99 protein-coding genes, 1 tRNA gene and 1 pseudogene are annotated in these 114,781 nt (G+C 63.3%); 49 read left to right on the forward strand and 52 right to left on the reverse strand.

Annotated elements, in window-relative coordinates:
- Positions 1 to 65 precede the first annotated feature (65 nt).
- Entirely contained in the window at positions 66 to 2,177 is a 2,112-nt protein-coding gene (locus tag B0G83_RS11795) for an FUSC family protein (protein WP_105507589.1), read from the forward strand.
- 85 nt (positions 2,178 to 2,262) lie between these two features.
- Here B0G83_RS11795 and B0G83_RS11800 read toward each other — a convergent pair whose 3' ends face one another.
- Entirely contained in the window at positions 2,263 to 2,586 is a 324-nt protein-coding gene (locus tag B0G83_RS11800; protein WP_105507590.1) for a GIY-YIG nuclease family protein, read from the reverse strand.
- Between the two features lie 9 nt (positions 2,587 to 2,595).
- Positions 2,596 to 3,765: a GNAT family N-acetyltransferase gene (locus tag B0G83_RS11805; protein WP_105507591.1), complete on the reverse strand. Its 1,170-nt coding sequence runs from the start codon at positions 3,763 to 3,765 to the stop codon at positions 2,596 to 2,598.
- Positions 3,766 to 3,897: 132 nt separating this feature from the next.
- On the opposite strand from B0G83_RS11805, the gene B0G83_RS11810 reads away from it, so the two are divergent.
- Together B0G83_RS11810 and glnK are read left to right on the forward strand one after the other, a co-directional pair.
- Entirely contained in the window at positions 3,898 to 5,598 is a 1,701-nt protein-coding gene (locus tag B0G83_RS11810; protein ID WP_105507704.1) for an NAD+ synthase, read from the forward strand.
- A gap of 141 nt (positions 5,599 to 5,739) precedes the next feature.
- Positions 5,740 to 6,078 (forward strand): P-II family nitrogen regulator, encoded by a 339-nt coding sequence (gene glnK / locus B0G83_RS11815; protein WP_006048444.1) that lies wholly within the window; start codon positions 5,740 to 5,742, stop codon positions 6,076 to 6,078.
- A 214-nt stretch (positions 6,079 to 6,292) separates the two neighbouring features.
- On the opposite strand, the gene B0G83_RS11820 is transcribed toward glnK, so the two are convergent.
- The 5 genes from B0G83_RS11820 to B0G83_RS11840 form a co-directional block, all read right to left on the reverse strand.
- The gene (locus tag B0G83_RS11820) at positions 6,293 to 7,447 is read right to left on the reverse strand and encodes a porin (RefSeq protein WP_105507705.1); all 1,155 of its coding nucleotides are present in this window, start codon (positions 7,445 to 7,447) and stop codon (positions 6,293 to 6,295) included.
- Positions 7,448 to 8,035: 588 nt separating this feature from the next.
- Positions 8,036 to 8,815 (reverse strand): ABC transporter ATP-binding protein, encoded by a 780-nt coding sequence (locus B0G83_RS11825; protein WP_105507592.1) that lies wholly within the window; start codon positions 8,813 to 8,815, stop codon positions 8,036 to 8,038.
- Positions 8,816 to 8,860: 45 nt separating this feature from the next.
- Positions 8,861 to 9,574, reverse strand: a complete 714-nt coding sequence (locus B0G83_RS11830) for an ABC transporter permease (RefSeq protein ID WP_035552274.1) — start codon at positions 9,572 to 9,574, stop codon at positions 8,861 to 8,863.
- On the reverse strand, positions 9,571 to 10,260 hold the full coding sequence (locus B0G83_RS11835; RefSeq protein WP_105507593.1) for an ABC transporter permease: 690 nt from the start codon (positions 10,258 to 10,260) through the stop codon (positions 9,571 to 9,573). Before B0G83_RS11835 ends, B0G83_RS11830 begins: the two co-directional genes overlap by 4 nt.
- A gap of 285 nt (positions 10,261 to 10,545) precedes the next feature.
- Positions 10,546 to 11,322, reverse strand: a complete 777-nt coding sequence (locus B0G83_RS11840) for an ABC transporter substrate-binding protein (RefSeq protein ID WP_105507594.1) — start codon at positions 11,320 to 11,322, stop codon at positions 10,546 to 10,548.
- Between the two features lie 451 nt (positions 11,323 to 11,773).
- Between B0G83_RS11840 and B0G83_RS11845 the strand changes: the two genes are divergently transcribed.
- The gene (locus B0G83_RS11845; protein ID WP_105507595.1) at positions 11,774 to 12,484 is read left to right on the forward strand and encodes a pirin family protein; all 711 of its coding nucleotides are present in this window, start codon (positions 11,774 to 11,776) and stop codon (positions 12,482 to 12,484) included.
- Between the two features lie 167 nt (positions 12,485 to 12,651).
- On the opposite strand, the gene B0G83_RS11850 is transcribed toward B0G83_RS11845, so the two are convergent.
- Positions 12,652 to 13,179 carry a periplasmic heavy metal sensor gene (locus B0G83_RS11850; protein ID WP_105507596.1) on the reverse strand — a complete coding sequence of 176 codons (528 nt, stop codon included), beginning with the start codon at positions 13,177 to 13,179 and terminating at the stop codon, positions 12,652 to 12,654.
- Positions 13,180 to 13,398: 219 nt separating this feature from the next.
- On the opposite strand from B0G83_RS11850, the gene B0G83_RS11855 reads away from it, so the two are divergent.
- Both B0G83_RS11855 and B0G83_RS11860 read left to right on the forward strand, forming a co-directional pair.
- Positions 13,399 to 14,124, forward strand: coding sequence for a response regulator (locus B0G83_RS11855; RefSeq protein WP_035552258.1), 726 nt, complete (start codon positions 13,399 to 13,401; stop codon positions 14,122 to 14,124).
- Complete coding sequence (locus B0G83_RS11860) at positions 14,108 to 15,424, forward strand: ATP-binding protein (protein WP_105507706.1); 1,317 nt, start codon at positions 14,108 to 14,110, stop codon at positions 15,422 to 15,424. The genes B0G83_RS11855 and B0G83_RS11860 overlap by 17 nt, the downstream gene beginning before the upstream one ends.
- A gap of 82 nt (positions 15,425 to 15,506) precedes the next feature.
- Here the strand turns inward: B0G83_RS11860 and B0G83_RS11865 are convergent, their stop codons facing one another.
- The gene (locus tag B0G83_RS11865; protein WP_105507597.1) at positions 15,507 to 15,773 is read right to left on the reverse strand and encodes a hypothetical protein; all 267 of its coding nucleotides are present in this window, start codon (positions 15,771 to 15,773) and stop codon (positions 15,507 to 15,509) included.
- 184 nt (positions 15,774 to 15,957) lie between these two features.
- The gene (locus B0G83_RS11870) at positions 15,958 to 17,649 is read right to left on the reverse strand and encodes a sensor domain-containing diguanylate cyclase (RefSeq protein ID WP_105507598.1); all 1,692 of its coding nucleotides are present in this window, start codon (positions 17,647 to 17,649) and stop codon (positions 15,958 to 15,960) included.
- 663 nt (positions 17,650 to 18,312) lie between these two features.
- On the opposite strand from B0G83_RS11870, the gene B0G83_RS11875 reads away from it, so the two are divergent.
- Both B0G83_RS11875 and B0G83_RS11880 read left to right on the forward strand, forming a co-directional pair.
- A complete protein-coding gene (locus B0G83_RS11875; RefSeq protein ID WP_105507599.1) occupies positions 18,313 to 20,064 on the forward strand; it encodes an ABC transporter permease subunit in 1,752 nt (583 codons plus the stop codon).
- 19 nt (positions 20,065 to 20,083) lie between these two features.
- On the forward strand, positions 20,084 to 21,430 hold the full coding sequence (locus B0G83_RS11880; RefSeq protein WP_105507600.1) for an AAA-associated domain-containing protein: 1,347 nt from the start codon (positions 20,084 to 20,086) through the stop codon (positions 21,428 to 21,430).
- Between the two features lie 82 nt (positions 21,431 to 21,512).
- On the opposite strand, the gene B0G83_RS11885 is transcribed toward B0G83_RS11880, so the two are convergent.
- The 3 genes from B0G83_RS11885 to B0G83_RS11895 form a co-directional block, all read right to left on the reverse strand.
- Positions 21,513 to 22,130, reverse strand: coding sequence for a hypothetical protein (locus tag B0G83_RS11885; protein WP_258167867.1), 618 nt, complete (start codon positions 22,128 to 22,130; stop codon positions 21,513 to 21,515).
- On the reverse strand, positions 22,127 to 22,705 hold the full coding sequence (locus B0G83_RS11890) for a hypothetical protein (protein ID WP_105507601.1): 579 nt from the start codon (positions 22,703 to 22,705) through the stop codon (positions 22,127 to 22,129). The genes B0G83_RS11885 and B0G83_RS11890 overlap by 4 nt, the downstream gene beginning before the upstream one ends.
- A gap of 276 nt (positions 22,706 to 22,981) precedes the next feature.
- Positions 22,982 to 24,040, reverse strand: a complete 1,059-nt coding sequence (locus B0G83_RS11895; RefSeq protein ID WP_105507602.1) for a sigma-54-dependent Fis family transcriptional regulator — start codon at positions 24,038 to 24,040, stop codon at positions 22,982 to 22,984.
- A 358-nt stretch (positions 24,041 to 24,398) separates the two neighbouring features.
- Here B0G83_RS11895 and B0G83_RS11900 point away from each other — a divergent pair, with 358 nt between their 5' ends.
- The 6 genes from B0G83_RS11900 (at position 24,399) to otsA (ending at position 29,146) form a co-directional block, all read left to right on the forward strand.
- A complete protein-coding gene (locus B0G83_RS11900; protein WP_105507708.1) occupies positions 24,399 to 24,716 on the forward strand; it encodes a YqjD family protein in 318 nt (105 codons plus the stop codon).
- Between the two features lie 46 nt (positions 24,717 to 24,762).
- Positions 24,763 to 25,035 carry a hypothetical protein gene (locus B0G83_RS11905; protein WP_105507603.1) on the forward strand — a complete coding sequence of 91 codons (273 nt, stop codon included), beginning with the start codon at positions 24,763 to 24,765 and terminating at the stop codon, positions 25,033 to 25,035.
- 294 nt (positions 25,036 to 25,329) lie between these two features.
- Positions 25,330 to 26,730: a sigma-54 dependent transcriptional regulator gene (locus B0G83_RS11910; protein ID WP_105507604.1), complete on the forward strand. Its 1,401-nt coding sequence runs from the start codon at positions 25,330 to 25,332 to the stop codon at positions 26,728 to 26,730.
- A gap of 104 nt (positions 26,731 to 26,834) precedes the next feature.
- Positions 26,835 to 27,092, forward strand: coding sequence for a hypothetical protein (locus B0G83_RS11915; protein ID WP_105507605.1), 258 nt, complete (start codon positions 26,835 to 26,837; stop codon positions 27,090 to 27,092).
- Between the two features lie 152 nt (positions 27,093 to 27,244).
- Positions 27,245 to 27,487, forward strand: a complete 243-nt coding sequence (locus B0G83_RS11920) for a hypothetical protein (RefSeq protein WP_105507606.1) — start codon at positions 27,245 to 27,247, stop codon at positions 27,485 to 27,487.
- A 225-nt stretch (positions 27,488 to 27,712) separates the two neighbouring features.
- Complete coding sequence (gene otsA, locus B0G83_RS11925; protein WP_105507607.1) at positions 27,713 to 29,146, forward strand: alpha,alpha-trehalose-phosphate synthase (UDP-forming); 1,434 nt, start codon at positions 27,713 to 27,715, stop codon at positions 29,144 to 29,146.
- A 160-nt stretch (positions 29,147 to 29,306) separates the two neighbouring features.
- Here otsA and B0G83_RS11930 read toward each other — a convergent pair whose 3' ends face one another.
- From B0G83_RS11930 to B0G83_RS11950, 5 genes are all read right to left on the reverse strand, one after another.
- On the reverse strand, positions 29,307 to 30,758 hold the full coding sequence (locus B0G83_RS11930; RefSeq protein WP_105507608.1) for an MFS transporter: 1,452 nt from the start codon (positions 30,756 to 30,758) through the stop codon (positions 29,307 to 29,309).
- A 139-nt stretch (positions 30,759 to 30,897) separates the two neighbouring features.
- Positions 30,898 to 31,401, reverse strand: a complete 504-nt coding sequence (locus tag B0G83_RS11935) for a YbhB/YbcL family Raf kinase inhibitor-like protein (protein WP_105507609.1) — start codon at positions 31,399 to 31,401, stop codon at positions 30,898 to 30,900.
- A 172-nt stretch (positions 31,402 to 31,573) separates the two neighbouring features.
- Complete coding sequence (locus tag B0G83_RS11940) at positions 31,574 to 32,020, reverse strand: very short patch repair endonuclease (protein WP_105507610.1); 447 nt, start codon at positions 32,018 to 32,020, stop codon at positions 31,574 to 31,576.
- A 51-nt stretch (positions 32,021 to 32,071) separates the two neighbouring features.
- Complete coding sequence (locus B0G83_RS39095) at positions 32,072 to 32,530, reverse strand: DNA cytosine methyltransferase (RefSeq protein ID WP_258167868.1); 459 nt, start codon at positions 32,528 to 32,530, stop codon at positions 32,072 to 32,074.
- Positions 32,484 to 32,879: a type II restriction endonuclease gene (locus tag B0G83_RS11950; RefSeq protein ID WP_105507611.1), complete on the reverse strand. Its 396-nt coding sequence runs from the start codon at positions 32,877 to 32,879 to the stop codon at positions 32,484 to 32,486. Before B0G83_RS11950 ends, B0G83_RS39095 begins: the two co-directional genes overlap by 47 nt.
- A gap of 575 nt (positions 32,880 to 33,454) precedes the next feature.
- Between B0G83_RS11950 and dcm the strand changes: the two genes are divergently transcribed.
- Positions 33,455 to 34,546, forward strand: a complete 1,092-nt coding sequence (gene dcm / locus B0G83_RS11955) for a DNA (cytosine-5-)-methyltransferase (RefSeq protein ID WP_105507612.1) — start codon at positions 33,455 to 33,457, stop codon at positions 34,544 to 34,546.
- 452 nt (positions 34,547 to 34,998) lie between these two features.
- On the opposite strand, the gene B0G83_RS11960 is transcribed toward dcm, so the two are convergent.
- On the reverse strand, positions 34,999 to 35,325 hold the full coding sequence (locus tag B0G83_RS11960; protein ID WP_105507613.1) for a hypothetical protein: 327 nt from the start codon (positions 35,323 to 35,325) through the stop codon (positions 34,999 to 35,001).
- A gap of 175 nt (positions 35,326 to 35,500) precedes the next feature.
- Here B0G83_RS11960 and B0G83_RS11965 point away from each other — a divergent pair, with 175 nt between their 5' ends.
- The 3 genes from B0G83_RS11965 (at position 35,501) to B0G83_RS11975 (ending at position 37,015) form a co-directional block, all read left to right on the forward strand.
- Positions 35,501 to 35,692: a CsbD family protein gene (locus B0G83_RS11965; protein ID WP_035552219.1), complete on the forward strand. Its 192-nt coding sequence runs from the start codon at positions 35,501 to 35,503 to the stop codon at positions 35,690 to 35,692.
- Positions 35,693 to 35,890: 198 nt separating this feature from the next.
- Positions 35,891 to 36,112 carry a hypothetical protein gene (locus B0G83_RS11970; RefSeq protein ID WP_105507614.1) on the forward strand — a complete coding sequence of 74 codons (222 nt, stop codon included), beginning with the start codon at positions 35,891 to 35,893 and terminating at the stop codon, positions 36,110 to 36,112.
- Positions 36,113 to 36,307: 195 nt separating this feature from the next.
- Complete coding sequence (locus B0G83_RS11975) at positions 36,308 to 37,015, forward strand: glutathione S-transferase family protein (protein ID WP_105507615.1); 708 nt, start codon at positions 36,308 to 36,310, stop codon at positions 37,013 to 37,015.
- 54 nt (positions 37,016 to 37,069) lie between these two features.
- Here the strand turns inward: B0G83_RS11975 and B0G83_RS11980 are convergent, their stop codons facing one another.
- Together B0G83_RS11980 and B0G83_RS11985 are read right to left on the reverse strand one after the other, a co-directional pair.
- The gene (locus B0G83_RS11980) at positions 37,070 to 37,960 is read right to left on the reverse strand and encodes a LysR family transcriptional regulator (RefSeq protein WP_105507616.1); all 891 of its coding nucleotides are present in this window, start codon (positions 37,958 to 37,960) and stop codon (positions 37,070 to 37,072) included.
- Positions 37,961 to 38,226: 266 nt separating this feature from the next.
- Positions 38,227 to 38,838: a cysteine hydrolase family protein gene (locus B0G83_RS11985; protein WP_105507617.1), complete on the reverse strand. Its 612-nt coding sequence runs from the start codon at positions 38,836 to 38,838 to the stop codon at positions 38,227 to 38,229.
- 293 nt (positions 38,839 to 39,131) lie between these two features.
- Between B0G83_RS11985 and B0G83_RS11990 the strand changes: the two genes are divergently transcribed.
- Positions 39,132 to 40,676, forward strand: a complete 1,545-nt coding sequence (locus tag B0G83_RS11990) for a GGDEF domain-containing protein (protein WP_105507710.1) — start codon at positions 39,132 to 39,134, stop codon at positions 40,674 to 40,676.
- A 12-nt stretch (positions 40,677 to 40,688) separates the two neighbouring features.
- Here B0G83_RS11990 and B0G83_RS11995 read toward each other — a convergent pair whose 3' ends face one another.
- Complete coding sequence (locus tag B0G83_RS11995; protein WP_105507711.1) at positions 40,689 to 40,913, reverse strand: hypothetical protein; 225 nt, start codon at positions 40,911 to 40,913, stop codon at positions 40,689 to 40,691.
- 207 nt (positions 40,914 to 41,120) lie between these two features.
- Between B0G83_RS11995 and B0G83_RS12000 the strand changes: the two genes are divergently transcribed.
- Positions 41,121 to 43,220, forward strand: a complete 2,100-nt coding sequence (locus B0G83_RS12000; protein WP_105507618.1) for a TonB-dependent siderophore receptor — start codon at positions 41,121 to 41,123, stop codon at positions 43,218 to 43,220.
- Positions 43,221 to 43,222: 2 nt separating this feature from the next.
- On the forward strand, positions 43,223 to 44,065 hold the full coding sequence (gene modA / locus B0G83_RS12005) for a molybdate ABC transporter substrate-binding protein (protein WP_105507619.1): 843 nt from the start codon (positions 43,223 to 43,225) through the stop codon (positions 44,063 to 44,065).
- Between the two features lie 113 nt (positions 44,066 to 44,178).
- Here modA and B0G83_RS12010 read toward each other — a convergent pair whose 3' ends face one another.
- The 3 genes from B0G83_RS12010 to B0G83_RS12020 all read right to left on the reverse strand — a co-directional run bounded on the left by B0G83_RS12010 (position 44,179) and on the right by B0G83_RS12020 (position 46,517).
- Complete coding sequence (locus B0G83_RS12010; protein ID WP_105507620.1) at positions 44,179 to 45,435, reverse strand: RNA polymerase sigma factor; 1,257 nt, start codon at positions 45,433 to 45,435, stop codon at positions 44,179 to 44,181.
- A gap of 39 nt (positions 45,436 to 45,474) precedes the next feature.
- Complete coding sequence (locus B0G83_RS12015; RefSeq protein WP_105507621.1) at positions 45,475 to 45,828, reverse strand: YciI family protein; 354 nt, start codon at positions 45,826 to 45,828, stop codon at positions 45,475 to 45,477.
- Positions 45,829 to 46,256: 428 nt separating this feature from the next.
- Positions 46,257 to 46,517 carry a hypothetical protein gene (locus B0G83_RS12020; protein ID WP_105507622.1) on the reverse strand — a complete coding sequence of 87 codons (261 nt, stop codon included), beginning with the start codon at positions 46,515 to 46,517 and terminating at the stop codon, positions 46,257 to 46,259.
- A gap of 243 nt (positions 46,518 to 46,760) precedes the next feature.
- Here B0G83_RS12020 and B0G83_RS12025 point away from each other — a divergent pair, with 243 nt between their 5' ends.
- Positions 46,761 to 46,970, forward strand: coding sequence for a hypothetical protein (locus B0G83_RS12025; RefSeq protein WP_105507623.1), 210 nt, complete (start codon positions 46,761 to 46,763; stop codon positions 46,968 to 46,970).
- A gap of 1,154 nt (positions 46,971 to 48,124) precedes the next feature.
- Here the strand turns inward: B0G83_RS12025 and B0G83_RS12035 are convergent.
- The 3 genes from B0G83_RS12035 to B0G83_RS12045 all read right to left on the reverse strand — a co-directional run bounded on the left by B0G83_RS12035 (position 48,125) and on the right by B0G83_RS12045 (position 49,177).
- On the reverse strand, positions 48,125 to 48,379 hold the full coding sequence (locus B0G83_RS12035; RefSeq protein ID WP_258167869.1) for a hypothetical protein: 255 nt from the start codon (positions 48,377 to 48,379) through the stop codon (positions 48,125 to 48,127).
- 239 nt (positions 48,380 to 48,618) lie between these two features.
- A tRNA-Arg gene (locus tag B0G83_RS12040) sits at positions 48,619 to 48,693 on the reverse strand.
- Positions 48,694 to 48,985: 292 nt separating this feature from the next.
- On the reverse strand, positions 48,986 to 49,177 hold the full coding sequence (locus B0G83_RS12045; RefSeq protein ID WP_105507625.1) for a rubredoxin: 192 nt from the start codon (positions 49,175 to 49,177) through the stop codon (positions 48,986 to 48,988).
- A 341-nt stretch (positions 49,178 to 49,518) separates the two neighbouring features.
- Between B0G83_RS12045 and B0G83_RS12050 the strand changes: the two genes are divergently transcribed.
- The 5 genes from B0G83_RS12050 (at position 49,519) to B0G83_RS12070 (ending at position 57,368) form a co-directional block, all read left to right on the forward strand.
- Positions 49,519 to 49,920 carry a DUF4399 domain-containing protein gene (locus B0G83_RS12050; RefSeq protein ID WP_105507626.1) on the forward strand — a complete coding sequence of 134 codons (402 nt, stop codon included), beginning with the start codon at positions 49,519 to 49,521 and terminating at the stop codon, positions 49,918 to 49,920.
- Positions 49,921 to 50,113: 193 nt separating this feature from the next.
- Positions 50,114 to 52,048 carry an ATP-binding cassette domain-containing protein gene (locus B0G83_RS12055; protein WP_105507627.1) on the forward strand — a complete coding sequence of 645 codons (1,935 nt, stop codon included), beginning with the start codon at positions 50,114 to 50,116 and terminating at the stop codon, positions 52,046 to 52,048.
- A 316-nt stretch (positions 52,049 to 52,364) separates the two neighbouring features.
- Entirely contained in the window at positions 52,365 to 54,350 is a 1,986-nt protein-coding gene (gene parE, locus B0G83_RS12060) for a DNA topoisomerase IV subunit B (protein ID WP_105507628.1), read from the forward strand.
- 61 nt (positions 54,351 to 54,411) lie between these two features.
- Positions 54,412 to 56,736, forward strand: a complete 2,325-nt coding sequence (gene parC / locus B0G83_RS12065) for a DNA topoisomerase IV subunit A (protein WP_105507629.1) — start codon at positions 54,412 to 54,414, stop codon at positions 56,734 to 56,736.
- Positions 56,737 to 56,909: 173 nt separating this feature from the next.
- Positions 56,910 to 57,368, forward strand: coding sequence for a CopD family protein (locus B0G83_RS12070; RefSeq protein WP_035552051.1), 459 nt, complete (start codon positions 56,910 to 56,912; stop codon positions 57,366 to 57,368).
- Between the two features lie 87 nt (positions 57,369 to 57,455).
- On the opposite strand, the gene B0G83_RS12075 is transcribed toward B0G83_RS12070, so the two are convergent.
- From B0G83_RS12075 to B0G83_RS12100, 6 genes are all read right to left on the reverse strand, one after another.
- The gene (locus B0G83_RS12075; RefSeq protein ID WP_105507713.1) at positions 57,456 to 58,664 is read right to left on the reverse strand and encodes a chromate transporter; all 1,209 of its coding nucleotides are present in this window, start codon (positions 58,662 to 58,664) and stop codon (positions 57,456 to 57,458) included.
- Between the two features lie 155 nt (positions 58,665 to 58,819).
- Positions 58,820 to 61,186, reverse strand: coding sequence for an EAL domain-containing protein (locus B0G83_RS12080; protein WP_105507630.1), 2,367 nt, complete (start codon positions 61,184 to 61,186; stop codon positions 58,820 to 58,822).
- Positions 61,187 to 61,676: 490 nt separating this feature from the next.
- The gene (locus tag B0G83_RS12085; protein ID WP_105507631.1) at positions 61,677 to 62,597 is read right to left on the reverse strand and encodes a PhzF family phenazine biosynthesis protein; all 921 of its coding nucleotides are present in this window, start codon (positions 62,595 to 62,597) and stop codon (positions 61,677 to 61,679) included.
- A 151-nt stretch (positions 62,598 to 62,748) separates the two neighbouring features.
- A complete protein-coding gene (locus B0G83_RS12090) occupies positions 62,749 to 63,213 on the reverse strand; it encodes a RidA family protein (protein WP_105507632.1) in 465 nt (154 codons plus the stop codon).
- Between the two features lie 69 nt (positions 63,214 to 63,282).
- Positions 63,283 to 64,479 carry a PLP-dependent aminotransferase family protein gene (locus tag B0G83_RS12095; RefSeq protein ID WP_105507633.1) on the reverse strand — a complete coding sequence of 399 codons (1,197 nt, stop codon included), beginning with the start codon at positions 64,477 to 64,479 and terminating at the stop codon, positions 63,283 to 63,285.
- 77 nt (positions 64,480 to 64,556) lie between these two features.
- On the reverse strand, positions 64,557 to 65,246 hold the full coding sequence (locus B0G83_RS12100) for a VOC family protein (RefSeq protein WP_105507634.1): 690 nt from the start codon (positions 65,244 to 65,246) through the stop codon (positions 64,557 to 64,559).
- A 321-nt stretch (positions 65,247 to 65,567) separates the two neighbouring features.
- Here B0G83_RS12100 and B0G83_RS12105 point away from each other — a divergent pair, with 321 nt between their 5' ends.
- A complete protein-coding gene (locus B0G83_RS12105) occupies positions 65,568 to 67,025 on the forward strand; it encodes a PLP-dependent aminotransferase family protein (protein ID WP_105507635.1) in 1,458 nt (485 codons plus the stop codon).
- 157 nt (positions 67,026 to 67,182) lie between these two features.
- Positions 67,183 to 69,078, forward strand: a complete 1,896-nt coding sequence (gene htpG, locus B0G83_RS12110; RefSeq protein WP_105507636.1) for a molecular chaperone HtpG — start codon at positions 67,183 to 67,185, stop codon at positions 69,076 to 69,078.
- Positions 69,079 to 69,196: 118 nt separating this feature from the next.
- Here the strand turns inward: htpG and B0G83_RS12115 are convergent, their stop codons facing one another.
- A complete protein-coding gene (locus tag B0G83_RS12115; protein WP_105507637.1) occupies positions 69,197 to 69,466 on the reverse strand; it encodes a hypothetical protein in 270 nt (89 codons plus the stop codon).
- A 302-nt stretch (positions 69,467 to 69,768) separates the two neighbouring features.
- Here B0G83_RS12115 and B0G83_RS12120 point away from each other — a divergent pair.
- The 7 genes and pseudogenes from B0G83_RS12120 to B0G83_RS12150 all read left to right on the forward strand — a co-directional run.
- Positions 69,769 to 71,106 (forward strand): annotated as a pseudogene (locus tag B0G83_RS12120) (glycosyltransferase family 9 protein); the annotation flags it as partial.
- A 97-nt stretch (positions 71,107 to 71,203) separates the two neighbouring features.
- On the forward strand, positions 71,204 to 71,941 hold the full coding sequence (locus B0G83_RS12125) for a chorismate lyase (protein WP_105507638.1): 738 nt from the start codon (positions 71,204 to 71,206) through the stop codon (positions 71,939 to 71,941).
- Positions 71,941 to 72,414 carry a DNA-deoxyinosine glycosylase gene (locus tag B0G83_RS12130; protein WP_105507639.1) on the forward strand — a complete coding sequence of 158 codons (474 nt, stop codon included), beginning with the start codon at positions 71,941 to 71,943 and terminating at the stop codon, positions 72,412 to 72,414. Before B0G83_RS12125 ends, B0G83_RS12130 begins: the two co-directional genes overlap by 1 nt.
- Entirely contained in the window at positions 72,411 to 73,331 is a 921-nt protein-coding gene (locus B0G83_RS12135) for a spermidine synthase (protein ID WP_105507640.1), read from the forward strand. Before B0G83_RS12130 ends, B0G83_RS12135 begins: the two co-directional genes overlap by 4 nt.
- Before the next feature lie 295 nt (positions 73,332 to 73,626).
- Complete coding sequence (locus B0G83_RS12140) at positions 73,627 to 73,866, forward strand: DUF3311 domain-containing protein (protein WP_105507641.1); 240 nt, start codon at positions 73,627 to 73,629, stop codon at positions 73,864 to 73,866.
- Positions 73,866 to 75,416, forward strand: coding sequence for a monocarboxylate uptake permease MctP (gene mctP, locus B0G83_RS12145; RefSeq protein ID WP_105507642.1), 1,551 nt, complete (start codon positions 73,866 to 73,868; stop codon positions 75,414 to 75,416). The genes B0G83_RS12140 and mctP overlap by 1 nt, the downstream gene beginning before the upstream one ends.
- Positions 75,417 to 75,553: 137 nt before the next feature.
- Entirely contained in the window at positions 75,554 to 76,678 is a 1,125-nt protein-coding gene (locus B0G83_RS12150) for an FUSC family protein (RefSeq protein ID WP_181156820.1), read from the forward strand.
- Positions 76,679 to 76,708: 30 nt separating this feature from the next.
- Here the strand turns inward: B0G83_RS12150 and B0G83_RS12155 are convergent, their stop codons facing one another.
- The 5 genes from B0G83_RS12155 to B0G83_RS12175 form a co-directional block, all read right to left on the reverse strand.
- Positions 76,709 to 77,119, reverse strand: a complete 411-nt coding sequence (locus B0G83_RS12155) for a VOC family protein (protein ID WP_105507644.1) — start codon at positions 77,117 to 77,119, stop codon at positions 76,709 to 76,711.
- Between the two features lie 246 nt (positions 77,120 to 77,365).
- The gene (gene tal / locus B0G83_RS12160) at positions 77,366 to 78,319 is read right to left on the reverse strand and encodes a transaldolase (protein WP_105507645.1); all 954 of its coding nucleotides are present in this window, start codon (positions 78,317 to 78,319) and stop codon (positions 77,366 to 77,368) included.
- Between the two features lie 249 nt (positions 78,320 to 78,568).
- Complete coding sequence (locus tag B0G83_RS12165) at positions 78,569 to 79,789, reverse strand: benzoate/H(+) symporter BenE family transporter (RefSeq protein ID WP_105507646.1); 1,221 nt, start codon at positions 79,787 to 79,789, stop codon at positions 78,569 to 78,571.
- A 53-nt stretch (positions 79,790 to 79,842) separates the two neighbouring features.
- The gene (locus B0G83_RS12170; protein ID WP_105507647.1) at positions 79,843 to 81,018 is read right to left on the reverse strand and encodes a VWA domain-containing protein; all 1,176 of its coding nucleotides are present in this window, start codon (positions 81,016 to 81,018) and stop codon (positions 79,843 to 79,845) included.
- Positions 81,019 to 81,123: 105 nt separating this feature from the next.
- The gene (locus tag B0G83_RS12175) at positions 81,124 to 81,966 is read right to left on the reverse strand and encodes a MoxR family ATPase (protein ID WP_105507648.1); all 843 of its coding nucleotides are present in this window, start codon (positions 81,964 to 81,966) and stop codon (positions 81,124 to 81,126) included.
- A 331-nt stretch (positions 81,967 to 82,297) separates the two neighbouring features.
- Between B0G83_RS12175 and B0G83_RS12180 the strand changes: the two genes are divergently transcribed.
- Positions 82,298 to 82,666, forward strand: coding sequence for a c-type cytochrome (locus B0G83_RS12180; RefSeq protein WP_035551998.1), 369 nt, complete (start codon positions 82,298 to 82,300; stop codon positions 82,664 to 82,666).
- A gap of 58 nt (positions 82,667 to 82,724) precedes the next feature.
- Positions 82,725 to 83,108 carry a c-type cytochrome gene (locus B0G83_RS12185; protein WP_105507649.1) on the forward strand — a complete coding sequence of 128 codons (384 nt, stop codon included), beginning with the start codon at positions 82,725 to 82,727 and terminating at the stop codon, positions 83,106 to 83,108.
- A 98-nt stretch (positions 83,109 to 83,206) separates the two neighbouring features.
- On the opposite strand, the gene B0G83_RS12190 is transcribed toward B0G83_RS12185, so the two are convergent.
- The 3 genes from B0G83_RS12190 to rsxB form a co-directional block, all read right to left on the reverse strand.
- Positions 83,207 to 83,641: a DUF1841 family protein gene (locus tag B0G83_RS12190; RefSeq protein ID WP_035551992.1), complete on the reverse strand. Its 435-nt coding sequence runs from the start codon at positions 83,639 to 83,641 to the stop codon at positions 83,207 to 83,209.
- Positions 83,642 to 83,741: 100 nt separating this feature from the next.
- A complete protein-coding gene (nth, locus tag B0G83_RS12195; RefSeq protein WP_105507650.1) occupies positions 83,742 to 84,386 on the reverse strand; it encodes an endonuclease III in 645 nt (214 codons plus the stop codon).
- A 23-nt stretch (positions 84,387 to 84,409) separates the two neighbouring features.
- On the reverse strand, positions 84,410 to 85,300 hold the full coding sequence (gene rsxB, locus B0G83_RS12200) for an electron transport complex subunit RsxB (RefSeq protein ID WP_105507714.1): 891 nt from the start codon (positions 85,298 to 85,300) through the stop codon (positions 84,410 to 84,412).
- A gap of 235 nt (positions 85,301 to 85,535) precedes the next feature.
- On the opposite strand from rsxB, the gene B0G83_RS12205 reads away from it, so the two are divergent.
- Positions 85,536 to 86,168 carry a TetR/AcrR family transcriptional regulator gene (locus tag B0G83_RS12205; protein WP_105507651.1) on the forward strand — a complete coding sequence of 211 codons (633 nt, stop codon included), beginning with the start codon at positions 85,536 to 85,538 and terminating at the stop codon, positions 86,166 to 86,168.
- A 154-nt stretch (positions 86,169 to 86,322) separates the two neighbouring features.
- Here B0G83_RS12205 and B0G83_RS12210 read toward each other — a convergent pair whose 3' ends face one another.
- A complete protein-coding gene (locus B0G83_RS12210) occupies positions 86,323 to 87,600 on the reverse strand; it encodes a polyhydroxyalkanoate depolymerase (protein WP_105507652.1) in 1,278 nt (425 codons plus the stop codon).
- A gap of 180 nt (positions 87,601 to 87,780) precedes the next feature.
- Positions 87,781 to 89,661: a glycoside hydrolase family 15 protein gene (locus B0G83_RS12215; protein WP_105507653.1), complete on the reverse strand. Its 1,881-nt coding sequence runs from the start codon at positions 89,659 to 89,661 to the stop codon at positions 87,781 to 87,783.
- Positions 89,662 to 89,890: 229 nt separating this feature from the next.
- Between B0G83_RS12215 and B0G83_RS12220 the strand changes: the two genes are divergently transcribed.
- Entirely contained in the window at positions 89,891 to 90,136 is a 246-nt protein-coding gene (locus B0G83_RS12220; protein ID WP_105507654.1) for a hypothetical protein, read from the forward strand.
- A 128-nt stretch (positions 90,137 to 90,264) separates the two neighbouring features.
- Here B0G83_RS12220 and B0G83_RS12225 read toward each other — a convergent pair whose 3' ends face one another.
- Positions 90,265 to 90,417, reverse strand: coding sequence for a DUF3096 domain-containing protein (locus B0G83_RS12225; RefSeq protein ID WP_081935917.1), 153 nt, complete (start codon positions 90,415 to 90,417; stop codon positions 90,265 to 90,267).
- Positions 90,418 to 90,664: 247 nt separating this feature from the next.
- Here B0G83_RS12225 and B0G83_RS12230 point away from each other — a divergent pair, with 247 nt between their 5' ends.
- Positions 90,665 to 91,972 (forward strand): lactonase family protein, encoded by a 1,308-nt coding sequence (locus tag B0G83_RS12230; RefSeq protein WP_105507655.1) that lies wholly within the window; start codon positions 90,665 to 90,667, stop codon positions 91,970 to 91,972.
- A 121-nt stretch (positions 91,973 to 92,093) separates the two neighbouring features.
- Here B0G83_RS12230 and B0G83_RS12235 read toward each other — a convergent pair whose 3' ends face one another.
- Complete coding sequence (locus B0G83_RS12235) at positions 92,094 to 96,011, reverse strand: DNA translocase FtsK (protein ID WP_105507656.1); 3,918 nt, start codon at positions 96,009 to 96,011, stop codon at positions 92,094 to 92,096.
- 138 nt (positions 96,012 to 96,149) lie between these two features.
- Complete coding sequence (locus B0G83_RS12240; protein WP_181156821.1) at positions 96,150 to 96,737, reverse strand: META domain-containing protein; 588 nt, start codon at positions 96,735 to 96,737, stop codon at positions 96,150 to 96,152.
- A gap of 241 nt (positions 96,738 to 96,978) precedes the next feature.
- On the opposite strand from B0G83_RS12240, the gene purT reads away from it, so the two are divergent.
- From purT to B0G83_RS12270, 6 genes are all read left to right on the forward strand, one after another.
- The gene (gene purT, locus B0G83_RS12245; RefSeq protein WP_105507658.1) at positions 96,979 to 98,199 is read left to right on the forward strand and encodes a formate-dependent phosphoribosylglycinamide formyltransferase; all 1,221 of its coding nucleotides are present in this window, start codon (positions 96,979 to 96,981) and stop codon (positions 98,197 to 98,199) included.
- A 238-nt stretch (positions 98,200 to 98,437) separates the two neighbouring features.
- A complete protein-coding gene (locus B0G83_RS38580) occupies positions 98,438 to 98,614 on the forward strand; it encodes a DUF6726 family protein (protein WP_181156822.1) in 177 nt (58 codons plus the stop codon).
- 140 nt (positions 98,615 to 98,754) lie between these two features.
- A complete protein-coding gene (locus tag B0G83_RS12250) occupies positions 98,755 to 99,123 on the forward strand; it encodes an MliC family protein (protein WP_105507715.1) in 369 nt (122 codons plus the stop codon).
- 295 nt (positions 99,124 to 99,418) lie between these two features.
- On the forward strand, positions 99,419 to 101,071 hold the full coding sequence (locus tag B0G83_RS12255; protein WP_105507659.1) for an acetolactate synthase large subunit: 1,653 nt from the start codon (positions 99,419 to 99,421) through the stop codon (positions 101,069 to 101,071).
- Positions 101,072 to 101,114: 43 nt separating this feature from the next.
- Entirely contained in the window at positions 101,115 to 102,551 is a 1,437-nt protein-coding gene (locus B0G83_RS12260; protein WP_105507660.1) for an aldehyde dehydrogenase family protein, read from the forward strand.
- A gap of 452 nt (positions 102,552 to 103,003) precedes the next feature.
- Positions 103,004 to 104,497, forward strand: coding sequence for a DEAD/DEAH box helicase (locus B0G83_RS12270; RefSeq protein ID WP_105507662.1), 1,494 nt, complete (start codon positions 103,004 to 103,006; stop codon positions 104,495 to 104,497).
- A gap of 250 nt (positions 104,498 to 104,747) precedes the next feature.
- Here B0G83_RS12270 and gluQRS read toward each other — a convergent pair whose 3' ends face one another.
- Together gluQRS and B0G83_RS12280 are read right to left on the reverse strand one after the other, a co-directional pair.
- Positions 104,748 to 105,644: a tRNA glutamyl-Q(34) synthetase GluQRS gene (gluQRS, locus tag B0G83_RS12275; RefSeq protein ID WP_105507663.1), complete on the reverse strand. Its 897-nt coding sequence runs from the start codon at positions 105,642 to 105,644 to the stop codon at positions 104,748 to 104,750.
- Positions 105,645 to 105,762: 118 nt separating this feature from the next.
- The gene (locus tag B0G83_RS12280; protein WP_105507664.1) at positions 105,763 to 106,626 is read right to left on the reverse strand and encodes a sulfurtransferase; all 864 of its coding nucleotides are present in this window, start codon (positions 106,624 to 106,626) and stop codon (positions 105,763 to 105,765) included.
- Positions 106,627 to 107,083: 457 nt separating this feature from the next.
- Between B0G83_RS12280 and dnaE the strand changes: the two genes are divergently transcribed.
- On the forward strand, positions 107,084 to 110,668 hold the full coding sequence (gene dnaE, locus B0G83_RS12285; protein WP_105507665.1) for a DNA polymerase III subunit alpha: 3,585 nt from the start codon (positions 107,084 to 107,086) through the stop codon (positions 110,666 to 110,668).
- Positions 110,669 to 110,737: 69 nt separating this feature from the next.
- Here the strand turns inward: dnaE and B0G83_RS12290 are convergent, their stop codons facing one another.
- Complete coding sequence (locus tag B0G83_RS12290) at positions 110,738 to 111,499, reverse strand: glycosyltransferase family 2 protein (RefSeq protein ID WP_105507666.1); 762 nt, start codon at positions 111,497 to 111,499, stop codon at positions 110,738 to 110,740.
- Positions 111,500 to 111,710: 211 nt separating this feature from the next.
- Between B0G83_RS12290 and msbA the strand changes: the two genes are divergently transcribed.
- Complete coding sequence (gene msbA / locus B0G83_RS12295; protein WP_105507667.1) at positions 111,711 to 113,504, forward strand: lipid A export permease/ATP-binding protein MsbA; 1,794 nt, start codon at positions 111,711 to 111,713, stop codon at positions 113,502 to 113,504.
- A 22-nt stretch (positions 113,505 to 113,526) separates the two neighbouring features.
- Here msbA and B0G83_RS12300 read toward each other — a convergent pair whose 3' ends face one another.
- The gene (locus tag B0G83_RS12300) at positions 113,527 to 114,699 is read right to left on the reverse strand and encodes a glycosyltransferase family 9 protein (RefSeq protein ID WP_105507716.1); all 1,173 of its coding nucleotides are present in this window, start codon (positions 114,697 to 114,699) and stop codon (positions 113,527 to 113,529) included.
- Positions 114,700 to 114,781: the final 82 nt, after the last annotated feature.

The raw sequence follows: 114,781 nt of genomic DNA on the forward strand, positions 1-114,781 counted from the left end.
AGCGTTCGTGGTCAACCCGATCAATCAACCCGATCAATACGCGCTTTTGGGAGCACACCGTCCGGATGCTGAATCGCAAGTCCAACCCGTCGTCGTCGTGGCCGCAACGCTGGTCGAGCGGGCTCTACGCTGTCGGCACCGCGATCTACCGCAAGCGGCCGGTGTGGATGGTGTCGTTCGCGACGAGCGAGGCGAGTCTGTCGGAGGGATTGAGGGCGGCCTGTGCGTCGACCGCGATGCTCGCGCTCGGCAATCTGCTGCATGAACCGGCGTTCGCATGGGCCGCGATCGGCGCGTTCTGGACCTGCCTCGCCGACGCGGGCGGCTCCAACCGCGCGCGCTTTGCGTCGATGATGGGCTTCGCGTTGTTGTCCACGCTATGCGGCGGTCTCACCGCGCTCGCCTCCAGTGCGGGCACGCTGTGCGCGGCCATCGCGCTGCTGCTGTTCACGAGCCTCGGCGCGTTCGGCCGGATCTGGGGCGCGGCCGTCTCGCAAGTCACGATCCTGGCGGCGACGGCCTGCGTCGTGATGGTCGACCGGCCCATGCACGACCGGCGCGCGGGCCTCGCGTTTCTCGGCGTCTATCTGGTCGGCTGCCTGTTCGCGGTGGTGTTGAGCCTGACCGTCTGGCGGATTCATCCGTTCGGCGCGAGCCGGGCGTCGCTGCGCACCGTTTATCTGCGACTCGCCGACATCGCGCTGGATAGCGCGCGCCTTCTCGAACGGCATGCGCCGCCGAGCGAATGGGCCACGCATGCGGCGAAATTCCGCGCCGATGCACGCGCCGCGCTCGAACGTTCGCGCAAGATCCTCGCGAAGGTGCCGGCATCGAGAACGGGCGGCCGCGATACCTACGACACGCTGCTCGCGTTGCTGACCGATGGCGAGGCGTTGTTTGCCTATCTGATCGCCGTGTCGGGCGCGTGCGAACGCGTGCCGGACGACGCCTGGCGCGTACGCCGAGCGGGCAGATTGCTGACGGCGATCGGCAACGTGCTGCGCGGCACCGGTATGGCCGCCGGCGACGCGCAATGGGCGCATCTCGCCGGTTTGCAGCCGCGCCTGCGACGTCTGGCCGGGCGGCTCGAAACCGCCTTGCTGGAACCGGTGAAGCTGAAGTCCGGTTTCGAACTGGTCGATTTCGCGCCGGCCTTCGCCGAGCCCGAAACGTGGCAGGCCAGCGCGCTGCGTCTGTCGACGCGCATCGTGGCGACGCTCAAAGCGAACCTGTCGATCGAGTCGGTCGGCTTGCGTCACGCGGCGCGCGTCGGCGTGACCACCACCACGGGCTTTCTCGTGATCCGGGCGCTCGGCTTGCCGTTCGGCTACTGGGCCACCATGGCGACGCTGCTGATTCTGCAACCGTCGATCGCCGCGACCTGGCCGCGCAGTATCGAACGGGTGGCGGGCAGCATCGTCGGCGGCGTGCTGGCGGCGGTGATCGGTTACGCGATTCATTCGCCGCTCGGCATTTCGCTCGCGGTGTTTCCGCTGGTGATGGCCACCATGGCGCTGCGTCCGGTTAGCTACAGCCTGTTCGTGCTGTTCCTGACGCCGACCTTCGTGCTGGTCGCCGACTTCGCGACGCCGGGCGCCAGCGAATTCGCTTACGCGCTCACGCGGCTCGGCAACAACGTGCTTGGCTGCGTGCTGGCGCTGCTGGCCACGTTCTATCTGTGGCCGACCCGCGAAAAAGCCGATTACCGCGCGTATCTGAACGACGCGGTGCGTGCCAATCTCGCCTATCTGCGAGCTGCATTGATATCGGCCGGACCGAGCGATAAGGACATGGAGCGCTTGCGGCGGGCCGCGGGACTCTCGAGCAATAACGCGGAGGAGGCCGTCGGCCGGATCCGGCTGGAGAAGCTCGAGGATTCGATGGTCGATACGGTCACGCTGACCGTGCTCAGCCTGTTGCGCAGAATGGCCGGGACCGCGACGCAATTGCGGCTCAGCACGAACCGGCGCGAGTCGGCGGATACGCATGACGAACTCGGCGCGTGGGTGAACAGCGCAAGTGACGAGATCGACGCCGCGTTGAACCGGACCTTGCGGCCGGTTCGCCACGAACTGCCGGCGCGCGATGGGTTGACGTCGCTGGAAGCGGACGCGGTGGGGCAACTTGCGTTGATGCAACGACTGCTGACGGAGCGGATGCGGGAAGCGCGGGGATAGGGCGTGCGAGCCGATGGGGCGGTTCGGATCTGGCCGGTGACGAGGCCGCCGTATACAAGCTGAAGCGAGCGCGCGGCGCAAACGTTCAGGACGCCCCGTCCTCCGCCTCGCTGTCCTCCTCGACCTCGACCATCGGCGCCACCGGCACCACCGAATCAAGCGTACGCACCCCCGCCGCCAGCGCCCGTTTCTCCACCGCCGCGAGCCGCTTGACCCAATACTCGGCGCGCGACGCGCTCGACCGATCCGCCAGCTCGAACGACGCCAGCACCTGCACCGGCTTGCGCGAACGCGTATAGCGCGCGCCCATGCCGCTGACGTGTTTGTCGAAACGCGCCTGCACGTCGGTGGCAATGCCGGTATAGACGCTGCCGTCCGAGCATTCGAGCAGATAGAGAAACCACGCCATAGATGCGCTTCAGCCTTTGAACGGATTGTGTTCGCGCAGCTCGTCCACGTAGGCGTGGATGCTGTTCTTTTCGTTGTCGAGGAAATGGCCGACCGCATCGGCAAAGGCCGGATGCGCGAGCCAGTGCGCCGAGCGCGTGACCGTGGGCAGAAAGCCGCGCGCCATCTTGTGCTCGCCCTGGGCGCCGCCTTCGAACGCGCCGAGTTTCTCTTCGATGCAGAACTCCAGCGGCTGGTAGTAGGCCGTCTCGAAGTGCAGGCATGGCACGTGTTCGAGCGCGCCCCAGTAGCGGCCGTACAGCGTGCCGCCGGTTTTGGTGTCGCGCTGATACACCACGAGCGAACTGGCGATCGGCTTGCCTTCGTATTCGGCGATCACGAGCAGCAGGTTCTCCGGCATCGACGCGCCGATCATGCGGAAAAAATCGAGGTTCAGATACGGACTCGAAAAGTGCTCGCGATAAGTCTGCCGATAACACTTGCTGAAGAAACGCCAGTCCGCGTCCTGAATGTCTTCGCCGCGAATCCGCCGCATCGTCACGCCGGCTTCCTGCACCTTGCGACGTTCGGCGCGAATGTTCTTGCGCTTCTTCTGTTCGAGCGTCGACAGGAAATCGTCGAAGTCGCGATAGCCGTCGTTCAGCCAGTGAAACTGCACGCCTTCGCGCTGCATCATGCCCATGTCGGTGAGCGCGGCGCCTTCCGCTTCGGTCGGGAACAGCACGTGCAGCGACGACACGTCGGCCTGCTCGGCGAACGCCATCAAGGTGGCCGCGAGATGCCGCAACGCATGCGGTTCCGCCGACAATAAACGGTTGCCCTGCACCGGCGTGAACGGTACCGCGCACAGCAGCTTCGGGTAATACGGCAAGCCGTTGCGTTTGTACGCGTCGGCCCAGGCCCAGTCGAACACATACTCGCCGTACGAGTGTCCCTTCAGATACACCGGCGCGGCGGCGGCGAGCTTGTCCGTGCGCGGATCGGTGAGCGTGACGAATTGCGGCGCCCAGCCGGTGTCGGCGACCGCGCAACGGGTCGCGTGCAGCGCGCTCAGAAACTCGTGCCGCAAAAACGGCGTGGGTTGCGATTGCTGCGCGAGTAGCGCGTTCCATTCGGCGGCGTCTACCTCGGAGGGCGACGCCAGAATGCCCGTGCGATAATCAAAGCGTTCCTGGTTCAATCTGTGTGACTGTTCCCAATGAACCGCGCGGTGCTTGTGCACCACGCCGTTCGTTTATCCGATTTGTCCGTTGCCGTCGAGCTGACCAGCCGCGGTACTCGCAAGCCGTCCGGCTTGCCTGTCGATCCTGCCATGAAGACCCGAATCGCTCTTGCTCAAATCAATGTCACTGTCGGCGACTTCGCCGGCAACGTCGCGAAGATTGTCGCTGCCGCGCGCGCCGCGCACAACGATGGTGCGAAGCTGCTGATCGCGCCTGAACTCGCGCTATCGGGCTATCCGCCCGAAGATCTGCTGCTGCGTCCCGCGTTTTATACCGCCAGCGCCGAGGCGCTCGCCGATCTCGCCGCGCAGTTGAAGCCGTTCGCCGGCTTGCATGTGCTGGTCGGCCATCCGCTGCGCGAGGTTGCCCGTAGCGCGGCGCACGGCCATGGTAATGCAAACGCGCCGATCGAGCGCGGCGTGCCGCCGGTCGACACGTTCAACGCGGCCTCGCTGATCGTCGGCGGAGAAGTGGTCGGCACTTATCGCAAGCAGGATCTGCCCAATACCGAAGTGTTCGACGAGAAGCGCTACTTCGCGTCCGACCCGCAGCCGTTCGTGTTCGAACTCGACGGCGTGAAGTACGGCGTGGTGATCTGCGAAGACGCATGGCATGCGTCGGCGGCGCAAATGGCGAAGGCGGCGGGCGCGCAAGTGCTGCTGATTCCGAACGGCTCGCCGTACCACCTGAACAAGGAAGCGGTGCGTTTCGACATACTGCGCGCGCGGATTCGCGAAACCGGCTTGCCGATGGTCTACGTGAACATGGTCGGCGCGCAGGACGAGCTGGTGTTCGACGGCGGCTCGTTCGTGCTCGACGCCGCGGGTGCGCTGGTCGCGAAGATGCCGCAGTTCGAAGAGGCGACCGCGATTGTCGAATTCGAGGGCGGCCGGCCGTTGACCACGACGGTCGCGCCGGAACTGTCGCTCGAAGCGCAGGTGTACGCCGCGCTCGTCATGGGCGTGCGCGACTACATCAACAAGAACGGTTTTCCCGGCGCGCTGATCGGCTTGTCGGGCGGCGTGGATTCGGCGCTCGTGCTGGCAGTGGCCTGTGACGCGCTCGGCGCCGACCGGGTGCGCGCGGTGATGATGCCGTCGCGCTACACGGCGGACATCTCGACCACCGACGCCGCCGACATGGCGCGCCGCGTCGGCGTGCGCTACGACGAAATCGCGATCGCGCCGATGTTCGACGCCTTCCGCGGCTCGCTCGCCGAGGAGTTTGCCGGCCGCGCGGAAGACGCCACGGAAGAAAATATCCAGGCCCGCATTCGCGGCACGCTGCTGATGGCGCTGTCGAACAAGTTCGGCTCGATCGTGCTGACCACCGGCAACAAGAGCGAGATGGCCGTGGGCTACTGCACCTTGTACGGCGACATGGCCGGCGGCTTCGCGGTGATCAAAGACATTGCCAAGACGCTCGTCTACAAGCTGTGCCACTACCGCAACCAGGCCACCACGTTCACGAACCGCGACGTGATTCCCGAGCGGATTTTGACGCGCGCGCCGTCCGCGGAATTGCGTGACAACCAGACCGATCAGGACAGCTTGCCCGAGTACGACGTGCTCGACGCGATCATGCGTATGTACATGGAAGAAGACCGCTCGCTCGCCGAAATCATCGCTGCGGGTTATGCGGTGGACGACGTGAAACGCGTCACGCGTCTGATCAAGATCAACGAGTACAAACGTCGCCAGGCGCCGATCGGCATTCGCGTCACGCATCGCGCGTTCGGTCGCGACTGGCGTTACCCGATCACGTCGCGCTACACCGAACCGGTGGAGTGAGCGGTAGCGAACCCTCGCCGCCTGCTTGTTCTCGCGCCAAGCCCGAAGCACGCGCCGGAATGCCGCAATGCATCCGGCGCGGCGTAGAATAAAAATCATCCATTTTCCTTTCACTCTTCCCATCACGAGACGAGGTTCGCCATGAAGCGCATCACCGCAGTCATCAAACCGTTCAAACTCGACGAAGTGCGCGAGGCGCTCGCTGAAGTCGGCCTCACGGGTTTGACCGTGACCGAGGTCAAAGGCTTTGGCCGTCAAAAAGGTCATACCGAGCTCTATCGTGGTGCAGAGTATGTGGTCGACTTCCTGCCGAAAGTGAAGATCGAAGTCGTGGTCGCGGACAATCAGTGCGATCAGGTGATCGACGCGATCATCGGCGCGGCGCGCACCGGCAAGATCGGCGACGGCAAGATCTTCGTCGCGGACGTGGAGCGTGTGATCCGGATTCGTACCGGCGAGGAAAACGAAGCGGCGGTTTGAACGCACGTTCCGCTTCGTCAGATTCGCAGCGCGGTCCGCGAATGCACCGCACCGGTGCGCAAGGACCGAAGCAAAACCGCGCCCAGAAATAAAAAACGGTGCGATACCCTTACGGACATCGCACCGATACGCGCCTCTCGCAGCAGCGTGAAAAAGATTCTCTTGAAGACTGTCTGACTACGCCCCGAAGGAAGTCCCTCGGGGCGTTGTTCGTTTAGAACGAGTGTTGAATACCTGCGTACACGCCCGACTGTTGGTGACCCACCAGCGGGTTGTCCGTTGCGGCCGACGAGCCGGCGTTGTCAGCATTCAGGCCGAAGTTAGCCGTCTTGCTATTGCGTGCCGTAGCGACCTGCAGGTCCAGCAGCGTGCGCTTGGACAGGTTGTACGAACCGCCGACCGTGTAGATCGTCGCATTGCCCGCGCCGTTGTTGGCGTTCACGTGGTAGACCGCTGCAATCAGCGCTGCAGCCGGCGTTGCTTGCCACGTCACACCGCCCCATTCGTGATCGAGCGTGGTCGGCTGGCCCGGCGCGACGCCAGTTGCACCTGCCGAACGGACTGCCTGGTAAGCGCCCTGGATCTTGAACTGGCCGAGGAACACGTTGACCAATGCCGAGTATTCGCGCGATGCCGCGAACACGCCGTTACTCGTATTGGCTGCATTGCCATTCGCGCCGACCGGACCGCCCCAGAGGCCGCCGTTTGCCGGATTGCGAATTTCGTCGTACAGACCGCGAACCTGGAACAGCGAGTTCGTGTAGGTGAGTTGCGCGCCGGCTTCACGACCCTGACCGTTCGGGTTGTTACCGTTCCAGTTCGTTGCGTTCGACAGCGCGTATTGACCGTAGAAGTCAAAGCCCGCGATCTTCGGCGACTGGTACGCGAAGTTGTTGCTCGATTGCGGCCAGTTGCGGCCACGTACCATCGATGCCGACGACCAGTTCGACTGACCGAACGGGTCGAAGTCCCACACGCCGTTCGAGATGAACAGCATGCGGCCCATCGTGAACGTACCGTATGCGTCGTTCGACAGGCCGACCGTTGCCCAACGATTGAAGAGACCGCCGCCGCCAGGGCCCGTGCCGTTCATGGTGTTGAAGGAGCCTTCCAACTGGAACAGAACCTTGTTGCCGCCACCGATGTCCTCAACGCCCTTCATACCCCACAGGCTGGTACCCCAGTCGCCGCTTTCAGCTTTGAAACGGTTCGTGCTGCCGGTTGCCTGGCCATTTGCACCCACACCTGTCGGAACGCCCGACATGTATTCCAGGCCAGCGTCAAGGCGGCCGTACAGCGTCACGCTGCTTTGGGCGTGCGCAACAACACCGGCCGACATCAGCGCCGCGGCGAGCAAAGCTTTCTTCATCTTCTCCTCCATACCCTGTCAAATAGTGAAACCCAGTACTGCGAATGGTGCTCGGACGCAAGAGCGCCGAACAGAAATCGGTACCAGGGAGATTGGCGGGTGGATTGGGTCTCCTGCCGTGACGTGTAGCCTGGGGCTATCTGGTCGTCATGCCGATCCCTCGCCGACCGGTTCTCCTCTGTGCTTTGAAGTGAAACTACTTTTAATCAACTTTGTTTTGCTACTTTGGTTACTAATTTATCAAAAATACACTTCACTGGGAGAAGAAATTGGTACCCGCCATGATCGATGTCTCCAAATTGCAATAAGAATGTGCGCAATGACCCTTTGCAACACCTTCGAAAAAGACGGAAACCCTTATGCGATAAGGGAATCACGGATCGGCCGCAGCAACGTTAAGGATTGCCACTATTGACGCTTGAAAAGCAGCAGAGTAGGGCGGAAAGATGGGGCGGGGGACGGGCGGAAGGCAAGTTTTCGTGGCCAAAATGGCCCGAATACGCAGTTCAGCGAAACAAAAAGGGCGCTCGTAAGCGCCCTGTAATGCTACTTTGACTACAGCCCAAATGATGGGCTATTCGATGGGTTCTATTTGAGACTGCCGGACAGGAACTGTTTAAGGCGTTCGCTGCGGGTGTTTTTGAACACCTCGTCGGGATGGCCTTCTTCTTCCACGCGTCCCTGGTGCAGGAACATCACGTGATTCGAGACGTTGCGGGCGAACGCCATTTCGTGCGTCACGACGATCATCGTGCGGCCTTCCTCGGCGAGCGTCTGCATGACCTTGAGCACTTCGCCGACCAGTTCGGGATCGAGCGCGGAGGTCGGTTCGTCGAACAGCATCACGTCCGGATGCATGGCCAGCGCCCGCGCGATCGCCACGCGCTGCTGCTGGCCGCCCGACAGATGCGACGGGTACTGTTTCTCGAGACGCGGCGCGAGGCCCACTTTCTCCAGATACTCGCGGGCGCGTTCTTCGGCTTCCTTGCGCTTCAGGCCCAGCACGTTGACCGGCGCTTCGATGATGTTCTCGAGCACGTTCATGTGCGACCACAGGTTGAAGTGCTGGAACACCATCGACAGACGGGTGCGCACGCGCTGCAACTGCTTCGGGTCGGACACGCGCAGCGCGCCGTTCTTGCCGATCTGCGTGCGCACTTCCTCGCCGTCGACGAAGATGCGGCCCGAGTTCGGCTGTTCGAGAAAGTTGATGCAGCGGAGCATCGTGCTCTTGCCCGAACCGGACGAACCGATCACGCTAATTACGTCGCCGGCATTGGCTTTCAGCGACACGCCCTTGAGGACTTCGTTGTCGCCGTACTGTTTGTGAAGCTCGTCGACGAAGAGCTTCTGCTTCTTGGTGTTCATCAGGATCCTTGAGCGTGCTGGCTGGCTGAGGCGCGGTGCCTCGGGTTACTTGCCTTGCGGCCGCAGGTACGCGAGCCAGCGGCGCTCGGCGCGGCGGAACAGCCACACGAGCGCGAAAGAAATACACAGATAGAGCAGGGCGGCGAGGCCGAATGCGTTGAACGACTGATACGTCGCGGAGTTCACGTCGCGTGCGATCTTGAGAATGTCCGGCACGGTCGCGGTGAAGGCGACGGTGGTGGCGTGCAGCATCAGGATCACTTCGTTGCTGTAGTACGGCAACGCGCGGCGCAGCGCCGACGGCAGAATCACCCGCCGGTACAGCGTGAACGACGACATACCGTATGCGCGCGCCGCTTCGATTTCGCCGTACGGCGTCGCCTTGATCGCGCCCGCGAAAATTTCGGTGGTGTACGCGCAGGTGTTCAGCGTGAAGGCGAGCAGCGTGCAATGCATGCCGTCGCGGAAGAACGCGTTGGTGAGTTCGTGGCTGCGCACGATTTCGAGGCTATACAAGCCGGTGTAGCAGAGCAGTAGTTGCACGTACAACGGTGTGCCACGAAACACGTACGTATAGAGCCAGACGATGCCGCGCAGCCATTTCTTCTTCGACACGCGCGCGACCGCCAGCGGAATCGACAGGCAGAAGCCGAGCCCGATCGATACCACCAGCAGCCACAACGTGATCGCCACGCCGGTGAGGCGATAGCCGTCGGTATAGAGATAGTTGCGCCAGTATTCCTGAATGATCTCGATCATAGATCCGCCTTTCGCACGCCGGTCGAGTAACGCTTTTCGAGGTACATCAGCACGAAGTTGGACACTGTGGTGATGACGAGATAGATCGCCCCCGCGAGCAGGGTGAAGAAGAAGAACCGCAGCGTGCCCTTGCCGGCGTCCTGCGACGCCTTGACGACGTCGGCGAGACCGATGATCGACACCAGCGCCGTGGCCTTGACCATCACCTGCCAGTTATTGCCGATGCCCGGCAGCGCGAAACGCATCATTTGCGGGAACATGACGCGCGTGAACACCTGCCATCCGGTCATGCCGTAGGCCGCGCCCGCTTCGAGCTGGCCGCGCGGCACCGCCAGAAACGCGCCGCGGAAGGTCTCGGTGAAGTACGCGCCGTAAATGAAACCGAGCACCGCGACGCCGGCCACGAATGGATCGATGTCGATCTGATCCCAGCCGAGCAGGTCGGTGAGATTGTTCAGCCAGATCTGGATGCTATAGAACAGCAGGAGCATCAGCACCAGATCGGGCACGCCGCGCACGAGCGTCGTGTAGACGGTGCCGACGCCCTGGGAGAAACGGTTCTTGGACAGTTTCGCCGCCGCGCCGAGCAGGCCCAGCACAAACGCGAACGCCAGCGACAACACCGCCAGTTTGACGGTTTGCCAGGTGCCGTTAAGAAGCAGCGGGCCGTAGCCTTGAAGGTACATAGGGGGTCCTTGACGATGTGCCCGTGGCACACCGCGAAAGACGCGGCCAGCTCCGCACCGCGTTTGCCGCGAGCCCGGGGCTCGCCGCGACCGGCGGCGCACAGCGCACCGCTGTGCAAATCATGACTGCATGGCCGTTGCCGGACGTGCAGCGCGCTTTTCGATTCTCGTGGTGAAAACTGCCTGTGAAGCTACTGCGGGTGAAGCGACTCCAACTGCTTGACGACGATTTGATGCAGGGCGCCGATTGCCGACTGTATTACGAAGACCCGCTCAACGCCCAATTCAACGCCCAGGGTAAATATCGACGTCGAAATATTGCTTCTCCAACTTTCTGAACGTGCCGTCCTGGTGAACCTGCGCCAGCGCCTTGTTGAACATTGCCTTCAGATCGGTATCTTCCTTGCGCAGGCCGATGGCGGTGCCTTCGCCGATCGTCTTCGGATCCTTCACGTCCGGGCCGGCCCAGGCAAAGCCTTTACCGCGCGGCGTCTTGAGAAAGCCCGCGTCGGCCTGGATTTCGTCTTGCAGCGTCGCGTCGAGGCGACCCGAGGCGAGGTCGGCGTAGACCTGATCCTGGTTCTGATAGGGCACCACGGTCACGCCTTTGGGTTCCCACCATGCTTTGGCGTACGCTTCCTGAGTCGAACCCTGTTCGACTCCGACCCGTTTGCCCTTCAGCGATTCGGGCGTCGGCAGCAGCGGCGAGCCGGCTTTGGCGATCATGCGGGCCGGTGCGTCGAACAGCTTGTCGGAGAAGTCGATCTGCTCGCGACGCTTGTCCGTAACGGTCAGCGACGACACGATCGCATCGTATTTCTTGCCCTTCAACGCCGGAATGATGCCGTCGAGATCCTGCTGGATCCACACGCACTTGACGTTCATCCGCGCGCACAGCGCATGCGTCAAGTCGGCGTCGAAGCCGACGACCTGGCCGCTCGGCGCCACCGATTCGAACGGCGGATAGCTGGCGTCGACCCCGATGCGCACGGTCTTCCATTCCTTCGCCATCGCGCTGGTGGCCATGACCGCAAGCGCCACGCACAGTGCGAACTTCTTCATGTTTCTCCTGGATCAAACCGATCGTCGTGGTGCTTCGATCTCGACGACCGCCGGCTCATGGCCGGCCGTCGCTATTCTAGGCGGTCAAAATTGTCGCGCCGCGCGGGACCGGAGATCGCTTCGCGGGCTGCGTTTTCAGGCGGCGCGGCGCGGCCGGTGCCGGCTGAGGCGGCTTGGCGTACGCTTGCGACCCGGCTGTCAGAGCCGGCCGGCGGGCTTTCGGCGGCCACGGGCCTTGAAAAGGGCGGTATTTTACCCGAACAGGGGCGAGGCGCCAGTGCGGTGCGCGAGGAGGCGCCGCTCGCTGCGCCGCCGGCTGAATCGCCGCATGCCCCCGTGTACTTCGATTGCATGGATTTGTGGAACGATCCGGTGCGGCCGTGCCGATTGTGTCGCGCGCCCTTCGCCCCTACATTCAGAGCATCGCCAATTACCCACCGGGAGTCCTTCCATGATCGAGATCCGCCGTTCCGAAGAACGCGGCCACGCCAACCACGGCTGGCTCGACTCGTATCACAGCTTTTCCTTCGCCGACTATCGCGATCCGCGGCACGTGCATTTCGGCCCGTTGCGGGTCATCAACGAGGACCGTATTGCCGGTGGTCAGGGCTTCGGCACGCATGGCCATCGCGATATGGAAATCGTGACGTACGTGCTCGACGGCGCGCTGGCGCACCGCGACAGCATGGGCAACGGCTCGACCATCCGTCCGGGCGACGTGCAGCGCATGAGCGCCGGCACGGGCGTGCAGCACAGCGAGTACAACGCGTCGCAACAGGACGAGGCGCATCTGTTGCAGATCTGGGTGATTCCGCAACGCACCGGCGACCTCCCCAGCTACGAGGAAAAACGTTTCGTCGATGCCGACAAGCGCGGCCGTCTGCGCGTCGTCGCATCGCCCGATGGCCACGACGGTTCGGTGACGATCCACGCAGACGCATCGATCTACGCGGCGTTGATCGACGGTGCGGAACAGGCTACGTTGACGTTGCCGGCGGGGCGTCTCGCGTATGTGCATGTGGCGCGCGGCGCGCTGACGGTGAACGGCGAGGCGCTCCACGCGGGCGACGCGGCCAAGCTCAGCGAGGTCGACTCGGTGACGCTGGAGAAGGGCAAGGACGCTGAAGTACTGCTGTTCGATCTCGGACCGCTGAATGGTTGATGGGACTGCCCGGTGATTGCGCGTCCGCTTCGTTGGGCGCATGAACGCCGTCACACCTGAAGGGCAACGCGTTGCTCTCCACTAACAAAAACGCCACGGAAATTCCGTGGCGTTTTTGCATCCGGAAGGCGGCGAGATCGGCCTCCTTCCGCCCACGCTGCTGCTCATTACTGATTCGCAGCCGGCGCCGACGCTGCGCCCTTGTGGTGTTCCCAACGCTCGCGCATCTTGTCGTGACGCGCTTCCATTTTGGCAAAGCGCTGCTTCAGCGCCGTGCTGACGGTGGTCTTCTGCTGATCGTTCAGGCCGTTGTAGAACGACAGCCAGGCGTCGGAAGTTTGCTGACGCAATTGCGCGTCTTTCTGCTCGACCTGCTGATGCGCGGCGGCCATGGCGTTCAGATCCAGGATGGGCTGTTGCTGCGCGGCCTTGAACTGATCCTTGATCTGCTGATGGTTGGCGCGCATCGCCTCATGGTTCTGCTTCATCGTGTTGAGCGCGGCTTGCCACTGCTTTTCCTGGTCCGCGTTGAGCTTCAACTGGTCGTGCAGCTGCGTGAGTTGCTTCATGAAACCGCCGTGCCAGCCGCCGGGGCCGCCGTGACCGGCGGGTTGGGCGGCATAGGCCGCGCCCGCGCCGATGGCGAGAGCAGTGGCGGCAACGGCGAGAACGCGCGACATCTTTTTGGTGGACATGTAAGGCTCCTTGTAATGGAATAGCCGACGATGCAACCGATAACGTGGACGGCCTGCATTCGGTAAGTCACAGCGTAGAGAACTGCGTCGCGCGCTGTGTTACGTGGCGCGATTCGGCTATTACGGGTCATTACGGGTGGCTTTCACCGTAACACCCGGTAACCCTTGAAGGCCGTCCGGAAACGAAAACCCTTTCAGCTGCGCGTTAAACTCCATCTCATGGCTACTCAAATACTGGTTGTCGACGACGACGTCGAATTGCGTGATCTGCTGCGTGACTATCTGGCCCGTCAGGGCATCGAAGTCTCGGTGCTGCACGACGCGGGCTCGCTGGAGCGCCGGCTTGAACGCGAGCGCCCGGACCTGATCGTGCTCGATCTGATGATGCCGGGCGTCGACGGTTTGACCGCACTGCGCAAGCTGCGCGCGTCGGGCGACGACATTCCCGTCATCATGCTCACGGCGCGCGCGGACGACGTCGACCGGATCGTCGGCCTGGAACTCGGCGCCGACGACTACCTCGGCAAGCCGTTCAACCCGCGCGAGCTGTTGGCGCGCGTGCAGGCGGTGCTGCGGCGGCGTCGCACGTTGCCGTCGGCGGCCGCGCCGGAACAGCGCGAGCCGTTCAACTTCGGCCGCTTCACGCTCGACTTCCAGTCGCGCACGCTGAATCTGGAAGACAAGCCGCTCACGTTGTCCGGCAGCGAATTCGCGTTGCTCAAGATTTTTGTCAATCACCCCATGCGCACGCTGACACGCGAACGCCTGCTCGAACTGCTGCACGGTCCGGAATACGACGGCACCGACCGCGGCATCGACGTGCAGGTGTGGCGTCTGCGTCGCATTCTCGAAACCGATCCGTCCACGCCGCGCTTCATTCAAACGGTGCGCGGCCGTGGTTACGTGTTCGTGCCGGATGGCGAACAGCATGCGTCGGCCCATTGATTCGCTTTTCGGGCGACTGGCGCTGCTAGTCGTCGCGGTCCTGCTCCTGTCGCATTTCGCGTGGTTCGCGCTGATGCGCCTGGAGCGTAGCCAATTGCAGACCCGCTACGCGGTGGAAGAAGCCACGTTCCTCGTCGACGCGGTGCGTCAGCACGTCGCGCATACACCGGATCAGCCGCTGCCGTCACGCGTCAAGCTGGTCGATCCGTCCAGTCCTGACGTGCCGGCGGAGCGAGCCGACATGCCGGCGCCGCTCGAACGCTTTATCGAAGACGCGCGCGACCGCATGCCGCCCGGCACCCAGGTGCGTGTCGGCGAGCCGGGCCGGCCGCCCACGTTGTGGGTGCGCGGCGCGTCGGACGCCAACTGGATCGTCGTGCCGGTGCAGCCGTTGCGGCCGCCGCGCTCGCTCGACCGCACGATGCTGTGGCTGGCAATCATTTTCTCGTTTGCCGTAATGGCGGCGCTGTTCGCGGCGTGGGCCTTGCAGCGTCCGTTGCGCTCGCTGGCCCAGGCGGTGGCGCGTTTCGGCCGCGGCTTGCCGGTGCCGCCGGTGCCGGAGCGCGGCCCGCGCGAGTTGCGACAATTGACCCATGGTTTCAATCAGATGGTGCAGGAAGTGGCGCGCACGGAGAACGATCGCGCGGTGATGCTGGCCGGCGTCGCGCACGACCTCAAGACGCCGCTGGCGCGGCTGCGGCTGCGCGCCGAAATGATGGAAGAAGTGAAGATGCGCGACGGCGTGGTCCGCGACGTCGATTCGATGACGCATATCGTCGAGCAATTCCTGGTGTTCGCCCACGACGGCGCCGATCGCAGCGAAGCCGTCGAAGTCGACGCGCAATGCGAGCGGGTGGTGCGCAGCTATCGCGCCGTGGCTGGCGGGGCGCCTGCCGTGCAGACCGAATTGCACGCGGGTCCGGCGTTCCTGCTGCCGGCCGCCACACTAGACCGGATCCTGTCGAACCTGCTCGATAACGCGCATGCGTATGGTGCGCCGCCGATCGTCGTCGCCACCGCGCGAAGCGCGCAGGGCTACACGTTATCGGTCAGCGACAGCGGCGGCGGGATCGCCGCGCAAGACCTCATCAATGCGAGCCGGCCGTTCGTGCGGCTCGATCCGGCGCGCGGCGGCAATGGCCATAGCGGGCTGGGGCTGGCGATCGTCGAGCGGCTGGTGCGGCGGGCAGGCGGGGAGTGGGAACTCGGCAACCACGAGGGGCGTGGCTTGCGCGTCTTGATGAGTTTTCCTTTTGAGGCGGTGCCGCGTATTGCCGCGCTCTCGGAAAGCGTCTGGTAATCGTCTTGCAGATAGTGCCGGGCGCAACGCCCGGCGGGCGCGGCCGCTCATGCGCGGCCGGTTGCCTCTCCAGTCCAACTCCCTAGTCCGAGAACAGAGTGTTCAGCGCATTGGCCGCGTCGCCGTCCACCGTATTCCACGTCACCGTTTCGGCTTCGAAAATATAGTGGGTGGTGTATTTGCCGAGCCGCGCCAGAATCTCCTCCTGAATCAGTTCCGGCGCAACGTCCAGCTTCAGATACCACGCGGTCGACGACAGGCGCGTCTGGAACGCGCCGTATTCAGCCAGCAGATGATCGAATGCGTGCGCATCCTGATCCCGACAGACGATGACCAAATTTCCCTTCATGCGAATCTCCCGTTAAAGCGGTAGCGGCAACCTAGATATCAAGGTCGATCATACCTGCTTCATTGCGGGAGCCACGTGGGAGGCACTTGCGTTGTGTCAGTGGCGTTGCATCGGGAAGCGCCTCGCAAAGCGCGCCGGCGGCGCTGCGCGTGGCGAGCCCGCGGTTGCCGCCGCGATGGCCGTCTTACCAGACGTTGGCCACGGTGCGCGTGGGCGGCGCGGTGTCGTCGGGCGGCAAGGCTTCGGTGCGGTCGCGTCCGCCCGATTTCGCCGCGTAGAGCGCGGTGTCGGCGCGGCTCATGATCCGCTCGGGCAGATCGTCGGGCGACAGTTCGGTAATGCCGATGCTCACGCTCAAACCCACCGAGGCCGGCAACTTCGGCGACGGGATCGCCTTCAGCCGCAACCGCAAGCGCTCGACCACTTCACGACCGCCGGCCAGATCGGTAGCCGGCAGCAGCAGCCCGAACTCTTCGCCACCGAGCCGGCCGATCGCATCCGAGCCGCGTAGTTCGGCGCGGCAGGTGTCGACGAAATGTTCGAGCGCGCGGTCGCCGGCGGCGTGGCCGAAGCGGTCGTTGATCTGCTTGAAGTGATCGAGATCGGCGATCGCCATGCACAGCGGCTCGTTGTTGGCATGCGCGCGCTCGATCTCGTGGCGCAGCAGGTCGAGGAAGTAGCGCCGCGACAGCGCGCCGGTCAGCGCGTCGTGGCGCGCTTCGGCCGACAGCAACGTATTGGCCGACTGCAACTGCTCGGCGAGGTCGCGCGTGGCGCGATGGTGGCGCCGCTCGCGCACATACGACACGGTAATCACCCAGGCCAGCGCGACCGTGCCGGCCAGGGTCAGGAAAACCAGCAAATGATCGCGTTTGTGATTGCGCAACAGTTCGGGCCAGGCCGCTAGCGGATCGACCAGATGCGCCGAGAGCCCCGAGTTCAAGCCGGTGCGGGCCTGATACAGCGACGGCACCGGCCGCTCGCTCATACCGAACAACTGTCCGGCGATCGACGCGGGCACCCACGGCGCCTGGTCGCGCACCTGGGCGTCGACCTGAATGCTGATATCGGTGAATGCCTCGCGGTGGTAGACGATCTTGCGGTCGACGGCGCTCATCTGCATGACGCGCGAATTGGGCAGCGCGTGCCCTTCGAGCGCGCTGTCGTGCGCCATGATGATGACGCCGTTTTCATCGGCGACGAAGGTGCCGGCGTGCGCGACCCAGTGGCGCAGCCGCGCGATCCCGACCTTGGCGACCACCACGCCGACCAGCAGGCCGTCGGCATACACCGGCGCGGCGATGAAGATGCCCGGCTCGCCACTCGCCCGGCCGACGCCATACGCTTCGGCAAACGCGCCGAGCAGTGCGTTGGCCAGATAGCCGCGCTCGCGCATGTCGATGCCGACGAACGACTGCTGCGCCGCCTGCGGATTGCTGATGGAGTTGCTCGACGCGACGCAGATGCCGTTGGCGTTGACGAGCCAGATCTGGTCGAGCCCGGAGAAGCCTTGCGCGTCGTGGAGGAACTCGCTGACGGCGCTCATGCGCGCGTCTTTTAACAACGCGGCGTGCAGGGCGGGTTCCGTCACTGCGCCGTTCACGGCATAATTCTGGGATTGCACCAGGGCGTGCTGGACGACGTCCATTTCGGCCATGGTGGCGGGAATGGCCCGCGACATCGCAAGGTCGCTGGCAATCACTTCGGCCATGTTGTCGACGATCGACGTGGACATCTGCCGCTGCGAGTGCAGGGCCGCGTCCAGCTCTTGCTGTACCATCCGGTCCGCGACCATGCCGGCCACGAACCAGCAAACCAGTACGATCAGCGCGAAGCTGATCGGCCCGGTTGCCTGGCGCAAGGTTGTCCTGTTCATCGACCCTCTGATCCGTCTGGCTGTGACATGCAACTAGCTCATTCGTGGCAGCGCGCTGGCGCTGTTCGGTTCTCGTGGCAGCGGCTCTTGATGCGCCGCTGCCGTGTCCCGGCATGGTGGTCGGACAGCGCGCCGGCCGGTGCGTCGTCTCCTGATTTTAACCGTCATGGGGCCTGACGCCACCGTTATTGCGGGAATGCAATCGGTGTGTCGCGGCGATCAGGTTGATAACGGCAGTTCAGTCCGTTTCTTGATGGTCGTGCGGGTTTTCCGCACGGCGAAGCTGACGATTGGATTCAGTCTGACCTGAAACCCGGCCGGGCTTCAGACAGGCGTTTGCCGCGCGATACCGCTATTTACCGCTAAAGGTTGTGCCTGAAACATAGGATGGTGTAGTGTCGTGCCGTCCAAAACAAGGAAAGCCCGCCAGCCTTCGGGCGGCGCCTGCGGCGACAGGAGTCCGGCTCGATGGTTGCGGTCCCGGACGGGCTCGTCCACGGACCCGGCCGTCACCGGCCCACGTGTCTCCAACGCTAACGATTTACCGCGCCCACGCGTTTTTGCCATGCCTGATTTCCGCTTTCCGGACCGATCTTCAGACCGTCGCGCGCCTGCCTCGGCCTCCTTCGTACGTTTCGCTTTCATCAACGGGGAGGGCCTCTGATGGATTTCAGCTTCAACCTGAAGCGCACCGCCAATGCGTCCGCATGGCGCGTGTTGCCCAATCGCTGGGACTTCGTCGCGTTTCCGCTGATCATCTGCATCATCGCGATGGCGGCGATCGGTTTCCACGAAACGCTCGCGCCGATGTCGACGCTCAAGACCCAGGCCATCTCGCTCGACCCGTCGAACCTGCCTGAATATGCAATGCGCACCACGTTGCGCATGCTCGCGGCCATGGTCGCGTCGCTGCTGTTCACGCTCGTGTACGGCACGCTGGCGGCCAAGAGCCGGCGCGCCGGTCTGGTGCTGGTGCCGATTCTTGACATCCTGCAGTCGGTGCCGGTGCTGGGCTACATTTCGTTTACGGTCACCTTCTTTCTCGCGCTGTTTCCGGGCCGCGTGCTCGGTGCCGAACTGGCGGCGATCTTCGCGATCTTCACGAGTCAGGCGTGGAACATGACGTTCAGCTTCTATCAGTCGCTGCGCACGGTGCCGCGCGATCTGGACGAAGTGTCGCGCGGCTTTCATCTGACCTCGTGGCAGCGCTTCTGGAAGCTCGAAGTGCCGTTCTCGATGCCCGGCCTCATCTGGAACATGATGATGTCGATGTCGGGCGGCTGGTTCTTCGTGGTCGCGTCGGAAGCGATCACCGTCGGCAATAACACGATCACGCTGCCGGGCATCGGCGCGTATCTGGCGCAGGCGATCTCGGATAAAAACCTGCACGCGATCGGCTGGGTGATTCTCGCCATGACGGTCGTGATTCTCGCGTACGACCAGTTTCTGTTCCGTCCGCTGGTTGCGTGGGCCGACAAGTTCCGCATGGAAAACACCAGCTCGGGCGACGCGCCGGAATCGTGGCTGCTCGATCTGATTCGCCGCACGCATCTGATTCACCGTCTGCTGGTGCCGCTCGGCTGGATGTTCGCGAAAGCCGCGCGAGTGAATTTCAGCCTGCCGACGTTCCGCGCGCCGAGCTTCGCGATTCCCCGCAGCCAGAAGAGTTCGCGTATCGGCGACATGCTGTGGGCCGCGCTGGTGCTGGTCGCCACCGTGTACGTGGTGTACCGCGTGTTCACCTATGTGCGCACCGGCGTCTCGCTCGACGAAGTCGGCCACGTGTTCGTCCTGGGGCTCGTCACGCTGTTGCGGGTGATTCTGCTGATTGCGATTGCCTCGGTGATCTGGGTACCGATCGGGATCCTGATCGGGCTGCGCCCGGCACTGGCGGAAAAGATCCAGCCGCTGGCGCAGTTCCTTGCCGCGTTCCCGGCCAACCTGCTGTTCCCGGTGTTCGTGATCGTAATCGTGCGCTTTCACCTGAACCCGGACATCTGGCTGTCGCCGCTGATCGTGCTCGGCACGCAGTGGTATATCCTGTTCAACGTGATTGCCGGCGCCAGTTCGTATCCGAACGACTATCGCGAAGCCGCCAAGAACTTCCAGATTCGCGGCTGGCAATGGTGGCGTCAGATCATGCTGCCGGGCATTTTCCCGTACTACGTGACCGGCGCGATCACCGCGTCGGGCGGCGCGTGGAATGCGAGTATCGTCGCGGAATTCGTGCAGTGGGGCGATACCAAGGTCGCCGCGCACGGGCTTGGCGCCTACATCGCGCAAACCACCGCCGCCGGCGACTATCCGAAGATCATTCTGGGCATTGCCGTGATGTCCCTGTTCGTGACTCTGTTCAACCGCCTGCTGTGGCGTCCGATGTACGCCTATGCCGAAGCCAAGCTCCGGCTCGATTAAGTAATAAAGGCTAAACGCGATGCAAAATCCTAAAGCTGCTATGACCGCCGCGCCGGTCCAGACTCCGCCGATGCCGCCGCGCCTCGGCGAAGAGATCCTGCGTGTCAAGGACGTGTGCCGCGGATTCAACAAGTCGCAGGGCGAGCTGCTCGTCCTCGACGACGCGAATCTGTCGTTGCGCGAAGGCGAGATCGTCGGGTTACTGGGCCGTTCGGGCTCGGGCAAATCGACGCTGTTGCGCATCATCGCCGGTCTGATCGAACCGACCGACGGCGAAGTCACCTATCTGGGCAAGCCGCTCAGCGGTCCCGCGCGCGGCATTGCGATGGTGTTTCAGACCTTCGCGCTGTTCCCGTGGCTGACCGTGCTGCAGAACGTGGAAGCGGGCCTCGAAGCGCAAGGCGTCGGCGCGAGCGAGCGGCGCACCCGCGCGCTGGCCGCGATCGATCTGATCGGTCTGGACGGCTTCGAAAACGCTTATCCGCGCGAGTTGTCGGGCGGCATGCGTCAGCGCGTCGGCTTTGCACGCGCGCTGGTGGTCGACCCCACGCTGCTGCTGATGGACGAACCGTTCTCCGCGCTCGACGTGCTGACCGCCGAAACGCTGCGTACCGACCTGCTCGATCTGTGGACGCAAGGCCGCATGCCGATCAAGGCGGTGCTGATCGTCACGCACAACATCGAGGAAGCGGTGTTCATGTGCGACCGGATTCTGGTGTTGTCGTCGAATCCGGGCCGCGTGATCGCCGAGATCAAGGTGCCGTTCAAGCATCCGCGCAACCGCCTGGACCCGGCGTTCCGTCGTCTGGTCGACGAGATCTACGCGAAGATGACGGCGCGTCAGACCGACGAAAAAACCAAGAAGGGCCTCGAACTGCACAGCTGGCTGCCGCATGTCTCGACCAACCTGATGGCGGGTCTGATCGAAACGCTGGCCGCCGCGCCGTACCACGGTCGCGCCGACATGCCGGAAATCGCCCGCTCGCTGCATCTGGAGGTCGACGATCTGTTCCCGGTGGCCGAAGTGCTGCAACACCTCGGTTTCGCCGATGTGCGCGAAGGCGACATTTTCCTGACGCCGCCGGCACGGGTGTTCTCCGAGTTCGGTACGCAGGAACGGAAGATGATGTTCGCCGAGCATCTGCTGCGGCACGTGCCGCTCGCGGCGCGGATCAAGAAGGTGCTGAACGAACGGCCGGGGCACCGCGCGCCGCGCGTGCGCTTCGAGCAGGAGTTGGAGGATTTTCTGTCGGACAGCGCGGCGGAAGAGACGCTCGACGCAGTCATCAACTGGGGCCGTTATGGCGAGATCTTCTCGTATAACGACCAGACCGAAATCTTCAGCCTGGAAGACGTGGAGTCTTAAGCGCGGCTGGGTTTGTTGAGACGCAGCAAGCAAAAACGGCAGGGGAGACCCTGCCGTTTTTTTATTGCCGTGTGCTTGACGCTTATTGCAGATTTCCCCAGCGTTCGACCGCCGGTTCCGCCGACGCCCACTTCCAGCCCTTATCCTGCTGGCAAGCGCTGGCCGTGTACCAGTCTTCATGCGCTTTCGCACCTTCGCCGTCCTGCACCGAGAACACGAATTCCTTGCACAGCGCGAGCGCCGAACCGAACGCGCGCGTCACGCGCACCTGACCGTGGCCGTTCTCGATGGGCAGCGTGTGCTTGATCGCCCACGGCCGCGTTTCGCCGACCGGCATCGCGCCCGCGAGCGCGGCGATCAGGTTCTGCTGGTCTTCGTGCATGTTGCGCATATAGCGGCCGACGGCTTCGTCGGTGGCGGCTTGCACGGCGATGCCGACGCCGATGCCGATCGCCGGGTTCGACGTCACCAGACCCGACGCGACCCCGGCGGCCGCGCCGCTCGCCGCGCCGACCGACGAGCAGCCGCTCGTCAATAGCGCCGCGCCGACGCATACCGCGCCGGCCAGCACGAGCCGTAATTGATTGCCGAATTGGTTGCCCGAGTGGCCGCCTGATTGGTTGCCTGAGAGCGCGGCGCGCAGGGGCGTACATGCGCCCCCGGAGTCGGCCAGTTTAGCCGCGGACGAACCCGCCGTCATTGCAGCGCACCCCAGCGTTCGGTGGCCGGCTCGGCCGACGCCCATTTCCAGTTGTCGCCGTCGCGGCAGATCGACGCGACATAAAACGCGCTGCTGGCGGGCACATTCTTGGTGGCGGTGGTGTCGACCGAGAAGACGATTTCCTTGCAGTCGAGCGCGCCTGAGCTGATCGCGCGGCTGACGGTCACGCGCCCGTGTTCGTCGTCTTCGATCGGGAACGAGTGCGTCACGCTCCACGGCGCGACCGCGCCGACTTCGAGCGGTCCGGCGATCTTCGCGATGCCGTCCTGCGTATTCGTGTGGACCACACGCTCCGAGTACTGCACGCCGGCTTTGGCCGCGGCAACCGCGCCGAGACCGATGCCGGTGGCGACCGCCGCATTGCTGGTGACCTTGGCCGCGATTGCGGCGCCGCCAATACCGGCGCCCGCCACGGCGCCTTCCGAGTACAGCGAACTACAGCCGCTCAATGCCGACGAGATCGCCACGGCCAGCGCAACGACCACGGTTGGATTGGGACGTCCACGCCCGGCCGCCTGTTTTACCCATTCGGCCCACACCATACTTTTTTGCATTTCCCTGTCTCAGCTCCTGCAAGTGCCTTTCGTTTCACGCGCGAAGAGCGCCGGGTGAGCGAACGGCACGTCACCTCAATGCGACACTGCGCGGCACTACGTGCTGCCGCATTTTGCAGGATGCCATTTGTAATTGGCAGTGGAAAAGTGCAAGAAATTGCAAAAAGTGGTGCGATTCAAATGGGTTTCTGATTGACAGTCGCCCGTTTGATTGGCGGTGCGAAGGGATTCTCGACGCGCTTGTCAGCATGCCGTGAAGCCGCGTGGCGGAATTTTCTACTGGTCGGCTTCGTCGTCCGCACCGCCTTCGTCGCCATAGGCGCTCAAGCGGTTGTATAGCGTTTTGAGGCTCACGCCGAGCGCTTTCGCCGCGCGTCGTTTGTCGCCGCCGCAATATTTGAGCGTGCCGAGAATGATCTGCTTTTGCGCGTCCGCGAGCGGTGTGCCGATCCACACGCTCATCGCATCGCCCTGCGTTACCGGCTTTTTCACGCGCGACGCGAGATGCGGATGCGGCAATTCGACCGTCTTCTCCGCGAGAATGAACGCGCGATACACGGCGTTTTTCAGCTCGCGCACATTGCCCGGCCACGACCAGGTGCGCAGTGTTTCGAGCGACCGTTTGCTGAAGCTTTTGCTGGCGGATTCCTGCTGGTTCAGCAGGGCGAGAAAATGCTGGGCGAGCAGTTCGCGATCGCTCTCGCGCTCGCGCAACGGCGGCGCGCGCAGCGGGAAAACCGCGAGACGGTACATCAGATCTTCGCGCAGCCCGTTTTCTTTCACGGCCACGGCCGGATCGCGATTGGTCGCGGCGATCACGCGTACGTTGCCGCTGATCAGGTCGTTGCCGCCCACGCGGTAGAACGTGCCGGTTTCGAGCGCACGCAGCAGCTTGACCTGGCGCACCGGCGCCATTTCGGTGATTTCGTCGAGGAACAGCGTGCCGCCGTTCGCGTGTTCGAAATAGCCGACGCGGCCCTGCACCGCACCGGTGAAGCTGCCTTTTTCATGGCCGAACAGTTCGGCTTCGATGAGCTCGTCGGGAATCGCACCGCAATTCACGGCGACGAAGGGCATGTCCTTGCGGCTGCTTTGATCGTGGATCGTACGGGCGATCAGCTCCTTGCCGGTGCCGGATTCGCCGATGATGAGCGCGGTAGCGTCGGTGCCGGCCACGCGTTCGATCTGCTCGTACAGATCGAGCATGACCGGCGACGAGCCGTACAACAGTCCGTACGATTTGAGTCCCGCGATGCCGTCCGCGACGCGCTGCTTCGCCTGTGCCGAAGTATTGCCGCCGGCGGAGACGGGCGAGTCCAGATCGATTGACGCCATAAACGGGGAGTCCTGTGCTAAGGGGTTGCGTTGTTGCGGCGCGCAGGCCTGAAACGAGACGGGCCTTGGCGGCCACTATCTCACAAAGGTCGATTTAACCACTTCGACGCCGCTTCCGGCAAACGATGTGACGGTCGCCGAAAACACTTTTCGCACGCTCGGTCGAAAGTGCCTGGCGGGAGATCGCACGCGTCTTGCGAAGGCAAAGTTACCGGGCACGGCGTTTGCGCCTACTACCCGACACGCGTGTGTTTTTGCGCCATCCCTTCAAGCAAGGCGAGCGCGGCGCTGACGATTCGCCAGCCCGTCCAAGGCGGGAAACACCACGCGCACGCTGAACTCGAACCAGGAGTGAATGATGACTGACACCACGCAACAGCTTGCACTCGGCGGCCAGAAGATTGTCGACGATCTGCGGGTGCTGCTGAAGGACTCGGAAGAAATGCTGCGGCTGGCCGCCAATGTGCCGGGCGAGGGCGTCGACGCGCTGCGCGACAAACTCGGCACCCATGTCGAGACACTGCAGTCGGCGCTCGGCGATGCCCAGCAGAACGCCCAGCGGCGCTATCGTACGGCGACCGTCAATACCGAACGCTACGTGCGGCATAACCCGTGGCGCTCGCTCGGCATTGCCGCGGGCGTGGGCTTCGTGCTGGGTGTGCTGACGGCGCGCTAAGGCGCGGCTCGCTCTCTGTTCGCTTTACGACCATAAGGAGTTCACGATGGGACGACCCAGGATCGGTATCTTCGGCGCGCTGATGGCGCTCGGCGGTTTTCTCGCGGTTCGCTACGTGCAGCGGCGCAATCGCGGCGCGCAGGGGCCGGCGCCCCGTGAATTGAGTCGCTGGGAAGGCGAGGGCGGCGCGGTGGCGCCGCCGGTGGCGCCGGCTGCCACGGTAGCGGCGGCGAATCCGGACACGCCGGGCGCGCACGGCACGAACGGCGCGGCGCATCCGAATGGCCACGACGCCGCCTGGCCGTTTCCGCGCAGCTAGGAACGCACCGTTTTGCCTAGCGGTGCAACTGGGGGGGCAAAGTGTGCCTTGTTAAATTGTCTCGATAAAGCTTTATAATAGGTAAATCAACAACAATGACGGTGGGTTGTCCGTGATTTCGCTGTCAATTGTTGCAATATTGAACCAAGTTGCGGGTTCGGCAGCGTGTGCGAAGTTAGCGTGTGCTTACGTCGCAGCCCCCTGTGCCGCTGCCGGGCGCAGCGCCGCCGAGCCGCTTCTGGACATGCGTCCCAGCATGTTTCTCCATTCACGCTTGCAGGCTTTCGAGACGCGATGCCACATGTACTGATTGTCGATGACGACGCGAGTACCCGCGAGGCGCTTTCCGCCATCATCGGGGAAGACGGCCTGACCACCGCCACGGCGGGCGATTTGCGCGAAGCGCGGATTCAACTGGTCCGGCAGATGCCGGACGTCGTCTTTACGGATTTGAAGCTGCCCGACGGCCTCGGGGTCGATCTGTTCGAAGATCTGGACCCGCGCTCCGGCGTGGAAGTGATCGTGATTACCGGTCACGCGACGGTCGAGTCGGCGGTGAACGCACTGAAAATGGGCGCCACCGACTATCTGGTGAAGCCGATCAACATGCAGCGCGTGAAGGCGATCCTCTCGCGTCTGCCGCGTGCCGGCGACCTGAAAGCGGAAATCGGCACCTTGCGCGGCGAGCTTCGCCGCATGGGCCGGTTCGGTTTGATGCTCGGCAATTCGCCGGCCATGCAGGAGGTCTACGACCAGATCGGCCGGGTTGCGCCGACGGCGGCGTCGGTCATGCTGGTGGGCGAATCGGGCACCGGCAAGGAAGTCGCCGCGCAGACGCTGCACGAACTGAGCTTGCGTCGCAAGCACGCGTTCCTCGCGGTGAATTGCGGCGCGATCTCGCCGAATCTGATCGAGTCGGAAATGTTCGGCCACGAACGCGGCTCGTTTACCGGCGCGGACCGTCAGCACAAGGGCTATTTCGAACGCGCGAACGGCGGCACGCTGTTCCTCGACGAAATCACCGAAATGCCGATCGAGTTGCAGGTGAAGCTGCTGCGCGTGCTGGAAACCGGCATGTTCATGCGGGTCGGCACCACCAAGGAAATCGAAACCGACGTGAGGTTGATCGCGGCCACCAACCGCGATCCGGAGCAGGCGGTGCTGGAAGGCAAGCTGCGGCTCGACCTGTATCACCGGCTGAACGTGTTCCCGATCAGCCTGCCGCCGTTGCGCGATCGCGGCAAAGACGTCGAACTGCTGGCGCAGGCGTTTCTCGACGAGCTCAACGAGCGTCACGCGACGAAGAAGCATTTTCCCGCCGCCGTGAAGGAAATGCTGATGTCGTATCCGTGGCCGGGCAATGTGCGTGAGTTGAAGAACTATGTGCAGCGCGCGCACATCATGTCGGGCACGGACTCGGACAGCACCGCGACGGTGCCGTTGCAGATCACGCTGTCGAAGCCCGCGGCCGGCACGGCGATCACGATTCCGTTCGGCACGTCGCTCGCCGAAGCGGATCGTCAACTGATTCTGGCGACGCTTGAGCAATGCGGCGGAGTGAAGACGCGCGCGGCCGAGATTCTCGGTATCAGTTTGAAGACGCTCTACAACCGTCTGGTGGAGTACGGCAACGATGCGCGTGAAGACGGTGATTCCGCCGATGAATCGCGCGCGCTGGGCGGCGCGGACGCATAAGCCGACGCCGCTCGCCTCACCCGGGAGCGTACGTCCGGCGGCACGACAACGGCACACGCCTTGCTGCGATCCATGGGAACGGATCGCAAACAAGGATAACCCCTATGCCGGACTACACCGCCGCTCCCGCGCTTCCCCTACCGAAGGTCGCGCATCGTCCCGAGCCGATCGAACCGCCGTCGGCACCCCCGGTTCCTCCGCCCACGCCTGGCGAGCCCGACACCGTTCCAAGTCCGACGCCGCCTGCCATCGAACCCATCGAACCGGTCGGTCCGCCGATCGGCGATCCGCCGCCTCAGCCCACGCAAACGCCACAAGCCAGCATGCGGCCGCCGTCCGATTCGCCGCGCATGCAACTCTGACACGCTCTGTGCGCTGCGCCACCATTCGGCGCAGCGATTTTATGTACTTGTTACAAAGCCGGCGAATCTTTTACCGGCAAATTGCCGTTGTGCCCCCTAGACTGTATTGATGCCGCGTATCCGGCGGCGGGCTTCCCCTGGAGGCATCTAATATGAGACATCCAGCATTGCGACGCTCAGCGCGCCATTCGAAGCGCGACGCCCGGCCGGGCGGCAGCAAGAGCGGTCCGCCCGATAATCCGGGCGCTGCGCCGGTTTCGCCCGATCTGCACGATCCTGCCGGGCAGAACCGCGTCGCGCCCGACGCCCCGCCGGACGGCGAGCACAACCAGGGCGGCGTGCGCCAGGAAGGGCTGGACTACCAGCGCGATCTCGGCTCGGAGCAAGACGCGTAGAGCCGGTTCGGGCTACCTCGGCGGCCGGCGGCGCTTCTCGTTTCGTCATACAAAGCAGAAAAAAATTCCTTCGCGACGCGCTGGCGTTGCGCGTTTCTGCTCGCCCGTCACATTTGCATACATTTTTATTTCTAGCATCTCGTAAAAAGGCACGCGACTTGCATGCACCTTTCTGGCACATATCCGACTACAACGAAGCAACTGAACCAGGTGGAGCATTAACCAATGAGCAGACTGATCGTGGTATCGAATCGTGTCGCACCGACCCAGGAAGGCCGGCCCGCAGCGGGTGGCCTGGCGATCGGCGTGCTGGACGCGTTGAAGGAAACCGGCGGAGTCTGGTTCGGCTGGAGCGGCGAGACGGTGGCAGAGCCGTCCGCTCCGGTGATCGAGAAGCAAGGCAATGTGACCTACGCGACCGTGGGTTTGACCAAGCGCGACTATGACCAGTACTACCGCGGCTTTTCCAACGCGACGCTGTGGCCGACGTTCCACTATCGCAATGATCTGTCGCGCTACGACCGGCAGGAATACGCGGGCTATCAGCGTGTGAACGCGACGCTCGCGAAGCAACTCAAGGAGTTGCTCAAGCCCGACGACATCATCTGGGTGCATGACTATCACTTGCTGCCGTTCGCGCGCTGCCTGCGCGAGCTGGGCGTGAAGAATCCGATTGGTTTCTTCCTGCATATCCCGTTTCCGGTGCCCGAGGTGCTGCGCACGATTCCGCCGCATGACGAGCTGGTTAAAGCCATGTGCAGCTACGACGTGGTCGGCTTCCAGACGGAAGCGGATCGTCAGTCGTTCGTCGATTTCATCGAGCGCGGTCAGCATGGCACGTCGAGCGAAGACGGCATGGTGCACGCGTACAACCGTTTCCTGAAAGTGGGCGCCTATCCGATCGGTATCTATCCGGATGCGATCGCCAAGGCCGCCGAACAGTTCACCGACCGCAAGCCGGTCCGCAGCCTGCGCGACGGCATGCGTGGTCGCAAGCTGATCATGAGCGTCGACCGGCTCGATTATTCGAAGGGCCTGGTGGAACGCTTCCAGGCATTCGAACGGCTGCTGCTGAATGCACCGGGCTGGCACGGCCGGGTGTCGCTGGTGCAGATCGCGCCGCCGACCCGCGCGGACGTGGCGACCTATCAGCGGATTCGTCAAACGCTGGAAGGCGAGGCCGGCCGCATCAACGGTCGCTTCGCGCAGCTCGACTGGACGCCGATCCAGTATCTGAACCGCAAGTACGAACGCAATCTGCTGATGGCGCTGTTCCGGCAATCGCAGGTGGGCTATGTGACGCCGTTGCGCGACGGCATGAACCTCGTCGCCAAGGAATATGTGGCGTCGCAGGATCCCGCCGATCCGGGTGTGCTGGTGCTGTCGCAATTCGCCGGGGCGGCGGAACAGTTGCCGGGCGCGCTGGTGGTCAATCCGTTCGATCTGTCGCAAATGGCCGAGGCGCTGGAGCGCGCATTGTCGATGCCGCTCGCCGAACGTCAGGCGCGTCACGCCGACATGATGGCGCCGATGCGCGAGAACAACCTCTCCGTGTGGCGCGATACGTTCCTCGGCGATCTGCGCAATGTCGCGACGGCGTCTTCGGTGACCGCCAAAGCGGTAAAGCTCGCTGACGTGACGGCATCGTCGTCGTCGTGACCGGTGGCTGACGGCACGCAGGCTGATCACGTCTGATCGAGATTGAAGGACGAAAACAGGAAGGGCGCGGATCGCATCATGCGATTCGCGCCCTTCCTGCATGGGTATCGGGTTTGGCTAATTGACGGCACGCGGATTTCAACCCGTCGATGAAAACCTCTCACGCCGGTTGCGCGCTCATTCGCTGTCTGACGCGCAACGTACTGACGACCGCGGCGACCGCGGAAAAACCCGCGGCCACATATAGCGCGACAGTCGGCCCATTCTGCGGCGCAATGCCGAAGATCAACGCGACCAGCGCCGCGCCGAGCGTCTGCCCGGTCAGGCGCGCGGTGCCCAGCATGCCGCTCGCGCCGCCGCTGCGTTCGCGCGGCGCGGCCGACAGCATGGTGCGATTGTTCGGCGACTGAAAAATGCCGAAGCCCGCGCCGCACAAGGCCATGCGCCACGCGATCTGCATGGCGTCCGGATGCGGGCCGAGCGTGGCGAGCAACAGCAGGCCGACTGTCATCGCCGCGAGGCCCACGCCGCCCAGCCAGCCCGACGACACCTTGTCCGACAGCACGCCGGCAATCGGCGCGGCGATGATGATGACAGCGGGCCACGGCGTCATTAGCAGGCCGGTTTCCACCTGCGACAAACCCAAGGTTTCCTGCAACAGAAACGGCAGCGATACGAAAGCCAGCATCTGCGCGCAGAACGAACAGACCGACGTGCCGATCGACAGTGCGAACACGGGGATTTTCAGCAGATCGATCGGCAGCAACGGCGCCGACTGCGTCAACTGACGGCGCACGAAGAAATAACCGATCACCACCGCGGCGACCGCTTCGAGCAGCACGTAGCCGGGTTGTTCGCCGTGGCCGAGTCCATCGACGGCGAAGATCAGCAGGCCGAACACGAACGCGTTCATTACCGCGCTCAGGTAGTCGTAGGGCGATTCGTGGCCGGGGTTCATGGGCAACGCCTTGAAGCCGCCGATGATCGCCGCGATGCCGATCGGCACGTTGATCGCGAACAGCCACGGCCACGACGCGATGGCGAGCACGCCGGATGCGATGGTCGGCCCGACGGCGGACGACACCGCGACCACCATCGCGTTGATAGCGACGCCGCGGCCGAGTTGCGCGGGCGGATAGATCATGCGCACCAGTGCGGTATTCACGCTCATCACGCCGGCCGCGCCGAAACCCTGCACCACGCGCGCGAGTGCGAGGGTATTCAGCGAGGTCGACAACGCGCAACCGAACGATGCCACCGTGAACAGGATCAGCCCGCCCAGATAGATGCGCCGGTAGCCGATGCGATCGCCGAGCGACGCGAGCGGCAACAGCGAAATGGTGATCGCCAACTGATACGCGTTGACGACCCAGATCGAGCTGGCCGCGCTGGCGTGCAACGTGCGCGCGATGGTCGGCAGCGCGACGTTGGCGATCGCGCTGTCGAGCACCGCCAGCGTCAGGGCGAGCGCGATGACCAGCATCGCCCAGTAGCGCTGCGGAATCGGCAGGCCTTGTTCGGTGCCGTCCGATAACGGTGGGGAAGGGGTCGGCGCGGTGTCTGTTGCCTTGTCCGGCGGAGCGCCGTCTTTGCGCGATGGTTGTGCGTGCATCGATAGTTCAAATGGGTGTGAGACGGATCGCCGACCCCGCGATTGACCGCGCGCGTTGCCCGCCTGTGCCGGACACGCCGGTGTCGATCCACGACGCGGCCGGTGCTGGAAAGGGCACGCCGGCCGCGCGTTCGCCGCGTTACTTCAGTTCGTACAGACCCGTGTGCGTGGTCGAGTCGAGTTCGTTCAGATGCGTCATGAAGCGTGCGACGGCATTCGTGGTTTCCGCGTTGATCGGCAGATGCGGCACCTTCAGCGCGTGCAGACGGAAGATGTAGCGATGCGTCCTGTCGCCCCGTGGCGGCGCGGCGCCGCCGAAGCCCACCGTGCCGTAGTCGTTGCGTAGTTGCAGCGCGCCTTGCGGCAGCAGCGAGCCGTCGGCTTTGCCGGCGTCGCGCGGTAGTGTGCAGGTGTCGGCCGGAATGTTGACCACGACCCAATGCCAGAAACCGCTGCCGGTCGGCGCGTCGGGATCGTGAACGGTGAGCGCGAAGCTTTGGGTGTCTGCCGGCGGTGCGTCCCAGTGCAAGACCGGCGAGATGTTTTCGCCGTCCACGCCGAACGCCTTGTCGTGATACTCGTGGGCTTTCGGCATGAAGCCGTTAGTGGGGAAGTCGTCGGACCAGAGACGGAAATCAGCCATGATGTGTCTCCCTAGTAAGTGGTTCTGCGCTGCTCGGGGCGGGCGGTTTGGCTGCCGTGTGGAGCGTGCGGCGAGCGCTAGGACAACGCGCGACGAAGCCCCGGGTTAGCCAATCGAGTGTATCACCAGCGGCTTCGGGATTCGCCCGAAGCAGGCAGGCTACAAGCGGCTTTCAGCCGCGTTCCTCGAAGCTCGGCGCGTCGCTTTGCAACCACGTCGCCAGCCGCTCCAGCACGCCCGCGATATCGCGATTGGCACCACGCAATGCGCATTCCCACACCACCGCGACGCGCCAGCCGTCGGCGAGCAGCGCCGCACGGACCTTGTCGTCGTTGCCGCGATTGCGGCCGATCTTGTCGCGCCAGAACTCGGGCCGGGTTTGCGGCCATTTGAAGAGATGACAGTCGTGGCCGTGCCAGAAGCAGCCATGCACCAGCACCACGGCGCGGTAGCGCGGCAGCACGATATCCGGCCGCCCCGGCAGATCGCGCGCGTCCAGACGGAAACGGAAACCTTGTCGATGCAGCAGGCTGCGGATCAGGATTTCCGGCTTGGTGTTGCGGCCGCGAATACCGGACATCATCCGGCTGCGGGTCGCGCTATCGACGATATCGACCATGGTCAGACGCAGGCGCGCCGGTCGTCACCGCGCGGCGCGCCGATGTCGCGGTCAGGCATACAGGAGGGCTTGCTTCGAACCAAGGGGCGTCTCCTCGGCGAGCAGGATTTGCACATGCGGCAGCATGATGCGCGCCACCTCGCGCATGACGACGCTGTTGCCGAACTGCCGGTAAGCCTGAGTGTCGCTGACGGGGATTCTGAAGGTGTCGGGAAAGCCCATCAGCCGTGCGCATTCGCGTGGCGTCAGGCGGCGTGGACGCAGCGACTCGCCCTGATAGGGTAAGACATCGGAGTTGCAAGTAGACGATATTGTGGCTTGGAACGTATGAAAAAAGTGCGGATTGCGGCTGCCCGGCCGTCGGGAAATACCTTTGTTATAGGTAGAGACGATTTGCGGATTTGTGGGGGTAAAAAATCCTTCATGAAATTGGAGGCCAGAATGGCCTCCCTCCGGCGCTAACTTAGGCAGGTTCCCACGATCCGTTATTGGCGGCGTGGTCCGGGGCACTCTTTGGAATCAGGACGCAGTGCAGTTGACGTTGGCCGTCGAAGCCAATCAAAAGATTGTCTCCAGCTTGAGCGCGTGACATCACAGGGTTCGTTTCAAAATACAAGCGGTGTTCTGTTCGCGTCGGGTGTTCAAGGCGAGCGTCGTACCAAGTCAGATCAACGGTCGCGGTCGTTGGCTCTCCCCGGATAGAAAAAATTCCTCGGTGGTGGGCTTCGTTCATGCCAAGGATCGCTTTCAGCTCTCTGATGCCATGTAGTTCGTGTTGATTGGACTTGTTCGGATTCGCTTCCACCTTCGCCAAAGTCTTCAGACACGCCGGCGACAGGCCCATAGCTTTATTTGTCATGTTTTTCTCCTGGTCTGTGGAGTTAACTATTAGGTCAACCGTTGTCCGCGTTAACCCGCACGGTCAGCCGCTCCCTAAATGGTGAGCCGATTACCGCGCAAACTATATAGGGGTGGCAAAAACGACTTCAAGGTTTATTAGTGTTTATTTGTTATATATCTATGTGGCATAAAGTGTCACGAGTACTCCGGAAGAATGAGCTGGGCGATTTAGCGTCTGAATATCTCGCGGAATGTGGCAGTTGGAGCGGTCCTGTTACTTCGAGGTGCGCCATCGCACGCTATTTTCTAAGTAGAGCCGGATTAAGTTGTTGATCCCCTCAATGACTTAATCCCGTGGGGTAATTTCCATTCAATAGCCCACCGGCCTGACGCGTCGATGTCAGTCGAAGCGTTCGGAGTGGTTGTTGGGGCTCAAAAGTCACAAGTGTACGGAGCGGGTGAAATCCTGTGCGGGATCCCTGGCGAATGACTCAAGGACCTGGTAAAGTTACATCGTTGTCTAGTGCCCGCCACCAATCTTAGGGAGCAATTTCGTTTCCTGTGCCAGTGACTAATAACCTGTGAAAGAGACCCATGGCAGCACCAAAATTCACCTTCGTTGACCTCTTTGCAGGAATTGGGGGTATTCGAAAAGGTTTTGAGCACATCGGCGGGCGGTGCGTCTTCACTAGCGAGTGGGATAAGTACGCACGCGTTACCTACGCCGCGAACCACCGTGAAAACGAAGAAGACCTCGCCGGAGATATTTGGTCTGTTCCCTTGGATGCGATTCCGGATCATGACGTTCTGGTGGGAGGTTTCCCCTGTCAGCCGTTCTCGTTAGCGGGCGTCTCGAAGAAGAACGCAATGGGACGGACTCACGGATTTGCCTGCGACGCTCAAGGTACTTTATTTTTTCGTATTGCTGAGATTCTTAAGGAAAGGCGTCCTACAGCCTTCATGCTGGAAAACGTGAAAAACCTTGTTTCCCATAACAAAGGGCATACATTTCGAGTTATTCGGCATGTCCTCGAGGAAGAGCTTGGTTATCACATCAGTTGGAAGGTCATTGATGGAAAGCGCTGGACCCCGCAGCATCGCGAAAGGATCTACATCGTTGGCTTCCGGTCGGATGTGGGCTTCGAGTGGCCTGATGAATCTTTGTGGCCCGAACCAGGTTCCTTTAAGCTAGGTTCGATCCTCGAGCCAGAAGAAGCTGTCGATCCGAAATACATACTTACTGACGGGCTCTGGAGCTATCTGCAGGCCTACCGGGTCAAACATACCAAGGCAGGTAACGGATTTGGTTGCTCAGTCGTGACTCGCGATGAAACGACTCGGACTTTATCTGCCCGCTACCACAAGGATGGTTCGGAGATCCTCGTGCATCGCGGTAATGGGCTTAATCCTCGTCGCCTCACGCCTCGTGAGTGCGCGCGACTTATGGGTTTCGAAGAGGGTTTCATATTGCCCGTCTCGGATACGCAACTGTATCGCCAGTTTGGCAATTCGGTGGTCGTGCCGGCCGTCAAGGCTGTTGCTGAGGCAATGGAGCCGTATCTAAAGAAAGTCCTCAAAAATGGGAAGGCCTCGGGCGCTGCAAAGTCCGGGGAGAAGCCTAGGGTAATCCTGAAGGGCACCCCGAACTTGCCACCGCGGTTCGTTAGAATTCCAGTAGTCGCATAGGTATTTGGTTGGCGAGCGTCAGCGAAGACACCGTTTGTGGCTGACAACCGATTGCGACGGCAAGCCTTGCACTGGGGAATCGCCAAGCAAGGTCTGGTGCGTTGCGCTAAGGAGACTTGCCGGCGCATCGGTTGGATTTCGCTACGTTTCCACGCGCGACTAAGCCGATTAGCTCTTAAGGTCGTTGCGGTGCCCTATTTTCGGCGCAGAGCGGTGGAAATTTTCGATTGACGACGATGCGTATCGGCTAAACGCGGCTGTCACAGTTGGACATGTACGCTACGGAAGCGACGCGAATTCCCTGCGTGGCGACGTGTTGAGGCCGCGGCACGGTTCGCGGCCATTTTTTTGTCGAGGCACACGACGACGCGGCCGGTGCGCCAAGCGCGGCCAGGCTGAAATTCAGCGGGGCTCGGATTGAGACTCAGCGGCGCTCGGCGTCGAACTCAAACTCAGACGAGGCGGCCGGTATCGACAGGATAGGGAGGCGGGAACAAAGCGGCGACGGCAGGCGTGAGGGTGTCCCAAGCCTGTTGCGGTTCGGCCGCGAACTGATCGAGCTGGAGCAGCAGGCTATCCACCGAGCATAGTTGCGCGTGAGAGAGATAGCCGGTGTCGAGCAGCGCGTATAAACGCTGGCGCCAATAGGCCGGAGGCAGGATCGGACCGCCGAGATCGCCGTGTAAAGAAAGTCGCATTGCGCGCGAAATATGCGCGATATCCCGGTCGACCAGCGCGGCCTGGGATGAACCCGTTAGCGTGATGAATGTGCGGTCCATGGCACCTCCTTCGCGGCTTTACGGCAGGTCCGGCCAAATCTTTAGACCTTTTGCGATTATTTTTTAAGCCACCCGCCGCGGACGAAAAAGCACAGTCGCGGCGGCGGGCACACCCGTTGCTCGATGGGGATACTGGCGTAATCTCGCGCCGGCATTCGAGATAAAGGAGCCGATCATGAACAAGGATCAGGTGAAGGGTGTGGGCGAGCAGATCAAGGGGAAGGTCAACGAAGCCGTCGGCAAGGCCACGAACAACCCCGGCAAGGAACTGAAGGGCGACCTGCAACAAGGCGCGGGCAAGGTGCAGAAGGCCTATGGCGATGCCAAGGAAGACGCCAAGGACAATGCCAAGCGCAACGCACCGTAATCCGGTTTGCTGTGCTGATTGTCGATGGATCGGAAAGGCGCTTCGGCGCCTTTCCCGTTTTTCGGGTTGCGCGCGCAATGTGGCTGAGCGGGCGCCTGGCGGATTCCGCCTGGGAGTAACCCGCAGTGAGCTTTGGGAGCGTGTCGTGCGTGGTGTGTCGCTATTAGACTTGGAGGATCCAACCCGGAGAGCGCACACATGACACCCGAAAAATTGCTTTCGATGTTCGAACGGCAGTACCTGGAAGGCAAAGCGCCGGTCGATCTGGAGCAGACCTGCGCGCGCTATGCCTCGTGGCTGGCGGCGGCATGGGAGCTACTTGACGGTGAGCAGAAGACGTTGTTGCTGACCGTCGGCGCGGCATTGTGGCGCGAAGGTTATAACTTGCGCGCGGGCACGGCGACCAAGGACTTGTGGTGAGCTTTCCGACGCGGTCGGGTGAGGGTTGAGCGCTTCCGCACGCGTTGCGCCGAGTCGGTTTATATTTGGCGGTCGCGCCATTTCGCGGTCCCGCGTTTTGAAATTTCGATGCCGTTCGTCAAGGCTCGGACTGACTCGCTCCTGCGATTTGCTCTCCCGTGTTGCTCAACTTTCGTACAAGGCTTACATCGTCCCATGACCGATCTTTCCGATTTTCCGATCACGAAGAAATGGCCTGCCGAGCATCCGGACCGGATTCAGCTCTATTCGCTGCCGACGCCCAACGGCGTCAAAGTGTCGATCATGCTCGAGGAGATCGGCCTGCCGTACGAACCGCATCTGGTGCGCTTCGATACGAACGATCAGATGACGCCCGAGTTTCTCTCGCTCAATCCGAACAACAAGATTCCGGCCATCATCGATCCGAACGGTCCTGGCGGTCGGCCGCTGGCGTTGTTCGAATCCGGCGCGATTCTGATCTATCTGGCGGACAAGACCGGCAAGTTGATTCCGGAAGACATTGGCGGTCGCTACGAGGCGATTCAGTGGGTGATGTTCCAGATGGGCGGCATCGGGCCGATGTTCGGGCAGCTTGGTTTCTTCCATAAGTTCGCCGGCAAGGAGTATGAGGACAAGCGTCCGCGCGACCGCTATGTCGCTGAATCGAAACGGCTGCTCGGCGTGTTGAATCAGCAACTCGAAGGACGCGACTGGATTCTCGGCGACGCATATTCGATCGCCGATATCGTGACCTTCCCGTGGGTGCGCAATCTGATCGGTTTCTACGAAGCGGGCGATCTCGTCGGCATCGACGACTTTGCGAATGTGAAGCGCGTGCTGGCGGCGTTTGTCGCGCGTCCGGCGGTGGTGCGCGGCCTGGATATTCCGAAGCGGCCGTCGTAACGGAGTGGGGCGGCCTGCGCCTCTGCCGTTGCGCGGGAAAGCCGGTTTGCCCCACTACCCGCGATAGTGGGCGGCCATGTGGTCGACGAAAGCTCGTACCTTCGGCGCCACGTAACGCGTTTGCGGATACAGCGCGTAGTAATGCCGGCTGCCGAGCGTGCAGCCGGGCAGGATCTGAATTAGACGGCCGCTCTTCAGGTCTGTCTGAACCGTCTGCCGTGTGAAAGCGGCAATGCCCGCGCCGGCCAGTGCCGCCGAATAGAGCGCGGTGATGGCGTCCGTCTTCAGACGGCTACGCGACGCGACGCGCGTCGCTGCGCCTTGCGCGGATATCAGTAGCCATTCGTTGGCTTCGAGCGCGCCGGTGAAGCTCAGCAGTTCGTGTTCGGCGAGTTGCTCAGCGGACTGCGGCAGTCCGTGTTGCGCCAGATAAGCGGGCGACGCGACGAGCACCACGTCAGACACCGTCAAGGTTTTCGCCACCAGCGTCGTGTCGGCCAAGGGGCCGCTGATGCGAAGCGCGACGTCAAAGCCCTCCGCAATCAGATCGACGAACTGATCGCTGCACGACAGCTCAAGCTGGATGTCGGGGTAACGTTTCTGGAACGCGGGAAGCCAGTCGGCCAGTTCGAGTGTGCCGATCGCCAGCGGCGCACTGACACGCAGCAAGCCTGCCGCGTTGTCCTGTTCGTTGGCCATGGCCTGCGCCGCCGCTTCCACGCGCTCAAGAATGTCGACGCTCGCATTGTAGTAGCGCTCGCCGGCGGCGGTTAACGTGAAGCGTCGCGTGTTGCGGTTGAGAAGCTGAACGCCTAGCGCAACTTCAAGCTGCTTCAGTTGACGCGATATACGCGAATGGGTGGTGTCGAGCCGCTCGGCGGCGGCTGAGAAACCCTGCGCTTCGACGATGCAGCGGAACGCGCGCATTGCAAGCAACTGATCCATGGGCGATGAGGTTGGCGATGTCGGGATTGACCGCGAAGGGCGTATTGGGAACGTTGTCCGCCGCAATGGTCGGCGAGCGATCGATGCGGCGCTCTTGGGCTCGCTATCCGTGGCATTGGCCGTCTCTTTGCGCCTGAGCCGTACTGTGCGTTCCGCTCGATCTCTACCTCGGCGGCACACGGCCGCCACGCATGATGCCGCGGCGGTCGATCCTATCATGAGCTTAACTCCCGCCTGGTGCGAGAGTCGTCTCCGTAACGTTGTGATTATTGGACAGCTAGCGCCAGTACGTCACCCGTGCTCATCACCGAACCGAAGGTATCCGCGATTTCGGCCAGAGCGGATCGATGCAATGCGTCGTGCCCGACGTGCAGGTCGCGGTCGACGGTGATGTCGCGAGTCGCACAGGCGTCGGCGGCCACGATCACTTCGAAGCCGGCCGGCACGGCGTCTCTCGCGGCGCCGGCGATACAGGCGTGCGTCATGAGTCCGCAAATCACAATATGGGTGATGCCTTCGGTCGTCAGCGTTTGCGCGAGATCCGTACTCGCAAATACGCTGACGGTGCTTTTGCCGATCGTGTGGTGATGGGGCTTCGGTTGCATGTCGGCGTGGATCTTGACGTTGCGGCTGCCGACGGCGAACAGCGGGGAATCAGCGGGCGCGATGTGCTGCACGTGAACCACGCGCCAGCCGTGACGGTCGGCATGATCGACGAGCGCGCGTGCGTGCCGCAAAGCTGCCGCGCCGTTTGGGATAGGCAGTGTGCCGGTGAAGTATTCGTTCTGGAAGTCGATCGCCAGTAATGCGGTGGCGCGAGCGGGCAGCGAAGCTGGCGCGGTGGCGCCGAGGAGATGACGAAGCGTGGGCGTGGACATGACGATTCCTTTCGAGGACGTGCTTGGAGAGGAATTCAGTCTAGGGTTGGCCACGCCGGGCAACAACGCTGCGTGCGCGACATAACCTGTGCGGGATGTGCACAGGTCGTTATGGGTTTCGGCAGCTCGGTGCGTGCTCGGAGAATCTCAGTTACTGATACAGCAGACCCCGACCGGCAAGTTATGCACAGGGTTCTCGATATACTCTGCATACATTAGCGGCGTGCGTGACTTTTGCTGCTTGACCTGCGGCGTCGCCAATTGTTGACAAGCTGTCTACGGAGACTAGTTTGATTCTGAATCGACCGTCCATTATCTGGCGGGCGATCGCTTTCGTGGCGGTTGTCTGTTTGTCCCTTGTCGCGCTCGATGGTTGGCGGAGCTGGAATGCGCGGTCAGTCCAATTGGGCGAAATGGACGTCGCGACCTCGAATCTCTCGCGGGGCATGGCTCAGCAGGCCGACGACACCTTCAAGGAAGCAGACACGGCGTTGTTGGGCATCGTCGAGCGCGTGGAGCACGACGGTACCGGCCCGGCCGCTCTTCAACGACTGCACGACATTCTGGTAATGCGCCGGCAGGAGCTTCCTCAACTCGCCGGTCTGTTCGTCTACGACGAAAACGGCGTCTGGATCGTCAATTCGACGTCGACGCCACTCGATCGATTCAATAACGCCGACCGCGAATATTTTATCTTTCATCAACATTCCACTGATATGGGTCCGCACATCGGCGTCCCGGTCGTCAGTCGATCGAGTGGCAAGTGGGTCATTCCCGTTTCAAGAAGAATCAATAAGCCGGACGGCCGTTTCGGCGGCGTCGTGTTGGCCACCGTCGATATTGATTTCTTCAAGACGTTCTACGACAGTCTTCAGATCGGCAACGCCGGGGCCGTTGCCCTCGTATTGAATAGCGGCGAAATGCTCATTCGCCGCCCGTTCGATGTAAAACTGATTGGCAAGAGCATGCGTGGAACCGCGCTATACAGTTCCTACGCGACGCAGGGCCCGGTCGGGACGGCTTTCATCAAGTCGGCGCAGGACGGCATCACGCGGCTCAACAGTTTTCGTGGTCTTCAGCACTATCCGGTCTTTGTGGCCGCGGCCTTATCCAAGGACGAGATTTTGCATGAATGGTGGCGTGACACGCTTTGGCATTCCGCGGGCGTGTTGTGTCTTGTCTTCGTGGTGGGACTGTTCGGTTGGCACCTGATTCGGCAGATCGAACTGCGAACCCAGGCCGAAGCGGAGCTGACCAGGACACACGCTTCCCTCGAAAAGCTGAATCAGACGCTTGAGCGACTCGCGATGCAGGACGGCCTGACGGGGCTGGCGAACCGCCGCCAGTTCGATGTCTCGTTACACAACGAATTCAGCCGCGCCACACGTCATGCGAGCGCGTTGGCGCTGATCATGATGGATGTCGATTGCTTCAAGCAATACAACGACATCTACGGACATGCAGCCGGCGACGAATGTCTGCGAACCATCAGTCGCGTCATCCGGGATCTGACGGCCCGACGTCCTGGCGATCTTGCCGCCCGCTATGGCGGAGAAGAGATCGCGGTGCTTCTGCCTAACACGGACGTGGCGCATGCCGTCGCGATCGCGGACAAAATCCGCGGCGCTATTCGTGATCTGGAAATCGAACATGCGGGCGGCCCCGCTGGTTTTGTCACGATCAGCGCAGGAGTCGCCGCCCGAGTCCCGACTCGGGGCGCGAGTGAGCCTACCGAGCTGATCCTCGTCGCGGACAAGGCGTTGTATGAAGCAAAGACGAGCGGGCGCAATCGGGTACTCGCCGCCAAGGGGATGCCAAGCCCAGCCGCGAGCGATTAGCTAGCGCCGGACTCAATGCTGCCCCGCGTTCATTAACGTCCAAAGCTGCCGCGCCGGCTTGCCCATCAGCACGCGGCCCATCACGCCACTGCATCGTGCGCATGTGTATTTCTCCGCCGCGCGCTGACCTTCCTGCCAGTCGACCCCGTCGAGCAGCAACTCGTCGTGCGGATCGGCGAGCGACGGCTGGCCGTGCAGGTTGGCGCATGCGGCGCAGGGTTGAATCCAAAGTTCCATCTGGTTCGTCTCGATCGAGGTATTGCGGATCGTAGCGCGGCTGACGGCGCCTTCGCTCGACCCGCTCAATTTTTATGCTATTTCAACTATTTGCACCAGAGCTCTTACGAGAACTCGCGCACCCCGCTATATTTCGCCGAATATTGCGAACCGCAATATTTCGTAACGGCAATTTTAATGACATCACCTTCCCGCTGTACCCTAAGCATGCTTGCCGTCTTGTCCGCAGGCGGCGTGGCGACCGTCCCGGCCTACGCGCAGGATTCCGACGCTCAACTGACCCCGATCGTCGTCACCGGCATCAAGCCCACCCTTTACCCTTCGTATCAGGTCGATCAGGCGGTAGTCGGGCCGCTGGGCAAGAAAAACCTGCTCGACACGCCGTATTCGATCAACGTCATCCCCAGGTCGCTGGCTGAGAATCAGCAACTGCGCAGCGTGCAGGAGGCGTTCGGCTTCATCGCCTCGGTGCAGGGGCTGAATATCCGCCCGCAAACACGGGGCATGCAGGCCGGCGTGGTGCAGAACACGCGCATCGACGGCATGAACATCGCCGCGACGACCGATTACCCGATCGAGCAGTTCGAGAGCATCCAGGTGCTGAACGGTCTCGCCGGGGCGCTCTACGGACCGGCCAGCCCGGCCGGCACGTTCAACTACGTGCTCAAGCGGCCGACCGACCAACCGCTGCGCGAATTCACGTTCGGCTACGAGTCGAACGCGTTGTTCACCGAGCGCGCGGATCTCAGCGGGCACTTCGGCAACGACGATCGTTTCGGCTACCGGCTCAACCTGCTCAACCAGAATGGCGAGGGTTATGTCTCAGGCAGCCGCCTGCGCCGTGACCTGGCAAGCCTCGCTTTCGATATCCGGTTCACGCCGGATACCCGGCTCGAAACCAACTTCAGCACGTACCACTACCTGGACACCGGCTTCCCCGGGACGTTCGCGTTGGCGAAGAACGTGTTGTTGCCCGCCGCGCCGAACCCGTCGACGCTCGGCTATGGCCAGTCATGGGCCGGTGACGACAACGTCACGAATATGATGAGCGCCACGCTGAAGCACGACTTCAATGCGGACTGGCACTTGAGCGCCGGCGTGCAGCGCGAGACGAGCGACCGCGCTTCGACGGTGCCGACGCTCACGCTCACCAACAACAAGGGCGCTTATACCGAAACGACGGCGACGACCACGTACAGCCTCGACCAGGTGATCAGCAATACGATCGCGTTGAACGGGCACGTCGTGCTCGCCGGGTTGACCCACGACGTGTTCGTCTCCACCACGGGCTTTTACTGGAATCGGTATACGCCTTATCAAACCGGTGCCATCACGCTCGGCACCGGCAACCTCGGCAATCCGGCGAGTTTCGCCCAGCCGGCGTTGCCTGACTTCTCGCATCGCTACCGTTCCGTCAGCACGTTCCAGCAAGCGATCAACGTCGGCGACACGATCGGTTTCAACCGACACTGGTCGATGCTGCTGGCGGCCAGTCAAAGCTGGATCCACGCCGAGAACTACAACGCCAAAGGGGCGATCACGAGCAAATACACCGCCGACGGCGTCAGTCCGACCGTTAGCCTGATGTACAAGCCACAGGACAACATGACCGCGTACCTCACGTATGCGGACAGCCTGCAGCAAGGCGATATCGCGCCGTCGGGCACGCTGAACGCGGGCAATTCCCTCGCGCCGTACCGAAGCAAGGAATGGGAGCTCGGCTACAAGGTCGACGTTGCGGGCGCGACGCTCGGCGCCGCGCTGTATCGTATCGAACGGCCCTACGCGCTGGTGGAATCGAACAATGTTTTCGCCGAAGGAGGCCAGCAGGTCAACCGTGGGATCGAACTGACCGCAACGGGCGCCGTGACCCGCGATCTCAACATCTATACCGGACTTTCGCTGCTGGATCCGCGTCTGCACAACACCGGAGTCGCCGCTACCAACGGCACGCAGATTCTCGGCCTGTCGCGCGTGGTGTTCGACGCGCTGGTGGATTACTCGGTGCCCACGGTGGCCGGCCTCGGCTTTAACGTCGACATGAACTATGCGAGCCGCCGCGCGGCCAACTATTCGAACAGTGACTACGTCGACGGTTACACGATCTTCAATCTCGGCGCGCGGTACCGCACGAAAATCGCCGCCAAAGCCGTGACGCTGCGGATCGGTGTCGACAACGTCGCCAACCGGCACTACTGGGCCAACATCACGCCGGCCGGCCAGAGCGGTTACACCGGCAGCGACAGCGGCACCGCCACACTCGGCGCCCCGCGCACCGTTCGCGCATCCATCCAGTTCGACCTTTAAACATGAAAAAAACGCAATCCCTTCTGCTCAGCACGCTGCTGCCATCCGTTCTGACCATGCACGCGTGCCTTGCCTCGGCGCAGCAGGCATCCGCGGCGCAGGCTATCACGATCTATACGGCCGGCAGCATGAGCGGCGCGCTCGGCGCCATCACGCGTCAATACACGAGCGAGACGGGGCAGGCGATCGAACTCGTCAGCGGGCCGGCCGGCATGCTCCTCGACAAGATAGAGCACTTGGCCAAGGCGGACATTTTCGTTTCCGCGAACATGGCGCATCCGCAACGACTGACGGCGGAAGGCAACGCGGCGCCCACCGTGGTCTTCGCGAGAAACCGGCTGTGCGTGGAGGCGCGTCCGGACGTCGGACTGACGACCGGCAACCTGCTCGACAAGTTGCTCGATCCGAACGTCAAGATCGGCACGTCGACGCCGAAGTCGGATCCGGGCGGCGACTACGCGTGGGCGCTGTTTGCCAAAGCCGGCACCGTGCGCCCGGGCGCGACCCAAACGCTCGAAGCGAAGGCGCAGCAGTTGGTGGGCGGCGCCGTCGCCCCGCAAGTGCCGGCCGGTCAGAATCCGGTCAAATACTTCATGACGACGCGACGTATCGACGTGTTCATCGGCTATTGCAGCTCGCATGAGCCGACGCCCGATACGACGCTGACGCAGGTCGAACTGCCGACGGAGCTAGCCATTGCCGCCGACTATGGCATGACCGTTATCGAGTCGCGGCAGAACGCCGCCACGCGCGATGCTGCCTATCGGCTTGCGCTGTATCTGATGAGTCCCGCCGCGCAGGACGTGTTGACGCGCTATGGCTTCACGCCCGTCGCGCGCGAGTAAGGAGGAGGGGCGCGGCGCCTGGCGCGGATAGGTTCGATGAGTGTGGTGAGAGCGCGATTGTCCGAATGTCCTCGAGCAACGGGGACGTAAGCGCGGTATCGGCCGATAGCAGATCAATTCGCCAATCCAGCCTGACGCCGCTGCAGGAAGCGGCGGACCGCCGGGTCGCGTTCGAGGCCGATCGCCATGTCGTAGGCATCGCGCGCTTCGCGATGCGCGCCGGTTCGCGCCAGCAGTTCCGCGCGCGCCGCCCAGTACGGTTGATATTGCGCGAGCCGTGCGTCGGCGGCCACCTGCTGCATCGTGATCAGGCCGGCGTGCGCGCCTTGCAGTTCCGCGACGGCGAGCGCCCGGTTGATCGCGACCACCGGTGAGCCGGTGAGCCGCGCGAGCGCCTCGTAAAGCTGCACCATTGCGGCCCAGTCGGCCTGTCCGGTACGGCGCCGATGAACATGCGCCGACTGCAGCGCCCCTTCGAGCTGGTATCGCCCGATCGAACCCAGCGCGCTTGCATGCTGTAGGAGCGCTTCGGCCTCGTCGATCATTGGCCCGTCCCAGAGCGCCGGATCCTGCTCGGCCAGTGGTACGTATTCCCCGTCTTCGCTGCGCCGCGCGCGACGTCTTGCCTGCGCATGCAGCATGAAGGCAAGCAGTCCCAGCGCTTCCGCTTCCCGCGGCAGCAGTCCGGCCACGAGCCGCGCCAGAAATAGGGCTTCGTGAGTGAGGTCGCGGCGGGCGACGTCGGTGCCGCCCGGATCTGTCCAGCCCTCCGTGAAGGCCGCATAGATGGCGTCCAGCACGCTGTCGAGCCGGCCGGCAAGTTCCTCGCGCTCGGGGACGCTGAACGGAATGCCCGCCTCGCGAATCTTGTTTTTGGCTCGCACGAGACGCTTGCCCATGGCGGCCGGCGACATGAGAAACGCCGATGCGATCATCTTCGCATCGAGCCCGAGGACTACTTGCAGCATCAGCGGTGCGCGGATGGCCGCCTCGATTGCCGGATGCGTGCAGGCGAACATCAGCGGGAGACGATCGTCGGGGATGCCGACTTCCGCCGCGCCGTCGTCGAACTCCGGGCCGAGGAGCAGCAATTGCACGGCAGCCGCCTCGCCGGTGCGGCGGCGCCTGGCGAGATCGATCATCTTGCGGTGCGCGACGGTGAGAAGCCACGCTTCCGGATTCGACGGACAACCGTTGTGCGGCCAGGTGGCCAGCGCCGACGCAAATGCTTCCGATAGCGCGTCTTCGGCCGTTGCCACGTCCCGCGTACGCGCTGCGAGAAAGGCGACGAGTTTGCCGAAGCTGCGGCGCGCGACAGCGTCGGCGGTGTCGCGCGCGTTCATGTTGTCGTCTTTGTCAGGCAAGTTCATGCGTTTAGACCTCGCCTGAGACGCGTTTCATTGCTCAGCTCAGCCTGCCGCGTGCCAAAGCGGCCGCACCTCGACCACGCCGTGACTCGCGGTCGGGCAGCGCGACGCCCACGAGAGGGCGGCGTCGAGATTGGGCACGTCGATGAGGTAGTAGCCGCCCAGTTGCTCTTTCGACTCCACGTAGGGGCCGTCGAGCACCTGCGACTTGCCGTCCGCGATACGGACGGTCGTTGCCGTCGCTGTGGGCTGCAGACGGCCACCGGCCACAAGCGCGCCTGCTTTCTTCAATGCCTCTGTGTATGCGGCATAAGCCGCCACGCCCTGTTCCTGTTCGGTCTTCGTCAGGCTGTTCCAGCCGCCTTCATTCGCATAGAGCATCAGCATGTATTGCATCGTGAATCTCCGTCATGGGTTGGGTTGTCGGCGGGCAATTTGCTCCACCTGACCAATGACGCTCGAACCTTTGCGATTTGGACATTTTTATTTGGTGATGTCTCTGGCGGTACCCCCAGGAGCGTCTTGGCTGGGGTGGGTAGTGTGAACAATAGTGGCAATAAAAAGCCCCGCAGCGCAAGGCGTACGGGGCTTTCCTAGGTGGAACTTGGGTGAGGCTGGGACGTTGATGAGAGGGCGGATCGGTTCGAAACGCGGCACTGTAACCACTCTGTCGGCTGCGACAGCGATTGATGGTGTACCGCTTGGAGCCGTTGGCTCTCCGTTGCCCGGCACGGACCATCAGCCGCGCAGTAGGTGCTTCGTGCATACGCCGTGCCCGATCGGCGACCCTTAGTCCGGCTGCTGATCGCAAATACAGCAAATCCCTACCCGTCATCAAGCGGGTCCCGGTCTCCCAGCGCGTCGTCAATCGCATGCTTCGCGCGCTCGATTGCCTCTCCCATCGCAGCCGGCCCAGTAAGCAATGACCGATAGTGCTCGGGTTCAGGCATCGTGGCCGTACCTCGAACATGCTCGCCGCTGATAGGCACCCGCTCGATGAGTAGCGTGACGTTGGATCCGCCCGTCGGGTCGTCGTGAGTTGTAACGACGATTGAGAAACCGCGGTGCACCTGGCGTTCTTCCATGCATCCTCCCGTTGCGGCAAGGCTGTGAGCGCGAACGTACGGACGTCGCGTGCCAATTGTCCGACATTCTTTGTGTCGACGCTGTGAGCAAGTGGCGTGTGTCTCGAACGGGCGGCAACAATCATCGCCGCAACCCGTTTTTTATCGATTAGCGGGACGCCGCAAGTGATGCGAACGAACTACAAAAAACCACAATACGGGACCTGCCTCGGCGATACGATTGCCATATCGAGGTAATGCAAAATGACCATCATTAACGACTTCCAGTCTCAGGCCCGTCTCTTCGGCATGCTCCCGGTTCTGCTCGCACTAGGCGCCTGGTATTTTGCGCGCGGTGACCGTCTCAAGCGCGCGGTAAGCGTCAGGCTAGTGACGACCCGCCGCTCGCATGTTGAGGCCAGAGCCGAAGTCATCTATCTGGATGAGGAGCGCGCACGTCGCCAGCGATTCTGAAGCGTCCTGGAAACATTCGCGACGCCTAGTTGCCGCGCAACTCGGTCCTGCAGGCCGGGCGATCGGTAGTCCAGGCGGCAGCCGTCAGTGAACAGTCTGGTAAGTGCGTCGGCATCGAAGCCGTGGCGGCGTGGAGAGCCTTGTACGGCCTTCGCGATCCACGTGCGGGATACAGGCTTTCGGCCACCGACTTCGTTGTCCACGCGGGCGTCAACACCGCTCGCATCGAGGATAGCCTTTAGCGGCGAATCGTATCAACGGACATGCCTACCGTTCGAGCCACGCTGTCGACCCTGCGGCTGCAAGTCAACAATTCGGCAACCCGGAGCCGCTTCGTCGTAGATACTGCTGGGATGCGCTTCATGGCCTATACGCATTACTGGATGGCCTATTTTTGAACGAGGTGCGGCACACAGGAACATGCGAAAACGGGCTGTTCTTTGCGTGGAGTCCACGCCCGTATCTGTTGACCACCGAGCTTCCCACTCAGCGGCTTAACGACTCTTGCACATCGTGAGAACTCAGGTCATGCTTCGGCGGATAAAAATCCGGGGCGACGGCGTGAAGACGATTGCAGATAGAAGGGCAGAAATCTACCGGAGCATGGCATTCGCCGGATTTTTTATGGGCTTCGCGCTCCTGTTGGTCGCGTTATTGCAGAGCCCACGGCCCAAAATACGCATCGACAAATGCCTCTTTGACTCGACAGGTAACGTGATACCCGATCGAAGCGCTGATGGCGTGCTAACGGTGGCAGCTGGCATTTACTTCGTGCATCGCGACGGTGTGGAAGATTCAATAGTCGCAAGCTGCGTCCGGAAGGGTGGGTGCAGAGTGCAGTACAGCAACAAGTCGCCGCATCCTCCTCTTCGGAAAGCGTAGCGAGCCGCACGGTCCAGTCGTGCCATATGACTTTTAGCGTGTACCTCTCGTCTGCATCTGCATGCTTTAGATTTCCGGCGAGGCTGAAATTCAAATGCTTTCGCAACTACCGCATGCGGTACCAACGCGGCACCGGCATGCGTTGCTCGAGCCAGTACCAAATAATCCGCGCCCTAACTGCTTCCCCTATCGTTTGCCCCTTGTTACGACCGTCCCAAGTGTTCGTTTCCGAATTCAAGTCGTCCGCGTTATCTCGCGCGGTCGGTGCTGGGTCAGGTGCATGAAAAAACGAGTTCCGCCTCCTGTGGCGACCATCCCCGCACGCCGTGCGTCTGCATGTCGACCTGATGCATCTGCTTTCCCTGGCCACGGCAATATTCGTCGGCGCGCTTCAGACTCGTCGCTTTGATCTCGCCCCACGGGGTCATGCCGCCGCGGACCTGCGTCGTGACAGTGTAGTTGCCGTCGCCGGCCGGCGTGACATCCGTGACCGTTGTGCATGCGGCGAGCACGGTCAGCGCCGTCAAGGCTGTTTTCATTTTCATATTTGGCCCTCGGTGTCTGCCGGATTCTGCAGTCGTGTACGCTCTGATGCAACCGATTGCTTTGGCACCGCGCGGGGGCACCAGTCTATATCCCCAATGATGCCTCCAACTAACTTAGGTAGTAATTGGGCAACCTTGCGCAATGATGGCAACAAAAAGCCCCGCAGCGCAGGGCATACGGGGCTTTCTTAGGCAAACTTGGGTGACGCTGGGACGCTAGTTGGTCCCCCTGACAGGAATCGAACCTGTATCTAGCGCTTAGGAGGCACTTGTTCTATCCATTGAACTACAGGGAGAGGGACCGAATCGGACCAGATCGCTTCGACCTTCGCAGCCTTATCACGCACTGTGGGATCGAGCGAGTCAACTTCACCAGCGAGCGCAGAGTATATCAAACCGACCCGATCGCGAGGAGGGCCGCGCCGACCCCACGCCAAGCCGCGAAAAACCCACCCCAAAACGCAAAACGGCCCAGCGGGCAACCCCTGCTGAACCGTCAGAACCACCGCGCCGTCGCGCCACCTTCACAGCGCGTCCAGGCAAAACTCAAAACTCAAAGCTCACCCAAACGAGCAGACCACTCCACCTTCAAAACTCCACCACCGCAAACTCCGCCTTACCCACATCACAAAGCGGGCAGCGCCAGTCTTCCGGAATCGCGGCGAAGCGCGTGCCGGGCGCGATGCCTTCTTCGGGGATGCCTTCTTCCTCGTTGTAGATCCAGCCGCAAATCAGGCAGACCCAACTCTTATATTCAGTCACTTCAATTACTTCGCTCACGACGTACTCTTCTCTCTATTCAATGCAATGATCCGCCCGTCTGCCCCTTTTTTGGGCACGGCGGCGACCCGCAATATTACCGGAATTTGTCAAATCGGCCGAAAACTACCGACGCTGCGGCGCCGCAAAGCGCCGGCGGCAGCCCGCCCCCGACGGCTGAATGACCCGCGACTTACCTGCGAATCCGGTCACGAACAGCGTGTATGCTCTGATTCGCAGCCCGTCGTTTAGACAGCCGCGCCGGGCAGCCGGCGCGCGTTGCGACGATCGGCCACAGACCGCCAGGCCGGCGTCGACGGCTCGGCCCGCGCATCATTTTCGTTTCCAACAGGAGAAAAACGATGTTCAAAAACAAATGGTTGGCAGGTGCTGCATTGGCTGGATTGCTCGCCGTGTCGGGCGTGGCGCAGGCGGCGGGCGTGTCGTTCGTGCAGCCGGCGGACGGTGCGACCGTCAGTAATCCCGTGCACGTGGTGTTCGCCGTCGAGGGCATGAAGATCGCGCCGGCCGGCACGATGACCGAGGGTACTGGCCATCATCATCTGTTGATCGACGGTCAGCCGCTGCCCAAGGGCGAGGTGATTCCCGCCACCGACAAGTCGCTGCATTTCGGCAAGGGCCAGACCGAGACCGATCTGACGCTGCCGCCGGGCGACCACACGCTGACGCTGCAATTCGGCGACGGCATGCACCGTTCGTACGGTCCGGAAATGAGCAAGACCATCACGGTGCACGTGAAGTAATCGCGCGCCGCACGAGCCGGCCGGTTCGGCACACCCGCCGAACCGGCCCCGCAAGGCCGCTCAGGCCGCTTGGTCGACCGCTCCGCGTTTCACAAGTCCGCCAAACAGCCTATCTCTTCCGCCATACAGGCACCGCCCCGCGCGCCCGGTACAATGGGCAGTTCCGACTCATCGCTGTTTTCTCCAATTCTCCATGTCGCTTTACACCATTACCGGGGCGCAACTTGCGTTCGGTCACGTCGCGTTGCTCGATCACGCGGATTTTTCTCTCGAAGCGGGCGAGCGCGTTGGGCTGATCGGCCGTAACGGCGCCGGCAAGTCGTCGCTGCTCAAGATCGTCGCGGATCTGACCAAGCCTGACGACGGTCTCGTCACGCGTCAGCAGAACCTGACCACGGTCTACGTGCCGCAGGAGCCCGAATTCGATACCGACGACACGGTGTTCGAGGCGGTCGCCGCGGGCCTCGCGCACGCCCGTTCGCTGCTCGACGAATACGACGTGGTCGCCAATCAGCTTGCCGACGAGCCGGAAGGCGCGGAGCACGACGCGCTGATGGACCGCATGAACACGCTGCAATCGTCGCTGGATTCGGTGGACGCGTGGAACTGGAGCACGCGCGTAGCCACCACGCTGCAGCAGATCGGCCTGAACGGCGAAGCGCGCGTCGGTTCGCTGTCGGGCGGCATGCAAAAGCGCGTGGCGCTGGCGCGCGCGCTGGTCGTGCAGCCGGACGTGCTGCTGCTCGACGAGCCGACCAACCACCTGGATTTCGAAGGCATTCGCTGGCTCGAAGACCTGCTGGTGTCGCTGCGCGCGGGCCTGTTCTTCATCACCCACGACCGCGCGTTTCTCGACCGCGTCGCCACGCGTATCGTCGATCTGGATCGCGGCCGTCTGCTGTCGTATCCGGGCAATTTCTCCGCCTATCAGACGCGCAAGGCGCAGCAACTCGAAATCGAACAGGTCGAGGCGGCCAAGTTCGACAAGCTCCTCGCGCAGGAAGAAGTGTGGATCCGCAAAGGCGTCGAGGCGCGCCGCACGCGCAGCGTCGGTCGCATCGCGCGGCTCGTGGAAATGCGCAATCAGCGCGCGGAACGCCGCAACTTGCAAGGCAACGTCAGGCTCGACGTCGGCCAGGGCGAGAAGTCCGGCAAGATCGTCGCCGAATTGACCGACGTGACCAAGCGCTACGGTTCGCGCACGGTGGTCGACAACTTCACGGTCACCGTCATGCGCGGCGACAAGATCGGTTTTGTGGGTCCGAACGGCGCGGGCAAGACCACGCTGCTCAAGATGATCCTCGCCGAACTGGCGCCGGACGAAGGCACGGTGCGCGTCGGCACCAATCTGCAGGTCGCGTATTTCGACCAGATGCGCGCGCAACTGGATCTGGAAAAGAGCCTCGCCGACACGATCAGCCCGGGCAGCGAATGGGTCGAAGTCAACGGCCAGAAGAAGCACGTCATGAGCTATCTCGGCGACTTCCTGTTTGCACCGGAACGCGCGCGTTCGCCGGTCAAGTCACTGTCGGGCGGCGAGCGTAACCGTCTGCTGCTGGCGCGTCTGTTCGCGCGGCCGGCCAACGTGCTGGTGCTCGACGAACCGACCAACGACCTCGACATTCCCACGCTCGAACTGCTCGAAGAACTGCTCACCGAATACGACGGCACGGTGCTGCTGGTCAGCCACGATCGCGCGTTCCTCGATAACGTCGCGACCTCGGTGATCGCCTCGGAAGGCGGCGGCAAGTGGCGCGAGTACGTCGGCGGCTTCACTGACTGGCAGATTCAGCGCGACCGCTCGCAGCAAATGGCGTTGGACGCACAGAAGGAAGCCAATAAAGACGCAGGCAAAGATGCCGCGGCGGCCAAAGACCCGGCAGCCCGCAACACGCAGCGCGCCGCCAAGCTGTCTTTCAAGGAGCAGCGCGAACTGGAGGCGCTGCCGCCGAAGATCGCCGCGCTGGAAGCCGAGCAGAAGACCATTGGCGCGCAACTGGAAGACGGTTCCGTGTTCGCTAAAGACCCGCAGGAGGGCACGCGCCTGACTGAGCGCTACGCCGCGATCGACGAAGAACTGCTGGTCGCGCTGGAACGCTGGGACGAACTGGAAAACCGGCGCAAGTGATGCGCGCCGGCGGCGTCCGTGAGCGCAGCGCCATAGCGCGCTGTGGTTCGCGGCGCGCCCGCCGGCCGTCGCGCGTCGACATCAAGGCGGGGTCTTCGTCCACACCGCGCCTTATCCAGATGGCCAAACCGGCACGTCGTGAATTGCCGCCTGATTCGAAATCAGTAAAATACCCCGCGAACAGGTCTGCCCGCACGGCGGGCACGATACCTAACCCCGTTGTTTCGTTTCGCTTTTTTTGAAAAGTCAACGCATTGTCCACGGACCTGTCCACAGGACCTGTGGACAACGATGAACCGCCGCACCCGAGTCAACCATGTCTACGAAAAAGCCAAACGCCGCGTATAGCGAAGCGTCGATCAAGGTGTTGAAGGGCCTCGAGCCGGTCAAGCAACGGCCCGGGATGTACACCCGCACCGAAAATCCGCTGCACATCATTCAGGAAGTCATCGACAACGCGTCGGACGAAGCCCTCGGTGGCCACGGCCGGCAAATCACCGTCACGCTGCACGCGGACCACTCGGTCTCCGTCGAAGACGACGGCCGCGGCATTCCGTTCGGCCTGCATCCGGAAGAAGGCGTACCGGTCGTCGAAATCGTCTTCACGCGTCTGCATGCGGGCGGCAAGTTCGACAAAGCCGCTGGCGGCGCGTACACGTTCTCGGGCGGCCTGCACGGCGTCGGCGTGTCGGTCACCAACGCGCTGTCCAACCGGCTGGACGTCACCGTGTGGCGCGACGGCAAGGTCGCCGATCTGAGCTTCGCCAATGGCGACGTCGCCAAAGAGCTCGAAGTGCGCGCCGCCGTGAAGGGCGACAAGAAATCCGGCACGCGCGTCACCGCGTGGGCCAATCCGAAATACTTCGACTCGCCGAACCTGCCGCTCGGCGAACTGCAGCGTCTGCTGCGCTCGAAAGCGGTGCTGCTGCCGGGCGTCGAAGTCACGCTGATCATCGAGAAAACCGGCGAACAGCAAACCTGGAAATACGAAGACGGTCTGCGCGGCTATCTGCTCGAAGGCATGAACGGCAGCGATCTGCTGATCCCGCTGTTCGAGGGCGAGCGTTTCGTCGACAACTCGCGCGCGAGCGAAGAGACCTTCGCGGAAGGCGAGGGCGCGTCGTGGGTCGTCGCGTGGAGCGAGGAAGGCACGCTGATGCGCGAGTCGTACGTGAACCTGATTCCGACGCCCGCGGGCGGCACGCATGAATCCGGCTTGCGCGACGGTCTGTTTCAGGCGGTGAAGAGCTTCGTCGAAATGCACAATCTGCAGCCGAAGGGCGTGAAGCTGCTCGCCGAAGACGTATTCGCGCGCGTTTCGTTCGTGCTGTCGGCCAAGGTGCTCGATCCGCAATTTCAAGGGCAGATCAAGGAACGGTTGAATAGCCGCGACGCGGTCAAGCTGGTGTCGTCGTTCTCGCGGCCGGCGCTGGAGTTGTGGCTGAATCAGCACGTCGAACACGGTAAGAAGCTCGCCGACCTCGTCATCAAGCAGGCGCAGGCTCGCACGCGTGCCGGCCAGAAGGTCGAGAAGCGCAAGAGCTCGGGCGTGGCGGTGTTGCCGGGCAAGCTGACCGATTGCGAGTCGACGGAAATCGGCCGCAACGAGCTGTTCCTCGTCGAGGGCGATTCGGCGGGCGGTTCGGCGAAGATGGGCCGCGACAAGGAATATCAGGCGATCCTGCCGTTGCGCGGCAAGGTGCTGAACACATGGGAAACCGAGCGCGACCGGCTGTTCGCCAATAACGAAGTGCACGATATCTCGGTGGCGATCGGCGTCGATCCGCATAGCCCGGACGACAAGATCGATCTGTCGAATCTGCGCTACGGCAAGATCTGCATTCTGTCGGACGCCGACGTCGACGGTTCGCATATTCAGGTGCTGCTGCTCACGCTGTTCTTCAAGCATTTCCCACAACTGATCGAACGCGGGCATGTGTGCGTCGCGCGTCCGCCGTTGTTCCGGGTCGACGCACCGGCGCGCGGCAAGAAGCCGGCGCAGAAACTGTATGCGCTCGACGCCGGCGAACTCGAAGCGATTCTCGACAAGCTCCGCAAAGACGGCGTGCGCGACACGCAGTGGTCGATCAGCCGCTTCAAGGGTCTTGGCGAAATGAGCGCGGAACAGCTGTGGGATACCACGATGAACCCCGACACGCGGCGTCTCACGCCGGTCGCGCTCGGCGAACTCGACTACGACGCCACGGTGGCGCGCATGACCATGCTGATGGGCAAGGGCGAAGCGGCCTCGCGCCGCAGCTGGCTGGAAGAAAAGGGCAACGAAGTGGAAGCGGACATCTGAGCGCGTAGCGCGCTCGACCTCCCTAACCACACTTCAAGCCAAACACGGATACGGAATCTAGATGGACGACGACAATACTCTCGACCTTTTCACCGAGCCGCCGCCCCCAGAGGGCGACTTTCTGACGCTCGGCAATTACGCGGAAGGCGCGTACCTCGAGTACGCGGTGAGCGTGGTCAAGGGCCGCGCGTTGCCGGACGTATGCGACGGCCAGAAGCCGGTGCAGCGCCGCATCCTGTTCGCGATGAACGACATGGGTCTGTCCGACAACGCGAAGCCGGTCAAGTCCGCGCGCGTGGTCGGCGACGTGCTGGGTAAGTACCACCCGCACGGCGACCAGTCGGCGTACGACGCGCTGGTGCGCCTCGCGCAAGACTTTTCGATGCGCTACCCGCTGATCGACGGTCAAGGCAACTTCGGTTCGCGCGACGGCGACGGCGCGGCGGCCATGCGCTACACCGAAGCACGCCTCACGCCGATCGCGAAGCTGCTGCTCGACGAAATCGACCAGGGCACGGTCGATTTCATGAAGAACTACGACGGCGAGTTCGACGAGCCGCGTCTGCTGCCCGCGCGTCTGCCGTTCGTGCTGTTGAACGGCGCGTCGGGCATTGCGGTGGGTCTGGCCACGGAAATTCCGTCGCACAACCTGCGCGAAGTCGCGGGCGCCGCGGTCGCGATGATTCGCAACCAGAACCTGTCGCATGCCGACTTGATGCAACACATTCCGGGGCCGGACTTCCCGGGCGGCGGCCAGATCATTTCGAGCGAAGCGGAAATCTCCGCGGCGTATGAAACCGGTCGCGGCAGCCTGAAGGTGCGCGCACGCTGGAAGATCGAAGAACTCGCGCGCGGCCAGTGGCAGCTGGTCATCACGGAACTGCCGCCGAACACGGCCGCGCAGAAGGTGCTCGAGGAAATCGAAGAGCAGACCAACCCGAAGATCAAGCTCGGCAAGAAGACGCTCACGCCCGAACAACTGCAGACCAAGCAGACCATGCTCGCGCTGCTCGACGCGGTGCGCGACGAGTCCGGCCGCGATGCGCCGGTGCGCCTCGTGTTCGAACCGAAGTCGAGCCGCATCGACCAGACCGATTTCGTCAACACGCTGCTCGCGCATACGAGCCTGGAATCGAACGCGTCGCTGAATCTGGTGATGGTGGGGGGCGACGGCCGGCCGCGTCAGAAGGGCCTGCGCGAAATTCTGCAGGAGTGGATCGCGTTCCGCTTCGCGACCGTGACGCGCCGTACGCGTCATCGGTTGTCGAAGGTCAACGACCGGATTCACATCCTCGAAGGGCGGATGGTCGTCTTTCTGAATATCGACGAAGTCATCCGCATCATTCGCGAAGCGGACGAACCGAAGGTCGCGTTGATGGCCGCGTTCGGTCTGTCCGAGCGGCAGACCGAAGACATTCTCGAAATCCGCCTGCGTCAATTGGCGCGGCTCGAGAAGATCAAGATCGAGAAGGAACTGGCCGAACTGCGCGACGAAAAGGCCAAGCTCGAAGAGCTGCTCGGCAGCGAATCGGCCATGAAGCGTCTGCTCATCAAGGAAATCGAAGGCGACGCGAAGCAATACGGCGACGAGCGTCGCACGCTGATCCAGCAGGAAAAGCGCGCCACCTTCGAAGCACGGGTGGTCGACGAGCCGGTCACGGTGGTGGTGTCCCAGAAGGGCTGGGTGCGTGCGCTGAAGGGCCACGGTCTCGACGCGGCGGGCTTCACGTTCAAGGCCGGCGACGGTCTTTACGCGGCGTTCCAGTGCCGCACGCCAGACACGCTGGTGGCGTGGGGCAGCAACGGCCGGGTCTATTCGGTCGCGGTGGCGTTGCTGCCGGGCGGCCGTGGCGACGGCGTGCCGGTCACGTCGCTGATCGAACTCGAATCGGGCAGCCATCTGATGCATTACTACGCGGCGTCCGCGGATCAAGCCTTGCTGCTTGCATCGAGCAACGGCTTCGGCTTTATCGCCAAGGTCGGCGATATGGTCAGCCGCGTAAAGGCGGGCAAGTCGTTCATGACGATCGACGCCGGCTCCGCGCCGCTCGTACCGATGCCGATGCTGCCGGATGCGACGCACATTGCGTGTCTGTCGTCGGGCGGGCGTCTGCTGGTGTTCGGCCTCGACGAGATGAAGACGCTGTCGGGCGGCGGCCGCGGCGTCACGCTGATGGCGCTCGACGATAACGAAACACTGGTGCAAGCGCTGTCTGTCAACCACGCGGGCGTGATCCTGATCGGCACGCGGCGCGGTGGCCGCGTCGACGAAGAAAAGCTCGGCCCCGCCGCACTCGCGCCGCACGTCGGCAAACGGGCGCGCAAGGGACGCACGCCGGAGAGCAAGATGAAGCTCGACGGCATGCGTCCGGTGCCGGCTGCTTAACAAAGCTTGACGTTCGAACACGGCGAGCCTCTGCTAGCATGCGGGGCGCTCGCCGCGGGGAAAGCCTCACGCGCCAGGAACTGCACGCACCGCGCGCGGTCGAATGCGCTCAATAGCCGCCGCAAATATTATTCGTCATAAGCGGCATGGCGTCGTCGGGAGAGGAAAACAACATGAACAAAGCTATCGAACTCGCACTCTTTCTCCATCTGCTCGCCGTCGCGGTGTGGGTCGGTGGGATGATCTTCGCGCATTTCTGTCTGCGCCCGGCCATTGCCGATTTATCGCCGCAATTACGGCTGCCTTTGTGGGAATCGGTGTTTAGCCGTTTCTTCAATTGGGTCGCGGCGGCCGTGCTGGTGATTCTGATCACCGGCGGATTCTTGCTGATGCAATTCGGCGGCGGTCACGCCACGTGGCCGTTGCATGCCATGGCCGGCCTCGGCATCGTGATGATGCTGATCTTCGGGCATATCCGCTTTGCGGTGTTCCCGCGTATCCGGCGTGCGGTGCAGGCGCAAAAATGGCCGGACGGTGCGCAGGCAGTCGGTACGATCCGGCGCCTCGTGCTGATCAATATCGTGCTTGGCGTGGTGACGATCGGTGTCGCCGTGCTGTCGCGCGGGTTCTGATGCTGCACGTCTGAACTGAAGTCGGCGCGGTTGCGCGGCACTGCTGCCACGCAATCGCGCCGATGCGCACGGCAAGCGGGTCCATTGCTACGGCAGCGCCCCATACGCCAGCCACAACCCGCACACCACCGCTACCGTCCCATACACCACGTACACCGGCACCTTCAGCTTCACGAAGCACATGCCGGAGAACAGCGCGGTAATCAGATACGCCGGTTTGAACGGCACATGCCCGGCGATGCGCAGCACCGCCACCGCCAGAAACGCCGTGGTCACTGCGCGCAGCATCCGCATGCCGTGCTCGAAGCGCGGATTGGCTTTCAGTTGATGCAGATGCCGCTGCGCCAGCACGACGAGGCAGCCCGACGGCACGAATAACGCCAGCGTGGCGATCAGCGCACCCAGCCAGCCATCCACCAGATAGCCGAAAAACGGTACCACGTTCAGCAGCGGACCCGGCGACAGTGGCGATAAAGAGAACGCCAACGTGAAGTCGTTGTCCGATACGCCGATGGCCGGCGTGACGAACAGCGTCTTCAAAACCGGCAGCGCGGAAAAGCCGCCGCCGAACAAGGTCATGCCGGCGCCGGCCAGGCGCGGCCACAGCAGCGCCAGTTCATAGCGAGTCGGCAACGGCAGCACGAACAGCACCAGCAGTGCGCAAAGCGCGATCAGCAGTTGCCAGTCGCCGCGTCCGAACGACACGACAAGCCGCGTATTGCGAACCGGGCTGATCACCCACCCCGCGCCGAAGGCGGCTCCGAGCATCGCCACATAAGCGGCAGGACTGCGCGCATAGAACAGCGCGACGCAGCCGAGCAGCGCCGCGAGCCATTCGAGTTTGCCGCGCAGCAGCGCGCGCGCCTGCTTGTACCAGGTAACCGCGATCAACGTGGCCAGCACGACGCTGAAGTGATTCAGCAAGGTTTGTGAGGCGGCGGCGCGCACGAACGGTGTGCGGTAAAAGATCGCGAACAGCGTCATCAGCATGAAGAAGGGCAGCACGCTCGCAATGCCCGCGATCCACGCGCCGGCGCGTCCGCGCAGCGCATGCCCCACCTGCACGGCGACATTGCAGCCCACGGGACCGGGCACCATCCACGCGAGCGCGATCAGATCGGAGAAGGCGATGCGCGACAGCCGCCCTTCGCGTTCGACGTAGTGGTTTTCGAGTTGCGCCATCAGCGCGAGGCCGCCCCATGACAGCGCCGACAGGCCGAATACGACCCGGAATAGCGTCCATAGCGGTTCTCGTGCGCCTCGTCGGGCGGCATCCTGGCTCGTGATCGTCTGCATGGCGCCGCGGGCGACCGGCACGCGGCGCGCCCACCCTCCGGGATCATCGTTATATGGTGGCGCGGCCGGTGGCGGGCATCGCGCTGTGATGCGGTACTGCGTGAATGTAGCCGGTTTTGCGCGGCTGCGGTGAGGCCATTGCGCTCCGTTGGCGCTCAGGGATTGGTGCTGGCGCTCGTGCTGGAGATGATGTTGGCATTGTCCGCTTCGTGTGCCGTGCGACGGCCGGCCATGCCGCATACACCGAAGCGTTCCAGCAGCGCGGGGATGGCCTCCACCGGCACGGGCCGCGAGAACAGGAAGCCTTGCGCCTCGATATGGCCGAGTGCGGCGAGCCACGCGATCTGCTCTTCGGTCTCGGTGCCTTCGACCACCACGGTGAGCCCGAGCGAGCGCGCGAGGTTGACGATCGCGGTGACCATCACGCAGACGCTGCGGTCGCCGGGAATGGCCTGGATGAACGAGCGGTCCACCTTCAGCGTATCCACCGAGAAGCGGTTCAGATACGACAGCGACGAATAGCCGGTGCCGAAATCGTCGAGCGCGACGCGCACGCCGAGACGCTTCAACGCGAAGATCTTCTCGGAGACGAGTTCGGGATATTCCATCATCGCCGTTTCGGTGATTTCGAGTTCGAGGCGGCGCGCGGAGATGCCGCTCTCCTCGATGGCGTGCGAGATGGTTTCGTACAGGTCGCCGCGCCAGAACTGCACCGCCGAGATGTTCACCGCGAGCGACAGCGTGTCGTACCCCTGTTGCTGCCACAAAGCGAGTTGCCGGCAGGCGGTCTCGATCACGAAGTCGCCGATCGGCACGATCAGGCCGGTCGATTCGGCAACCGGAATGAATTCGTTCGCCGGAATCAAACCGTGCTGCGGATGGTTCCAGCGCACCAGCGCCTCGAAGCCGGTGATGCAGCGGCGCGTCAGATCGATCTTCGGCTGGTAGGCCAGAAACAGCTGGCCTTCGGTCAGCGCCACGCGCAGCTGCTGTTCCCACTTCATCAAATGATCGGCGCGGTGCGACAGTTGCGGCGAATAGAACTGGTAACAGTTCTTGCCGGCGTCCTTGGCGCTGTACATGGCGAGGTCGGCTTTTTTCAGCAGGTCGATCTCGCTCTCGTTCGCGACCGAATAGAGCGCAATGCCGATACTCGCATGCAGCACGAAAGAACTGCCGCGCACTTCGAACGGCTTGGCGAATACATCCGCCGCTGCTTCGGCGAGCGCGACCGCCTGTTTCTCGACATCGTCGCCCTTGAGCACGACGACGAACTCGTCGCCGCCGATGCGGCTCAACGCGCCGCTTTCGCCCACCGCGGTGGCGAGGCGCGAGGCGGTCATTTGCAGCACGATGTCGCCGGCGTTGTGGCCGAGCGTGTCGTTGACGGTCTTGAAGTTGTCGAGGTCGATAAACAGAATCGCGAGGCGGCCGAGGTTGGCCGGCTGCGTCACGTCGTGGCGCAGGCTCTGCAACGTCGCATAACGGTTGCGCAGGCCGGTGAGCAGATCGTATTCGACCAGATGCGTCATCTCGCGCTCGCGGCCGAGCAGTTTGCCGATCAGGCCCGTAGCCACCGCGAAGAAGCTCAGCATGGCGAGCGAGATGAAGCCCGCCATCAGCAGATAGACGTTGCGCGTGTGGTTGTAGTCGGCGAATTCCTCGGCTTGCGACAGACCCACTAGCACGCCGAGCGGATAACCGTCGATATGCCGGTACGACACGATACGCGTGACGTTGTCGATGGAATCGACGTAGGTGCCCGACACGTGTTCCGACGTCGGGTAGGTGCCGCTTGCCGAGAACGTGCCGTTGGGGCTGTCGGCGCTGCCGGTGCGCCGCGCGAGCACGGTGCCGTTGTCCGAGATCACCGCGATCACGCCTTCGCGGCCGATCGCTGCGTTGTTATAGAAGTCGCTGGTGAAATAGCTGGGATCTTCCGATACCACCACCACGCCCGCGAACGAGCCGTCCGGATGATTCAGCCGCCGCGTCATCTGCAAGGTCCAGTGGCCGGACACGCGGCCGAGTACCGGCTTGCTGATATACAACTGGTCGTCGTTCTCGTGCTCGTGAACCTTGAAGTGTTCGCGGTCGGACAGATCGATGTGTTTTGGATTGAGTTCGGCGGTATTGGCGATCAACGTGCCATGTTCATCGATCAACGACACCTGCACCAGGGTCTCGCTCTGCACCACGCCTTTTTCGACCGTACTGGCGAGATCGAAATGCCCCGGCGTCTTCTCGAACTCGTATTTGACGAAGCGGGTGATCTGGTCGACCTGGTGAATCGCCTTGACCGTGTGCTGCTCCAACGCCGCGGAGAGTATCGCGGCAGAGGCCATGGCCTCGCGATTGGTGGCTTCTTTCTCGACCGACAGACGCGCGAAGATCACGGTCCACAGCAGGATCAGCACCAACACGCCGAGCGCCGGAATGGCGAGCAGGGCTCGACGGCGCGACAGGGCGGGGTCGCGGCGGGGTTGGGCTTCGCGCTGGTCGGAGAAGCGTGACTTGCTCATCGGCGAGTCCGTGCCCGGGTTCCGGCCGGTTGCAAACGAGCGAGCGTCGACTGCGCTGATTTCATGGTTGGCTGCATCGTGACCAGGGTGCCGGAACTGCTGCGCAGGAGGAGGGAGCGTGGTGTCGTGCCCAACCGTCCGCACGTTATCAGGCACGTTTCGATATTACTGAATGCCACTGGATTAAGGAAGGGTCCGCGCATCGGGTATACGCGGGCGCAGCAAATAGCGCTGCCCGGCTGAATTCCTGGCCGCTTCGGCCGGTGCTGGGGCCGCGGCCCGGTGGTCGTTTTCGAATGTTTCATCGGGATTCGCGGCGCGGTGCGGCGTTCAGGTGTGCCAGGGCTTTCGCAATGCAAAACGCATTAGTCGGGCAGAGTCTATGGCGCTTTGTGGTTTAGCGTGGCTGCGCGAGGCAAACCGCGCCCGAGATTGCGTGGCGCCGAACAGTACACGCTGGCGAGCGTTGCGCGGGCAAGGAGTGTGCCTTTCATGGTAAGCGGAACGTACCGTCGACGATCGTCACGGAAACGCCGCCGATCCACGTCTTGCCGTGCGCGTCGTCGTAGTGCACGGACACCTGGCCCGCACGGCCGATGACGGTGCCTTGACGGGCCGTGTAGCGCTCGCCCGGGCGACGTTGCTGCGTGCTTAGCAAACCGGCGAGCGCCGCATTGGCGCTACCGGTGACCGGATCCTCGCCCGAGCCGAAGCGACCGCCGGCCATCAGACAGCGGACTTCGAACGTCGCCGGGCCGCCCGCCTCATGCGGACCGTAGACGGCAAGGCCAATGGTATCGACCGACTTCACGAGTCTGGCGAGTGCGCCCGCTTCGGGATCGAGCGCGAGGCAGTCTTGCGCCGAATTCATGCGTACCACCAGCCACGGTGCACCATTGTCGACCGCGCAGGGCAGGGCGCTGAAATCGATCGCGTCGCTACGCAAAGCCGTAGACAGTTCGGTAAAGCGATCCGCGCCGAGCGGCGTGACGCGAGCGGGCGGTGCGGCGAAAGCCCATGCTTGCCGTTCGGTGTCTTGCGTGCCGTCTGTGTCGGCCGCCGCAGGCAACGCCTTGAGTTCGACGAGACCCACACCGCATTGCTGGACGAGGCGGCCCGCCTGCCTGGGCTGATAGCCGCTTTCGAGCAGCGCATGCGCGGTGCCGAGCGTCGGATGACCCGCGAACGGTAACTCGCCCTCGATCGCGAAGATGCGCACACGATAGTCGGCGGCCGGGTCGGTCGGCTTCAGCAGAAAAGTGGTTTCGGACAGATTGGTCCAGCGCGCGATCGCCTGCATCTGATCCGCATCGAGCGGATCGGCATCGAACACCACGGCAAGCGGATTGCCTTTGAACGGCACCGACGTGAACACGTCGACTTGTTTGAAACGAACAGGGTTGGCGAGCATCGTGCGCGGTCCGGCGAATCGTGCGAGTGGGTCGGGTTCGCGGATTCTATCCGGTGCTGACGCAACGAGCCACCTCGCCGCAAAAAGCAGAACGCGTCGCGAGGTGCTGACACCTCGCGACGCGTTCTGTTTGGTGAAGCGTTACGCAGCCTTACTCGACTTCAGCAATCATCTCGATCTCGACGCACGCGCCGAGCGGAATCTGCGCGACGCCGAACGCCGAGCGCGCATGCTTGCCGCGTTCGCCGAACACGTCGGCGACCAGTTCGGACGCGCCATTGGTGACCAGATGCTGTTCGGTGAAGTCGAGCGTCGAGTTGACGAGGCTCATCAGCTTGACGATACGCGTGACGCGGTTCAGATCGCCGACGTGCGTGTGGAGCGTGGCGAGCAGGTCGATAGCGATGGAACGCGCCGCGGCCTTGCCTTCTTCCGTCGTGATGTCGGCACCGAGCTTGCCGGTCCACACCTTGCCGTCTTTCTTCGCGATATGACCCGACAGGTACACGGTGTTACCGCTTTGCGCGCTCATCACATAAGCGGCGGCCGGCGCACCGGCGCTCGGCAGTTCGATGCCCAGTTCCTTGAGCTTGTCGTACACGTTGGTTTGAGCCATGTTGCGTCCTTCGTCAGTGGTGGAATTCGGAGCGGCGTGCTGGGCGCTATGCGCGCAAGCAGGCTGCGTTTAAAGCTTCGCGCGGATCAGTGCGCCGAGACGCGCCACGCCTTCGTCGATCTTGGCCGGCGGCACCGTGACGAACGACAGGCGCAGCGTGTTGTGTTGCGCCTCGTTCGCGAAGAACGGTCCGCCCGGCACGAACGCGACATTTTGCGCGACGGCTTCCTCGAGCAGTTTCATGCTGTCGATCCGCGCGGGCAGATCGACCCACACGAACATGCCGCCTTCCGGACGGTTCCAGCTCACGCCTTCGGGCATATAGCGTTCGAGCGCGGCCAGCATGGCTTCGCACTGGTTGCGATACAGCTCGCGGATGGTCGGCACATGCGTGTCGAGGAAGCCGTCCTTGATCACTTCGTGGACGATGCGCTGCGTGAAGCTCGGCGTGTGCAGATCGGTGGCCTGCTTGGCCTGCACCAGTTTGAAGATGAGTTCTTCGGGCGCGATGATGTAGCCGACCCGCAGGCCCGGCGCCAGCACCTTCGAGAACGAACCGAGGTGGACGATATGGTCCGGCGCCATGGAGAGCATGGTGGGCAACGGCTCGCCCGCGTAGTCGAGCGCACCGTACGGGTCGTCTTCGATCACCGGGAACGGTGCGGTCTTCGCGAACTCGGCGAGCGCGCGGCGGCGCTCGACCGGCAGGCGGCGGCCGGTCGGGTTCTGGAAGTTCGGTTGCGCGTACAACAGGCGTGCGCCGGCCGTCAGTTCGGGCGTGAGGCCTTCGGGAATCAGGCCTTGCTCGTCGGTCGGCATTTGCACGTAGCGCGGCTCGTACATGGAGAACGATTGCAGCGCGCCGAGGTAGGTGGGCGTTTCGACCAGCACCGGGCTGTCCGGGCAAATCAGCACTTTGCCGAGCAGGTCGAGCGCCTGTTGCGAACCGGTGGTGATCAGCACCTGGCTCGGACGGATCTGCGCGCCGTTCACCGAATAGCGCTTGGCCACCCATTCGCGCAACGGCAGATAGCCTTCGGTCGCGCTGTATTGCAGCGCCGCGGCGGGCGAGTCGCGCAGAATGCGGTCCGATGCTTCGCGCATGCGTTCAGCCGGAAAGGTGGCCGGCGACGGCAGGCCGCCCGCGAACGAAATGACTTCGGGCCGTTCCGTGACTTTCAGAATTTCGCGAATCGCCGAGCTCGTGAGCTTGCGTGCGCGTTCGGATAGTTGCCACGTGGGGGCTTTCAAGTCGCTTTGGTCCATGGTCTTCCTCTGCTGGTATCGGTGGAACCGGTCAAAACTTCAATTATCGCGCGAGTCGGCGACCCGCGCGCGCTGCTTTAATTAAGGGTCCGTAGACCGTCGGGCGTATCGAACTCGGCGACGAGCGCCGCGGCGCCCTCGGTCGACTGCAACGCGATCAGAGGCGCGGCACCGAGCCATTGCAACTGCGCCGCGACGATTTCGGCTTGCGGATGCACGCCTTTCAAGGCTTTCAGTGCGATGCCCGAGTCCGGCAGGAACGCGGAGGGATGATGCGCCGAGTCCCATTGAATCAGCGACGGCAGCACGCCGTCGCCGGCGCCTTGCCAATCGGGGAAAGCGCCGTCGTCGGGGACTGACAGGCCCCATGTGAAATCGCCGCGTGTCATCGGCACGATCGGAGCGATGCGCTGCGGATACTGCGCTTGCCACGCCGACAGACGCTTCGGCCGGTCGACCCGCGCGACCCAGTGCGACAGGTACGGCCCGTTGTCCAGCCGCGCTTGCGTGGCGGGATCGTCGAGCGCGAACAGGCGCGCGCGCGGCGCGCTGCCGTCGGTCGGTGCGGCGGCGTGCGGATCGATCGCGATCACTTCCAGATAGGCGCCGCCCCACAGGTTCAGCAAACGGTTGTGGGTCCGCATCAGCGGATGCGCACCGCCGCCGGCCGGTGCGACGCCGAGCGTATCGGCGACGTACTGCGTGCCCTCGTCGAGGGTGCGGGCGGAAATCACGAGGTGGTCGAGACGAAGCATATAGGCGGTCATGACGGAGGCGGAAACGGGAAACGGGTTTTCTGCGGCCGGCCGGCGCGCGCCGGGTAGGGCGGCTGCGCTGCCGGGGCCGTAAGCATAACCGTTTGCCGGATCGGCGGGCCATGCGCGGGGTGTTTTCGGCGGGTCTTGCCGGATCGCTGGCGGCCGGTGGGACGTGCGTCCTGTCGCGGCCGGGTCGCGTCGCCCCGTTGCTTCTCTCAAAATGTAGCGGCGACGACCGGCACAGTAACGGTACAATCGATTCGATACTTTCCAGTACGCCTGTACGGCGTGCCGTATGACATCCCTCTCGGGGAACAGTTGGAGCCTGTCATGTCCGTCCCGCTTGCCCAGATTCCCACGCCGCACGACACCACCTCGATGACGCTGGTCGAACAGCTCGTCCAGTGGGCTCGCCGCCGCATCGAGGAACGCGTGTTTCGTCCCGGCATGCGCATGCCGTCGATCCGCAAGCTCGCGCTGGATAAAGGCGTGTCGCGCTTCACCGTGGTCGAAGCCTATGAGCGGCTGGTCGCGCAAGGCTATCTGGAGTCGCGGCGCGGTTCCGGCTTTTATGTGCGCGAGCGCTTGAGCGGCGTGACGCTGGTCGAAACGCGCGCGCCGACGAGCATCGCGCCGCCCGAGCCTGCCGCGCTCGACGTGGTCTGGCTGCTGCGCAACATGCTGCACACCGGCGCGCGCTCGGAGCGCAGTCCGGGCCTCGGGTATCTGCCGGCGCGCTGGCTCGACGGCGATCTGATCACCAACGCGTTGCGCACGCTGGGCCGGCAAAGCGGTGCGCAGATGCTCGGCATCGGCACGCCGCAGGGGTTTCTGCCGCTGCGCCAGCAGTTGCAGACGCGGCTCGAGGAGCTGGAAATCGGCGCCTCGCCCGATCAGATCGTGATGGTGTCCGGCGTCACGCAGGCCATCGACCTGATCTCACGCATTTACGTGAAGCCGGGCGATGCGGTGATCTGCGGCGATCCGGCGTGGTTTCAGATGTTCGGGCGCTTCGTCTCGCAGGGCGCGCGGCTGGTCGGCATGCCGTACACGCCGGACGGCCCGGACCTCGACGCGCTCGAAACGCTGGTCGAGACATGGCGCCCCAAGATGCTGGTGATCAATTCGGTGCTGCAGAACCCGACCGGCACGTCGCTGACGGCGGCCCAGGCGTTCCGCATTTTGCGGCTCGCCGAGGCGTACGACTTCATCGTCGTCGAAGACGATATTTACGGCGACCTGTGTCCGCCGAGCTATCCGGGCACGCGGCTCGCAAGCCTCGATCAGCTGAAGCGGGTGATCTACCTCGGCAGTTTTTCGAAGACACTCGCGCCGAATCTGCGCGTCGGCTTTATTGCGTGCGCGCCGGACGTCGCGCGGGCGGTCAGCGATCAGAAGATGCTGGTCGGCATGACCAGCCCCGAGCTGAACGAGCGCGTGTTGTACAAGATTCTGACCGAGGGTCATTACCGGCGGCATGTCGAGCGGCTGCGCGTGCGGCTTGACGGCGTGCGCGAAAAATCCGTGCGGATGCTGGAAAAAACCGGCCTGAGGCTGTTCCTCACGCCAGCGGCTGGCATGTTCCTGTGGGCCGATACCGGCGTCGACGCCAGCGCGCTGGCGGCCGCCGGTCACGAAGCCGGCTTTCTGCTGACGCCCGGCAGCCTGTTCTCGCCGCAGCAGTCGCCGAGCACCTGGATGCGCTTCAATATCGCCAACTGCGGCGATCCGGAGCTGGCGACGTTTCTGTCCCGCTATCTCGACGGAGTCGCACGCCGCGCCTCTTGAAACCGGGCGGGCCTGCCCCAAAATACGCGGGCAATCCGGCCGCCGGTAAACCGGCTGCTCCGGCGGCCGGCGCTGGGCAGCCAGTTGCGCCGATCGCGCCGGGCGTGCCGCATCACCCTGATTTACATCCCATTCGCAACAGAGAGGAAGTCCGACCATGGCACAAGAAACCATGAGCTTTCAGGCAGAAGTGAAACAGCTTCTGCACCTGATGATCCATTCGCTGTACAGCAACAAGGAAATTTTCCTGCGCGAGCTGATTTCGAACGCGTCCGACGCGGCCGACAAGCTGCGCTTCGAAGCGATCGAAAACAGCGCGTTGTACGAAGGCGATTCGAACCTGCGGATTCGCGTGGCGTTCGACAAGGCCGCTCGCACCGTCACGATCGACGACAACGGCATCGGCATGAGCCGCGACGAAGCGATCGCCAACCTCGGTACGATCGCCCGCTCGGGCACCAAGGAATTCTTCGGCAAGCTCTCCGGCGACCAGCAGAAAGACGCGGCGCTGATCGGCCAGTTCGGCGTGGGCTTCTATTCGGGCTTCATCGTCGCCGACAAGATCACGGTTGAAACGCGCCGTGCCGGCTTGCCGGCGTCGGACGCCGTGCGCTGGGAAAGCGCGGGCGAGGGCGATTTCGCGGTGGAGAGCATCGAGCGCGCCGCGCGCGGCACGACCATCACGCTGCATCTGCGTGCCGATGAAGACGAGCTGCTGTCGTCGCATCGTCTGAAGTCGATCATTCAGAAGTACTCGGACCACGTCGCGCTGCCCATCCTGATGCACAAGGAAGAGTGGGACGCGGAAAAGAGCGAGATGGTCACGAAAGACGAAGACGAGACCGTCAATCAGGCCAGCGCGTTGTGGACCCGTTCGAAGAACGAGATCACCGAAGAGCAGTACAAGCAGTTCTATCAGCACCTCGCGCACGACCATCAGGACCCGCTGATCTGGACGCATAACCGCGTCGAGGGCCGCAGCGAGTACACGCAGTTGCTGTACGTGCCGACCCACGCGCCGTTCGACATGTACAACCGCGATAACCGCGGCGGCCTGAAGCTGTACGTGAAACGCGTGTTCATCATGGACGAAGCCGAGCAACTGCTGCCGGGCTATCTGCGTTTCGTGAAGGGGGTGGTCGATTCGAGCGATCTGCCGCTGAACGTGTCGCGCGAAATCCTGCAGGAGAGCCGCGACGTGAAGACGATTCGCGAGGGCGTGATCAAGCGTTCGCTGTCCATGCTCGAAGAGCTGGCCAATTCGGAAGACGACGCCGAACGCGCGAAGTACGCCGGCTTCTGGAAGGAATTCGGCCAGGTGCTGAAGGAAGGCATCGGCGAAGATTTCGCCAATCGCGAGCGCATCGCGAAGCTCGTGCGTTTTGCGTCGACGCACACGGACACGGCGGAGCAGACCGTGTCGCTGGCCGATTACGTCGCGCGAATGAAGCCCGAGCAGACCAAGATCTATTACGTGACCGCCGACACGTGGCTGGCCGCGACCCACAGCCCGCATCTCGAAGTGTTCCGCAAGAAGGGCGTGGAAGTGCTGCTGCTGACCGATCGCGTCGACGAATGGATGCTGTCGTTCCTGAACGAATTCGACGGCAAGCCGCTGCAAAGCGTGGCGCGCGGCGATCTCGATCTGGGCGCGCTGAACGACGAAGAAAAGCAGGCGCAGGAGAAGGTCGGCGAAGAGTTCAAGCCGCTCGTCGAGAAGATGAAGGAAGCGCTGAAGGACAAGGCGAAAGACGTGCGTCTCACGTTCCGCCTGACCGATTCGCCGTCTTGCCTCGTGGCCGACGACGGTGAAATGAGCGGCTATCTGCAACGCATGCTGAAGGCCGCCGGCCAGGACGCGCCGTCGTTTCATCCGATTCTCGAAGTGAATCCGGAGCACGCGCTGGTGAAGGGCTTGCACGCCGACAGCGCGAATTTCGACGACTGGTGCCACCTGCTGTTCGATCAAGCCATGCTGGCTGAAGGTGGCTCGCTGGAAGATCCCGCGAGCTTCGTGAAGCGCACCAATGCGTTGCTGCTGGCGCGTGCGTAGTGCGTGGAATTTAACGGCGGGCGGTTGACGCTGGTGGTTGGAAAATGCGCTGCCTTCCGGCAGCGCATTTTTTTTGGCCGCGCCCGACCTGCAAAGCGGGACCAGGCGAGCGCAAGACTTAGCGTGCCGGCACCGGCCCGTTCAGATGCGTGACCTGCGAGAGCACGCAGCCGGCCAGTTCCTTGGCTTCGTGGCAGGAGGCTTGGTCGGCCAATACCTTTGCCGCCAGACTGCCGATTTTCTGGCTGGTCTGCTTGGACGTGTGATGCTGCGCGAGTGCCGAGCCAGCCAGCTCCTTCTCCATGAACGTGACCGAAGAACGCCGCAAAACCAGCGCGGCCAGATGAGCGATTCGGTCAGACGTTTCTTTCGTGTTGACAGTATTCAAGGGTGACTCCGGATAAGTTAATTGTCGATTATGTCGACCCTGCAGGCATGGCCTGTCTGGTTGACCCAGATAAGTATGGGTAACTAACTAAACATAATCAACGACCATAAATTGAGATTGGTTTATGAGACGTAATAGCGGGGTATTGTCTTATTCTTTCGCATTTTAAATTCGGATGCCTGATGGATTTATCGCAATCTTCCAGGTCGTAATTGCGCCGGATCTTATCCAATGAAGACGCGTTCGCGCGTCGCCATTTCCTGTGAATTCTCATGCACGATTCCACCCTGGCCCTATCCCTTGCACAGTCCGAGCGCCGCGCGGCGCTTGCGCGCGCCTACGCACTAAACCCCGACTTAGACCCCGCGCTGCCGTTGCAACTCGCTCTCGCCTTCCGCGAGATTCGCGATTGGCCGGCGGTCGAACGCATTTGCCACGAGCGGCTCGCGCGCTATCCCGAGGATGCGGAAATGGCCTGGCAACTGAGCCACGCACAGTGGCAATGCAACGACGCGGCTGCGGCGGAGGCCACCATGCGCACCGTCGATCGCGCCGCGCCGGGCAATCCGCACGTGTTGGCGGCAATCGGTGTGTATCTGGCTGAGCAGGCGCGTTACGACGCCGGCGAAGCGGCGCTGCGAGCGGCGCTGGCCCTCGATCCGTCGACGATCGAGGCGGCCGTCGATCTGGCCGATCTGGAATTGCGGCGCGGCGCATGGACGAGCGCATGGCCGCGCTTCGAGGCGCGGCTCGCGCGCGACGACCGCGAGCCCAACCACGTCGTCACCGTGATGGCGGCGCTGTGTCCGCGCTGGCGGGGCGAATCGCTGGCAGGTAAAACGCTTGTCGTGCATAGCGAACAGGGTAGCGGCGACGATATCCAGATGGTTCGTTTCGTCCGGCGAATGGCCGCTCGCGCGCACGCTGAAGGCGGCCGCCTGGTGCTGGCCGTGCGGCGCGCCTTGCAACCGCTGTTCGCGCGCTTTTACGCGGATTGCGTGTCGATCGAGGACGGCCCGCTCGGCACGCCCCACTACGCTTTGCCGATGATGAGCCTGCCTCTCGTGCTCGACCTGCGGCCCAACGAACCACGCGGCGCGCCGTATCTGCACGCCGATGTCGAGAAGACGGCCGCATGGCGCGAGCGGCTCCACGCCTGTGCGCCGGCTGCGAAGCGTCATGTCGGGCTGGTGTGGTCCGGCAGTCCGACGCATCGGCGGGACGCGAAGCGGTCGATTCCGCTGGCAGCGCTCGCTCCGCTGCTGACACTGCAGGATGTCGTATTCCACCCGCTCACGCCCGGCCGCCAGGAAGACGTGGTGGCGCTGGCCGCGCAAGGCTATCGTGTGTGCGATCTGACGGCGGCCTATGAAAGCGGATTCGACGACGTGGCGGCGCATCTCGGTGGGCTCGATGCGCTGGTGACGATCGACAGCGCGCCGTTGCACCTCGGCGGCGCGCTCGGACGCCCGGTCCTCGCGATGCTCGACCATGTGTCGCACTGGTCGTGGGGCAACGAGGAGACGCAGCCCTGGTACGACTCGGTGGAACTGTTCAGGCAGCCGCGGCCGGGGGACTGGGCGCCGGTGGTCGAGCGGGTCAAAAACTGTTTGCAGGCGATGACGGCCTGCAAACTGTAAGCGTGCCGCAGGGGCGAATGTCGAGGGGAAACCGCCGCTGGACGAACGGGTGCGAGCGCCACGGCCGCTTCCCTGAGCGCCGTTATAATCCGACACCATGCCTATCCGTTTCGATGCCGCCGACGCCCACTGGCGCGTCGCTCCTTTACCCGGCTTCAGCGCCGCCCAGAAAGACTGGCTGACGCGCGGCGGTTCACTGACCGCGCATCTGCGTGCGCTCGGTGCGGTCGCGGTGCGCGTCACGCGTGAAAGCGTCGCATTGCCGTGGGCCGACGAATCCGCCGCGCTCGGCCTCGCGCCACGCGCCCCGGTGTGGGTTCGGGAAGTGGTGCTGTCGGTCGACCGCGTGCCGTTCGTCGCCGCGCACAGCGTGACGCCGCTCATTGCAAGCGTCGGCGTGTGGCAGGCCACCCGGCGGTTGCGCACGCGGCCGTTGGCCGAGCTGCTGTATAGCGACAGCAGCGTCGCGCGTTCGGCGTTGGTGAGCCGGCGTTTGACGGAACGTCATCCGTTGTACCGGTTGGCGGCGCGTGAAATCGCCGCGACTACGGCGTCGCCGCATGCGCTGGTCGCGCGCCGCTCGGTGTTCGAGCGTCACGGCGCACCGCTGATGGTGACGGAATGCTTTCTCCCCGCGCTGTGGTCGCATCTGGCGGAGATGGCTTCCTCCCGAATCGATGACGCAAACTCGCCCGCCCAAACGCCGCATGCTGCGCATCCGCGAGTGCGCGAGCACGGTCGTCCGCTTGAACACACCGCGTCGCGCGCACACGCTTCGAAGGAAGTCCCAGTGAAAGAGCCGGCGGCACCCTCATCCAACGAGCGAGGCCGCTGATGCTGCGCGGTTTTCCACCCGTCGTCGCGGCGGATACCCACACGCTGATTCTGGGCAGCTTTCCCGGCGAGGCGTCACTGGCCGCGACGCAGTATTACGCGCATCCGCGTAATCAGTTCTGGCGTCTGGTCGGCACCGTGCTCGACGAACCGCTTCCCAGCGTCACTTACGAAGAACGTCTGCGTCGTCTGCTGGCGCATGGCGTCGGCGTGTGGGACGTGCTCGCCGCTTGCGAGCGCGAGGGCAGCCTCGACGTGGCGATCCGCAACGCGAGCCCTAACGATTTCGCATCGCTGCGCGCGCACGCGCCGCAACTCGCGAAAGTCTGCTTCAACGGCAAGACGGCCGGCCGCTTCGCGCCTGTCATCGGCGCCGCCGGTTACACCACCCTCGTCCTGCCTTCGTCCAGTCCGGCGAATGCTATGCTCTCGTTCGACCAAAAATTGTGCCTCTGGCGCGACATCCTCACATGACGAAATTGATCAAGCGCGCTTCGGCCGAAGCGCGTGCCTTCCGCCATCGCGACGCCGAATCCGCCAGCGCCGGGGGCAAGCAGCAAGCCGCGCGCGGCAAGAAGCGCGCGTTGCACGACGACGACCTGCACGACGCGCCGCAAATCGAAACGCCGCGCAAGCCGCGTTTCGCCCCGGTGACGTTCTCCGAAGAAGGCGGCGTGCGCTTCCTGCATTTCGGCACGGAATGGGTGCAAGGCGCCATGCGTCTGCGCAAGCCGGATCACATCGAACTCGAATACGCGCAGCAGATGATGGCCTGGCTGCTGTTCATCGAAACGCCCAAGCGTATCGTCCAGCTCGGTCTGGGCGCGGCGGCGCTGACCAAGTTCGCGTACCGCTTCCTGAAGCGCGCGAAGGTCGAGGCAGTGGAACTGAACCCGGCGGTCGTGGTGGCCGCCCGCACCATGTTCGAACTGCCGCACGACGACGCACGCCTGACCGTGCACGAAACCGACGCGTGGGACTTCGTCAACGACAGCGCCAACCACGGCACGATCGGCGCGCTGCAGGTCGACGTCTACGACGCGACCGCGCGCGGACCGGTGCTCGACAGCGTCGGCTTCTACCGCGCGGTGCGCGCGTGCCTGACCGACGCGGGCGTGGTGACGGTGAACCTGTTCGGCGATCATCCGAGTTTCGTGCGCAATATGAAACGCCTGAACGAAGCCTTCGACGGTCGCGTGATCGCGCTGCCGGAAGTGCATGACGGCAACCGCATCGCGATCGCGTTCTCGGGCCCGGCGCTCGACGTGCCCTTCACGGCGCTGCAGGCGCGCGCGAAGCTGATCGAAGCCGAACTCGGCTTGCCGGCTCGCAAGTGGATCAAGGGTTTGCAGGAATCGACCGGGCAGAACGGCGCGTCGTTCGTGATCTGATGTCGTCAAGGTCGGGCCGGCCCGAGGCCGGCTCGACTTCCCCAGGGCCGCGCGCCCGCCCGTTGCGTTCATGCGGCGGTTCTCCCGTCCGCAATACCCCCCTCGTCTCCGCTAAACCGTCGCTCCGCGCGCCTCAGCAGCATGCTCGCGCCTCGGGTCGTCCCTGCTTGACCGCACGTTCGCGGCTCCTATACTCTTTCGAAGCTTTCGGGGCGCCCGTGGCCATCCGCGGCGGGATCCACCACCCGTCAAACACGGGCAGACAACATTTCAATAATAGGGAAGAGGAGACGTCATGGCTCACGACGCCGACGCGAACAAGGCCAGCAAGCACTGGCTCTGGTTGCTGCTGTTGCCCTGGATCGCGATGATCTGGGTGCCGTCATACAACAAGGTCGAACCGCAACTGTTCGATTTCCCGTTCTTCTACTGGTATCAGCTCCTGTGGGTGCTGATTAGCGCCGTCATCACGGCGCTCGTGTACTTCAAGACCAAGACACGCTCCACGAGCGGTCCGCAAGGGGGCGCACGCTAATGAATGCCACCGCAACCTTCGTCTTCGTGCTGTTTTTCATCGGCGTCACGATTCTCGGCTTTGTCGCGGCCCACTGGCGGCGCGGCGATCTCGCCCATCTGGAAGAGTGGGGCCTCGGCGGCCGACGCTTCGGCACCATCGTCACCTGGTTCCTGCTGGGCGGCGACCTGTACACCGCGTACACCTTCATCGCCGTGCCGGCGCTGGTGTTCGGTGCGGGCGCAACCGGTTTCTTCGCGCTGCCGTACACGATCCTGATCTATCCGTTCGCGTTCGTGGTGTTCCCGAAACTGTGGAGTATCGCCAAACGTCAGGGCTACGTGACATCGGCGGACTTCGTGTCGGCACGCTACGGCAGCCGCATGCTGGCTCTCGCGATCGCCGTCACCGGCATCGTCGCGACCATGCCGTATATCGCGCTACAACTGGTCGGTATCGAAGTGGTGATCGGCGCGCTCGGTTTCGACACCAAGGGCTTCGTGGGCGATCTGCCGCTCATCATCGCGTTCGCGATTCTGGCGGCCTACACGTACACCTCGGGCCTGCGCGCGCCGGCCATGATCGCGGTGGTCAAGGACATCCTGATCTACATCGTGATCTTCGCCGCGATTATCGTGATTCCGCCGCAACTGGGCGGCTTCGGGCATATCTTCAGTATCGTGCCGCCGGCCAAGCTGCTGCTGAAGGCGCCGGACGTGTCGAGCCTGCACGGCTACAGCGCCTATGCGACGCTCGCGGTGGGTTCGGCGCTCGCGCTGTTTCTGTATCCGCACTCGATCACCGCGGTGCTGTCGTCGAAATCGGGTAACACCATCCGCCGCAACATGGCGATGCTGCCGGCTTACTCGCTGGTGCTCGGCCTGCTCGCGCTGCTCGGCTTCATGGCGTTGGCCTCGGGCGTGAAGGACATGCCGGAATTCGCGCCGTACTTCAAGGCGTTCGGCCCGAACTTCGCCGTGCCGGCGCTGTTCTTGCATTTCTTCCCGTCGTGGTTCGTCGGCGTGGCGTTCGCGGCGATCGGCATCGGCGCGCTGGTGCCGGCGGCGATCATGTCGATCGCGGCGGCCAACCTGTACACGCGCAATATCCACAAGGAGTTCGTGAACCGCAACATGACGCATGAGCAGGAGACCAATGTCGCGAAGCTGGTCTCGCTGATCGTCAAGGTCGGCGCGGTCGCGTTCATTCTCGGTCTGCCGCTCACGTACGCGATCCAGTTGCAACTGCTCGGCGGGATCTGGATCATCCAGACGCTGCCGGCGATCGTGCTCGGTCTGTACACGCGCGTGCTCGACTATCGCGGCCTGCTGGCCGGCTGGGCGGTGGGCATTGCAACCGGCACCTGGATGGCGATTTCGCTGAAGCTGGCAGGCTCGATCTTCACGATTCATCTGTTCGGTCTGGCGATTCCGGGCTACGCGGCAGTGTGGTCGCTGATCGTGAATCTGGTGGTGTCGGTGGTGGTGAGCTTGCTGGTGCGCGCGTTCGGCATGCAGCGTGCCGAGGACCGCACGCGTCCGGAAGATTATCTGGATGTGGTCGAGGGCTAAAAGCGGCTGATTGCTTCAGCGCAGCATCGCAGTCTGAAAAACGGCGCCCTCGGACGAAAGTTCGCGGGCGTCTGTCTTTATAGGGCAGTCCAGGGCACGATAGCGGAACTGTCTTTCGAAGGATTCGCCGCGCCGCCATGGCCTCTGCCGATTCCCACACCGTGATTCCACGCCGCTCCGCGCTCAGCCGGATGGTGCGCGCGATCACCTCGCCGTATTACCGCTTTCGTCACGCGAAGGTGCTGCATAGCCTGCGCGTCGGCCTCGCGATGCTGGTGTCGATTCTGGCGACCACGGGTATCGACATTCCGCATGGCATCTGGTCGTCGGTGACGTTGCTGGTGGTGATCGGCGGTTTGCAGCATCACGGCAATATCCGCAAGAAAGCCGCCGAGCGGGCGGCCGGCACACTGCTCGGCGCGACGATCGGACTCGCGTTGATCCTCGTGCAGAATGTCACCGGCTCGCTGCCGCTGACCTATGTGCTGATGTCGATCGTCGCGGCGATCTGCGCGTGGTTCGCGATCGGCTCGTCCGGTTACATCGGGCTGTTGACGGCCATCACGATGTGCATCGTTGCCGGGCATGGCGACAACCTGATCGACGTCGGGCTGTGGCGCACGCTGAACGTGCTGATCGGCATTGTGATCGCGCTGGCGTTTTCGTTCGCGCTGCCGCTGCATGCGACCTATTCGTGGCGCTACGGGATCGCTGCCAATCTGCGCGAGTGTGCGCGTATTTATACACGTTTGATCGACGGCGAGACGATCAGCGAGGAAGAACAGGTCCAGCACTTTCTGGCGATCAACCAGCGGCTGGTGCAGTTGCGTGCGCTGATGCCGTCGGTCGCGAAAGAGATCGACGTGCCGCAGTTTAAGCTTGAGGAGATTCAGCGGCTGCACCGCTCGGTGCTCAGTGCGCTGGAACTGCTGGCCACCGGCCCGTTGATGCATGCCGACGCGGTTGCACGTGCCGCGTACGGCGCGCAGTGCGGCGCCGAGGTGCGCGCCGTGCGGGCGATTCTGCTGGCGATGTCGCGTGGCTTGCGCTTCGGCCGGGCGACGCACTTCGGGATTCCGGCCGCGTCGCCGCTCGCGCAGGCGCACGGCGACGCGGCGCTGCGGTTGCCGCCCGATCTGCAGGGACCGTATTGGCTCGGTCAGCGGCTCGCGGAGCAGGTGGACCGGCTGCGCGCACTATTGCTGGAAACCGAGCCGAACTGGAATATCGAACGGCATTCGCGGACCTTGCTGAAGGTTTAACGTGGTCCGCCGCATGGGCGTGGGGCGGCTTCAGTCTTCCGGCAACGTCACCATCCACATCAGACCGAAACGGTCCACCAGCATCCCGAAGCCCTTGCTCCAGAAGGTCGGCTGAAACGGCAGTGTCACCTGGCCGCCGTCGGCGAGTGCATTGAAATATTTTTCGGCGACGGCGGGCTCGGCTGTGAGCGACAGCGCGAAGCCGTCCATCTTGGCGGTGGGATCGCAATGACCGTCGGACGCCATCCAGATGGTCGAACCCATCTTGATCGACGCGTGCATGATCTTTTCCTCGAGACCGGCCCGCGGCGGGTTGTTCGGGTCAGGCGGCGCTTCCTTGTAGCGCATCTTGAGCAGCACTTCGGCGCCGAGTTTCTCGGTGTAATAGTCGAGCGCTTCTTCGCAACGGCCGTTGAAAAACACGTAAGGCTGAACGGACATGATCGTCTCCTGAAGTAGGAACAGCAGGCGCCGGCGGCCCTCGGGAAACCGCCGCGAGGGACGGGCGTGCTGAAAATTGTAGTCGTCCGTTGCGGCGGGATCGTGACTTTATGTCGTAGGGTCGGGCGGGTCGGTAAACGGCAAACGGCCCCGGACCGTCAGGTCCGGGGCCGTTTGCCGAATGACTTTCGCGTCAGGCGCGGCGGCTTATTCCGCCGCCGCAAAGGCCCGCAAAGCCTGCCGCCATCAACGCAGCGCTTCGATCAGCTTTTCCAGCTTGACCGCGTCCGCGGCGAACGCGCGAATGCCTTCGGCGAGCTTTTCGGTCGCCATGGCTTCGTCGTTGACGAGGAAGCGGAACGACGATTCGTCGACCGGCACGCGTTCGATATCCGCACCCTGCGAGAGGTCCGGCGACAGCTTGCGTTCAACCTTGTCCGTACTTTCCTGCAGCTTTTGCAGCAGATCCGGGCTAATGGTCAGCAGATCGCAGCCGGCCAGTTCCAGCACCTGCCCCGGCGTGCGGAAGCTCGCGCCCATCACCTCGGTCTTGTAGCCGAACTTCTTGTAGTACGCGTAGATGCGGCGCACCGACTTGACGCCCGGATCGTTGGCGCCGCCGTCTTTCGCTTCGTCCCACGCGCTGCCGGCGTTTTTCTTGTACCAGTCGTAAATCCGGCCGACGAACGGCGAAATGAGTTGCGCACCCGCTTCGGCGCACGCCGCGGCCTGCGCGAGCGAGAACAGCAGCGTCATGTTGCAGTGGATGCCTTCCTTCTGCAGCACTTCGGCGGCGCGGATACCTTCCCACGTGGACGCGAGCTTGATCAGCACGCGTTCGCGGCCGATGCCGTGGTCCTTGTAAAGCGCGATCAACTCGCGGCCCTTGGCGATCGACGCCTCGGTGTCGAACGACAGACGCGCGTCGACTTCGGTCGACACACGGCCCGGAATGATCTTGAGGATTTCGGTACCGAACGCGATCAGCAACTGGTCGATGATGGCGCCCACCGGCTTCGACGCGTGCGCCTTCACGGTCTTTTCGAGCAGCGGCTTGTAGTCGTCTTTCTGGACGGCCTTCAGAATCAGCGACGGATTGGTGGTCGCGTCCTGCGGCTTGTACTGGGCAAGCTGCTGGAAGTCGCCGGTATCGGCGACGACGGTGGTGTATTGCTTGAGTTGGTCGAGTGCGGTTGTCATGTTCGGGCCTTCAGGGCGCGTACGCGCCGTGGTTCAGGAGAAATGAGATCGCCGCCGCACTGATCGGATTCGCCAGTGCCGGCGGCCGCGGGTCACGCTGCAGCGCTGCCCGTCATGTTGCCGGGGCATTTTGACGGAAAGCGCTGCCGGATGCTTCTATTCTATGGCGGATCGCCTGATGCAGGGTTGACACTTGCCCAGGGCGATCCGTTCACCCGGATTTCGGGCGAGGGCGCCCGATGCGGTCGCTCAGCCACGCCGCGCGTTCAACACCACCTGCGTCACCACGCCCGCCACCAGCCCCCAGAACGCCGAGCCGATCGACAGCAAGGTGAGCCCGGAGGCCGTCACCATGAACGTCACCAGCGCCGCTTCGCGCTGTTTGACGTCCTGCATGGCATTGGCGAGACCGCTCATGATCGAGCCGAACAGCGCCAGCGCCGCGACGGACACCACCAGCGCCTTCGGCAGCGCCGCGAACAGCGCGGCGATGGTCGCGCCGAACACGCCCGCGATCAGATAGAAAATGCCGCACCAGACCGCCGCGGTGTAACGCTTGTCGCGGTTTTCGTGCGCTTCGGGGCCGGTGCAGATCGCCGCCGTGATCGCCGCAAGATTGATGCCGTGCGAGCCGAACGGTGCGAGCAGCAGCGAGGCGAGGCCGGTCGTCGAGATCAGCGGCGCCGACGGCGTGGTGTAGCCGTCCGCGCGCAGCACGGCGATGCCCGGCACGTTCTGCGACGCCATCGCGACGACGAACAGCGGAATGCCGATACTGACGCTGGCGGCCAGCGAAAACGCCGGCATCGTGAATACCGGGTGCGCGAGCGCCACGTGAAAGCGGCTGAAATCGAGCAGACCGAGCCCACCGGCCGCGGCCGTGCCGACGATCAGCGTCGTCACGATCGCATAGCGCGGGGCCAGCCGTTTGACGAGCAGATAGGTGAAGAACATGGTCAGCACGAGCGCGGTCTGAAATTGCGCGGCGCGGAAAATCTCGATGCCGATCTCGAACAGAATCCCCGCCAGCAAAGCCGAGGCGATGCCGGCCGGGATTTTTTTCATCAGCGTGTCGAACCAGCCGGTCAAACCGACCACCGTCAGCAGCACCGCGCAGACGATAAACGCACCGATCGCCTCGGGATACGCCACATGCGGCAGCGACGACACCAGCAGCGCCGCGCCGGGCGTCGACCAGGCGATCACGATCGGCGCGCGAAAGCGCAGCGACAGGCCGATCGTGCAGACGGCCATGCCGATCGACAGCGCCCAGATCCACGACGAAATCTGCGCATCGCTCAGGTGCGCGGCCTGACCCGCCTGGAACATCAGCACGAGCGAGCTGGTATAGCCGGTCATCATCGCGACGAACCCAGCGACGATCGTGGACAGCGAGGTGTCGGCAAACGGGTTGGAGCGTCCCGGCGGCGTGGCGGCAGGGGACAAATCGGGGGAGGAAGACGGACGCATGCGGCAGCTTTCTTATAGTTGAAGATAAAACACGAACTGAAACACGAACGGATTTATTTGCTCAGTGTGCGCATGGCGGTCTCCAGCCCGGCGAGCGTGAGCGGGTACATACGGTGGCCGAGCACTTCGCGAATCGCGCTGACCGACTGCCGGTATGCCCACAGCCCTTCCGGTTCGGGATTGAGCCACGCGTGATGCGGGAAGTGGTCCGCCAGACGGCGCAGCCAGACCGCGCCGGCCTCGGGATTGTTGTATTCGACCGAGCCGCCCGGCTGCAGCACTTCGTACGGGCTCATGGTCGCGTCGCCGACGAAGATCAGCTTGTAGTCGGGCGTGAACTTGTGCAGCACGTCCCACGTTGGCATGCGTTCGGCGTGACGGCGGCGGTTGTTCTTCCACAGGAAATCGTACACACAGTTGTGGAAGTAATAGAACTCGAGGTGCTTGAACTCGGCCTTGGCGGCGGAGAACAGTTCCTCGACGCGCTTGATGTGATCGTCCATCGAGCCGCCCACGTCGAGCAGCATCAGCACTTTCACCTTGTTGTGTCGCTCCGGGACCATCTTCAGGTCGAGCCAGCCGGCGTTCGCGGCGGTGCTGCGGATCGTGTCGGGCAAGTCGAGTTCTTCGGCGGCGCCTTCGCGCGCGAAGCGGCGCAGACGGCGCAGTGCGACCTTGATGTTGCGCGTGCCGATTTCGACCTGGTCGTCGTAGTCGCGATAGGCGCGCGACTCCCACACTTTCACCGCGGTGCGATTGCCCGCCGCGTCGCCGCCAATACGCACGCCTTCCGGGTTATAGCCGCCGTTGCCGAACGGCGAGGTGCCGCCGGTGCCGATCCACTTGCTGCCGCCTTCGTGGCGCTCTTTCTGTTCGTCGAACAGTTCCTTGAGACGTTCCATCAGCTTGTCGAGGCCGCCCATGGCTTCGATCTGGGCTTTTTCCTCTGGCGACAGATCGCGTTGCAGCTTCTTTTTCAACCAGTCGAGCGGGACGTCGAAGGCCAGTTCCGACGCTTTCGCGACGCCGTTGAAATAGGCGCCGAACGCCTGGTCGAACTTGTCGAAATACTGCTCGTCCTTCACCAGCGTGATGCGCGAGAGGTAGTAGAACTCGTCGAGCGACGGCGCGATCACGTTGGCCTTGAGCGCCTCGAGCAGCGTCAGATATTCCTTTACCGACACCGGCAGCTTGGCGGCGCGCAGCGAGTAGAAGAAGTCGATCAGCATGCTGGGTCCTCGGCGGCGGGTGGTCGGTGTGACGGGCTCATCGGTGGCGGGTGGCGTTGCATCGGCGCCTGCGCGGCGCCGGCTCGGTCGCGCGTCAGACGGACATCAACGGTTGTTGCGGTTCATGAAGATCAACCGTTCGAACAGGCTCACGTCCTGTTCGTTTTTCAGCAGCGCGCCGTGCAGCGGCGGGATGATCTGTTTCTGGTCGGTCGAGCGCAGCGCTTCGGGGGGAATGTCTTCGGCGAGCAGCAGCTTGAGCCAGTCGAGCAGTTCCGAGGTGGACGGTTTCTTCTTCAGGCCGGCGACGTTGCGCAGTTCGAAAAAGCTCTGCATGGCCGCGGCGAGCAGTTCTTTCTTGATGCCGGGGTAGTGCACCTCGACGATCTGCTGCATCGTGACCGGATCGGGAAACTTGATGTAGTGGAAAAAGCAGCGACGCAGGAAAGCGTCGGGCAATTCCTTCTCGTTGTTCGACGTGATAATCACGAGCGGGCGATGTTTCGCGCGGATCAGCTCGTGCGTTTCATACACGTAGAACTCCATGCGGTCGAGTTCGCGCAGCAGGTCGTTCGGAAATTCGATGTCGGCTTTATCGATCTCGTCGATCAGCAGCACGGTTTGCTCATCCGCTTCGAACGCCTGCCACAGCACGCCCTTGACGATGTAATTGCGGATGTCCTTGACGCGTTCGTCGCCGAGTTGCGAATCGCGCAGGCGCGACACCGCGTCGTACTCGTAGAGCCCTTGCTGGGCCTTGGTGGTGGACTTGATATGCCACTGCAGCAACGGCATGCCGAGCGCGGCGGCGACTTCTTCCGCGAGCATGGTCTTGCCGGTGCCGGGTTCGCCCTTGATGAGCAGCGGGCGCTTCAGCGTCATCGCGGCGTTGACCGCGAGCTTGAGGTCGTCGGTGGCGACGTACTGCGATGAGCCTTCGAAACGCATGGCGAGATGCTCTTTTTTGGGAAAAAACCCAGTATAAGTCAGAAGGCCTGTTGGCCTGAAACGGCCTCGCGTAAGGTGTGACCCGCGATGCAGCACGGTCAGGCCAGCGCCTGTAAGGCATGGTCGAGTGGCCAGAATGCTCGCCCGGGTATGCCCAGCGGGTGGGTTCGTCGGGGCGGCCGGGGCTGCCCACCCCGCTCGGTGGACGTTTCGCGCGGCGTCGCGGTACAATTAGCCCGATTTTTTTGGCCTGCGTGGCTACCCTATAAGAAGAACGGCGCGGGCCGTTGCCTTTTTGGGCGCCCGTTCCCCTCATGCCAGGTTACATGCTATGAATAAATTCGTCGGCAAACACGTCGTGATCGCAGCGCTGTCGGTGCTCGCGGGCTATGCGGCCAGTGTGCAGGCAGCGGATGTCGTCGGCAATGCCAAGGCGGGTCAAGGCAAGGTCGCAATGTGTATCGGCTGCCACGGCATTCCCGAATACCGCACGGCGTACCCTGAGGTGTACCGCGTGCCCATGCTAGGCGGCCAGAATCAGCAGTACCTCGAAAACGCCATGCACGGTTACAAGAAGGGCGACCGCCACTTCGAAACCATGCATGCGATCACCACGTCTCTGTCCGATCAGGACATCGCCGACATCGCCGCTTACTACGCAGCGCAAAATTCCTCTTCGAAAAGCAATCCCGACAAGTGATCGGCCGCGGTTGTCCGCCCAGTCACCCGGTTAATCAATTCGCGGGATAGGAGAATTCATGAATAAGCCACAACAGGCACTCCACACGGTGTTCAAGGCTGCATGCGCGTCGGCGGCAGTAATCGGTCTGGTTGCCGCGAACGTCGCGCACGCCGCCGACGCCGGCAACGGCAAGGTGCTGGCCGACGCCCACAACTGCGCGGCTTGCCACGGCGTCAACCTGAATAAGCCGGTGAGCCCGGAATATCCGAAGCTTGCCGGTCAGCACGCCGATTACATCTACTGGGCGCTGCGCCAATACCAGATGGGCAACGGCAACCCGCACCTCGGTCGCAACAACGCGATCATGCAGGCGCAGGTGCAGAGCCTGTCGCAAGGCGATATGAAAGACATCGCCGCTTACGTCGAATCGCTGAACGGCGATCTGGTGCAGAAGAAGTAAGCGCGTCCGGCTGGTTGCCGCACGGCTGCCGGATTGAAAAGCAAACACCCCGCTTCGGCGGGGTGTTTGCTTTTGGGGCTTCAGTTCAGCCCAGTGCGTCAGTCGCGGGTGGCGCGCCGCTCGATACGCTGCAGATACGCGTCCGTGTCCGGTGGCGTGCCGGTGCGCTGCGCTTCCCAGATGGTCTCGCCGAGGCAGTCCATGATCGCGTGTTGCGCCTCGTGAGTGGAACCGAGACGTGCGGCGAGTCGCTCGTGCGCCGCGCGAATGCCGGGCGGCTGGTCGATCGACAACTGCTCGGTGATGGCCAGATGCATCGACAGATGCAGGAACGGATTGGTCTGGCCGCGCTCGGGCGAGTAGTCCTGGGCCTGCGCGGCGTCGCCGTCGGTAAGGTCGGCGTGGTACTCGGGATGCTCGACGATCCAGTCGGCGGCGATCGCCTCCAGCGGCGTCAGGATTTCGCCTTGACGCTGTTTGCGCCAGGTGTCGGTGAAAAAGAGGCGGACTTCATCGCGGCTGGGATTGAACATCGTGGGACCGGTGCTGTGGGTGGGGCGTTATGTGGGGCGGCGCGGCGCCCGTGAAGGTCGATATTTTACGCCGGGGCCGCGTGCCGCGCTGCGCGTGCGCTCACAGGTCCGGCGGCGGCGTCTTGGGCCGGAACTCGCAGAGCGGTTCGATCACGCAATGCCAGCATTCGGGCTTGCGCGCTTTGCACACATAACGGCCGTGCAGGATCAGCCAGTGGTGCGCGTCCTGCTTGAACTCGGCGGGCGTGAATTTCTCCAGCGCCGCTTCGACCGTGCGGACGTCTTTGCCGGGCGCCAGACCGGTTCGATTGGCAACCCGAAAGATATGCGTGTCCACGGCGATGGTCGGATGCCCGAACGCCGTGTTCAGAATGACGTTGGCGGTCTTGCGGCCGACGCCCGGCAGGCTTTCGAGCGCTTCCCGATCTTCGGGCACTTCGCCGCCGTACTGGTCGAGCAGAATCCGGCAGGTCGCGATGACGTTTTTTGCCTTGGTGCGGTACAGGCCGATGGTCTTGATATACCCGACCACGCCTTCCTCGCCGAGATCGAACACTTGCTGCGGCGTGTTCGCGACCGGAAACATCTTGCGCATCGCCTTGTTGACCGACACGTCGGTCGCTTGCGCGGACAGCAGCACGGCGATCAGCAGTTCGAACGGTGAGGTGTATTCGAGCTCGGTTGTTGGATGCGGGTTGAGACTCTGAAGCGTTTCGTAGATGGCGCGGCGTTTGTTCGCGTTCATGCTGAGTGAGCGTGCGGGTGCGGTTAGCGCGGGTTGGAGGACGGGCCGGTGTTGACGGGGCCGTCGGCGGGGGTGTCGCTGGCCGATGGGTCGCCGCTCTGGCCGGCATTGCCCGCGGCGAGTCCGAGACGGTGGCGGCGTGCTTCGGCGGCGTCGATCTGCGCTTGCACGTCCGCGCTGACCTGCTCGGTGTTCAGCGGTCCCTGGCCCTTGGCGGCCAACTCTTCTTTCTTCTTGCGGGCCCGTTCGAGCGCGGCCTGAATGATGGCGCGTTTCTTCGCATCGGCGTCTTCCACGGCGAGCGCCGCAGGTGCAACCGCGGCGCCGGGTTCAATGGTTTGGGCGATTGCGGCGGTGGCGACGCTACCGGCTCGCCGCGCTGCAGCACGCGCTTCGGCAGCTTCGCGTTCGCGTGCAAGACGGGCTTCGCGCCGGTTGTGATGCTCGCGTGCCGCGTCGGCCAGGCTCTGGTTCCACGCGTCCCAACCGGTTGCCGCGCCGGTGACCGGCAGCAGCGCGATGCAGTCGACCGGGCAGGGCGGCACGCAGAGATCGCAGCCGGTGCAGCGTTCGGCGATCACCGTGTGCATCTGTTTCGGTGCGCCAACTATCGCGTCCACCGGACACGCCTGCATGCACAACGTACAGCCGATGCAAACCTGTTCGTCGATAACCGCCAACGGCCGGGGCCTTTCCACCCCATTGGCGGAATTGAGCGGAATGGCCGGTTTTCCGAGCAACGCGGCGAGACGCGCGACGCCTTCGGCGCCGCCCGGCGGGCACTGGTTATAGAGGGCTTCACCGCTCGCGACGGCTTCGGCATACGGCCGGCATGCGGGATAACCGCACTTCGTGCATTGCGTCTGGGGGAGCAGATCTTCGATGCGATCTGCGAGTGTTTTATTGTCTGTCACGGTCACGACGTTGGGGCTTGGCTTGCGGCCGCACAGCTTGAACTAAATAGCACATTATCGCCGATTTCCCCAATTGCCATCCGCAATCCATGTGCCATAATCGAAGCGCTTTTTCGAAAGACCGCAGAAGGGTGTCCCCCAACCATGGCGCGCCCGTTCAACGCTGTCGGTGCAAGGTCCGAGGAGAGACCGGCGGCGCGATCCGGATAACGCGGCTCACGAAGATGATGCCACCATGAATCAGCCGAAAATCAAAAGAGATCCTGAAGGCACGCGGCGCCGCATTCTGCTTGCGGCGGCCGAAGAGTTTGCAAATGGTGGGCTATTCGGCGCGCGCGTCGATCAGATCGCTCGCCGCGCGGAGACGAATGAACGCATGCTCTATTACTACTTCGGTAGCAAGGAGCAGCTTTTTACTGCCGTACTCGAGCACGCGTTCAGCGCGCTCAACGAAGCGGAGCGCACGCTCGAACTGGCCGGTATTGCGCCGGTCGAGGCGGTCACGCGGCTCGCGCATTTTGTTTGGGATTACTACCGCGACCATCCCGAACTGCTGCGTCTCATCAACAACGAAAATCTGCATGAAGCACGCTACATGCAGAAGTCGACGCGCATCCGCGAAATGATCTCGCCGATCGTTGCCACGCTCGGCGGCATTCTCGAACGGGGTCAGCGCGCGGGACTGTTTCGCACCAACGTCGATCCGTTGCGCTTCTATGTGACGCTGTCCGGCATGGGCTATTACATCGTGTCGAACCGCTTCACGCTCGAGGCGACACTCGGCCGCGATTTCAGCAGCGCGGCCGAACGCAGCGAAGTGATTCAGATGAACACCGAGTTGCTGCTCGCGTATCTGTTGCGCAAGTAGCCGCGAATAGGGCATTAAGTGTTGAGTGGAATGCCGCGGCATTCGCGCGGTATTCCTAAGCGTCGTGCTCGCATCACCATTGTTTGGCTCGAGAAACAACAACGGCCTCCGAAGAGGCCGTTGTGAGTGACTACGCGCGTTTGGCGTTAGTGAGTCAGGCTTCGACTTTTTCTTTCGCTACCTTCGGCGCCTTATTGTGCGCGAGGATAAAGTCGCGCAACTGCGGATAGATGATGGTGCGCCAACGGCGTCCCGAGAAAATGCCGTAGTGTCCGCACTTTTCCGCGGTGAAGTGACGTTTGTCCTGCTCCGGAATGCCGGTGCACAGATCGTGTGCGGCATAGGTCTGGCCGTCGCCGGAAATGTCGTCGAGCTCGCCTTCGATCGTGAACAGCGCGGTCTTCGTGATGTCCTGCGGACGCACACGTTCACCGGACACGTCCCATGTCCCTTCGGCCAGATTGAATTCCTGGAACACCACGCGAATCGTGTCGAGATAGTAGTCCGCGTCCATGTCGAGTACGGCGTTGTACTCGTCGTAGAAACGGCGATGCGCTTCGGCGTCGTCTTCGTCGCCGCGCAGCAGGCTCTGGTAGAAGTCCCAGTGCGAAGCCGCGTGACGTTCCGGATTCATCGCGACAAAACCAGTGTGCTGCAGAAAACCCGGGTAAACCTTACGGCCCACGCCCGGATAATTCGGCGGCACCGTGAAGATCACGTTGTTCTCGAACCATCCATACGAATGCTGCGTGGCGAGCGAGTTGACCGAGGTCGGGCTCTTGCGTGCGTCGATCGGGCCACCCATCATCGTCATGGTGCGCGGCGTGTCTTCGCCTCGGCTCGCCATCAGCGAAATGGCGGCGAGCACCGGCACCGTGGGCTGGCATACCGAAATGACGTGCAGATTCTTCGCGCCGATGTGGCGGATGAATTCCTGAATGTAAGCGACGTAGTCGTCCAGACGGAACTCGCCGGCTTCGAGCGGCACCATGCGCGCATCGATCCAGTCGGTCAGGTAGACCTTGTGATCCTGCAACAACGTGCGCACGGTGTCGCGCAGCAAGGTGGCGTGGTGGCCCGACAGCGGCGCGCACACCAGCACGACCGGCTCATCTTTCAATTGGGTAACAGCGTCGCTGTCGTCCGCGAAACGCTTGAAGCGCATCAGGCGGCAAAACGGCTTCTCGATGATCGCTTGTTCGATGATCGGAATGTTATGACCATCTTTGACAATCTGATGCAGATTGAACTCGGGTTTTTCGTAATCTTTGCCGAGCCGGTAGAGCAGTTCGTAACCGGCCGAGAGGCGCGTGGCGCCGGGCACGTAAGCTAGCGGGCTGGCGGGGTTCGCGAATGATTTGGAAGCGGCCTGGGCCCAGGCGGTGAGCGGGCTCAGCATTGCCCGCTGGAATTCGTGCAGTTGGTAGAGCATGGGTGCTCCGTTTTAAGCGGTTCGCATGGGGCTTCGCAAACACGCGTGAGGCGTCGTGGCGGGCCAAATTGGTTGTGGGCGCATTGATTTTCGGCCAACAGTCTGTCCGATCATATCGAACAACGCCTACTTGTGCAATGCAGCAATTCGCGTACTGCCTGCACGCAAACTGTCATTAAATCATGCTACTGGCGATGCTGCTCCGCCGCTATCGGGGCTTGCCTCAGCCTCAAGTTCCGGCTGTCCGGTGCCGTTATGCGGCGGCTGCCCGGTGGCCTGTGCCATCTGCTGTTCGTGCTTCATCAGGTTCAGGCCGGTATGTACCAGCGCCACATGCGAAAACGCCTGCGGGAAATTGCCGACGAGACGCTTTGTCACCGGGTCGTATTCTTCCGCGAGCAAACCGACGTCGTTGGCGAGCGCGAGCAGCCGCTCGTACATGGCGATCGCTTCGTCGAGGCGGCCTTGCAGCGCCAGGTTGTCCACCATCCAGAACGAGCACGCGAGAAACGTGCCTTCGCCGGGTGGCAAGCCGTCGTCGAATTCGGTGCTGCGGTAGCGCATCACGAAGCCGTCATGCATCAGATCTTTCTCGATCGCCGCGACCGTGCCTTTGACGCGCGGATCGTCAGGCGGCAGGAAGCCGACCATCGGCATCAGCAACACGCTGGCGTCGAGTTGATCGCTGCCGTACGACTGCGAGAACGCGTTCAGTGTCGGGTTCCACGCCTGGTCGCAGACCTGCGCGTGAATCGTGGCGCGGGTCGCGCGCCAGGCGTCGAGCGGGCCGTCGAGGTGGAACATTTCCGCCGAGCGGATCGCACGGTCGAAAGCGACCCACGCCATCACCTTCGAGAACGTGAAGTGCTGGCGGCCGCCGCGCGTTTCCCAGATGCCTTCGTCGGGTTCCTGCCAGATCGTGTCGAGGTGGTTCAGCAGCGCGCGCTGCACGTTCCACGCGGTGTCGTCCGCCTGCAGACCGCCAACCCGCGCCAGATGCAGCGCGTTCATCACTTCGCCATACACGTCGAGCTGACGCTGGCCGACCGCGTTGTTGCCGATCCGTACCGGCTTTGCGTCCTGATAGCCCGGCAGCCAGTCGATCTCGAACTCGGGCAAACGCCGCTCGCCGGCAATGCCGTACATGATCTGCAATTGATCCGGCGCGCCGGCCATCACGCGGCCGAGCCAGCTGCGCCATGCGCGCGCTTCGTCGTAGTAGCCGCCGCGCATCATGGCGAGCAGCGTGATGGTGGCGTCGCGTAGCCAGCAGTAGCGGTAGTCCCAGTTGCGCGTGCCGCCGAGCTGTTCCGGCAGCGACGTGGTGGGCGCGGCGACGATGCCGCCGGTCGGCTCGTAGGCGAGCGCTTTCAGCGTAATCAGCGAGCGGCGGATCGGCTCGGCCCAGCGTCCTTCGACCGTGCCGCGCGCCGACCATTCGAGCCAATGATTCTCGGTGCGCGCGAGCGACGTATGCGGATCGCGCGCAGGCGGAATGCGCAGATGCGAGGGCGCGTACGCAAGCGAAAACGGCACGCGTTCGCCTTCGTTCACCGTGAATTCGGCGACGGTTTTCATATTCTCGCCACGCAATTCGACGGGCGTGCGTAGCACGGCGGTATCCGGCCCGACGATCGCCTTGATGCCGTTGTCGTGCTTCAGACGGTCGACCCACGGCACCGAAAAGCCGTAGTCGAAGCGCAGCACCAGTTCCATCTTCATGCGAACGCTACCGCGTTTGCCGACGACGATCCGCACCATCTCCGACCAGCCATTGCCCGGCGGCATGAAATCGATCAGCGTGACGGCGCCCTCGGGCGTTTCGATATAGGTTTCGAGAATCAGGGTTTCGCCGCGATACCGGCGTGTGACGGTGGGCGTGGCGTCCGTGACCGGCGCGATCAGCCAGCGGCCGTTGTCGGGCGTGCCGAGCAGGGCGGCGAAGCAGGCGCCGGAGTCGAAACGCGGCCAGCAGAGCCAGTCGACGGAACCGTCGCGGGAGACGAGCGCGGCCGTATGGCCGTCGCCGATAAGCGCATAGTCTTCGATGAGTGCGGGCATGGAGTACGTGTCAGAGTGACGCACGGCGGGCACCGCCGCGCGCGAGGTCGTGGTGTTTACCGGACTCGCGTAATGCGCTTTGGTTCATCGGGCAATACCGCGAAACGCGGGTTGGTAAATTGTCAAATCCCTGCCTACAATCGGATTTCGAGCCGATGCCCGGAATGCTCCGGATCGTGATCGGCCTTGCCCATGGCGCATAGAGACGCCGCTTCCGAGGATCCGAACGATGCTGAACCCGTCGAAAACCGATTGCATCACCATACTCTCGGCCGCGAGCAAAGTGGCCGACGATTCGATGTTGCCTCTCGATCATGGCCGGTTGGGCCTAAGCCGCAACGGCATGTTGACGGCCATGGCCTTTCTGGTCGAACGGGCCTGCTTCCGCCGCTATCAACACGGTGACGGCCATTATGCCGTCGGCGGATTGTCGTTGCAGGGGCGTTTGCGTCTCGAGCAGCTTTCGAACGGCTGACTGCCGGTCCGACTACCGGCCTGACTGCGGGCCGCGTGTCGAACTGAACATCCTGAACCCACGCACGACCGGTTTCAAACGCCGGTCGTGCGTTGTCGTGCGTTCATGGGTTGCGCTCGTTGCCCGCTTCAAAAATGCGTCGACCCCATGCCGAAGATCCCGATGATGCCGATGATGATCAGATAGAGCGCGACGATGTAGTTCAACAGGCGCGGCATGACGAGAATCAGAATGCCGGCGATCAACGAAACGAGCGGGCCCAGGCTGAGTGTGACGTTCATGAAGACTCCGTAGTGTGAGACGCGTGAGTAACGATTAAAAAAGATTGAAAAAATGCCCCGTCGGGCGGGACACTATTTACCTATTCAGCTTCGCATGCAGCCGCCTGCCGGTCGACCGGATTCGCTGCATGATCCGACACAACGCTTCTATACTGCTCCGACAAGAACAACGCTCGACCCTTCGCGCGGCAGACCAGAGACACCATTACAACCGATTCACCGAATAACCGATGTCCAGGAGGTCTCAATGCTTCGTCGTCATCAGGCCGCTCCGCGTGCCGCCGCGGATTTTCTTCAGCCTGCCGCTGCCGCGGAGGCGGCTCGATCCACTTCATGGCGCGCGGGGCGGCCTGCTCCGTGGCGCTCCGCCCGTTCGATAATAAAAGGTTTCGCGCTCATGGTCTCGATTGTTGCAACGCATGCGTTTGCGCAAGATTCCGGCCCGGTCCCGGCCGATGGTGTTTACGACATGCTGGTCGGTACTTACACCGGCGGCACGAGCCAGGGGCTCTACGTCTATCGCTTCGATACGAAGACGGGCGAGGCGACGCGCGTCTCCGTCGCACAGACGGTTAACCCGTCGTATCTGGTGGTGAGCCGCGACCGCCGCTTCGTCTACGCGGTCAACGAATTGCCCGGCGACAACGGCCCGGCTTCGCAGCGCGGCGGCATCAGCGCGTTCCGCTTCGACGCCGCGAGCGGGCAACTGAGCTTCCTCAACAAGGTCTCGTCGGACGGCAACGATCCGTGCTACCTGAGCCTGTCGCCGGACGGCAAATATCTGCTGACGGCGAACTACTCGGTGGCGGCTGATCCGGGCGGCAGCTTCGCGGTGTTCCCGTTGCAGGACGATGGCCAGGTCGGCGCGTCGGTGCTGACCGTGCATCACGAAGGCGGCGGACCGGTGAAGGGGCGTCAGGACAATTCGCACGTGCATTCCACGGTGTTCTCGCCGGACGGTCACTATCTGTTCGCGCAGGATCTCGGCGCCGACAAGCTGTACTCGTACCGTTACACGCCGGACGGCAGCCGCGGTCTGTTTGGCCCGACCGACTGGCGCTATACGCAGGAGAAGGCGGGCACCGGTCCGCGGCATCTCGTGTTCGGCGCCAACGGCAAGCAGGCGTATCTGACGAGCGAACTGGCCGGCACGGTCAGCACATTCAATTACGAGGATGGCAAGCTCACGCAGGTGCAGACCCTGTCGTTGAGCGATCCGGGCTTCAAGGGGGCCGTGGGCGCGGCGGCGATCCATCTGTCGCCGGATGGGCGCTTCCTGTACGCGTCCAATCGCGGCGACGCGAACGACATCGTGATCTTCTCGGTGGATCCGACCAACGGGCACCTGAAGAAGATCGGCCATCAGTCGAGCCTCGGCAAATCGCCGCGTGAGTTCGCGATCGACCCGACCGGCAACTGGCTGATTGTCGGCAATCAGAATAGCGGCACGGTGTACGTGTTCAAGCGCGATCAGCAGAGTGGTTTGCTCGAAGCGAACCCGAAGCGGATCGAGATCGATTCGCCGGTGGACTTCAAGCTGGTGTCGCCGTCGTGATGGTGCGGTTCGGCGTGTGAGTTGACGACACGCGCTGAATGAAAAACGGGCCGCTCGACGACATCGAGCGGCCCGTTTTGCCTTGGCTGCCGTTCGCCGAAGACATTTGTTTTAGTTTTAGTTACTCCGCCGGCCCCGGCGCCAGCACCTCACGGCTGCCGTTGATGCCCATGGCCGATACCAGCCCAGCAGTTTCCATCTGCTCGACCAGGCGTGCCGCGCGGTTATAGCCGATGCGCAATTGCCGCTGCACCGACGAGATCGACGCGCGCCGCGTGCGCACTACGAAAGAGACCGCTTCGTCGTAGAGCGGATCGGCTTCGGCGTCCGGCGATTCGCCGAACAGGTCCTGAGCCGCGCCGCCGTCGGTGGCGGGACCGTCGAGAATGCCTTCCTCGTATTGCGGCTCGCCGAACTGCTTCAGATACTCGACGATCCGATGCACTTCCTCGTCGGCGACGAACGCGCCGTGCACGCGCTGCGGGTAGCCGGTGCCCGGCGGCAGGAATAGCATATCGCCCTGACCGAGCAGCGATTCCGCGCCCATCTGGTCGAGAATCGTGCGCGAGTCGATTTTGGACGACACCTGGAACGCCACGCGCGTCGGAATGTTCGCCTTGATGAGGCCGGTGATCACGTCGACCGACGGCCGCTGCGTCGCCAGAATCAGGTGGATGCCGGCCGCGCGCGCTTTCTGCGCGAGCCGCGCGATCAGTTCCTCGATCTTCTTGCCGGCCACCATCATCAGGTCGGCCAACTCGTCGATCACCACCACGATCAACGGCAGCGGCGCGAGCGGCTCGGGCGCTTCCGGCGTCAGCGAGAACGGATTGCCCAGCTTCTTGCCCTTGGCTTCGGTGTCGCGGATTTTCTGGTTGAAACCGGGCAGGTTACGCACGCCGACCGCGGACATCAGGCGGTAGCGTTTTTCCATTTCGCCGACACACCAGTTCAGCGCGTTGGCCGCCAGCTTCATATCCGTGACGACCGGCGCGAGCAGATGCGGAATGCCTTCGTAGACCGACAGTTCCAGCATTTTCGGGTCGATCATGATGAGGCGCACTTCCTCGGGCGTCGCCTTGTAGAGCAGCGAGCAGATCATCGCGTTGATCGCGACCGACTTGCCCGAACCCGTGGTGCCCGCCACCAGCATGTGCGGCGCCTTCGCCAGATCGGCGACCACCGGATGGCCGGTGATGTCCTTGCCCATGGCGAGCGTCAGTTGCGAATGCGAGTTCTGATAGACGCTCGCTTCGAGGATTTCGGACAGACGGATGGTTTGCCGTTTCGCGTTCGGCAGTTCGAGACCCATGCAGGTCTTGCCGGGAATCGTCTCGACCACGCGGATCGACGTGAGGCCGAGGCCGCGCGACAGATCCTTCATCAGGCCGACGATCTGACTGCCGCGCACGCCGAGCGCCGGTTCCACTTCGAAGCGCGTGATGACCGGACCGGCCGACGCGCCGACCACGGTGACCGGCACCTTGAACTCTTGCAGACGCTGTTCGATCAGCAGACCGGTTTCGATCAGCTTTTCTTCGGAGACGGGTTCGATGTCGATGTCGGCGGGCGCGAGCAGGTCGAGGGTCGGAAGTTCGACCGTCGATGCGGCGGGGGCGCGGAATTCGAAACCGTTGGCCGGGCTGTGGCCGCGTAGGGGCGGGCGCTGGGGAGCGGGGGAGGCTTCCGCGGGTTCAGTCGGTTCGACGGACTCGGCGCACTCGACGGACTCGATCGGGCCGGTGGACTCAATCGGCTCAATGGATTCAACAGGTCCGACGGAGCCGGCGGATTCGACCGGCAATGCTGACGGCACAGCCGTCCCTACTTGCGTCGCGAACGGCAAGCGGATTACGTTCGATGCCGGCGCCGCTTCGCTCGCCAACGGCGCCGCGTGCGATGGCGCGGCCGCATCGTTGAGGGTTTCCCACGGCGCGAGCGGCTTCGGGATGACGACCTCGGCAACCGGCGCAGGCGTTGTGGATTGCGGCTGAACGACCGGCTCGCGGTTGGTCGGGTGTGTTGTTGTCGCCGTACTGACTGGCGTCGCCGTTTCAGATGTCGCTACATGCGAACGCTCCGTCACCTGGCCGACCGGTTGCGCGTCTTCGACGTCCGCGTCCGTCACGTTTTCGGTATGAAGGAGGGATGGCGTTGCTTCGGCTTCCGCGTCTTCCTCGACGTCTAACGGAGACTCGTTGTCCGAGGTCTCGCTCTGTTGCAAGCGGGCCGCAAAGATCTGGAACGGCGTGGGGGTGGCGACGGGAACGACAGTGTGTGACGCGGGCGTGACGGCAACTGTGGGAGTGAACGAAGTCACGGGCGTCGGCGGCGTTGCCGGCGCGTGTGAGGAGTCGGCAACCGATGTCGGCGCCGCCGACGATCCGGTGACGGACGTATCCGCTGCCGATGCAGGCGCCATGACCGGCACGAATGCCGGGGCGGCTGTCAACGGCGTGTGAATGACCGGCGGTTCGATCGGCCATTGCACGACGGTTTCGGCGTCGGTTTTGGTGTTGGCTTGGGTGTCAACGTCAACGCCAATGTCGGCGTGGGCTTCAGTTTCGGCGTGACCGCCAACGTCGGCGTGCGAGGCAACGTCAACGCGAGCGTCAGCGTCGAGCGGCGCATCAAACGCGCTGTGCGCGTGCCGTTCTGCAAGCGGTATCGCGGACCCAGCTTCGGTCTGCTCCATTTCGACTGCGGATTGCGCCGGGTGAGCATGCTCAACTCCGGGCGAGACTGCCGCATTTGACGGTCCCGTGCCGAGCTTGGCATGGTCCGCGCCGTTGGTACGCGCGAGGCTCACGCCGGCGATGTCGGTCCAGCGCGCGGTGTTTTCCGCGATGCTGCGCAGCGTCTCCTCGACGCTCGCGGGCGGTGCGACTTTTTGCGTCGTCGGCATGGGTCGCGTGTAGCCGGACCCGACGGGGCGACGGGTGCTTGCCGTCGACATCGCGATGTCGGCACGCGGCGCAACCGGCGACGGTTGTCGCTGCACGGTGGCGCGATTGATCGGACCCGCCGGATTCGCCGAGCTCTGGCCCGCCGACGGACGACCCATCTGGACTGCGGCGTTCCTGACGGAACCCGCGGCCGTGTTCGCGGGTGAGTTTGTAAAAGCGTTGCCGGCCGTGCGAGGCGCGGTGCGCGTCGCAGCCGCGCTCATGGCGTGCGCCGCTTTTGCGGCACCGGCTTGAGCGGCGGCAGCGCTTGGGACACCTGCCAGACCTGCTGCGCCAGCAGCCGGCCTTTGCTCACGCAACCATCCCGCCGGCGCGACCGGCTCGGCGGGCATCCACGCGGCCTTATCCTCGGTCGATTTTTGGGCAGGCATTTGCGCTTGCCGCGGCGGCGTCGCAACCCCCGTACGCAACACCGGTTCCGCCGGCTGCGGCGCGCGGGCCCGCGGCGGCGTCGCGCCGGCACGCCAACTCGCGCCGGCATTCCGCGGGGCCGCCTCCTTGGCGGCGGTGGCAGCGCTCGCCGCACCGGTACCCGTCGCCACATCCGCACCACGCCCACGCGCCGGCGGCCGCCACACTGTCGGCCGCGCATAGCGCCCATTCGTCCTCGGCGCCATCGTATTCGTGGTCGGCGACACATGCGACGACAAACCCTCATCGACGCTGCGATGCCGCCGCGCTTCTTCGTCGCGTTTAGCCAGCCCGCGCGACAAACCCAACCCGAACGCGCCATCGGCCCACACCGCGACATCGCGCCAGCGGAAATCGATCAGCCAGGGCAGGCTGATGCCGAGCAGCGCCAGTGCCGCCAGCGGCGTGCCGATATGCCCGAGCAGATGGCCGAAGCCCGCGGCCAGCGCGTGGCCGAAACCGTTCACGCCGAGCACGCCGATGAGCGACGCCTCCAGCGTGCAACTCGCTACCATCACGCAGACGAAGCCGAGCCACAGCCGGATCGTGCCCGGACCGCGCAAACCCGCGCCGCCCGGCAGCACCGACTTCACGAGACGCCACAAAAGAGGAATGAACCAGACGGCCGACCCGCCGAACCAGCCGAAAACTACCGTGTGCATGCTAGACATCAACGAATGACGGACGCGCGAGAACGCAATCCGTCGAGTTTAAACCGGCGAAGCCAGTGGCTCCGAAAGCAGACGCAAGCGAACTCGCGTCGAAGGGAAACCGGTGCGTTGCCGCGCGCCGCGCACCGTTCATTTAGCGCTGCGGTCGAACGTCAGCGTATCGCCGTTATCGAGCACCAGTTGCATCTGCTGCGGAGCGCGCATCTGTACGCCGGTACGATCGATATGCGTCAGCGCGTTCAGATACGCGCCTTCGATCTGGCCGCCCGGCGTCATGCACGCCATACGCGTGCCGCCCAGCGTGCCGAAACTCAGCTTGCCGTCTTTCAGCCCATACGAACCCATGTAGCGGTTGCAACCGGAAAAGCCGCTCGCGTGCCGCTGACCTTTGTCGGTGGAGAGCGAGAGTGTGATCGGCGCGCCCTGATCGGCGGACGGAATCGCGCGCGCCGTGCCGTCGGCCTGCTTCCAGCCGCTCAATACCCAGCTCGTGTCGTCGAGCAATTGGGTGGCGGCGGGATTGAACGGATCGGGCGCCGCGGCTTCCGAATCGGGATGCTTCGGGATCGCGCAGGCGCTCAACAGCGCGGCGACTCCCAGCCCGGCGAAAACCGTGCGCGCATGAGGAACAAAACGCGAAGCAAATCGCGGAGCCAAATACGAGATGAAAGGTGAGGTAAAGCGCGCAATACGTCGCGCGGAGGAGCTTTGGAGCATGGCGTCGTTCCTCTTCAAACTGGCGAAGGCGTAAGGGTAACGCACTAAGCTCGCCGCACGCGAGCGCAACGGCGTGCAAAGCGCTTAATCGGGCCGTTGGCGGATCGGTCCGCGGCGCGCCCGCGCGCCCCACGCGCGGATCAAAATGCAGCCGCCGCGAGCAAGGCGCGGCGAGGGGCCAGCATGTTAACATCGTGTTCTATCCAATCCCACCCTCATCCGACTTTTATCTGGAGACTCCATGCAGATCGGCCAACGGATCGGCACGCCCCTTTCTGAATCCGCCACGCGCGTCATGCTGCTCGGCGCCGGCGAACTCGGCAAGGAAGTGATCATCGCGCTGCAACGGCTGGGCGTCGAAGTGATCGCCGTCGACCGTTATCCGAACGCGCCGGGCCACCAGGTCGCGCATCGCGCCCACGTGATCGACATGACCGACCACGCCGCGCTGCGCGCGCTGGTCGAGCAGGAGCGTCCGCACCTGATCGTCCCCGAGATCGAAGCGATCGCGACCGAGGCGCTCGCCGCGATCGAAACCGACGGTCTGGCCGAAGTGATCCCGACCGCGCGCGCCACGCAGCTCACCATGAACCGCGAAGGCATCCGCCGTCTGGCTGCGGAAGAACTCGGCTTGCCGACCTCGCCGTACGCGTTCGCGGATTCGCTCGACGAACTGCGCGCCGGCATCGCCAAAGTCGGCTATCCGTGCGTGGTGAAGCCGGTCATGTCGTCGTCGGGCAAGGGCCAGTCGGTGCTGAAGAGCGACGCCGACGTCGAACCCGCGTGGCAATACGCCATGGCCGGCGGCCGCGTGAATCACGGCCGCGTGATCGTCGAAGGGTTTATCGACTTCGAGTACGAAATCACGCAGTTGACGGTGCGCGCCATTAACCCGGCGAGCGGCGCGGTCAGCACGTATTTCTGCGACCCGATCGGCCACGTGCAGGTGGCGGGCGACTACGTCGAATCGTGGCAGCCGCAGCCCATGAGCCCGCTCGCGCTCCAACGTTCGCGCGAAGTCGCGGAGAAAGTCACAACAGCGCTCGGCGGCCGTGGCCTGTTCGGCGTCGAGCTGTTCGTGCGCGGCGACGAGGTGTGGTTCTCGGAAGTCAGCCCGCGTCCGCATGACACGGGGCTGGTCACGCTGTGCTCGCAGCGCTTTTCGGAGTTCGAATTGCACGCGCGCGCCATTCTCGGTTTGCCGGTGGATACGTCGCTGCGGGCGCCGGGGGCGTCGGCGGTCATTTACGGCGGTCTGGACGAAACCGGCATCGCGTTCGAAGGCGTCGCGGCTGCGTTGGCCGTGCCCAATGCGGATCTGCGGCTGTTCGGCAAGCCGGAAAGTTTTATCAAGCGTCGCATGGGCGTGGCGCTCGCCACCGGCGAGCATCTCGACGAAGCCCGTGCGCGCGCGAAGCAGGCCGCGGCGGCGGTGCGGCCGGTGTCAACCCAGTCGAAGTGAGGTCGAACAAGGCTACGCGAAACAGGGCGAACGAAAGCACGGCGACGCGTGTCTATGTGCCATACAGTCCGCCTTGTGCGCGGTGTCGCGCGCCGGGCCCGAATCGTTGAGGCAAGTGTAAGAAGAGGTAGGCATGGTGCAGGGATTCCGTAGCAAGCAGTCGCGCAGTCACGTCGAGTTTGAGTCCGGGTCCGACGCACGTGTCGAGTCTGGTTCCCGTGCTGGAAAACAGCGTGGCATGGCCGGGCGGTTGGGCGCACTGAGCGTGCTGCTCGCGTTGAGTGCCGGTCTGACAGGTTGCGGTCTCGCGGCCGCGCCGTGCCGGGTTGCGTCGGCGGGGCTGAAGATCGTGCCGCTGGTCGGGCACGTCGCCGCCGCGCCGACCGACGCGTGCGCGAATGTGATCGATCCGTAAGCACGGCGTCGGCGATGTGGCAAGCGAAGGCGATGTCGGGGCGCGTCATGCGGTCGCGCTGCGTGTCGGCGTCGTGCGCAGCATCGGCCCCGCGCCACGCGCCTGCGGCAAGCGGCAAGCGGCAACTAACGAGGCTTCCTATGAAGAAATGGCTTGTTGCAGTCACTACCGCGGCCGGTCTCACGGCGCTCTATGGCAATGCGTGCGCCGAACCGTTACGCCTCGCCGAGATTCAGACCAAAAACCGTCAGACGCATAAATACACCTGTGCTACCGGCAAGATTCTGCAAGTCACTTACTGGAACACGGCCAACGGGCAGAGTTTCGCGCTCGTGCCGGTGAAGGGCCAGCAACTGCTGTTCGTCAACACACTGTCGGCCTCGGGCGCGAAATACCAGGCCGGCAGCTATACGTGGTGGACCAAGGGACCGCGCGCCGACCTGTACGATGCGACCGACGGCGAGAACGCACCGCCCATGCTGTCGGACTGCGTCACCATCAATCGCTGAACGCCATGCGGCGGCCTTGCCTGTCAACGCCGCCTGGTTTGTCTGCCTCCCCCGCGTCACCTGTCTTTCGCCGCGCGGCACTGCCCGCCCGCACACATCCTTTCCGTTCGAGTAGTAAGCTGTCCGGCGTGGCATTGCAGCGCGCCGTTCCGCCATGCCGCGTGTTGTTCGCGCGGCTGCCGTCGTCTTCGATCGTCCGTATCGTCGTTATTGTCCGTTTTGTCCGTTTTGTCCGTTCCCGGACCCTGACGGCCGGGCTCACGGCCCGTGTCCGTTTCATCAAGCGAGACCCTCCATGAAAGCATCGGACCTGTTCGTCAAATCGCTGGAAGCCGAAGGTGTCGAGTACGTGTTCGGCATTCCCGGTGAAGAAAATCTCGATCTGCTCGAATCGCTGCGCCGCTCGAAAATCCGTCTGATCCTCACGCGTCACGAACAGGCGGCCGGTTTCATGGCCGCCACTTACGGGCGCCTCACCGGCCGCCTCGGCGTCTGTCTGGCCACGCTCGGCCCGGGCGCGACCAACTTCGTGACCGCCGCGGCGTACGCGCAGCTCGGCGGCATGCCGATGTTGATGGTCACCGGCCAGAAGCCGATCAAATCGAGCAAGCAGGGCCATTTCCAGATCGTCGACGTGGTGCGGATGATGGAGCCCCTCACCAAGTACACGCGGCAGATCGTCTCGATCGGCAATATTCCGGCGGCGGTGCGCGAAGCGGTGCGGCAGGCCGAAGAAGAGCGGCCCGGCGCGACGCACCTCGAATTGCCCGAGGATGTCGCGCATGAAGAGGGCGACGGCAAGCCGATCCCGAAGAGCTTCAGTCGCCGTCCGGTGGCCGAGGAAAAAGCGGTGGCGCGCGCGGTCGAGGCGATCAAGAGCGCGAAGCATCCACTGCTGATGATCGGCGCGGGGGGAAATCGCAAAACCACCACCAAGATGCTGCGCGAGTTCGTCGACCAGACCGGCATTCCGTTCTTCACGACGCAGATGGGCAAGGGCGTGATCGACGAATCGCATCCCATGTGGCTCGGCAATGCGACCTTGTCGGACGGCGACTTCGTGCACCGCGCGATCGATCACGCCGACTGCATCATCAACGTCGGTCACGACGTGATCGAGAAGCCGCCGTTCTTCATGCGCAGCGGCGAAGCGGGCGAGAAGACGGTGATTCACGTCAATTTTCTCGGCGCGGAAGTCGATACGGTGTACTTCCCGCAGATCGAGGTGGTCGGCGATATCGCCAACGCGGTGTGGCAACTGAAGGAAAGTCTCAAGGAGCGTCAGGAGCATTGGGACTTCACGCGCTTCAAGGAGATCAAGCAGCACTTCGAGGCGCATCTTGTCAAAGGCCAGCACGACGACCGCTTCCCGATGTACCCGGTGCGGATCGTCAACGACGTGTACGAGACCACGCCGGTGGACGGCATCGTGTGTCTGGACAACGGCATGTACAAGATCTGGTTCGCCCGCTATTACCGCGCGCACGAACCGAATTCGCTGCTGCTCGACAACGCGCTGGCCTCGATGGGCGCGGGCTTGCCCTCGGCGATCGCCACCAAGATCGTGCACCCGGACCGTAAGGTCATGGCCGTGTGCGGCGACGGCGGCTTCATGATGAATTCGCAGGAACTGGAAACGGCGGTGCGCCTGAAGCTCGATCTGGTGATCCTGATTTTGCGCGACGACGCGTTCGGCATGATCCGCTGGAAGCAGGAAAACATGAATTTCCCGGACTACGGCATGACGCTGGCGAATCCGGATTTTGTGTCCTACGCGGAGAGTTATGGGGCGAAGGGGCACCGGATCGAATCGGCGGCGGAGTTCGCGCCCTTACTGCGCGAATGCTTCACCACGCCGGGCGTGCATGTGATCGATCTGCCGATCGACTATTCGGACAATGAGCGCGTCTTGAACCGCGAAATCAAGCGGTTGAGCGCGCAACTGTAAGCACTGTCAGCCCTGTCAGGCATCGGAACAAGGAGAGCGCGTCATGTTGAACAAGACTTACCCGTACTACCTCGCCAACGAAGCAGTGGCGGCCAACACCGATCTCGAAGTCACCGACAAATTCAGCGGCGAAGTGGCCACCCGTGTGGCCATGGCCGACGCCGCCGCGATCGACCAGGCAATCGGCCACGCGGTGGCGGCGATGCCGGCCATGCGCGTCTTTCCGCCGTTCAAGCGCCAGGCGGTGCTCGAACATTGCGTGAAGCGCTTTCGCGAGCGTTACGACGAACTGGCGCTCGCGCTGTGCATTGAAGCCGGCAAGCCGATCAACGACTCGCGGGGCGAGGTCACACGGCTGATCGACACGTTCAAGGTAGCCGCGGAGGAATCGGTGCGGATCGACGGCGAGATCATCAATCTGGAGATTTCGCCGCGCGCCAAGGGCTATCACGGCTATGTGAAGCGTGTGCCGATCGGGCCGTGTTCGTTTATTTCGCCGTTCAATTTCCCGTTGAACCTGACCGCGCACAAGGTGGCGCCCGCGATCGCGGCGGGCGTGCCGTTCGTGCTGAAGCCGGCGAGCCGCACACCGGTCGGCGCGCTGATCATGGGCGAGATTCTGGCGGAAACCGATCTGCCGAAGGGCGCGTTTTCGATTCTGCCGGCGCATCGCGACGGCGCGGATCTGTTCACCACCGACGAGCGTTTCAAGCTGCTCTCGTTCACCGGCTCGCCGGCGGTGGGCTGGGAGTTGAAGAAGAAAGCCGGTAAAAAGAAGGTCATTCTGGAGCTGGGCGGCAACGCGGCCGCGATCGTCGACGGCGATCAGGGCGGCAAGCTCGACTACGTGGTCGACCGGCTGGCGTTCGGCGCGTTCTATCAGTCGGGGCAGAGCTGTATCGGCGTGCAGCGGATTCTGGTGCATGCCAGCCTGTACGACGCGCTGCGCGAGAAGCTGATCGCGAAGACGAAGTCGCTGATCATGGGCGATCCGAAGGACGAAAAGACCTTCGTGGGCCCGATGATCTCCGAATCCGAGTCCAAACGGCTCGCCGGCTGGATGGACGGCGCGGTGCAGGCGGGCGCGAAGATCGTCGCCGGCGGCAAGGTGGAGGGCGCGATGTTCGAAGCCACGCTGCTCGAGGATGTGAAGCGCGATAGCGACCTGTATCGCAAGGAAGCGTTCGGCCCGGTGGCGATCCTCGAGCGTTTCGACGACTTCGGCGCGGCGCTCGCCACGGTCAACGACAGCGACTTCGGCCTGCAAGCCGGCATCTTCACGGATTCGCTGGCGAACGCACACCGCGCGTGGGACGAACTCGACGTGGGCGGCGTGGTGATCAACGACGTGCCGTCGTTCCGGGTCGACAACATGCCGTACGGCGGCGTGAAGGATTCCGGGCTGGGGCGCGAAGGCGTGCGCTACGCGATCGAGGACATGACTGAAATGCGCCTGATGGTGATGCGCGAAACCTGGTAGGCGCGGGGCAATGGCGGCTAGCTTCCGGTGAGCGCGGACTGTCACGGAACTGTCGCCTGCGCGCACTACGCTCGCCAGCGAGGCGCGGCGGTGTTTTGCCGGTGTGCGCCGGTGTGCGCCGGTGTGTGGCAGTGTGTTGGCGGTGTTTGCCGGAACTCGCCGGGTTGGCGGGCATGCGGAGCGCGTTGCCGGTACCCGAACGGCGAGCGGCGACGCGGCTTTCGCCGGCGTAAGCAGAAAGCCGGCAGATGCGCCATGAGTGTTTTTGCTGAAGTGCTACAATACCGGCCTTTCCGGCGGGTGTTTCCGCCGGCCGGAGCCGGCCGCATTTTTTCCTGCAGTACCAACGGGTCCCGTGCGGAACGCCGTGGCTCCGCCTTCATCACGATGCCCTCTGCGGTTCCGACCGCTGCCGCGCGCACGCGCCAAGCGCATTTTTAGCGAAAGCCACCATGTCCGACACAGCCGTCACGCCCAGCACTGCGACTTTTGATCAATTCGGCCTCGCGCCCGATATCCTGAAAGCCGTCAAAGAATCGGGCTACACCACGCCTACGCCGATTCAGGAGCAGGCGATTCCCGTCGTGCTGGCCGGCCGCGACATGATGGGCGCCGCGCAGACCGGCACCGGCAAGACCGCGAGCTTCTCGCTGCCTATCATCCAGCGGCTGCTGCCGCAGGCGAGCACGAGTGCCTCGCCGGCCCGCCATCCGGTGCGCGCGCTGATTCTCACGCCGACTCGCGAACTGGCCGACCAGGTCGCCGCGAACGTGCAGTCGTACGCGAAGCACACGGCGCTGCGCAGCGCCGTGGTGTTCGGCGGTGTCGACATGAACCCGCAGTCCGAAGCACTGCGCCGCGGCGTCGAAATTCTGATCGCCACGCCGGGCCGTCTGCTCGACCATGTGCAACAGAAAACCGCCAATCTCGGCCAGGTGCAGATTCTGGTGCTCGACGAAGCCGACCGGATGCTCGACATGGGCTTCCTGCCGGACTTGCAGCGCATTCTGAATTTGCTGCCGAAAGAACGTCAGACGCTGCTGTTCTCGGCAACCTTCTCGGGCGAAATCAAGAAGCTGGCCGCCACGTATCTGCGCAACCCGCAGACCATCGAAGTCGCGCGCAGCAACTCCACCGCGACCAACGTGACGCAGATCGTCTACGAAGTCGCGGAAGGCGATAAGACCGGCGCGGTCGTGCAACTGATTCGCGAACGCAGCCTCAAGCAGGTCATCGTGTTCTGCAACAGCAAGATCGGCGCGAGCCGTCTCGCACGTAGCCTGGAACGCGACGGCGTGGTCGCGACCGCGATTCACGGCGACCGCACGCAGAACGAGCGGATGCAGGCACTCGAGGCGTTCAAGCGCGGTGAGATCGAAGCGCTGGTGGCGACCGACGTCGCCGCGCGCGGCTTGGATATCGCCGAATTGCCGGCGGTGATCAACTTCGATCTGCCGTTCAACGCGGAAGATTACGTGCACCGGATCGGCCGTACCGGCCGCGCGGGTGCGTCGGGCGACGCGTTGTCGCTGTGCAGCCCGAACGAGCGTAAGCAGCTCGCCGACATCGAAAAGCTGATCAAGCGTCCGCTGGACGTGCAGCATCTGACGGTGAATGCGCCCGTGCGTCATCACCACGAAGAGCGCGCGCCACGCCGTGAGCGTAGCGAAAGCCGCGGTGAGGGGCGCGAAGGTCGTGAAGAGCGAGGTGCTCGCCGCCGTTCGGGTCCGGCGTCGGCGGGTTCGTTCGATCGGCCGCATCATCATCGCGCGCAGCCGGTGGACGATTTCTTCCTCAAGCCTTATGAGCCTTCGCCGGCGTCGGTTCGCAAGGTCGAAGAGGCCGCGGCTTCTTCCGCCGCACCGCAGAAGTCCGGCTCCAAGCAGCCTTTGGCGGCGTTGCTGGGCGGGTTCGGGATGCCGCGGAAGTCGACTCCGTCTTCCTGATCGCCCGCGCGGTTACGGACTCTGGTTTTTTGCGGGTCGATCGGCGTTGCGCCCTATGCCCCGGGCGGGGCGGCCGCCGATAGTCGTGGTTTGTACAGGTTGGTCTGCGCGGCGGTTTTTCTTTAAACCGCCCTTTTTTTGCTTCGCGCTTTTCTTCGTTTTTCTTTGCTTTCCGCTTCGTTTGGCGCCGTTCGGGTTCGGTTCAACCGGGCGCGCGGGACGCTTGCCAGGCAAAAAATCCCTCTCGCATTCACTCGCCGATTCCCATTCGGCTGGCCCACGCTGCCGTGGCGGCCGCGTAAAAGCTTTCCAGCGTATCGGCCGGTTTTGGGCCGCTCGGCGTTGTCAGTTCGAGACCGAGATGCTGCGCCGCGGCGTTCAGCGCGTCGAGCGGCTGGTCGGCATCTAGCGCGGTTGCGCCGTTCTGTTTGCTGATCTTTTCGCCGTGCTCGTTCGTCACCACGGGCACGTGCAGATAGCGCGGCGTCGGCGCGCCCAGACAGCGCTGCAGATAAATCTGCCGCGCCGTCGAATCCATCAGGTCCGCGCCGCGCACGATATGCGTGATGTGATCGTCCGCATCGTCGACGACCACGGCCAGTTGATACGCCCATTGGTCGTCCGCGCGCCGCAGTACGAAATCGCCGACTTCGGTGGCCAGGTTCTGCGTCTGCGGTCCCTGCCAGCGGTCGTGGAAGGTGACGACGGCCGCGTCGCCGTCGGGCACGCGCAGACGCCACGCGCGCGCCGGTTTGCCGTGCAGGCCGTTGCGGCACGTGCCGGGGTAAGCGAGGGTCGTGTTGCGCGCATGAGCGTGCAGCAGCGAGTCGGCGATCTCCTTGCGCGTGCAGCCGCACGGATAGATCAGACCGGCGGACTTCAATTGCTCCAGCGCCTGCTGGTAGCGCGGCATGCGACGGCTTTGCCAGACCGGCGGCTCGTCCGCGTGCATGCCGAAACGTTCGAGCGTCGAGATGATGCTCTCGGCGGCGCCCGGCACGGTGCGCGGACCGTCGATATCCTCGATACGAACCAGCCACGCACCGCCATGCGCGCGTGCGTCGAGCCAACTGGCGAGCGCGCTGACGAGGGAGCCGAAGTGCAGTGGCCCGGTGGGGGACGGCGCGAAGCGCCCGCGATAGGTCATGGCTGGGTGATCGTGCTGGTTATGGAGGCAGGGTCGGCGCGAGCGGCTGCTTCAAACGTGCCGCCCGTACCGCGGAAAACTCGCTGAGGTTGCGCGCTGCCGCATTGCACCGCCGCCATCACGCCGCGTGCGCCGCCTTGCTGTCCGGATGGCACGCGGGGCACGTCTTGCCGGCCACGTACAGCGGCGACTGTTGCGCCTCGGGCGGCACCACGGCGCGACAGCCGAAGCACTGCACGGTCGACGTGGGTTCCAGCTGCGGATTCAGCGCGGTACGGTAGTCGAACACGAAGCAGTCGCCTTGATAGTGCGCGCCGCCCACTTCCTCGAAATACTTCAGGATGCCGCCTTCGAGCTGATACACGTTCTCGATGCCGACTTCCTTCATGTGGATCGCGGCCTTCTCGCAACGAATCCCGCCAGTGCAGAACGACACGACGGTTTTGCCCTCGAGGTCGGCACGGTTCTGCTCGATCACCTCGGGGAATTCGCTAAATTTCGAAATGCGGTAGTCGAGCGCGTTCTCGAAGGTGCCGACGTCGACTTCGAACGCGTTGCGCGTGTCGAGCATCACGACCGGGCGGCCCTGGTCGTCATGACCTCGGTCCAGCCAGTGTTTCAGCGTGGGGGCGTCGACGAACGGCGCGCGGCCGAGTTCCGGGCGGATCGCCGGCTTCTTCATGGTGATGATTTCGCGCTTGAGCTTGACCAGCATGCGCGTGAACGGCTGCTTGTCGGACAGGCTTTCCTTGAATTGCAGCGTGGCGAACTTGCCTTCGAACAGCGCGTCGTGACGGATGTAGTCGATGAACGTGTCGGTCGCCTCACGCGTGCCGGCGACGAACAGGTTGATGCCTTCCGGCGCGAGCAGCACGGTGCCGCGCAGGCCGAGCGCGTTGCAGCGTTCGGTGACGAACGGGCGCCATGCGGCGGTGTCTTCGATGGTCGCGAAATGGTACGCGGAGAGGTTGACGATACTCATGTGTGTCCAGCGGTAAGAAGTGGCCGGCGGCGCGGAGAACGGGGCGAGTGACGCTGCCCGCGGTTGGGCGCTCACGTTTAGACCCCGCTTGAACCCGGTGTGGCGCGGCCACGTCGAATAGGGCGAAACCCGTATTATCCCTCAACCCGGCGGTTTCCCCGACTCGGCCGAATGGCCAGGGCTTTGCGCTAGCGCAAAGCGTCCGCGATCGGGTGCCGCGTTGCGGCTCGTCACGGACAAGGGCGAAGTAAAGGCGCGGACAACGGCGCGGCAATATTACGCGGATTCGCGCGAGGGTTTTTTGACGCTCTAGGCGAGCGGCGTCGCTCCCATCTGACTGCCCGAATTGTTAAAAATAGCGCGGACCGCCAGCGCACAAAGGCTGCCGCGTTGGCGTCCTAAGCCGAACGGCTTACGCGCGGTTTTGGCCTGAAAACTCCCGAACGGTGGAGTTACAATGTCGCCCATGTCAGATCCCCGCTTCGTTCATCTCCGCGTTCACTCCGAATTCTCGATTGCCGACGGCATCGTGCGTCTTGACGACGTCGTCAAGGCTGCTGCCAAAGACGGCCAGGGTGCGCTCGCCCTTACCGATCTCGGCAATGCGTTCGGCCTCGTCCGTTTCTACAAGGAAGCCCGCGGCAAAGGGGTCAAACCCATTGCCGGCTGTGACGTCTGGATCACCAATCCCGATGACCGCGACAAGCCTTCCCGTTTGCTGCTGCTGGTCAAGGACCGGCGCGGCTATCTGAATCTGTGCGAGTTGCTCAGCAAGGCGTCGCTCACCAATCAGTATCGCGGTCGCGCGGAAGTCGAGGCCGGCTGGCTCGAATCCGGTCTGGGCGAAGGCTTGCTCGCGTTGTCCGGTGCGCAGCAGGGCGACGTCGGCCTCGCGCTCGCGGCGGGTAACGAAGAAGCGGCCAAACGCAATGCATTGCATTGGGCGAAGGTTTTCCCGGGCGGCTTCTATATCGAGTTGCAGCGGAGCGGTCAGCCGGGCGGCGAGCAGTACGTGCAGCAGTCGGTCGCGCTTGCCGCGGCGCTGAAGTTGCCGGTGGTCGCCACGCATCCCATGCAGTTCATGACGCAAGACGATTTCACCGCGCACGAAGCGCGCGTGTGTATTTCCGAAGGCGACATTCTCGCGAATCCGCGCCGCTCGAAGCGCTTCACGTCCGAGCAGTTTTTCCGCACGCAGGAAGACATGGCCGCGCTGTTCGCGGACATTCCGTCGGCGCTCGCCAATACGGTCGAAATCGCCAAGCGCTGCAACCTCACGCTCGAACTCGGCAAGCCAAAACTGCCGCTGTTCCCCACGCCAGACGGCATGTCGCTCGACGACTACCTCGTGCTGTTGTCGAAAGAGGGGCTCGAAAAGCGTCTCGAACAGTTGTACCCGGACGCGGCCGAGCGCGAAGCGCAACGCGCAACTTACTACGCACGCCTCGACTTCGAGTGCGGCACGATCATCAAGATGGGCTTTCCGGGCTACTTCCTGATCGTCGCGGACTTCATCAACTGGGCGAAGAATAACGGCGTGCCGGTGGGACCGGGCCGGGGTTCGGGTGCCGGTTCGCTGGTCGCGTACGCGCTCGGCGTGACCGACCTCGATCCGCTGCGCTACAACCTGCTGTTCGAACGTTTCCTGAATCCGGAACGGGTCTCGATGCCCGACTTCGACATCGATTTCTGCCAGCACGGCCGCGATCGCGTGATCCAGTACGTGAAGGAAAAATACGGCGCGGACGCGGTGTCGCAGATCGCCACGTTCGGCACGATGGCGGCGAAGGCGGCGGTGCGCGACATCGGCCGGGTGCTCGATCTCGGCTACATGTTCACGGACGGCATCGCCAAACTGATTCCGTTCAAGCCCGGCAAGCACGTCACGATTGCCGACGCGATGAAGGAAGAGCCGCTGCTGCAGGAGCGCTTCGACAACGAAGACGAAGTGCATCAACTGCTCGAACTTGCGCAGCGTGTGGAAGGCCTCACGCGTAACGTCGGCATGCACGCGGGCGGGGTGCTGATCGCGCCCGGCAAGCTGACCGATTTCTGTCCCCTGTACACGCAGGGCGACGAAAGCGGCGTGGTGAGCCAGTACGACAAAGACGACGTCGAAGCCGTCGGCCTCGTGAAGTTCGACTTCCTGGGTCTGACCACGCTGACGATTCTCGACTGGGCCGAGCGCTATATCCGCCGTCTCGATCCGTCGAAGCAGGACTGGTCGCTCGCGCAGGTGCCGCTGGACGACGCGCCGTCGTTCTCGATCCTGAAGAAGGCGAATACGGTCGCGGTGTTCCAGCTGGAAAGCCGCGGCATGCAAGGCATGCTGAAAGACGCGCAGCCTGACCGCTTCGAGGACATCATCGCGCTGGTCGCGTTGTACCGTCCGGGCCCAATGGACCTGATTCCGAGCTTCTGTGCGCGTAAGCACGGCCGCGAAGTTGTGGAGTATCCGGATCCGCGCGTCGAATCTGTTCTGAAAGAGACCTACGGCATCATGGTCTACCAGGAGCAGGTGATGCAGATGGCGCAGATCATCGGCGGCTACTCGCTGGGCGGTGCCGACTTGCTGCGTCGCGCGATGGGTAAGAAGAAGGCCGAGGAAATGGCCGAGCATCGCGAGTTGTTCCGCCAGGGCGCCGCGAAGAACGGCCTGACCGGCGAAAAGGCCGACGAAATCTTCGACTTGATGGAGAAGTTCGCGGGCTACGGCTTCAACAAGTCGCACGCGGCCGCGTACGCGCTGCTGGCGTACCACACCGCGTGGCTGAAGGCGCACCATCCGGCGGAATTCATGGCGGCGAATATGTCGCTAGCCATGGACGACACGGACAAGGTCAAGATCCTGTTCGAAGACTGCCTGACGAACAAGATGGCGGTGCTGCCGCCAGACGTGAATCTGTCCGCCTATCGCTTCGAACCGGTCGCCGAACCGGACGGCAAACGCTCGAAAACGATCCGCTACGGCCTCGGCGCGATCAAGGGCAGCGGCCAGAACGCGATCGAAGAAATCCTGCGCGCGCGTGAAGACGGGCCGTTCATCGACATTTTCGATTTCTGCAATCGCGTCGACCGCCGTATCGTCAATCGTCGCACGGTCGAGGCATTGATCCGTGCCGGCGCGTTCGATTCGCTGCATGCCAATCGCGCCCAGTTGATTGCCTCCGTATCGCTCGCCATGGAAGCCGCCGAACAGGCGAGCGCCAATGCGCTGCAGGCCGGGCTGTTCGACATGGGCGACGCGCCGTCGCAAGGTCACGAACTGGTCGACGAGCCGGAGTGGGCGGAAAAGAAGAAGCTGCAGGAAGAAAAGGCCGCGCTTGGCTTCTACCTGTCGGGTCATTTGTTCGACGCGTACAAGAATGAAGTACGCCGTTTCGTGCGCCAGAAGATCGGCGAATTGAAGGAAGGGCGCGACAAGCTGGTCGCGGGTGTGATCGCGTCGCTGCGCACGCAGATGACCCAACGCGGCAAGATGCTGATCGCGCTGCTCGACGACGGCACGGGCCAGTGCGAAGTGACGGTCTTCAACGAGACGTTCGAAGCCCACAAGCAACTGTTCAAGGAAGACGAACTGCTGGTCGTGCAGGGGCAGGCGCGTAACGACGCGTTCACCGGCGGCATCCGCTTTACCGTCGAGACGGTCATGGATCTCGGGCGTGCGCGCTGCCGTTATGCGGAGGCCGTGAAGGTGGAGATGAACGGCAACGCGGACGCACTCGCGTTGCGTCGCGTGCTCGAAGCGCATAGCGCGGGTAAGGACGAGCCGGCGGCCGCTCCGGCGCCGGTTGCGGCGGCGCGTGGCGGTAATGGTGGCGGTCGTAACGGCGGCGGAGGCGGCGGTTATGGCGGCGACAATGGCCGTCAGCGTCAGGCGGTGCAGATCCCGAATGGGCTGGCCGTGCAGGTGGTGTATCGCAGCGAAAACGCGCAGGGTGAAATGCGTCTGGGCGACGCGTGGCGTGTGAAGCCGACCGACGAACTCCTCGCGGCGTTACGCGGCGAGTTTGCAGGCAGCTCGATCGAGATCGTGTATTGATGGTTGGATTGCCCGCGCCGGCGTCGCGGGCAGAACCTTTCACGGCCCACGCCGCGCCGTCGCCCGCACTCAGCGGCGCGTCTCATCTCCCAGCCGCGCCAGCTTCAAAAACCGGTAATACACCGTCTCCGCGTTGAATACCGCGATCATGAAACCGGCCCTGCCGTCCAGAAAGCCGCGCCGGAGCACGTAGGTCCGCACGAAGGCCCAGGTGCCGCGCCCAAGCGCCTTGCCGAAACTGCCGCGCTTGCCTGCCGCATGACGTTGCTTCGCGCCAGCGGTCGAATACGTGTCGAGCTTGCGCAGCACGGCTTCGAAGTCCTCGTACGAGTAGTGCATCAGCTTGCCGGTGAGTCGCCGCGCGGGCGTGTCGAACACCAGACGCTCGTGGACGAGGTCGTCGGAGAAACGGGCCGCGCCGCGTTTGAAGAGACGCGGAATCCAGTCCGGATACCAGCCGCTGTGATGAATCCAGTGGCCGCAGAAACTCGACAGGCGGTCTACCGCGTAGACGTCGGCGGTGGGCGCGAGCAGCGCGGCGCGGATCGCCGTGGCTAGTTCCGGTGAGACGATTTCGTCGGCGTCGAGGGAAAGAACCCAGTTGGTGGAAAGCGCCTCCACCGCACGGTTTTTCTGCGGGCCGAATCCCGGCCAGTCGATCTCTTCGATCACGCGGGCGCCGTGAGCGCGGGCGATATCCGCGGTGCCGTCGGTGCTGCCGCCGTCGATCACGACGATCTGGTCGGCGAACGATACCGCTTGCAGGCATTCGGCCAGCCGCGCCGCCGCGTTTTTGGTGATGATGGCGACGCCGAGGGTGGTTTCTTGCATGCCTGAATCAAGTGGAGGGCAAAGTGATGGAACGAGCCGCCAGTGAGTGGCCGACGGCTAGTTGCAGCAGCGAGTTGCAGCAGTATACACAGGCCATTCGGCCAGCTTCCAGCCGCCGCTCGCAACCGTTTACAATGCTCTTCTTTGAATTTCCTCGCGACGGTCATTCCGTCCGCCGCGCGGCAGCTGTCCCGCATTCCCAGAGGATTCCTTGAGCGCGAAGCCAACGTTAAGCAAACCCATCGGCACAGGCGAGGCGTCGTCGCCATCCGTCATTTTTCGGCGCCTGTGGCCGTATATCAAGCCGATGGTTTGGGTTCTCATCGGTGCGATCGTCGCAATGGCCATCAGTTCCGCGACCGACGCGGCAATTCCGGCCCTGCTCAAGCCGTTGCTGGACAAGGGCTTCGGCGCGCACGCCAACGACAAGACCAAATGGTTCGTGCCGAGCGCGGTGATCGGCCTCGCGCTGATTCGCAGTCTGTCGCAATACGCATCCGGCTATCTGCTCGCGTATGTGTCGAACCGGATCCTGCTCGAACTGCGTCTGAAGATGTTCAACCGCATGATTCACACGAGCGTCGCGTTTTTCCAGCGCGAAACCGCGAGTACGGTGATCAACGCGATCGTCTTCGAGGTGAACCAGATTCTCAACGTGCTGTTGAGCGTCATGGTCACGCTGGTGCGCGATTCGCTGACCGTGGTGTTCCTGCTCGGCTATCTGTTCTATCTGAACTGGCGTCTGACGCTGATCGTCGCGGTGCTGCTGCCCGCAATCGGCTGGCTGGTCGGCAAGATCAACCGTCGCTTGCGGCGCCTGAACCGCGAGCATCAATTGCTGACCAACGAGCTGTCGTACATCGTCGAAGAGACGGTGGGCGGCTACAAGGTCGTCAAGGTGCATAACGGTGAGCAGTACGAGATCGACCGTTTTACGTCGATGAGCAAGCGTCTGCGCGGTTACGCAATGCGCATGACCGTCTCCGGCGGCCTTGCGCAGCCGCTCACGCAGTTTCTCGCGTCGATCGCGCTGGCGGTCGTGATTACGATCGCGGTGGTGCAGTCGTCATCGGATCAGACCACGGTTGGCGGGTTCGTCGCATTCGTTACGGCGATGCTGCTGATTATTTCACCGCTCAAGCATCTGATGGACGTGAACCAGCCGCTGCAGCGCGGTATGACGGCGTGTGAGCTGATCTTCGGGCTGATCGACGAGCCGTCCGAGCCGGAAGGCGGTGGCAAGCCGCTCGAGCGCGCTCGCGGCGAAGTGGAGTTCCGCGACGTGTCGTTTAGCTATGGCGCAAGTGCCACGAACGATCGGCACACGCTGGACAAAGTGTCGTTCAAGGTAGCGCCGGGGGAAATGGTCGCGCTCGTGGGACCGTCGGGGAGCGGCAAGACTACGCTCGTGAATCTGCTGCCGCGGTTCTTTGATCCGACCGGCGGGGAGATTCTGGTCGATGGCGTGGCGTTGCCGGAATACGATCTGCACGCGTTGCGTGGGCAGATTGCCATGGTCAGTCAAGACGTGGTGCTGTTTAACGATTCCGTCGCCAATAACGTCGCTTATGGGCAGGTGGCCGATTCGGATAAGGTCAAGGCCGCGCTGCGTGCGGCTAATCTGTGGGATACCGTTCAGGCTATGCCGAATGGGATCGATACGCTGGTTGGGGACAATGGGTTGATGTTGTCGGGTGGGCAGCGGCAGCGGTTGGCTATCGCGCGGGCTATCTACAAAGACGCGCCGGTTCTTATTCTCGACGAAGCCACCTCAGCGCTGGATTCCGAATCGGAACGCCATGTGCAAGCGGCGTTGGAGACTTTGATGAAGGGGCGTACCACACTGGTTATCGCACATCGGCTGTCGACTATCGAGCGCGCGGATCGGATTCTTGTGATGGAGGCAGGCCGGATCGTCGAGCGAGGCAGTCATCGGGAACTGCTAGCGCAAGCCGGGTTGTACGCGAATTTGCACCGGATTCAGTTTCAGCAGGATGCGGCTTGAGACGAGCGCGGTCTGGCTATTCTCAAGCCACGACGCCCGGTTGATTGTCCGGACCCGCCGAACTCGACAAGCCTACCAACTGCGTCCGAATCGCGTTCATCACCGCCGTCGGCGCAATCTCGTCGACGTCGCCCGTACTCTGGATGCCAATCGAACGGCATGCCTCCGTCAGCCGCAGATAAGGCGGCTCACGGTCGGAAAACAGCGACACGCTCGGCGTCGGTGTGGAATGCGCCACGTGCATCAGGCCACCATCCGCGCCGACAAAAAGGCTCGCTTGCGCCGCCACTTCGCGTGACTGCAGCAACGTCAGCCGCGCAACGCACGAACTGATCTTCAGCGTGCCGAAGGTCCGCTTCAACAACACCTCCGCCATGGCCAGCCCGTTGTCCGAGCCAAGCAGCACGATCTGCCTCGGTATGCCAGGCTCGTCCGAGCGATCGAGCAGATCCAGCAATTCGCCCCAGCGCCCATAGGTGCGGTTCGCGTCGAGGCCGCCAACCGCCAGCGCGACGAACGGTTCGTTCGGCACCCACGCACGCACCGACTCGCACGTACCCGCCTTCGCAGCCAGATAAGGCTTGCTCAGCGCAACGATGCGCGCGGGCTCATGGCCCAGCGAAAACGCGTGATTCACGGCCGCGTAACTGAACGTGGTCTGGTTGCGGTCCGGGCCATAGAAATACTGGAACAGGCAGACGTACGGCAAGCGCCTGAAATGGCGCGTCTTCAGTTTGATGGACGGCAGGTTGAATTCCGACATCACGACCGCGTCGTACCGACGGCCAGCAAGCTGCTCCAAGTCGGAGTAGACGTGCTGGAAGACATCGTCTTCCTCGAATAGCTTCTGCAGGTTCGGTAGCGTGAACAGGTCGATGTCGAAACCGCGTTCTTTCAATAACGCGCGCCCGGACATGTCCATCGTCGCGTCGCCGACATTGCGCTTGCCGGTGTAGAGCCACAGCAGCCGCTTCGCGTCGGCGGCGCTGTTCAGTTCGAGACGGGATTGCCCGCGCCACTTGAGCAACCAGTGCTTGTGCAGGTACTTTTTGACGATTTTCGCTCGCGACGTCTTGCGAAGAAACACCTCGGGCTCGTGCGCAACACCCACGTAAGGGATGCGGGTGGAGCGCTCGACAGCGGTGTCCACGAAGCGTTTCACGGCGGCAGTCGCACCGCGGCAGAGCGCGCTCATCAATCGGTTCATTGCTCGACACTGGAAAAATGCGGAAAGAATCCTGAGGCCGGCCGCGCAGCGCCAGCCACGTCGTCATGAC

Source organism: Paraburkholderia sp. BL21I4N1 (assembly GCF_002973525.1).
GTDB lineage: Bacteria > Pseudomonadota > Gammaproteobacteria > Burkholderiales > Burkholderiaceae > Paraburkholderia.

Bases quoted from the DNA above. Each gene is read 5' to 3' on its own strand.
- B0G83_RS11795 (WP_105507589.1), top strand. From the start codon at position 66: ATGCTGAATCGCAAGTCCAACCCGTCGTCGTCGTGGCCGCAACGCTGG.
- B0G83_RS11800 (WP_105507590.1), bottom strand. From the start codon at position 2,586: ATGGCGTGGTTTCTCTATCTGCTCGAATGCTCGGACGGCAGCGTCTAT.
- B0G83_RS11810 (WP_105507704.1), top strand. From the start codon at position 3,898: ATGAAGACCCGAATCGCTCTTGCTCAAATCAATGTCACTGTCGGCGAC.
- glnK (WP_006048444.1), top strand. From the start codon at position 5,740: ATGAAGCGCATCACCGCAGTCATCAAACCGTTCAAACTCGACGAAGTG.
- B0G83_RS11820 (WP_105507705.1), bottom strand. From the start codon at position 7,447: ATGAAGAAAGCTTTGCTCGCCGCGGCGCTGATGTCGGCCGGTGTTGTT.
- B0G83_RS11825 (WP_105507592.1), bottom strand. From the start codon at position 8,815: ATGAACACCAAGAAGCAGAAGCTCTTCGTCGACGAGCTTCACAAACAG.
- B0G83_RS11830 (WP_035552274.1), bottom strand. From the start codon at position 9,574: ATGATCGAGATCATTCAGGAATACTGGCGCAACTATCTCTATACCGAC.
- B0G83_RS11835 (WP_105507593.1), bottom strand. From the start codon at position 10,260: ATGTACCTTCAAGGCTACGGCCCGCTGCTTCTTAACGGCACCTGGCAA.
- B0G83_RS11840 (WP_105507594.1), bottom strand. From the start codon at position 11,322: ATGAAGAAGTTCGCACTGTGCGTGGCGCTTGCGGTCATGGCCACCAGC.
- B0G83_RS11845 (WP_105507595.1), top strand. From the start codon at position 11,774: ATGATCGAGATCCGCCGTTCCGAAGAACGCGGCCACGCCAACCACGGC.
- B0G83_RS11850 (WP_105507596.1), bottom strand. From the start codon at position 13,179: ATGTCCACCAAAAAGATGTCGCGCGTTCTCGCCGTTGCCGCCACTGCT.
- B0G83_RS11855 (WP_035552258.1), top strand. From the start codon at position 13,399: ATGGCTACTCAAATACTGGTTGTCGACGACGACGTCGAATTGCGTGAT.
- B0G83_RS11860 (WP_105507706.1), top strand. From the start codon at position 14,108: ATGCGTCGGCCCATTGATTCGCTTTTCGGGCGACTGGCGCTGCTAGTC.
- B0G83_RS11865 (WP_105507597.1), bottom strand. From the start codon at position 15,773: ATGAAGGGAAATTTGGTCATCGTCTGTCGGGATCAGGATGCGCACGCA.
- B0G83_RS11870 (WP_105507598.1), bottom strand. From the start codon at position 17,649: ATGAACAGGACAACCTTGCGCCAGGCAACCGGGCCGATCAGCTTCGCG.
- B0G83_RS11875 (WP_105507599.1), top strand. From the start codon at position 18,313: ATGGATTTCAGCTTCAACCTGAAGCGCACCGCCAATGCGTCCGCATGG.
- B0G83_RS11880 (WP_105507600.1), top strand. From the start codon at position 20,084: ATGCAAAATCCTAAAGCTGCTATGACCGCCGCGCCGGTCCAGACTCCG.
- B0G83_RS11885 (WP_258167867.1), bottom strand. From the start codon at position 22,130: ATGACGGCGGGTTCGTCCGCGGCTAAACTGGCCGACTCCGGGGGCGCA.
- B0G83_RS11890 (WP_105507601.1), bottom strand. From the start codon at position 22,705: ATGCAAAAAAGTATGGTGTGGGCCGAATGGGTAAAACAGGCGGCCGGG.
- B0G83_RS11895 (WP_105507602.1), bottom strand. From the start codon at position 24,040: ATGGCGTCAATCGATCTGGACTCGCCCGTCTCCGCCGGCGGCAATACT.
- B0G83_RS11900 (WP_105507708.1), top strand. From the start codon at position 24,399: ATGACTGACACCACGCAACAGCTTGCACTCGGCGGCCAGAAGATTGTC.
- B0G83_RS11905 (WP_105507603.1), top strand. From the start codon at position 24,763: ATGGGACGACCCAGGATCGGTATCTTCGGCGCGCTGATGGCGCTCGGC.
- B0G83_RS11910 (WP_105507604.1), top strand. From the start codon at position 25,330: ATGCCACATGTACTGATTGTCGATGACGACGCGAGTACCCGCGAGGCG.
- B0G83_RS11915 (WP_105507605.1), top strand. From the start codon at position 26,835: ATGCCGGACTACACCGCCGCTCCCGCGCTTCCCCTACCGAAGGTCGCG.
- B0G83_RS11920 (WP_105507606.1), top strand. From the start codon at position 27,245: ATGAGACATCCAGCATTGCGACGCTCAGCGCGCCATTCGAAGCGCGAC.
- otsA (WP_105507607.1), top strand. From the start codon at position 27,713: ATGAGCAGACTGATCGTGGTATCGAATCGTGTCGCACCGACCCAGGAA.
- B0G83_RS11930 (WP_105507608.1), bottom strand. From the start codon at position 30,758: ATGCACGCACAACCATCGCGCAAAGACGGCGCTCCGCCGGACAAGGCA.
- B0G83_RS11935 (WP_105507609.1), bottom strand. From the start codon at position 31,401: ATGGCTGATTTCCGTCTCTGGTCCGACGACTTCCCCACTAACGGCTTC.
- B0G83_RS11940 (WP_105507610.1), bottom strand. From the start codon at position 32,020: ATGGTCGATATCGTCGATAGCGCGACCCGCAGCCGGATGATGTCCGGT.
- B0G83_RS11950 (WP_105507611.1), bottom strand. From the start codon at position 32,879: ATGACAAATAAAGCTATGGGCCTGTCGCCGGCGTGTCTGAAGACTTTG.
- dcm (WP_105507612.1), top strand. From the start codon at position 33,455: ATGGCAGCACCAAAATTCACCTTCGTTGACCTCTTTGCAGGAATTGGG.
- B0G83_RS11960 (WP_105507613.1), bottom strand. From the start codon at position 35,325: ATGGACCGCACATTCATCACGCTAACGGGTTCATCCCAGGCCGCGCTG.
- B0G83_RS11965 (WP_035552219.1), top strand. From the start codon at position 35,501: ATGAACAAGGATCAGGTGAAGGGTGTGGGCGAGCAGATCAAGGGGAAG.
- B0G83_RS11970 (WP_105507614.1), top strand. From the start codon at position 35,891: ATGACACCCGAAAAATTGCTTTCGATGTTCGAACGGCAGTACCTGGAA.
- B0G83_RS11975 (WP_105507615.1), top strand. From the start codon at position 36,308: ATGACCGATCTTTCCGATTTTCCGATCACGAAGAAATGGCCTGCCGAG.
- B0G83_RS11980 (WP_105507616.1), bottom strand. From the start codon at position 37,960: ATGGATCAGTTGCTTGCAATGCGCGCGTTCCGCTGCATCGTCGAAGCG.
- B0G83_RS11985 (WP_105507617.1), bottom strand. From the start codon at position 38,838: ATGTCCACGCCCACGCTTCGTCATCTCCTCGGCGCCACCGCGCCAGCT.
- B0G83_RS11995 (WP_105507711.1), bottom strand. From the start codon at position 40,913: ATGGAACTTTGGATTCAACCCTGCGCCGCATGCGCCAACCTGCACGGC.
- B0G83_RS12000 (WP_105507618.1), top strand. From the start codon at position 41,121: ATGCTTGCCGTCTTGTCCGCAGGCGGCGTGGCGACCGTCCCGGCCTAC.
- modA (WP_105507619.1), top strand. From the start codon at position 43,223: ATGAAAAAAACGCAATCCCTTCTGCTCAGCACGCTGCTGCCATCCGTT.
- B0G83_RS12010 (WP_105507620.1), bottom strand. From the start codon at position 45,435: ATGAACTTGCCTGACAAAGACGACAACATGAACGCGCGCGACACCGCC.
- B0G83_RS12015 (WP_105507621.1), bottom strand. From the start codon at position 45,828: ATGCAATACATGCTGATGCTCTATGCGAATGAAGGCGGCTGGAACAGC.
- B0G83_RS12020 (WP_105507622.1), bottom strand. From the start codon at position 46,517: ATGGAAGAACGCCAGGTGCACCGCGGTTTCTCAATCGTCGTTACAACT.
- B0G83_RS12025 (WP_105507623.1), top strand. From the start codon at position 46,761: ATGACCATCATTAACGACTTCCAGTCTCAGGCCCGTCTCTTCGGCATG.
- B0G83_RS12050 (WP_105507626.1), top strand. From the start codon at position 49,519: ATGTTCAAAAACAAATGGTTGGCAGGTGCTGCATTGGCTGGATTGCTC.
- B0G83_RS12055 (WP_105507627.1), top strand. From the start codon at position 50,114: ATGTCGCTTTACACCATTACCGGGGCGCAACTTGCGTTCGGTCACGTC.
- parE (WP_105507628.1), top strand. From the start codon at position 52,365: ATGTCTACGAAAAAGCCAAACGCCGCGTATAGCGAAGCGTCGATCAAG.
- parC (WP_105507629.1), top strand. From the start codon at position 54,412: ATGGACGACGACAATACTCTCGACCTTTTCACCGAGCCGCCGCCCCCA.
- B0G83_RS12070 (WP_035552051.1), top strand. From the start codon at position 56,910: ATGAACAAAGCTATCGAACTCGCACTCTTTCTCCATCTGCTCGCCGTC.
- B0G83_RS12075 (WP_105507713.1), bottom strand. From the start codon at position 58,664: ATGCAGACGATCACGAGCCAGGATGCCGCCCGACGAGGCGCACGAGAA.
- B0G83_RS12080 (WP_105507630.1), bottom strand. From the start codon at position 61,186: ATGAGCAAGTCACGCTTCTCCGACCAGCGCGAAGCCCAACCCCGCCGC.
- B0G83_RS12085 (WP_105507631.1), bottom strand. From the start codon at position 62,597: ATGCTCGCCAACCCTGTTCGTTTCAAACAAGTCGACGTGTTCACGTCG.
- B0G83_RS12090 (WP_105507632.1), bottom strand. From the start codon at position 63,213: ATGGCTCAAACCAACGTGTACGACAAGCTCAAGGAACTGGGCATCGAA.
- B0G83_RS12095 (WP_105507633.1), bottom strand. From the start codon at position 64,479: ATGGACCAAAGCGACTTGAAAGCCCCCACGTGGCAACTATCCGAACGC.
- B0G83_RS12100 (WP_105507634.1), bottom strand. From the start codon at position 65,246: ATGACCGCCTATATGCTTCGTCTCGACCACCTCGTGATTTCCGCCCGC.
- B0G83_RS12105 (WP_105507635.1), top strand. From the start codon at position 65,568: ATGTCCGTCCCGCTTGCCCAGATTCCCACGCCGCACGACACCACCTCG.
- htpG (WP_105507636.1), top strand. From the start codon at position 67,183: ATGGCACAAGAAACCATGAGCTTTCAGGCAGAAGTGAAACAGCTTCTG.
- B0G83_RS12125 (WP_105507638.1), top strand. From the start codon at position 71,204: ATGCCTATCCGTTTCGATGCCGCCGACGCCCACTGGCGCGTCGCTCCT.
- B0G83_RS12130 (WP_105507639.1), top strand. From the start codon at position 71,941: ATGCTGCGCGGTTTTCCACCCGTCGTCGCGGCGGATACCCACACGCTG.
- B0G83_RS12135 (WP_105507640.1), top strand. From the start codon at position 72,411: ATGACGAAATTGATCAAGCGCGCTTCGGCCGAAGCGCGTGCCTTCCGC.
- B0G83_RS12140 (WP_105507641.1), top strand. From the start codon at position 73,627: ATGGCTCACGACGCCGACGCGAACAAGGCCAGCAAGCACTGGCTCTGG.
- mctP (WP_105507642.1), top strand. From the start codon at position 73,866: ATGAATGCCACCGCAACCTTCGTCTTCGTGCTGTTTTTCATCGGCGTC.
- B0G83_RS12150 (WP_181156820.1), top strand. From the start codon at position 75,554: ATGGCCTCTGCCGATTCCCACACCGTGATTCCACGCCGCTCCGCGCTC.
- B0G83_RS12155 (WP_105507644.1), bottom strand. From the start codon at position 77,119: ATGTCCGTTCAGCCTTACGTGTTTTTCAACGGCCGTTGCGAAGAAGCG.
- tal (WP_105507645.1), bottom strand. From the start codon at position 78,319: ATGACAACCGCACTCGACCAACTCAAGCAATACACCACCGTCGTCGCC.
- B0G83_RS12165 (WP_105507646.1), bottom strand. From the start codon at position 79,789: ATGCGTCCGTCTTCCTCCCCCGATTTGTCCCCTGCCGCCACGCCGCCG.
- B0G83_RS12170 (WP_105507647.1), bottom strand. From the start codon at position 81,018: ATGCTGATCGACTTCTTCTACTCGCTGCGCGCCGCCAAGCTGCCGGTG.
- B0G83_RS12175 (WP_105507648.1), bottom strand. From the start codon at position 81,966: ATGCGTTTCGAAGGCTCATCGCAGTACGTCGCCACCGACGACCTCAAG.
- B0G83_RS12180 (WP_035551998.1), top strand. From the start codon at position 82,298: ATGAATAAATTCGTCGGCAAACACGTCGTGATCGCAGCGCTGTCGGTG.
- B0G83_RS12185 (WP_105507649.1), top strand. From the start codon at position 82,725: ATGAATAAGCCACAACAGGCACTCCACACGGTGTTCAAGGCTGCATGC.
- B0G83_RS12190 (WP_035551992.1), bottom strand. From the start codon at position 83,641: ATGTTCAATCCCAGCCGCGATGAAGTCCGCCTCTTTTTCACCGACACC.
- nth (WP_105507650.1), bottom strand. From the start codon at position 84,386: ATGAACGCGAACAAACGCCGCGCCATCTACGAAACGCTTCAGAGTCTC.
- B0G83_RS12205 (WP_105507651.1), top strand. From the start codon at position 85,536: ATGAATCAGCCGAAAATCAAAAGAGATCCTGAAGGCACGCGGCGCCGC.
- B0G83_RS12210 (WP_105507652.1), bottom strand. From the start codon at position 87,600: ATGCTCTACCAACTGCACGAATTCCAGCGGGCAATGCTGAGCCCGCTC.
- B0G83_RS12215 (WP_105507653.1), bottom strand. From the start codon at position 89,661: ATGCCCGCACTCATCGAAGACTATGCGCTTATCGGCGACGGCCATACG.
- B0G83_RS12220 (WP_105507654.1), top strand. From the start codon at position 89,891: ATGCTGAACCCGTCGAAAACCGATTGCATCACCATACTCTCGGCCGCG.
- B0G83_RS12225 (WP_081935917.1), bottom strand. From the start codon at position 90,417: ATGAACGTCACACTCAGCCTGGGCCCGCTCGTTTCGTTGATCGCCGGC.
- B0G83_RS12230 (WP_105507655.1), top strand. From the start codon at position 90,665: ATGCTTCGTCGTCATCAGGCCGCTCCGCGTGCCGCCGCGGATTTTCTT.
- B0G83_RS12235 (WP_105507656.1), bottom strand. From the start codon at position 96,011: ATGCACACGGTAGTTTTCGGCTGGTTCGGCGGGTCGGCCGTCTGGTTC.
- B0G83_RS12240 (WP_181156821.1), bottom strand. From the start codon at position 96,737: ATGCTCCAAAGCTCCTCCGCGCGACGTATTGCGCGCTTTACCTCACCT.
- purT (WP_105507658.1), top strand. From the start codon at position 96,979: ATGCAGATCGGCCAACGGATCGGCACGCCCCTTTCTGAATCCGCCACG.
- B0G83_RS38580 (WP_181156822.1), top strand. From the start codon at position 98,438: ATGGCCGGGCGGTTGGGCGCACTGAGCGTGCTGCTCGCGTTGAGTGCC.
- B0G83_RS12250 (WP_105507715.1), top strand. From the start codon at position 98,755: ATGAAGAAATGGCTTGTTGCAGTCACTACCGCGGCCGGTCTCACGGCG.
- B0G83_RS12255 (WP_105507659.1), top strand. From the start codon at position 99,419: ATGAAAGCATCGGACCTGTTCGTCAAATCGCTGGAAGCCGAAGGTGTC.
- B0G83_RS12260 (WP_105507660.1), top strand. From the start codon at position 101,115: ATGTTGAACAAGACTTACCCGTACTACCTCGCCAACGAAGCAGTGGCG.
- B0G83_RS12270 (WP_105507662.1), top strand. From the start codon at position 103,004: ATGTCCGACACAGCCGTCACGCCCAGCACTGCGACTTTTGATCAATTC.
- gluQRS (WP_105507663.1), bottom strand. From the start codon at position 105,644: ATGACCTATCGCGGGCGCTTCGCGCCGTCCCCCACCGGGCCACTGCAC.
- B0G83_RS12280 (WP_105507664.1), bottom strand. From the start codon at position 106,626: ATGAGTATCGTCAACCTCTCCGCGTACCATTTCGCGACCATCGAAGAC.
- dnaE (WP_105507665.1), top strand. From the start codon at position 107,084: ATGTCGCCCATGTCAGATCCCCGCTTCGTTCATCTCCGCGTTCACTCC.
- B0G83_RS12290 (WP_105507666.1), bottom strand. From the start codon at position 111,499: ATGCAAGAAACCACCCTCGGCGTCGCCATCATCACCAAAAACGCGGCG.
- B0G83_RS12300 (WP_105507716.1), bottom strand. From the start codon at position 114,699: ATGAGCGCGCTCTGCCGCGGTGCGACTGCCGCCGTGAAACGCTTCGTG.